Consider the following 112716-nt stretch of genomic DNA (forward strand, 5'->3'; position numbering starts at 1 on the left):
ACGGGGACGGCTCATGGATCCTCCTAGGTACCTTTAGTATAAGGCCTAGAGGTGTCTACGAAACCCGGGGCGATTCAATATGCGCAAAATATAGGTGTCAAGTTTATTGAAATCCACGCTCACAGTTACCTTAGAAGTTACTACGAAAGGTTTGGATTTGAGTTCATCAAAGAAGTAGAAGTTGTGGGCGAACATCAGTTAATTGAAATGCGGCACCAAATAGTGCGCCCGTAATGCGGCGTTATCAGTGTAATCGCCCCGAAAATCCGAAGCGGTTGTAAGTAGATAATTCCGCTAAATCGAACTCGGTAACTAATTACCGAATTTCGATCAGTAATTGTGCCTGCCTATGTAGTAATTTCTTCGTCGCCGAAGGTTACCAGTTAGCAATTGCGTCACGAGTGGTAGACCTGGCTGCGACCGCCATCGATCAGAATATCGGTGGCATTGATAAAACGCGCTTCATCGCTGGCTAGAAAAAGCGCCGTGTTGGCGACCTCATCGGCCTCACCGATGCGACGGCACGGCAGCAAGTCTATCTGGTGTTGGCGTTCGGCTTCGCTCAGGTCGGCCAGCCAAGCCTGAGCGGGCGGCGTGCGAATCAGGCCGGGTGAGATAGAGTTGACGCGGATACCATGCGCCGCATATTCGATTCCCAGTGAGCGGGTCAAACCGATCAGGCCGTGCTTGGCGACCGGGTACGGGAAGGCGCCGGGGATAATTTTGTGCCCGTGGACGGAGGCGATGTTGACGATATGGCCGTACTCGCGGGCCAACATGCCGGGTAGCGCAGCCTGTATGACCCGCCATGCGCCTTCCAGATTGATCGACAGGCAGCGCCGCCAAGTGGCTTCATCGGTTTCAAGCGGGTCTGAGAAAACGTTGACGCCAGCGGCATTGATCACAATATCGATTCGTCCCAAGGCATCGGTGACTGCCGCGACCGCGCGATTTATCGCTGTCGTGTCAGCTACATCGGCTTCCACGCCCACCACAGGGCGGCCAATTTCGCGCTCAAGCCGAGCACATTCCCTAGCCAGCGCATGGTTATCCCGGTCTAGTAGTGCCACGCTCGCGCCTTCGGAAAGAAAACGCTCAGCCGTTGCCAGACCGATGCCGCTGGCCCCGCCGGTAATGAGTGCCGTACGTTGCTTGAGTCTCATGCGTGGTAATCCCTCTATTTATAATTGGGATGATAAGTAGAGTACGTCAGGAAGCCATGGCTGCCTGTTCTTTAATAGTTATTCCGTCCAATGCCATGTTTGGCCGTTCATCACCCCAACACCTGCGGATTAAGCTGCCACACACTCCAGGTAAGCGCACAGGCTAGGCTGACCCAGGCGAGATAAGGCATTAGCAGCACACCTGCCAACGGCTTGAGCCGCCAAAACATCACCAGCGTAATTAAAATCAACACCCAGAGCGCGACCACGCCGATAAAGGCGATAGCGCCCAGCTGCCAGGCGAAGAAGAGCCAGGTCCAAAGGGCGTTAAGCGCCAACTGTATTATGAATACCACAAGCGCGGGCCGGGCGCCGGGTTCGCGCCAGGCAAGCCAGGCGGCAATGCCCATCAGGCCGTAAAGTGTTGTCCACATCGGCCCGAATAACCAAGCGGGCGGCGCCCAAGCGGGCTGTTGGAGTGATTCGTAGAAAGACGCGGCGTTGATGGAAGCCACGGCGCCTATGCCGGCGGCGATATAGGCCAATACCAGCCAGCCAATCAGGCCCAGAATCTGCTTCTTACGGGAAAGTGCACGCACGTGAGCCTCTGCTGTAAAGTATAAAAATCGTTTCAAGCTTAGTGTAAGGCAATGGGATCGGCCACGACGGCGGTTGTGAAAGCTTGCGGCTAAACACTTCGAGCGTTCCGGCTTAACTCAGGTTCACGGTGAGGCAGGCGCGGTACTTGGTGGCAATTTCCCATCAAGCATCAATCTTCTCTTTCTCGATTCTGAGCGTTCTGAATATCTAATTAGCTACAAGGAGCCGATAACATGAAAGATTTACCCGTAAATGTTTCTCCCTATAAAAGAACGCCAGAATTTACCGAAGAGAGCGTTCCCACGGGATTGTTGAAGGACCACACTACCAAAGACGGTGTATGGGGCAAGATTGTGGTGCTTGAAGGCTTGCTGGAGTACACGATTAAAGAGCCTGCACTGGATATCATCGAGCTAAGCCCAGAGCGGTATGGTGTTGTAGAGCCAACGATAAAACATCATATCAAGCCATTGGGTCCGGTAAGATTTTTTGTTGAATTTTATCGCTAATTTGCAAGCTGATGAGAACCGGCCGCTTGAATATCGTTCGCCATAAGCGTTACGGATTTTACAGGTTTAATCCTGAAGTCGGGATAGAAAAGCCAAATCGTCAAAAAAACTATGTCCCATAGACTGTACAGGTTGAGCATTCGAGCGCATACTTGTACCTTAAAATGTACATGTGGAGGTTCCATGCGAATCGTATCCTTTACAGAAGCCAGAAATGGTTTAAAAGCCGTGTTGGATAGTGTCGTTAACGATGCAGACACCACTGTTATTACCCGGCGTGATGCTGAGGATGCGGTGGTCATGTCATTGGATTACTACAACAGCCTGATGGAAACGGTGCACCTGTTACGTTCACCAGCCAACGCTGAGCATCTAAATCGTTCCATTGCGCAGTTCAAAGCAGGAAAAACAACCCAAAGAGAGTTGGTTGATGAGTAATCGCCTGCTGTCATGGACCGATGAGTCGTGGATCGACTATCTGTACTGGCAAACACAAGACAAAAAGACGCTAAAGCGAATTAATAAACTGATCAACGATATAAAACGTTCGCCCTTTGAGGGCATCGGTAAGCCAGAGCCATTAAAGGAAAACCTGGCTGGCTTCTGGTCCCGCCGTATTGATGATACCAACCGCTTGGTTTACGCCGTGGACGACCAAGCTATTACGATAATTTCGTGTCGCTATCACTACTAACACCATCATTACCGCTTTCAGCGCACAAGATACTTCAGCAGACGAAAAAGCTTAAAGGCGGCATGTCTGACAAATGCTGCCATACTCTTCCATGTCACTAAATCCATGGAAGAGAGGAGCGACACAATGGTACGTCCGGTTTTTGCACGTACGTTACTGGTGAACTGTATGGGCGCCGCACTCGCGGCTGGCTACATCGGCAGCGCCTCGGCTGAAGACGCACCTCAATACGACGGTGAACTGTCCGGTTTTGAATACGCCTACCCGGTCGAGCGGTTCGATTTCAGTTCTCAAGGCCAGGACATGCAGATGGCCTACCTGGATGTTCAGCCGGAAGAGGGCAGCGCCAACGGCCGCACGGTGGTGCTGATGCACGGCAAGAATTTCTGCGCGGGTACCTGGGAAGACACGATTGAAGCGCTGACTGATGCGGGCTACCGCGTCATCGCGCCGGATCAGGTGGGGTTCTGTAAATCGACCAAGCCTGAGCATTATCAGTTTAGCTTCCACCAACTAGCGGCCAATACCCAGGCACTGCTGGAGGATCTGGATGTAGATGACGTGACCGTGATGGGCCATTCCATGGGCGGTATGCTGGCCACACGTTTTGCACTGATGTACCCGGAGCAGACCGAGCAGCTGGTAATGGTTAACCCGATTGGGCTTGAGGACTGGAAAGCCCTTGGCGTGCCTTACCAGAGCATTGATGAAGGGTATCAATCCGAGCTTGAAAAAACCGCTGAGGGCATCCGCGCCTATCAGGAAAGTACCTACTACGTGGATACCTGGGAGCCTGAGTACGACCGTTGGGTAGAAATGCTGGCAGGTATGTACGCTGGCGAAGACGGAGAACTGGTCGCCTGGAATCAGGCGCTGACGTCAGACATGGTCTTTACTCAGCCGGTGGTTCATGAATTTGATCAATTGCAGATGCCTACGCTGTTACTGATTGGCGAGAAGGACAACACCGCCATCGGCAAGGCGCAAGCGCCGGAAGATGTTCAGGAAACCCTGGGCCGGTACGATGTGCTGGGTGAACAGGCCGCTAACGCCATTCCGCAGGCAACGCTGGTCGAATTTCCAGAGCTTGGCCATTCGCCGCAAATTCAGGAACCCGAGCGTTTCCACGAAGAGCTGCTTAAAGGTCTGGAAAGGCTTTAACGCTGAGATGCATGTTTGAAAACAGCGTCATCGTCTGAGTGTCCTGTAATGGGTAGGCGCGGGGAGCTTTAAGCGCCTTGCGCCTGTCAGCCTTAATCAAGCGCTCGCTGAGGCTGCCGCGATGCCTCTTAGCTGGCTAACGTCGGCACGTGGGGGGGCGCCAAACATGCGGCTATATTCGCGGCTAAAGTGGGAAGGGCTTTCATATCCCACCCGGTAACTGGCGGTGGCCGCTTCCAGCCCCTCGGCCAGCATGAGTCGCCGGGCTTCGTGCAGGCGAAGCTTTTTCTGATACTGCAGGGGTGACATTCGGGTGACTTGCCTAAAGCTGTGGTAAAGCGTCGACTCGCTCATATTGGCAGCCGCTGCCAGTTCGCTGATCTTCAGGGGCTGGGTAAAGTGCTCTTTAAGCGCATAGATGACCCGCGCAATCCGATTCGCCTGAGAATCCGAGGCGGTAAACCGGCGCATATGAGACCCCAGGTCGCCCATCAGGGCTCGATAGATTAACTCTCGACGAGCCAGGGGGGAGAGCACCTTTATATCTTCCGGTGTGTCGAGCAGACTTAATAATCGATAGAGCGCGCCCTGCATCCGGGCATCCATGGGAGCCGACGTTAAGCCGCAGTCCAATTTGGAGCAGATGACATCGCTCCCCGTGGGCAGTGCCTTGTCGCCCAGTTCGAGTATCAAACCGGCGACTTCCTGAGGATCCACCGAGACCTTAACCGCCAGATAGGGCTGCTCTGGCGTGGCATGGTCAATTCTACCTACCACAGGAAGATCAATGGCGCTCGCCATATAGCTTGGGCCGCTGTAGACGAACTCCTTGTCTCCCAATAGCACGGTCTTACTGCCCTGAACCACAAAGCATAGGCACGGTTCATAAACGGCACAGTGAAAACTGGTAGGGGCGTCAGCGCGTATCAGTTGGACCTCGGCAATTGCCGTATCCTGCAGTGCTTCCAGGGGGGACCAGCGCCGCACGACGTGGCTCAATTGCTGTGGCAGGCTGTCGCTGAAATGGGTGATTTGCTCAGGCACGATAACGGTCAATGGCTTTCCTCCTTAACAGATTGCAGTATATGCCTACGCTTCAGGAACCGAAGGCTTTTCGTTGGGTTTTGCAGAATTAGGCAATCACCGCGTTGAAATCGGCAACCCTTGCCGTGTGTCATTAAACAGACACAATGCATAGAGGCGAAAACACACTGCTTTCACGATCTTCCAACCTTGTTTAGCGACTCACGCCTCACGACAGAATCAGGCAATCATGCCGCAGGAACGCGCTACCTGACATTCGCTCGTCTCGCCTATCGTGAGTGACGTTTGATGGGCATGCCTGTCTGTTCAGCCTCTTCATGCCACCACCCTCGTCTGTCGCTCTTTCGCAGCTTAACCGACGCGTTAAAAGCCAGCGCGGTGCGAATCTGTTTACGGGCCTATTCAAGAACGTACACAAGCACGTAATTAAAAACGTAATGAACAATCTAGCTATCGGAAGCCGGTGGCCATTGGAGCAAGTAATCATGGGAAGCCTTTTACAAAGAACCCGTCTTGCAGGCGGCCGGGCGGTGATCCTGCCTCTGCTGCTAACGGCCTTGCTGTCAGGATGCGAGGCTAAGAGCGAAGAAGTGTCAGCGCCTGCACCACCGCCACCGGAAGTTGATGTGGCAGAAGTCGTGGCTCAACCAGTGGTGTTAAGTGAGTCGTTCACCGGGCGCGTAGAGGCCGCTGAAACGGTCGAGTTAAGGGCGCGGGTGAGCGGCTATATTCAGGAAGTTGCTTTTGAAGAGGGCGAGTTGGTAGCCCAAGGGGATCTGCTATTTCTGATTGATCAACGCCCTTATCTGGCGCGTGTTGGCGCCGCCCAGGCGGATCTTGCTCAGGCCAGGAGCCAACTGGCCCAGGCGGGAAGCGAGGCCGAACGGGCTCGGGTGTTAGTGGGGCGCCAAGCCATTTCTCAGGAGGTTCATGACCAGCGTCAGGCGGCCCTGAATAATAATCGGGCCATGGTGGATGCCGCGCAAGCGGCGTTAGATATCGCCGAGCTTGACCTTGAATACACTCGCATTACGGCACCGGTCAGTGGTCGCGCCGGTCGGGCAATGGTGACCCGCGGCAACCTGGCCAATGCCGATCAGAGCTTATTGACCACGCTGGTGAGCATTGATCCAGTCCACGTCTATTTTGAGGCTGACGAACAGGCCGCGTTTGCCAGCCAGGCACTGCTGGTCGGTGACGCGCCGAACAGCCTGAGCATTGAGCTGGGCGGCGACCCTCAGCGGCAGTACAAGGGAACCCTGGACTTTATCGATAACCACTTAAACCCCAATACGGGCACCCTGCAATTCCGGGCGGTGTTAGCCAACCCGGATGGCCGCATCCGCCCCGGGGAATTCGCACGGGTCGACATGCCGGTCGCACGTTTAGAGCAAGCGTTACTGGTGGACCGCAAGGCGGTATTGACCAATCAGGATCGCCGCTACGTCTATGTCCTCGATGAAAACAACCTGGCAGAGCGGCGCCAGGTAACCACTGGGCGCCAGGTGGGGCAACAAACGGTTATTACCGAAGGGCTTAACGCCGGTGACCGGGTGATCGTCAACGGTGTACAAAAAGTGTTCTTCCCCGGCATGGAAGTGAGCCCGCAAAGCGTAGCGACTGCGCCAGCGGTTGATGCCCAACCCTCCATTGCTGCCAGGGAAGAATAAACCGCCATGAACTTCTCACGTTTCTTCGTGGACCGACCGATTTTTGCGGCGGTGCTGTCGATCATTATTCTGGCGGTAGGGTTGATCTCCATTCCCAACCTGCCGATTAGCGAATACCCGGACGTGGTGCCGCCCTCCGTGGTGGTGCGCACGGTCTACCCAGGCGCTAACCCGAAGGAGATCGCCGAGACGGTCGCCACGCCTTTAGAAGAGGCCATCAACGGCGTCGAGGACATGATGTACCTCAAGTCCGTGGCGGGCTCCGATGGCGTGCTGCAGATGACCGTCACCTTCCGCCCAGGCACCGATGCCGAACAGGCCGCCGTTCGGGTGCAGAACCGCGTCAGCCAGGCGGAAGCCCGGCTGCCGGAAGCTGTGCGCCGCCAAGGCGTCACCACCCAAAAGCAGTCACCGACCTTTCTGATGGTCGTTCACCTGACGTCTCCCAGTGGCGAATACGACACCCTCTACTTACGTAACTATGTGCGGCTGAATGTGCGTGATCGCCTGGCACGGATCGAGGGGATCGGTGATGCGCAGATATTCGGCGGCGGGGATTACGCGATGCGGGCGTGGCTGGACCCCGACCGCATAGCCGCCCGCGGCCTGACCGCCAGCGATGTAGTGGGGGCCATGCGTGAACAGAACGTGCAGGTCTCCGCCGGGCAGCTAGGGGCCGAGCCCATTGAGGAGAGTGACTCCCTAACGTTGATCAACGCCCGTGGGCGGCTGGAAACGGTTGAGGAATTTGGTGACATCGTACTAACGCGTGGCGACAGCGGCGAAATCCTCAGGCTTTCTGATGTGGCGCGGCTGGAAATGGGCGCCGGGGACTATACGCTGCGCTCACAGCTGGATAGCAATAGCGCGGTGGGTGTGGGGATATTCCAGGCTCCGGGTGCCAATGCGCTGGAGATTCGCGAGCAGGTCATCGCCACCATGGACGAGCTTTCCGAGCAATTCCCGGAAGGCGTGGAATATGAAGCGGTCTACGACACCACCATCTTCGTCAATGACTCCATCAAGTCAGTGATCGCCACCCTGCTGGAAGCCGTGCTGCTGGTGGTGCTGGTTGTCACGCTGTTCCTGCAGACCTGGCGCGCCTCTATTATTCCATTACTGGCGGTACCGGTCTCGGTGATCGGCACCTTTGGGGCGCTCTACCTGCTGGGTTACTCGATCAACACGCTGACCCTGTTTGGTCTTGTGCTGGCCATCGGTATCGTGGTGGACGACGCCATTGTGGTGGTGGAAAACGTCGAGCGGAACATTGAGGAAGGCCTTAAGCCGCAGGCCGCCGCGCATCAGGCCATGCGCGAGGTCTCCGGCCCGATTATCGCCGTAGGCCTAGTGCTGTGTGCGGTGTTTATTCCCATGGCCTTCCTGTCGGGGGTGACTGGTCAATTCTATAGCCAGTTCGCGGTGACGATTGCTATCTCCACGGTGATCTCCACCATTAACTCGCTGACCCTGTCGCCCGCGCTGGCAGCCATGCTGCTCAAGCCCCATAACGCGCCCAAGGATCGTCTCACCCGCATCATCGATAAGCTGTTTGGCTGGATTTTCCGTCCCTTCAATCGCTTTTTTAACGCTAGTTCCAATAAGTATCAGGGCGGTGTGGCTCGCTCCCTGAAGCACCGTGGCGCGGTGTTTGTGGTTTACGCGCTGTTGCTGTTGGGCACCGGTGTGATGTTCAAGGCGGTGCCGCCCGGGTTTATTCCGGTGCAGGATAAACTCTACCTGATTGCAGGCGTCATTCTGCCGGAAGGCGCGTCTCTGGAGCGAACCGATCAAATGCTTCAGGACGTGGTGGATATCGCCATGGAGACTGAAGGCGTTGAGCACGCCATAGCCTTTCCTGGCTTGAATGCGCTGCAGTTCACCAATACCTCCAATACCGGGGTCGCTTTTCTTACTCTCAGCGCCTTTGGTGAGCGCACCCTTGGCGCCGCTGACATTAATGCTCGCATCAATCAGGGCATTGGCGGTTTGAAAGAGGGTTTTGCGTTCTCCTTCATGCCGCCGCCGATTCTGGGGTTGGGCAACGGTTCTGGTTTCCAGCTGTTTATCGAGGATCGCGGTAATCTTGGCTATGGAGCCTTGCAGGAGGCCGTTAATCAACTCCAGGGCGCGATTGCCCAAACGCCTGGGTTGGGGTTTCCTATCAGCAGCTATCAATCGAATGTGCCTCAACTGGATGCAGAGGTCGATCGGTTGAGAGCCAAAGCCCAGGGCGTGCCGTTGACTGAACTCTTCGACACCTTGCAGACCTACCTTGGCTCGACCTATGTGAATGACTTCAACCGCTTTGGTCGCACCTGGCAGGTCATCGCCCAGGCGGACGCCCCTTATCGGGCAAGCGTGGAAGATATCGCCAAACTGCGTACCCGCAATGACCAGGGTGAGATGGTGCCGATTGGTACGATGGTGAATATCAAACAAACCTTCGGTCCGGACCCAGTACTGCGTTACAACGGTTATCCCGCCGCGGATCTCGCCGGAGAGATCGACCCTCGGGTGCTCTCTTCTGCTCAGGCGATGGACGTTATCAACGCGTTGGCGGCAGAGGTGTTACCCCCGGGTATGGCATTGGAATGGACCGATCTGAGCTATCAGCAATCCACCCAGGGCAATGCGGCCATGGTGGTCTTCCCGCTATCGATCCTGCTGGTATTTTTGGTATTGGCGGCACTCTATGAAAGCTGGACGTTACCATTGACAGTGATTCTGATCGTGCCGATGTCGATGCTGGCGGCGCTGATAGGCGTTTGGTTTGGCGGGGGTGACAACAACATCTTCGTACAGGTAGGGCTAGTAGTATTGATTGGCCTGGCGTGTAAAAACGCCATCCTGATCGTGGAATTCGCCCGAGAGTTGGAGCTGCAGGGCAAGAGCGTGGTGGAGGCAGCCCTGGAAGCTTGCCGGTTGCGTCTGCGGCCTATCATCATGACGTCTATCGCCTTTACGGCGGCGGTGTTGCCTTCGGTGATCGCCACGGGTGCGGGTGCCGAGGTACGGGCGGCGCTGGGTACCGCGGTGTTTGCCGGCATGATTGGTGTCACGCTGTTTGGCTTGTTCCTGACCCCAGTGTTCTACGTGGTGCTGCGTAAGCTGTCCGGCCCTTTGGTCAGTCATCACAGCCCCACGCTAGATACCCCATCCTACCCAGCCAGCTATCCTTGAATGGCAGAAGAACAATGACCGGGTAGTACTTGGAGTGGGCTTGCATATAGAAAAGAGTTAGAGACCGGGCTAGGGAGAAAGAGAGATAGAAAAAGAGAAAGGCTCGCTCGGTAACTGAACAGACAAGCACAACGGGCTATTCCCGCTGTGCTTGTCTGTTTTCATCAAGTTGAATAGAAAGCTGCTGCTTAGCGTTTTCAAGCGTCGGCCGCAGGTTATAAAGGCAGCTGCCGCTTCGGTAAACATCGGCTGGCCCCGCAATACGTGCCAGATCATTCGTAGTCGGAATCGTTTGGCACGTCTGATCATCTTGCGCCTGAGTGGCGCCGAGTAGCATCAAATGGCCGAACAACAGCCAGTCGCCATTCCGTTCGCCATACGCATTGCCCACCGCGCTATAGGGTTCAAAAATCAACCACTGGAAGGGTGTGTCGCTGCTTACCTGCAGGGTCTGGCAGGGTTCCGTCTGGCTTAAACAGGTGGAGTTCTGTTCAACCAGCAGGTTCAGCAAGGGCTCGGGAAGTGAGGCGCCGTCAGGGCTTGCCTTGAACTGCTGGGCGACGTCATTCAGCTCTTGGGTATCCACCAGCGGTTCCTGGCTCCAGCGCTCGGTTTGCTTGAGCGAAAGCTCGATACGTCGGGCAAACTCAGGCTGCGACTGGGCAAGTTCGCTCTCTGCCAGGGTTTGCAAGGCCAGGGCGCCTGGCTGGCCGAGCTGAAAGCGCAAGTAGTTAACATCAAACGCCTCGGCCGTTGTACGGCCATCCAGCAGCCGCTTAACTTGATTCTCGGCAACCCACTGGCGCATATCCGCCAGCGGCGTGTTCACCACGATCAACGCAATGGACACCAGTAGGGCCAGGCCGACGTTGGCGCGCTGCAGAGCGGGAAGCGCTGCCCGGCGCCGCCAGAGCAGAAGCAGACTGTAGCTTAAAGTAAACGCCGCGGTTAGCACTTGTAGTAGGACAGCCCACAGCCTGTCCAAGCTGAGGCCATATTGATCAATACGCAGCCAGAGCGCCCAGGCGGCTAGCACGCTACCCACCGGCAGCAATACAACGGCCAGTAAGATGACGCGGCGTAGCCAAGTTGGATAGGGAGATGGGCCATATGTTTGATGAAAGACAACGTTGAAGAACAGCAGCAGGGTCAGCATCAGCGCCATTAATATGGAGGAAGCGCTGCCCGTATCCCACACGGGTTGCAGGCCGGTGAAGGGAAGTACGGCAAAGAACAGCAGAATGATAAGCGCCACCAACGGTAGCAATGCCTTGATAAGCGCCTCACCCATCTGCCGCACGCTTTGAATCAGGCGAAAGCGGTTACGAATCATCACCAGCGTTAAACCAATCACCAGCCAGGTGACGGGATAGATAAAAGCAGGCTCGCTGAAAAGCGTTTCAAAAATGTCTAGGCCAATCGCATCAAACAGCGCCGCCCCCAGCCACAACAGGCTCCAGAACACGCCAATAAACAGCGCCAATTGGGCAAGCGTCAGAGCAAACTCCCAGGAGTAGTTCAACAGCGGAGAGTAGGCGGGAGGCCAGACTCTGCTAGCGACGCTGCTACGAAAAAACACCGCCAGGATAAATAGCGCTACGCCAACCGCCACGCAAAAGGCAAAGGTGAACTGATGCCGCGCCCGCGGCTGCTCGGGCGTCTGTTCGACCCAGCCAAGGTGCCAACCCAGCCAAAATAGCAGCGGGGCCAGCAGCAGCGGCAGCCAGTTGAGCCGATCATGCAGCCGCTCCAGGCTGATCAGATAAAACGCGGGTAGCGCGAGCGTTACCATGTAAAGTGCCTTGAGCCAGCGTTGGTCAGCGGCTAACCAGTGCTCATGGTCAATTGCCAAGTGAAGCGCCAATAGTACTACGCCCTGCATAACGGCAAGCAGAATCAAGCCAGCACTCGTGGCCTTGTCCAGCGTATTCGCGCGATTGTCATCCATGGCAGCTCTTCATAGGTTGAGGCAGCGTAGGGCCATGTGGTCAGGCCGTGAGCCACCATCATAGTCTGCAAAGAAGGCATTGATAACATTCATTTTGAATAGAGCTGACAATGGTGAGTCTAGCAGCGACGTTGAAAATGAAATTCTTTTGGCCTTGCAACGAACAGCCCATCCTGCCCCATAAACAACCCCTTAGCTGTTTACTTAACATTCTTCGCCTTGACGACCTCTCTATTGAATCCTTCACTGTATCTTGATGGTTTCGAAGTTGAATCCTTCGTTAACGTGATGGCTTATGGAATCACTCAGGGCTTTCTATCGCAGGTCGGGCGGTGTGGTTAGCGCTTGGCGTGATCAGAAATATCACTTGAATGCTCAATAAGCCCAGCATTTAGTCGAGGAGAATAACGTGTCTGATCAAAAGCCTACACGCCGTGAATGGGGTGCGCGTACCACGCCGAGCCTGCAAGGCAATGAACACTGGTGGCCCGACCAGCTCAACCTCAATGTCCTGCATCAGAAACACCCGGATGCCAATCCTTTCAGCGAGAGCTTTCGCTACGGTAAGGCATTTGCACAGCTCAATGTCGACGAGCTGAGTGCCGATGTTGATGCGCTGATGACCGATTCTCAGGATTGGTGGCCTGCCGATTGGGGACATTACGGCCCGTTCTTTATTCGCATGTCATGGCACGCGGCAGGCACCTATCGTGCGCTTGATGGACGCGGTGGTGGCGGCACCGGTGCGCAGCGCTTTGCCCCGCTTAACAGCTGGCCCGATAACGGCAACCTGGACAAGGCACGCCGCCTGTTGTGGCCCATCAAAAAGAAATATGGCGAGAAGCTTTCCTGGGCTGATCTGCTGGTATTCGCAGGCAACCGTGCGCTTGAAACCATGGGCTTCAAGACCTTTGGCTTCGGTTTTGGCCGCGCCGACATCTGGGCGCCAGAGGACGATATCTATTGGGGCCCTGAAAATGAGTGGCTGGGTGACAAAGACGAGCGCTATACCGGCAGCTTCGAAGACGGTAGCCGGGTGCTTGATAACCCGCTTGCCGCGGTGCAGATGGGGCTGATCTACGTTAACCCCGAAGGCCCCAACGGCGTGCCTGATGCAGCAAAATCCGCGATGGACGTGCGCGAAACTTTCGCCCGTATGGGAATGAACGACCGCGAAACCGTGGCACTGACGGTGGGTGGCCACACCTTCGGCAAGATGCACGGCAATGGGCCCGCCGACGCCGTGGGTGGAGCGCCGGAAGAGGCCAAACTTCATGAGATGGGCGTTGGCTGGGCCAACAAACACGAGACAGGCCTGGGCGAGTACACCATTACCTCTGGGCTTGAAGGTGCCTGGACGCCCACACCGACCAAGTGGGACAACACGTATCTTGAGACGATTTTCTCCCACGAGTGGCAAGTCAAAAAGTCCCCGGCGGGCGCCAATCAGTGGGAGCCGGTGGAGGTTAAAGATGGGTTCTGGGTGCCCGACGCGCATGTTGAAGGCAGAAAAAATCCGCCGGTAATGAACGCGGCCGACATGGCCATGATTGTTGATCCGGATTATCTGAAGATATCCAAGGAGTACCGCGAGAATCCGGATGTGCTGGCCGACGAGTTTGCCCGCGCCTGGTACAAGCTGCTTCACCGCGATATGGGGCCAAGTGCTCGCTATCTTGGCCCGCAGGTGCCTGAGGAAGTTCTCGTCTGGCAAGACCCGGTGCCTAAGCATGAAGGGCCGTTGGTTTCTGACGAACAGATCGCCACGCTCAAGCAGGCAATTACCGATACTGGGCTGACTGCCAAACAGTTGATAGAAACCGCCTGGGCCTCGGCCTGTACTTACCGCCAGACGGACCATCGCGGTGGCGCCAACGGTGCCCGCATCCGCCTTGAACCGCAAACCGGTTGGGATATCAACGTGCGCGGCGGCGTGGCGGAGGTGATCGACCAGCTAGACAAGATCAAAGGCGCTTCCAATACCACTATTTCGCTAGCAGACATGATTGTTCTGGGAGGAAGTGTCGGAGTCGAAATGGCTGCAAAATCAGCTGGGCACGATATTACCGTGCCATTCACGCCGGGGCGTACCGATGCGACCCAGGAAATGACCGAAGTGGATGCCCATGCCTATCTCGAACCGAGGCATGATGCGTTTCGCAATTATATGCAGGAACAATCGACGCCTATTCCAGCCGAGCACTTGATGATCGACCGGGCATTTATGCTGAACCTTAGCGCGCCCCAAATGGCCGCACTCCTGGGCGGCATGCGGGCTATCGGTATCAATGCCGGTGATAACAACACCGATGGTATCTTCACTCAGCGCCCGGGCCAGCTGACCAATGACTTCTTCGTCAACCTCATCGATATGGGCACCGTCTGGGAGCCGGTTGATGAGGACGAAGGGCGCTTTATAGGCCGGGACCGCAAGAGCGGTGAAACCAAATGGACCGCCACACGGGTTGATCTGGTCTATGGCTCGAACTCGCAGCTGCGCGCCATTGCCGAGGAGTACGCCGCGGATGGCGGCGAGCGCCATATGCTTCACAAGTTTATCTCTGGCTGGGTCAAGGTGATGGAGAACGACCGGTTCGACCTGCACCGCTAAGGTTCAAGCCTTTGATGAGCGAAAAGATTTTCGCTCCCTAACCTAAATGAGCGCGGCGGAAGGCTACTTCCGCCGCGCTTTTCAATGTCCTCTGTTAATATTCGTGATTTATAGCCTGTCGCTCGTTGGATAGGGCTTTGAATATGCCATAGGGAATCACTCGATGAACCATCCACAGCCTAACAACCCGTTACATGGTTTAAGCCTTGAAAAAATCTTAACCCGCTTGGTCGAGCGTTATGGCTGGGATGGTTTGTACGCAGAAATTAACGTCAACTGCTTTCACAACGACCCTTCCATCAAATCCTCGTTGAAGTTCTTACGCAAAACGCAGTGGGCTCGCGATAAAGTGGAAGCGCTGTATATCAATACGTTTACCTAAAGGTTCGAAATTGGGCCCAATGAGTTATTGAGAAGCCGACATTTAGTCGCATCGGCTAGATGCTAGCCGTAAAGGCGGTGTCGCGGCGACCGCTCGTACTCAGTTACGTTTTACGCTGTTTCATGAGCTGTACCATCTGGCCAGAGGCTGGGTAATCTACCGCGATGAACCGCGCACGACCTTTATGGAGGGGGTTGTCAGCGAAGGGCTTGCGGTTGTATTCGAGCGCGACGTGGGCGGGCGCCCAACACCGTGGGGAGAGTATCCAGATAATGTCCGCGAGTGGGTCGATGAGCTGTTAGCGCTTCCCGTCACGGCGCCGTACTACTCGTGGATGATCCAGCATGCTGATGGGCGGCGTTGGATCGGCTACCGCGCTGGTACCTATAATTGCCGAGCAGGCAATTCGTGCATCGGGCATGTCGGCGGCTGCGCTGGTTCAGGTGCCGACCGATGAGATTTTGAAAATGGCCGGTATTCATTCGATCAAGTAGTCGTGCTAGGCCAAGCGCTACCTCGAGGTTGTTCTATCATCATCCATAAAGAGTCAGAAACCGTGCTGAATCCCGTCATACAGGAAGAAACCACCGGCTGCGGTATTGCCTCGGTCGCCAATATTCTGGGTCATACCTATCCTGAAATGAAAGCCACCGCCAATGCCATGGGCATTTATGCAGAAGATGAATCGCTTTGGTCCGATACTCAGTACGTAAGAAAAATGCTGGCACACAAGGACGTGGTAACGTCACCCGATGAGGCGCCCTTTACCTCATGGCAAGCACTGCCAGATCTGGCACTGCTGGCGATCAAGCCACATCAACGTGACGGCAAGCATTTTTGGCACTGGGTAGTGTTCAAGCGTGCAAATGGCGAGGCGATGGTACTGGATTCCGCAAGCTACCTGCCCGCCAATATCCGTACGGATTTCGCTGCAATGCAGCCAGCGTGGTTTATCGAGGTTAGCCAACCAGCGGCTGAATGAGCAATAAAGGATCGAGACAGTAATGCAAATAGAGCCAGCCACTAAAGCCGATTACCCCGTGTTAATCGAAGTATGGGAAGACTCCGTTCGTGCGACCCACGATTTTCTGTCAGAAGGTGATCTATTGGCACTAAAGCCGCTCATTCTTGAGCAGTACTTTGATGCGGTTAATTTGATGGTAGCCAGAAACGATACTGGTGATATCGTCGGCTTTTGCGGGGTTAACGACGACAATATCGAAATGCTGTTTATTGCCCCACAGACGCGCGGGCAAGGTGTGGGTGTGCAGCTGGTATCTCATGCTATCAATACCCAGGCGGCCACCAAGGTAGATGTTAATGAGCAGAACGAGCAGGCAGTAGGTTTCTATCAGCACATCGGTTTTTCGGTTATAGGACGCTCGCCGCTGGATGGGCAGGGCAACCCCTATCCGCTGCTGCATATGGCGCTCTCAAGTCGCTAGGAGCGGTAGTAAAACAGCTTATACGCGTGTCTAGCGTCTTCTCATAAGCTCTTCATCTAGGGGTGAGCACGGTTCCTATCCACGCCTGGTAAATAAATGCTGGTTGCTGGATGGCCGCATCGTAATAGATAACCTGATCGTAGTTATGCGAACTTTTTCATTAGACCAGACCATAAACGTTAGGGCGATCCCCATGATATGGATTGGGATTGGAAGCCTACGAATGCTGGCGTCAATATAAAGTAGAGCGCGCATGGTGAACTTTGCTGGTAGTTAGTAAGAGCCACTACGCTGAATTTTTGTCTACAGTAAGAGAGTAACTAGAAAATTGATTAAGACAGTACTTAAGACAGTACTTAAGACAGTACTTAAAAAAGTATAAGCGGGTGTTCGCGCATGGTATCCGCTGCAAAGGAGGTAACTATGCTGCTCAAAGGATCATGTCATTGCCAAGCCGTGACGTTCAGCGTGAGGTCACACCACCCCTATCCCTTTAATCTCTGTTACTGCTCTGTGTGTCGCAAGACAGCGGGTGGAGGCGGTTTCGCAATCAATCTCAGTGGAAAAAGCAAAACGCTTAATGTGGAGGGTGATGAGCACATTTCGATCTACCGAGCTGTTATCAATGGCGAGCAAAGCACTGGGGAGCGACATTTCTGCAAGCATTGTGCGACAGCGCTATGGGTTTACGATCCCGATTGGCCTGAGCTTGTGCATCCCTTTGCCTCGGCAATTGATACGGATTTGCCGATACCGCCTGAGCGGACGCATATCATGTTGGGAAGCCGGGCCGATTGGGTTGAGGTAAGCGCACAGCCGCAAGATAAATGTTTCGACGAGTACCCAGATGAAAGCCTTGCCGAGTGGCATCAACGGCTAGGGTTGGAGAGTTAGCGCTATTGCTGGCCTGGGGTAAGGCTTTACCTCGTTTTTATAATATCCCAGTGTGCTGAATAAGGACCATAACGCCAATGCCGATCAGCACAACACCGCCAATAAGCTCGGCCCAGTGGCCGACGAACTGGCCAAATTTGTGACCAAGCACGGTGCCAATGGAGGCCATTACGGTGGTTGTCAGGCCAATGGCTAAGCTGGTGACAATGATATCGACATCAATAAAGGCAAGGCTTGCGCCGACGGCCATGGCATCAATGCTGGTGGCAGTCGCGGTTAAAATGAGCAGCCACAAGGTTTGTTTGCGGTGCTCTATCTTGTCCTCATTTTTAAGCCCGGCGTAAATCATATGCAGGCCGATGGCAGAAAGCAGCGTAAACGCGACCCAGTGATCCCAGGCCTCAACATACTGTTGTGATGCCTTTCCGGCCACCCAGCCAAGTACGGGGGTAATCGCTTCGATAACGCCAAATACCAGGCCAATGCCGATCGCATGATGAAATTTTGGTTTGTTTAATTCAGCGCCTTTGCTGATAGAGGCGGCAAAGGCATCGGCCGACATGGAAATAGCCAGAAATATCAGCGTGACAGGTGCCATGATAACTAAATTCTCTCACTAAAAAACGTACCCACGATGGCGTTCTATTAGCATGTGTCAATGAACATGAAAAAAAGAAAAGCTGGGTATTTGATAGCGATGAATTCTAGCATAATTAATAGCGTTTAAAGGCTAAGTGTCTAAAATATAAAGTTTATTCCCGTCAACTAACATAGCCTTGGCTAACTATCTCAGTATTGGGCTATTTATAAAAGCAGCGCTTTTTAATCAACATAGAAAAACCGAAATGCTAACAACGCTAGTTGAAAAAAATCAGGCCGCTGCGTAGTTATTAAGAGTTAAAGCGCGTTAAACGAGACGCTGCGAATTAACGCGGTTACCTGCATGCCTTGTTTTAGGCCCATCTCATCCCAGGATTTGCGCGTCAGCCGTGCGCGTAAAGCAACTGTGCCGATACTTAAACGTAGCTCGACGGTATATGGCGCCTCGGGAAGTATGGTGAAATCGCTGATAGTAGCGTTGAGCTGGTTACGGTAGCTGGTGTTGGTGGGTGGGGTAAGCGCCAGGGCAATATCCCGGGCCAAAATACGCACACGTAAGCGGCGGCCTAACGGCGCCGATGTACCGGGCAGCACTAACTGGTGGTCGCAATCTAATGCTAAGTGGGTAAGACCGTACGCTTCTTCATGAGCAACCACTTCGCCCTCCAGTAACGAGGCAGCATCGAAGCCGCCTAGCTGGTGCGTCAAATCAAAGCGCTGAAGCAGCGTGCTCAGGCTGCCGCTAGCCTGCACCTGCCCTTTATTCATTAGTACCAGATGATCTGCGATGGCGGAGATTTCTTCCGGGTCGTGGCTGACATACACGACAGGAATATCCACCTGCTGAGTGAGTCGCGTGATATAGCGCAGTAACTCCTCTTTACGCGCACCGTCTAGCCCCGTTAAGGGTTCATCCATAAGCAGTAGCTGTGGGTCGCTGAGCAGTGCACGGCCAATCGCTACACGGCGGGCCTCGCCACCGGATAGCGTGCCTGGCATGCGCTCTAAAAGCGCTTCAATACCCAGTAGTCCAATGATTTCATCAAAACGACTTGTAGCGTGGCGCGGCATTCCATAGGTCAGGTTGCCGCGCACTTGATAATGGGGGAACAGGCGTGCTTCCTGAAAAACCACTCCAATACGTCTTCGGTGTGGAGGTATAAAGACGCCTCGTTGAGTATCGAGTAGCGCACGGTCGCCAATGTAAATATGGCCTTCAGCAGACTTATCCAGGCCGGCGATGAGTCTTAGCAAGCTGGTTTTTCCGCTGCCCGAGGCGCCGAATAGGCCCGTCACACCGCTACCGGGTAGATCCAGAGTAGCGGCCAGCTGGAACTGGCCTAATTGCTGTTTCACCGCCAGCGTTAGTGAGCCAGGCGTTGATTTGTTGGGGTCGCTGGGTCGATTAGCCATCGCGTTCCTGTAAGCGTTGTCGGGTGCGCCTTGCCAGCCATTCAGAGGCGATCAGCGAAAGCAGGGCGATCACAATGGCAATAATGCACAGGCGGGCTGCCGTCGCTTCTTGCCCTGGGGTTTGAATCAGCGTGTAAAGCGCCAGTGGCAGGGTGCGGGTTTCACCTGGGATATTAGAGGCAAACGTGATGGTCGCGCCAAACTCGGAAAGTGCCCGTGCAAAGGCGAGCACGGTGCCGGTGAGTAGGCCGGGCACGGCAAGCGGCAGAGTGATAGTGGTAAATATCCGCCATCGGCTGGCGCCCAGCGTGCTGGCGGCGGCTTCAAGTTTAGGGTCCACCGCTTCAAGGGAAAGTCTAAGGGCGCGTACCAGCAAGGGAAAGGCCATCACACCGCTGGCAACCGCAGCGCCTTGCCAGGTAAAGGGGAGCGATATGCCTAGCGCGTTATACAGCCATTGCCCAATGATGCCTTGCCTGCCCAGCGCCACCAGCAATAAATACCCTACCACCACGGGTGGCAATACCAAAGGCAGGTGGATGAGACCGTCTACCAGTGCCTTGCCACGAAATTCGTGTCGAGCCAGCCACCAGGCGACGGCAATACCTGGCGGTAGAATCCAGGCCACGGCGGCTAAGCCAATTAACAGACTTAGCCTTATGGCTTCCCATTCGGCCGGTGAAAGTGTCACGGTGCTGCGATATCCGTATCGAAACCGTACGCTGCAAAAATCCTCAGCGCCTCATCACTGGCTAGCCACTCACGTAGTGCTATAGCGGCTTCATTATCTTGTGCATCCACCAGCGCGATTGGGTAAGTAATAGGGTCGTGGCTATCGATTGGGAAGAGCCCCAGCGTTCTTACCCGCTCGCTGGCAAAAGCGTCAGTTTGATACACAACGCCAACGGGGGTTTCCTGTCGCTCAACCAGGGTGAGTGCCGCACGCACATCGTTACCACGCGCAAGTCTTGATTCCAGTGTTACCCATTCGCCCAGCGCTTCCAGTGCTTGACGTGTATAGATGCCTGCTGGCACATGATCTGGATCACCAACGGATAGACGCTCCTCGTCACTCAGAAGCGTGGCAATAGCGCTGTCTTCACCTGGCGTAAAGTGTTCTGGAAGGTCAGTGCTAGCCGTGATGAGCGCTAAGCGGTTTTGCAGAAGGTCGCTGCGATCATGAATATTGATCCCTTGCTCTTCCAACCAGTCCATCCACTGAACGTTAGCGGATAAAAATAGATCGGTTGGACTGCCGTTAGCGATTTGCCGGGCCAGGGTGGAGGACGAGGCATAAATGGGCGTTATCTCAACATCATGTTGAGACTCATATATAGCAATAGCTTCATTAAATGCATCGGTAAGTGAGGCGGCTGCCGCTACTTGAACGTTATCCGTTGCATAAGCAGATACGGGCATTGCCAACACTAACGAAACGGCTAAAAAGCGGCGATTAAATATGGCATTGTTCATTGAATGATTCCGTTATTTCCATGTGGATATAGCGGAGATTATACAGAATTGTCGAGTAGCTCAAGATATTAATAATTACGCTTAAGCTTCGTTTTCGGGGCGATTGATGGGCGAAAGCAGTGACAGCAAGGCCTGAGCATCATCAGACTGCTCGATAGTTAGTTGGCTTTCTAAGGCACGGTAATGAGTAAGTACCTGCTTGCCAAGCTCAGTGAGCTGGGCACCACCTCGCTGGTTGCCGCCTGAGTGAGTGGCAACCAGCGGAGACGGGAAGTAGCTGTTCATGGTTTCAATCAACTGCCAAGCTTTTTTATAGCTCATCTTAAGCGCCCGGCCGGCAGCTGAGATTGAGCCTGTCTGGTCGATCATCTCCAACAGGTCTGCTTTACCCGGCCCGATGACCACATCATTATGCAGCGCCAAGCGTAACTGAAACGTTGGTTTAAGATGATGGGTCCGTGTCATATCGCGTGTCCTGCACCAGGGTATTAGTCTTCTAGTTTAGCAGTGACTGATTATCCAGGGCGTATCAATCCCATAAGAGTATAGTAAGGGCGCTTATCTACAGGGCGTTTAGCCGTTTGCTACCCGTTCATCGGGCAGGAAGATACGGCTGTGGGTCGGCCTAATCCAGGCGTCGCTGCCTTGTTTGAGGCCTAGCGAATGAAAGTGGTGCTTGGAAAGCTCGGCATGTACCAGCGTTTCGGTGTTGTCGGTTCTTAACTCCAGGCGCACTGTCGGGCCGATAACCGAAACGAGCTCGATTTGACTGTGCAGGGCATCGTCATGCTGCCGTGTGGCCAGTACTTCGATTTCATGGGAGCGCACGTAAGCTTCACCGCGCTCGTTATGGTAGCCATGAAATTCTGGCGCAGGCAGCTGGATATCACCGATCCGCGCCACGCCATCATGAATCCGCGCGTGAAAAAGATTAACGTTGCCGAGAAAACGGTAAACAAAGGGATTGGCCGGCGTGTCGTAAACCTGCTCGGGCGAGCCATCCTGCTCTACGCGGCCCTTGTTCATAACTACCACTCGATCGGAAACCTCCAGCGCTTCTTCCTGATCATGGGTAACAAAGACGCTGGTGACATGAATGTCATCGTGAAGGCGTCGTAGCCAGCGGCGCAGTTCAGCACGAACCTTGGCATCCAGCGCACCAAAGGGTTCATCTAATAGCAGAACCTTGGGCTCGACCGCCAATGCGCGGGCCAGGGCAATGCGCTGGCGCTGGCCGCCGGAAAGCTGATGCGGGTAACGGTGTGCAGTCCAGTCCAGTTGAACCAGCTCGAGAAGGCGCATGACCTTGGCGTTGATATTAGCCTTGCTAGGGCGGCTCTGGCGGGGGCGCACCGTCAGGCCATAGGCCACGTTCTGAAAAACCGTCATATGCTTGAACAGGGCGTAGTGCTGAAATACAAAGCCGACACCACGTTGGCTGACATGCTTGTCCGTGGTGTCTTCGCCGTGAAAACGAATGCGTCCGGTATCCGGCTGCTCAAGGCCTGCAATAATGCGCAACAGCGTGGTCTTGCCCGACCCTGAAGGGCCAAGCAGCGCGGTTAGCTCACCTTCGTTGAATGTAAGGCTGACGTTATCGACGGCCACAAAATCGCGAAAGTGTTTGTTGACGTGATCGATCTCGATACTCATGAAAGCTCTCTTGTGTGCGTAAGGCTGGCGTTAGGTGGCGGCAATGCGTTGACGACGCTCTTCCTGCCACTCAACCATGCTTTTGATGATGATCGTGACCAGCGCAAGACCGGTCAGCAGCGATGACACAGCAAAGGCGGCGGTAAACATGTATTCGTTGTAGAGCACTTCGATATGCAGCGGCATGGTGTTGGTTTCTCCACGGATTCGACCCGAGACCACGGCAACTGCACCAAACTCGCCCATGGCTCTGGCATTACACAAAATCACGCCATAGATCAGGCCCCATTTGATATTGGGAAGTGTCACGTACCAGAAGGTTTTCCAGCCGTTGGCGCCCAGCGTTAATGAGGCTTCCTCCTCCTCTTTACCCTGCTGCTGCATGAGCGGGATCAGCTCGCGGGCAATAAACGGCAGTGTGCCGAACGCAATCACGATAACGATGCCGGGAACGGCGAAGATGATGCGTAGATCATGGGCGGCGAGCCAAGGCCCTAGCCAGCCCTGCGAGCCAAACAGAATGACAAAGATCAAACCCACCACCACGGGTGATATCGCGAAGGGCATGTCGATCAGTGAGATAAGTACGGGTTTGCCGCGAATTTCGAATTTGGCAATGGCCCAGGCCGCAGCGATACCAAACACGGTGTTGAGAGGGACGACGATAGCGACGATCAGCAGCGTTAAGCGAATGGCCGACAAGGCGTCGGGGTCTTGTACGGCCGCCCACCATACGCCAATCCCGCGCTCAAGCGCGCCATACAGCACCACGGTTAGCGGTAGCACCAGAAACAGCGTTACAAACGTCAAAGCGAGCGTGATGAGCGTTAGCCTTATCCACGCAGGCTCTTCGGTGGCGCGTCGCCAGCGTGTGGAGGAAATATCCTGCAGGGGAGTAGCGGTTAGGGAAGTACTCACAGTGAACTCCTTTTAGGCATACCGTCGACCGGCCCACCACTGCAGGCCATTGATGACCAGCAGCATGGAAAACGCCGCCAGCAGCATGACAGTGCCAATAGCGGCGGCGCCGTGATAGTCGTACTGCTCAGCCTTGGAGACGATGAGCAGTGGGGTGATTTCAGTACGAAACGGCAGATTTCCCGAGATGAAAACCACTGAGCCGTATTCTCCCAGCGCTCTGGCAAAGGCCAGGGCGTAGCCGGTCAACAGGGCCGGGAGCAGCGCTGGAAATATCACGCGCCGCAGGGTTGTCAGGCGGCCAGCGCCCAAACTTGCCGAGGCTTCTTCCCATTCGGCTTCCAGGTCTTCAAGAACGGGTTGCACCGTGCGAACCACAAAAGGCAGCCCGATATAGGTCAACGCCACAACGACGCCCAGCTGGGTATAGGCGACGCGAATGCCAAAGATCTCCAGGTACTGCCCCACCCAGCCGGTGCTTGCATAGAGTGTCACCAGCGCGATACCGGCCACGGCGGTGGGGAGCGCAAATGGCAGGTCAACCAGTGCATCGACCACGCGCCTGCCCGGAAAGCGGTAACGCACCAGCACCCAGGCTACCAGTGCGCCAAATACCAGATTGATCGTAGCCGCAATCAACGACCCGCCAAAAGAGAGCTTGTAGGACGCTACGACCTGACGCTGGGTAATCGCGCTCCAGAATATCTCCCAGCTCATGCTGGTGGTATAGAGCAAAAAAGCGCCCACCGGGATAAGAAACACAAGGCCCATATACAGCAGGGTGAAGCCCATGGTCAGACCAAAACCTGGTATGACCCGGCGTTTGGCAAGCGTTATCGACATACCGTTTTCCAGAGACAGGGCCGGGAAGCAAGTGCTCCCGGCGAGGTGGCGAAGTAGTATTATTGAGCGTTGATCGATTCGAGAATCTCGTCGAAAACGCCGCCGTCATTGAAAAAGCGCGCCTGGGCGCTTTGCCAGCCCCCAAACACATCATCAATGGTGAAAAGCTCAAGCGACGGAAACGCATCAATGTGCTCTGCCAGGACCTTTGCGTTGCTCGGGCGGTAGTAGTGTTTGGCAGCCAACTGCTGGGCTTCATCAGAGTAAAGGTATTCCAGATAGGCCTCGGCGACTTCACGGGTTCCCTTACGGTCGACGTTGGCATCCACGACCGCAACGGGCGGCTCGGCCAGAATGCTTTGCTCTGGCACCACAATTTCAAAATCGCCTTTACCCAGCTGTTCTACCGAAAGAATGGCTTCGTTTTCCCAGGCGAGCAGTACATCGCCCAGACGGCGCTGCACGAAGGTATTCGTCGCGCCACGGGCGCCGGAATCGAGTACCGGCACGTTCTCGAAAACCTGGCGCATGAAGTCGAATGTCTGCTCTTCATCGCCATCGAACTGTTCGAGCCCATAGCCCCACAGGGCCAGGAAGTTCCAACGTGCCCCGCCTGAGGTTTTAGGGTTCGGCGTAATGACTTCTACGTCATCACGAGTGAGATCCCCCCAACCCTGAATGTTTTTGGGATTGCCATCGCGAACCAGTAGCACGATGGTCGAGGTATAGGGCGAGCTGTTGCTCGGCAGGCGCGACTGCCAATCTTCGGGGATCAGGTTGGCGCGGTCGTGAAGTGCATCAATATCGTAAGCGAGAGCAAGCGTTGCCACATCGGCATCAATGCCATCGACAATTGAGCGGCCTTGCGAGCCCGAACCCCCATGAGATTGACGTACGGTAACGGTTTGGCCGTTCTGTTCGCGCCAGTATTCACCGAACAGTGCATTGTATTCCCGGTAGAACTCGCGTGTTGGGTCGTAAGAGACGTTAAGGAGTTCGACGCGCTCGCTTTCTGCGTGAGCGATAGCCGGTAGGCCAAGCGTGGTGGTGAATACGGCGCCTCCCAATAAGGCGGCTGCCACTAGCTTGGAAAGGGGCCATTGGATGGATGGGTGAAAGACGTTCATTGGCTGCTCCGATGCTTTTATGTAAGTAGGAAGACAGCCTAAGCAAGTTTATTGATTCTAATAACGAATATAAAATGGATTTATTATTACTTTTTAAGCTTAGCGAGTGGAGTGTGAGATTAAGGTTAATCCTGGCGGCCTGCCAGAACGCGCTGAACGGTGTCTTCATCCAGGTTATCGCGGCACAGCTTAAGAAATTGATAAACGTACCCGCGTAGAAAATGACCGCGCCGTAGCGCCAGATAGGTAGTGTTGCGTGGGAACAGCGCGCTGGCATCCAGTAGTTTAAGCCCTTGATCACGCGCTTCGTAATAGGCCATCGAGGCAATCAGCCCCACGCCCATGCCCAGCTCAACGTAGGTTTTGATAACGTCTGCATCCAGGGCAGTCAGCACGATATCGGGATACACGCCAACCGAGGTAAACGCCGTGTCAATGCGTGCTCGGCCCGTAAAGCCGTCATGGTAGGTAACAATAGGGTGCTCGGCGATTCGCTCAAGCGTTAACGGTAAGCCGTCGTTCAAAGGGTGCTGTTCGGGCACGATGACCCCGTGATACCAGTGATAAAAAGGAAAGCAGGCAAAAAGCTGGCTCTCTTCGTGCAGCGCTTCGGTGGCGATGCCTATATCTACCTTGCCCGCCTTGAGTAGTGAAACGATCTCCTCTGGCCCGCACTGGTGGAGCTCCAGATGTACTTTGGGAAAGGCCTTCTTGAACTGGGCAATAATCGGGGGAAGTGCATAGCGTGCCTGAGTATGCGTTGTCGCAATGGCAAGACTTCCCTGGTCTTCATGGGTTAGCTGGTGAGCCGAACGCTTGAGATTTTCGACATCCAGCAAGATGCGCTCAATGCAGTCGATCAACGTGCGGCCTGCAACGGTTAACCCAAGAATACGCTTGCCGCGGCGCTCGAATAACTCAACGCCCAGCTCGTCTTCCAAGTCGCGAATATGCTTACTGGCACCTGACTGAGAGGTATAAAGCGCGTTAGAGGCTTCAGTCAGATTGAAATGCTGACGTACAGTTTCCCGAACGATACGCAGTTGCTGAATATTCATGACAGATATCCAATGAAAGCAGATTTAATATTCTAAAAAAGAATATTAAATATTGTTCTTATACAATAAATTGTATTTTCTGCTATCTATATCGTTTTTTACACCTAAGGCAAAAATAAGTCAGAACCGTTATCCCATTTAGCTATCTAACGCCCGATAGCGTGGTAACACTACGTTAAGCAATAAGTCGTTCAAAAGGGATAAAATCAATGAAAAACCGTGTAGTTAACGTAGCTGTTGTAGCCTTGCTGACAGGGCTTGCACTGCCATCCATGGCAAGCGCTGCAGAAGCCCTGTGCGAAAGCAAGGCGACTGATATTCGCCAGCAATTGGAGCATGCCCAGTCACAAGGCAATCAGCAGCGGGTAGAGGGTTTGCAGCGTGCGCTGGACGCGATAGAAAGCAACTGCACCAATGAAAGCGTGTTAAACGAAGCGACCGACGAAGTGAAAGCAAGCCTTGCCGAAGTGCAGGAGCGCCAGGCGGATTTTGAAGAGGCGTTAAGCGATGGCGATGAAGACGATATTCAGAAAAGGCGCGTTAAGCTCGAAGAAGCGACCCAGGAATTAGAAATGCATACCCAAGAGCTGAATGCGCTACAAAGCCAGATTACTAACTAAGTAGGCGGGGCGCTATGTGCTCAGAGGCGCCCCAGATTTAGCCTGATCACATTCGGGTCTATTTATGTTGAGACTGTTTGTAGAGCCATCTAATATCCATCCCAAATGAATAGGCTAGCGAGACTAGTGCGCTAAACGCTAACAGGCTTGCCAAAAACGGGTGGGTAAGTGGCGTTAATGCCAGCAATAGCGCGGACACCTGCCAAACGCATACCAGTTTGCGCCGAAAGCTGGCAAATAAAGGCGCAGATAGCCAGGTGAAATGCCAGCTGGCGGCCACAAAAAAATAGCGCATTAAGCCAATCAGCAGCACCCATAGGCCCAGCGATTCCAGTTGGATCAGCCCGATACACAGCAGAAGAATCAGTAGGGCATCCAGCTCCATATCAAAACGTGCGCCAAACGCGCTATAGCTTTTGGTTCGCCTGGCAATCCAGCCATCCACACCGTCAAGCATAAGCGCCACGGTCGCGATAACTAACCATAGCCAAATGGCCTGGGTGAAGACGTTATTGGCAAGTGCCCCGGCTGCCAAGGCAACCAGTATTGCGCGTAGTAACGTAATGCGGTTCGCCCATCCCAATGCGCCACCAGACCAAAAAATCATTACCAGTAAGCTAATCAGGGCATATAACCCAAATGCCAGCCCCCAGTTCAAGGTAGTGGCCAGTAGCGTCGGTAACACACTCCCCATCCCCAGAAGTACTAAGCTGCCCACAGTCAGTTCGCCAGCGGTATATAGTCGACTAGATAAAAGCGGAGTAGAGGCGGAGGGAAAGAATCGAAGCATGGCATCTCGCAGAGCGAACCGTCTGTCCGCAGCTAATTAATTGATGCAAATATTTTTATATGTACCATTCTTGTACATAGGCGCAGTGTTGTCTATCTCATTCATCATAGCGTATTGATGTTCCTGAAAACGGCTTACCTGATTTTTAAACGTTATTAAACGAAATTGGCTTCCTGCATTCATCGACCAATGGCTTTTCTACGCTAAGCTTTAAGAAACGCCACAATACGTTCATGAATTGGTAACGTTGAGTTACCCATCGGGGCACCCGATTCATTGGATGAAAACGCTAATAATAGGGAAACGTCATGTCGGCGACAGAAACATCCACCGCCTTTTGGGTCACTCACCCAGGGACGGGCAAGCTTAAAAGCGAACCGCTAGCCCACGTTGGAAGTAGTGACGTTCTAGTGCGCGCCTTGTATAGCGGCGTTAGTCGGGGCACCGAGTCATTGGTGTTTAATGGCCGTGTTCCAGAAAGTGAAGTGGATCGCATGCAGGCGCCTTTCCAGGCGGGGCGTTTTCCGGGCCCCGTCAAGTATGGCTACTGCAACGTTGGCGTAGTCGAGCAGGGGCCAGAGCATCTGCTTAGTAAAACGGTATTTTGCCTCTACCCCCATCAAGATCGCTATGTTGTGCCCGCCACGGTGGTACTGCCGATTCCTGAAAACATACCGGCTGCGCGAGCCGTGCTCGCCGCCAATATGGAAACCGCCATCAATGGCGTGTGGGACGCTGAGCCTATGCTGGGCGAACAGATCAGCATTATTGGTGCTGGCGTTGTCGGCACACTGGTAGCTTACCTATGCGCGCAGATACCCGGCGTAACGGCGACGCTGATCGATATTAACCCTGAGCGCCAAGTGCTTGCCGAGCGCTTGGGCCTTACCTTCTGTACGCCTGAGCGGGCCCCCAGTGACCAGGATTGCGTTATTCACGCCAGCGGCCACCCTGAAGGCTTACGCCAAGCGCTCGCTCAGCTGGGCAATGAAGGCCGTATTATTGAAATGAGTTGGTTTGGCGAGGGCGATGTGAGCATTCCTCTGGGTGGGGCTTTTCATTCTCAGCGCCTTAGCCTGCGCGCCAGCCAAGTGGGCCAACTGCCTGCCAAGTTACGCCCGCGCTGGGATTACCAGCGCCGCTTGACCCTTGCCTTGAGCCTCTTGACCGATAACCGATTGGATGCCCTGATCAGCGGCGAGAGTGACTTTGAAACGCTGCCTCAGCTTGCCCCTAAGCTCTTTGCGACAGGCAGCGATGTGTTATGCCACCGCCTTCGTTATCCCACTTGAAATTAATCAAATCCAGGAGCGTTTATGTACCGTCTATGTGTTCGTGATCACTTTATGATTGCGCATAGTTTTAAAGGTGAAATTTTTGGCCCCGCTCAGCGTACCCATGGGGCTACCTATGTCGTTGATGTGATATTTCAACGCCCTGAATTGGATGAAGATGGTCTGGTGATTGATATCGGCCTGGCGAGCGAAACGGTTAAAGAAGTGTTATCGCACCTGAATTATCGCAACCTGGATGACGAAGAGGCGTTTGCGGGCAAAAACACTTCTACTGAATTTATGGCCAGCGTTATTTTTAGCCGCCTGGCCGATGCCATTGGCGAAGGCAAAATGGGTAAGACCGCGCAGGGTATCACCCGTATGGAAGTCAAACTGCACGAGTCCCATATTGCCTGGGCAAGCTATGAAGGGGATCTATGAGCCAATCACTAACCCTTATCGTCGCGGGTGATCTTAATCAGCGCACCGGTGGATATATTTACGACACTCGCATCGTCGAAGCGCTGCATGGCGCAGGGCATTCTGTTGATGTGGTTAGCCTGGCGGGGCGTTTTCCTGATGCTGACCAGCAGGCCAGTGACCAGCTATCGGCTGCGCTAGGTGACTTACCCGATGCAGCGACCGTCGTGATTGATGGCCTGGCCATGGGGGCGCTCCCTACAGTGATTGCCCAGCACGCCGAGCGCTTGGCGATAACGGCGCTGGTGCATCATCCGTTAGGCGATGAACAAGGGTTAAGCGATACACAGCAACAGCAGTTTCATCAGCGTGAGCTGCAGGCTTTGGCCGCCGTCTCGCAAATTATTGTGACTAGCCGGTTTACCCAGCGCCGTTTAAAGGCATTGGCGGACCACTATTCAATGCCGATTGCCGCCAAGATTAGCGTGGTAGAGCCCGGTGTAGATGCGGCTCTTATCAATAGTGAAATTCCGGCAAGTATAGGTTTAGAACCAGGTAAACCGCTGCGTCTTTTATGTGTAGCAACGCTGGTGCCACGTAAAGGGCAGGATCTGCTGGTTCGCGCCTTGGCAGGCGTGACGTCGACCAATTGGCAGTGCGACTGTTATGGCGCTGCACGTGACGCGGCGTTTGCCGAGCGCGTGCAGCAGCTTATTGAAGACAACGCGCTTAACGCGAATATTCAACTGCACGGTGAGTGCGATGAAGCCACGCTGATACAGGCCTATCAGGAGGCCGACGCGCTAGTGCTGCCTTCCTGGTATGAAGGCTATGGCATGGTGGTAACCGAAGCGCTGGCGCACGGCCTGCCAGTCATTACCACAACGGGCGGCGCCCTGGATGAAACCTTACCACAAGGCGCGGGGCTTAAAGTCGCACCGGGTGATGTCGAGGCCCTAAAGCATGCCCTAAGCCGTTTTTGTGATGACGCGGCGCTGCGTGATTCTTTGAAAGCCGGAGCATTAGCCGCGCGTGAGCAGCTCAATGATTGGCAGGCCGCGGGCGTAGCATTTGCAAAAGCGTTAAGCCATGCGCCCGCGTTGAGTGCGGGTAGCCAGTTTGCACCTGACTGGCTGACGCTGCGTGAAGAGGTAGATTTTACGTTTAGAAGCCAGCAGCTTCCGGGCAAAGTCGCCCAGTGGTTAAGCGCGCGTACCCAAGCGCCGCGTCTGGTCGATTTGGGGGCAGGTCGCGGCAGCAATATGCGTTTTCTTGCCCCTTTCATGCCCTTGCCGCAGCATTGGACGCTGATTGATCATGATGCGGCCTTACTTGAAGAGGCCAAGGCAAGTGCTAATACGCTTGCCGATCAAAGCGCGATAACGCTGGAAACCCTGTGCGTATCGCTCGATTCACTGGATCACCCGCCGTTGCAATCGGCCCATTTGGTAAGCGCATCAGCGTTGCTTGATCTCGTCTCGCAGACTTGGATTGAAACGCTCGTCACGCACTGTACCACGCACCAGCAGGCGCTTTTGATGGCGCTTAGCGTTACGGGCGAATGGGGCTTTACCGCCGCTGATGGCGAACCGCAAGCCGATGATGAAGATCATTGGCTGCAGGCGCTGTTTATCGCCCATCAGCAGCGTGATAAAGGCTTGGGTGAGGCGCTAGGGGGGCAGGCCCATGGCGCGCTGGTTAGCGCGCTTGAGCAGGCAAACTATCAGGTTGAACAGGTAGAAACGCCATGGCTATTGGGGGCAGGTAATCGTTCACATCAGCCTCTGATGACGGCCTTGATCAACGGCTGGACCGAAGCTGCGACAGAGCAGGCGCCCGAAGCCGCAACCCGAATTGCCGAGTGGCGTGAGCGGCGTACGCAGGCCGTTGCCAGTGGTGAGCTGGGCATTTGGGTTGGCCATTGTGATTTGCTCGCAACGCCTTTGAGGGCGGAGTAAGCCTATGGGCATAAAGCGCATCGTGCGTTCTCCCTGGGTTCAGCGTGGGGTCATTAGCGTAGGGCTTTTGGGCGCGGTGGCACTCTTTGTGAACCCGCGCGAGATCATGGCTCAGGTGGAGCGGTTATCGCCTGGCTGGGTGGCGTTAGCGCTATTTATCAGCGTGCTGCAAATCATGCTGAGTGCCTGGCGGTGGCAGTTTACCGCTGAGCGGGTAGGGGCGCCGCTGCGCTTTAGCTATGCCTGGCGTGAATACTATCTGGCGCTACTCATGAATCAGCTGTTACCCGGCGGAGTGCTGGGCGACGCCGGTCGTGCCCATCGGCATGCTAGCCAGTCGGTATCGCGCGGCAGCGCTTGGCGGGCGGTCATTATCGAGCGCACTTCGGGTCAGGTCGCCGTAGTGATTCTGACCCTGGCGGCGCTTCTGTTGTCGCCACTTTGGCATGCCGTGCTGGGGTGGCCGGTGAGCCTTATGATTGTCGGTGGACTTTGTGTGGTGTCGGTGGCGGTGTGGCAAGGGCTAATCCGTCTGTCTTCCTCAAGGCTGCCTGCGTGGTGGCACTCCATGCGATTGGATATCAAGCGTGGGCTGTTAAGTCGGGGGGTGTGGAATTTACAGTTAGCCTCTTCGCTGACCATCGTGATGAGCTATGGGCTCGTGATGGTGTGCGCCGCGCGTGCCATTGGTGTGGAGCTTGAAGCACTGCAGATTCTGGCGCTTGCCCCCGTGCTGCTTTTGGCCATGCTGGTGCCGCTTTCCGTTGCTGGCTGGGGAGTGCGCGAAGGTGCCGCGGTGGCAACTTGGGCGCTGGTCGGGTTGCCAACGGCTCAGGGCGTGGCGGTCTCCCTGGCGTATGGGGTACTGGTACTTCTTTCCAGCCTGCCGGGCATCTGGGTGGCGCTATCGCGTCATCACCGCGCTCAACCATCAGGTGAAGGTGGCGGCACGCAGCAGCACGTCAAACAGAGTGTCGTCACCACAACGGAACCGGCGCATCGTCGGGCGCAGCGCACTTTCAAGCGTTTCGATGGGCGTCATTTGCAGTCCGGGCCTGCCCGAGCCGATCAGCAGCGGGGCGACCAGAAGATGCAGGCGATCGATCACACCGGCCTCAATAAATTGGGAAACCGTAACGCCGCCGCCTTCCACCAGGATGCGCTTAAGCCCGCGCTGGTTGAGCAGGTTAATAACATCGCTGGGGGCGAACTGCCCCTGGGCATTGAGTGGCAACCTGCAGCGTTGAACGTTGGCACTCGGCGGCGCAAGCGCTGTATCCGGCCCCACCACGTGCAGCGTGGGCGCCGAATCGGTTTGGAACAGCTTGATATCGCGAGGCACGCGTCCACGTGGGTCGAGCACCACCCGCGTGGGGTGAGTGCCGGTGGCGTGACGTACCGTCAATTGGGGGTTGTCGGCGCTTGCCGTGCCCGCACCAATTACCACGGCATCCACCAGGGCACGCAGCCGGTGCAGGTGCACCAGGCTTTCTTGACCGTTGATGTAATGCGAGTGGCCACTTTGGGTCGCAATACGTCCATCCAGGCTCTGCCCCAGCTGGGCGATCACCCAGGAGGCGTGGCTCGCCAGCGGTGTCAGACAGTCCAGCAGCTCAGTGGCTGCTGGCGTAACAGCCGTATGGGTATGCCATTGCCCCTCGGGGCTGAGCTCAATTGGTGTGCTGGAGGGCTTACGATGGCGCATAGCCAAAAGCCAATCCCAGGCCGCCTCAATATCCAGCAATGTTTCGTGACGAGTGCAGCCATTTTGACGATCGGTGTCGGGCATAACGCCTCCGCGCTGAGAAAACCGTCTTATCTTGCGGGGCCACATGGCCCAGCGCAAGCGTACGCTATTCGCTGCAACAGGCAATTAGGAGGCCTATATGTATCACATTGAACGCGCTATCTTTGATATTCGCCGTGGGTTGCCGGTCGTTATCAACACGGGCGAAAAGCGTCTGCTGGTACAGGCATTGGAAGGCATTGAGTCGGTGGATATGCTGGCCAAGCTTGCAGGGACGCGTCCATCACTGGTGTTAACACGCCACCGCCTTGAGGCGATGGGAATGTCGCTTACCGCTGAGGCTGCGTGTTTGCCGCTGGTTGAAAATATCGGCGAGAATGACCTGAACGCGTTGGCCGTTACGCAAAGCGCGCATCGTCCTTCGCACTCGTTATTAAGTGGCTTGAAGCCGGCAGGGCCCGGCGAGCGCGGGGCGGTTGCCATCATGCGCCGTGCGTTACTTATCCCGGCAGCCCTATGTGCCGAGGTCAGTGAGCAGGCAGCAAGCGCCGTGGCCCAGGATATTGCCCAGGGTAAGCTGTTAGAGGTTGAGGCGAAGGATGCCGAAAAATGTCTGGCGGGGGCGCCGGGCATGCTCAAGCGGGTAAGCGAAGCCAGTATTCCGCTTGAAGACGCGCCTGAAAGCCGCTTTGTCCTCTTCCGCGAGCCGGATGGTCTGCGCGAGCATGTAGCAGTGGTCATTGGTCAGCCGGAAACGCTAGAAGGCGCTGTGCCGCTACGTATGCACTCTGCTTGCCTGACAGGAGATTTATTTGGCAGCCTGCGCTGCGACTGCGGTGAGCAGCTGCGCAACGCCGTCGCGGATATTCAAGCAATGGGCGGTGGTGTACTGCTGTATTTGGCTCAGGAGGGGCGCGGCATTGGACTTGCCAATAAGCTACGCGCTTATACTTTGCAGGATGGCGGGCTAGACACCGTGGACGCCGACCAGGTGCTGGGTTTTGGCGACGATGAGCGTCAGTACGCGGTCGCGGTGGATATGCTCAACGCCCTGGATATTTCCCAGGTTCAGCTACTGACCAACAATCCTTTAAAAATTGAAGCTCTACGTGAGGGAGGTATTGAAGTGGTATCGCGTCAGGCGCTTTATGGCAGCGTCACCGACCAAAACCACCGTTATTTGAGTGCTAAGGCCAACCGGGCAGGCCATCTTTTCGGCGATGTGCTAGGCAGCAATAGCCGCTAGCGGCCACGCTGCTCTAACACTAGGGTTTTTGAGATACTGCGGGTAGCCGGGCGGTTTCAGCCACCACGGTTGCCAGTTGGCTAGCGTAGTGTTGTACCAAGCGCTCACCCAATGCGGCGTTAGCCTGGCGGGCATCGCCTGCCACACCGTGTTGGCTGAGATCTTCGGCAAGCCAGGCAAACGCGGCCGCGCCTTCCGGCCCTAGCAGCTGATTATGCTGCAAGGTGCCAATTGGGGCAGTTTGATAGCCCTCAAGCTTTACAGAGGCTGGCGCGAGGTACTGCATCATGGCGGTTTCCAGCAGTCCGCCATGTAAGCCATAGCGCAGCTCGTCGGCATTGATAGCCCCTTCAAGTGGGGGCAGGCGGGTGTACGTTGCTTTAACGACGCGCATAGCAAAACGCTTACGCAAGGTGAGTGACGCCAAATCCATGATGGCTTTGTTACCGCCATGGCTATTGATTAATACCAAACGCTGGATGCCAGCCCGAGAAACGCTTTCGCCATATGCTTCAAGCGTCGCTATGGCGAGCGGTGCCGGAAGGCTTAACGTGCCTGAAAAGTTGGCGTGCTCGTCGCTTGCGCCCACCGCAATAGGTGGTAGGCAAACAACATCCAGGGCAGGGTCGAGAAGAGGTAGCATGGCGGCTTGCAGCCCTTCGCCGATGATAAGGTCTGTGCCTAGAGGCAGGTGAGAGCCGTGCTGCTCAATGGCTCCCAACACCAAAACGGCGATCGGGTCGCGCTTCGCTAGAGCGGCCAGTTCAGGGGTGGTCAGCGACTGCCAATGGTAAATCATAAATTTTAAATCCTGCGCCTTTAAGCTTGAATGTATTAGCACCAAAGCGGGTTGCCCCGCTTAGATGCTTACCAGCCCAGTCAGTGGCTAAGCATTAATTAGGCTCTTTTGCTTGAGGCTCGGGGGACGTCATTGTCTGCGCATTAAACTGATAGAGCGACTGACACGGCATATCGCCCGATAGCTCACAGGGCAGTGCGTTCAGGGTTAGCGTAGCGCCGTCTTCGGCTGGCGGTAGCGTTGAACTATCGCGCGACATCAGGGCATTAAACTCATTCAGCAGCGGTGGACTTAAACTAACGCTGGGCGTTTGTAAAAGTCGTAAGCGTTGGCTAAGGACTCCACCCCAGGTACTGCTACTTGAGTATTTTATAATCGGTACCGCTACAACCAAACCCAACCAGACAGGCGTTAGCCAACCAAAGGCGGAGGGCGAAAACAGTATGACGCCGCCTGACCAGGCAAGGCCGCACAGTGTCATCCATCCTGCGTGTTGCCATACCTCTCGCCAGCGTAGCGAACGCTCACCCCGCGGTTGTGTCTGCCACTCGATAGAGCCACCTATCAGGACGTTAATAACAAAAAGACTATGGAAGGCCATCATCAACGGGGCGGTTAGTGCGGCAAAAAGTATCTCCAGCACCGCGCTTGTAAGCAGCCGGAATCGGCCACCAAACGCGTGAGGGCACTGAATAAACGCCAGTAGCAGACCCAGCACTTTGGGGGCCAGCAACATACCCAAGGTAATCAACAGGAGCCCCACTGAAAGCGATTGGGGGAGCATCTGCTCGGATGTGTTATCGATGGCTTGATAGCCCACCAGTAGGCTTGTACAGGCCAGCAAGCCAAGCCAAACCAGCGACGATAGATAGGCAAATGCGCCGAACAAAAAGTGCAGACGACTAAGGGTGTGAAGCCCTGCACCTGTCAGTAGGCGTAAATGTTGCAGGTTGCCCTGTAGCCAACGACGGTCGCGCTTGGCAAAGTCGAGCATGTTGCTGGGCATTGCCTCAAAACTATTGTGGGAGGCGCTGGCGTAAGGGTTATGGCTTGAAACAGCGGTAGTCGCCGACGTATCCAGCAAAACCTGCCAGCCGCTTCTTTTGAGTAGCGCAGCTTCCACAAAGTCGTGGCTTAAGATTTCGCCTCCCAACGGCGGTTTGCCAGACAGCATGGGTAACCCTGCGCTTGCCATAAACGCCCGGGTGCGGACAATAGCATTATGTCCCCAGTAGTTAGCAGCGTCGCCCTGCCAAAAGCTTTGCCCTGCTGCCAGCATCGGGCTGTACAGTGCTGAGGCAAACTGGGTAAACAGGCCAAACAGCGTACGCTGGCCAACCGGGATCGGCACGGTTTGAATCAAGCCAACGCTTGGCTGGCGCTGCATGCGATGGACAAGCTTCAATAGCGTTGCACCGCTCATGAGACTATCGGCGTCGAGCACTACCATATAGTCATAGCGCCGCCCCCAGCGGCAGCAAAATTCGGCAATATTGCCCGCTTTACGGCCCAGGTTGTTCTCCCGGCGCCGGTAGTGAACCGATAGCTGGCCTGCCAGGCGTTGCTGTAATGCAACCACATGGGCGGCTTCCACTTTGGCCTTCTCGGCATCCTGGGTGTCGCTCAGAATAAACACTTCAAAGTGTTCGCTGAGCGGCGTTTCAATATGGTTATCCGGTGTTTTTGCCTGCTCGATCAACGAACGACAGGTAGCTTCAAGCCCCGCGATAGTAGGAATGGGGGGCTCTGCATAAATTGGCATCACCAGCGCTGTTCGGCTAACCAATAAACTGCCGTTAGGCGCAAGCGGTACTTGCCGCCGTAGGCTTAACGGATCGCGCCGCAGCAGGCATACCATAAAGCCAAAGACGGCTCCCCAGAAAGCTAGGGCGATCCAGGTGAAGGTGAGCGCAAATAGCACCAGCATGGTGACCTGCCAACCTATTTCCAGGTTGGAAATGACATGATACATGGCCACACAGCCAGCGATGCTGGAACTTATTACCAGCACGGCCAAAAGGATGCGGCGAAACCCGAGCCATGGAATCGAGGGTGCTAGTTCTGATGCAAGTTCTTGTGGCTGTTTTTGTGATCGTTCGTTTTTTTTATGCATCGGGATACCACACGTAGTTCCAGGTTTCGCTAATCGGCTGGCCGTTAAGCATTAAACGCAGGCGAATATCGCTAGGTTCATTATGAGACTCTATGCGAAAGCTGGCGCGCCAAGCATTGTCGGGTAGCGGCATCACATGCGCTGCGCTGGCTTCTCCTGTCTGCGTGCTAATTTCAAGCTCGACAGGTTGGTCGGCGGCAATATCGTTAAGCGGTCCGCCCTGAAAGTCGACAATAAATTGACGCTTTAGTGCATTATCTTCACCGGTTCCTGGAACGTTGGCAGTGCCATGGCGGGTGCGGATGACCTGGCCAAGCGTATGCTTTTCAGGAACATCATTGAGCGTGTAGGTATGGTAATGAAGCTTACGTGATTCTCCGGCCTTGAGCGGCTCGTCGGCAACCCAGTAAGCCACTATATTATCGAAGGTTTCATCTGGCGTAGGGATTTCCACCAGCTCAACATGCCCTGCACCCCATGGCTCGATCGGGGCTACCCATTGGCTGGGCCGGAGGTGGTACTGGGCCTCCATATCCAGGTAGCGGTCAAAGTTGCGCTGGCGTTGCATTAACCCAAAACCGTTGGGGGCGTCATCCAAAAAGCTTGAAATGTGTACATTTTTTGGGTTGCTCAGCGGGCGCCAAATCCACTCATCCGCGCCGGTATGGATCAACAGGCCGTCAGAGTCATGTACCTGAGGGCGAAAGTCATCAGGGCGCTCGTCACTGGCTTCCCCAAAAGCATACATGCTGGTCAGCGGAGCAATACCTAACTTGGCAACATCGCTACGCGCAAAGAGCCGAGCATCAATTTCTGCATCTGTTTGCTCACCCGGGTGTAACGTAATCCGGTAGGCGCCGCTTAAAGACGGGCTATCCAGCAGAGCGAGAAGGGTTATTTCATCGTCATTCGCACCGGGCTTATAAAGCCAGAATTCTCGAAATGCCGGAAACTCTTCCCCCTCGGGGGATGCCGTATCAATGGCGAGCCCACGCGTGGAGAGCCCGTAAGTTTGACCCTGACCCGTCAGGCGAAAATAGCTGGCACCTAAAAAGACCGCGAACTCATCGGCGTAGTCTTGGTTGTTAAGGGGGTAATGCAACCGAAATCCGGCATGGCCGCTACCGGTCAGATCCTGCTCCAGAAGAGCCTGGGCATCGTCATCGTATTGGAAATCATCGCTTGAAAAAGGCAGGGGGGTTACCGTGTCGTTCTCGATGATATTAAGGGTGATGGGCGTTTGAAATATGAAACCGCTATGAAATAGCTGTAGATTGAAGGGGCTTTCATCACGCCAATACGCCTTTTCAGGCGCAAAGCGTATTTGTCGGTAGGTGTCGTAATTAACGTCTTGTAATGCTGGGGGAAGCGACTCTTCTGGCGCTTGGTAAGTCTGTTCGGCAAGCTTTTGGGCTCGCTCAATGACTCGATTAAAGTGTTCATCTTGATTAGCGTTGACAGGCAGAGGCAGCGCTGTAAAGCAGCCGAGCAACAACATCCATTTTCCAGTATTTGTACTTTTCATGTTCGTACAGCGCATAAACGATTTCCTTTCGAATGCTGCCTTGAAGAAAGCTATATAGAGCTAACTAAAATGTTTTTTTAATACAAATATTATACGTTTAGTACTTTATGCACACAGTTTATTTAACGTAAGGTCATTTATTCGACGGTTTTTTTGATACAGCTAAGTAAGGTCCCCCGTCCTGTTGATTGCCCACCTCTTGAGAGGGTCTCGAACCTATTATGTTGCGATTATTGGTTGGTGCACTAGCACTCAATTTACTGCTTGTGGCTCCCTTATGGTGGCGCTTTGGCACCATTGGGCAGCCTCTTGTCGCCTGGGAAGCATGGGTCATCGTACCGCTTATGCTGATGCTCCCCGTCGGTTATGGGCGGCGCTTACTGGGGGTGGCTCTAATCAGCTGGGTTGCCTTGGTAACCGTTGCTAATCTAGGCAATGCAGCCACTTACGCGGCATTTGGGCGGCCCCTCAACCTGTATTTAGATCTCCCTCTGGTGCGCTCAATTTTTAACTTACTGGTAGGTAATGTAGGCCAAATATGGGCAGTTTGCGCAATGCTCGTCGGCGCCGTCTTGCTGATGGGAATATTGGGTGGGCTGCTTTACTTACTGCTTCCAGCACGTCCTTTGTGGGGGCATCGTATAAAAGGAGCGGTAGCCCTTTACATGTTAGTGGTTGCGCTTGGCCTGGGCATAGCCGATAGCACAGGGAAGCCGTTAGGGCACCATTCGTCGCTGCCCATGGCTGAGGCATCGCGCTTTCAGTGGCATCAGATAAGCGTGACTCATCAGGCACGGCTTGCGTTTTCCGAGCAACTTGACTCAGCACCTCTTGAAGCGCAGCCGCTCCAAGGGCTTGAAGGCCACAACGTGCTGCTTACATTCGTTGAATCTTATGGAGTATCGGCACTCAACGATACGCGCTATAGCGACTTGCTGCTTCCTACGCTTGCATCCATGGAGCAGAGGTTAGCCAAGCGCAGTCTGCATGTCGTCTCGGGATTGCTGCAAGCGCCTATTCAGGGCGGGCAGTCATGGCTTGCGCATGCCACGGTACTCAGCGGACGCTGGATCGATAATCAGCTGTGGTACCGACTAATGCTCAATAGTGAAACCTCAACCCTGATTGATGATTTTAAAGCAACCGGTCAGCGCACGCTGAGTATCATGCCCGCGATTACGCTTGCCTGGCCGGAGGGTAAAATGTATGGCTTTGACGATATTTTTGCAGCAAAAGATATCGACTATGCAGGCCCTGCCTTGAACTGGGTCACCATGCCGGATCAATTCACGCTCGACTATACGCAGCGGCAACTGCTGGGTGACACACCTGTGTTTGCCCAGATGGCGCTGATATCAAGCCATGCGCCCTGGACACCCATCTTGCCGGTTATTGAAGACTGGTCGACGATAGGTGATGGCGCTATTTTTGCGCCCTGGGAGCATGCAGGTGACCCGCCAGAGGTACTTTGGCAGGATGCTGAACGGGTTCGCGAGCACTATGGCCGCTCTGTCGACTACGCTGTAGATGTCACCGGGCGCTGGGCGGAAAGAGTAGTGGATGACAATACGCTGCTTATAGTACTTGGTGACCATCAGCCAGCGCCGCTCATCACCGGCGACAACGCCAGCAAGGCAGTGCCGGTACATATTATTAGCGGCGATGCCAGGCTGTTAGCGCCTTTTCGCGCGCATGGATTTATCGACGGTACCTTGCCGCCTTTGGACAACCCCCAAGGCGCCGCCAAAATGAGCCAGCTACGTCACTGGCTGCGTGAAGGGTTTGGTGAAGAGATTTCTCTGGAAACTGGCCAGTTGGCTCAGTAAAGCCGAAAATCATTGGCTTGCGGGTGCTGTTGCTGTTCTTCGACGACTTTCCGGTAGCGCTTGTATTCCCACTGGTACTGGGCTGGGTCAAGCGCGATCGATGCTTCGACACTCGCATTGACGCCAACGGCTGATTCCGCTTCTTCAGCGCTATACACACGCTCGTCGGCATCCAGAAAGTGGATCGCAAAGCCGCGGCCTGGAAGGCGCAGGGCAACGCCAGTGACCACACGCGCTTGGGTGCGGGCGACCAGCTTGGGTAAAAGCGTTGCGGTGTAAGCATTACGCCCATAAAAAGGCGCAAACACGCCGCTGCCCCAATCGGGCTCTTGGTCGGGCAGAATGCCGATGGCCTCGCTGCGCTTTAGCGCCTTGAGAAGCGCTGCCACACCGCGTGGGTTGGTGGGCACCAGTTGGGCACCCATGCGCTCGCGGCCGTGGCGAATTATCGGTTCAAGCTCAGCCATTTTGGGCGGCTCGTACATGGCGGTAAACGGGAAGTGGCTGGAAAGCCAGAAGTTGAGCACTTCCCAGTTACCAAAGTGCGGTGCCAGCACGATAACACCGCGGCCTTCAGCGCGGGCGCTATCCAGCTTCTCGCGGCCGTGCACTTCCAAAATTGATGCAGACACTTTCTCTGGCTTGGCCATCCAAGCATGGCCAAGCTCAAGCATTGTCGCCGTTGAATGCTTCAGACTCTGTTTGGCAAGCGCCTTGCGATGAGCGGCTGAGGTAGTCGGATAGACTACGTTAAGATTGAGCTCAGTGACTCGACGCTCGCGTTTACTGAACCGGTAAACTTGAGGGCCGAGCAATGAGGCCATACGCCAGAGGCGTGGCAAGGGCCATTTGGCGAGCGTTCTCCATAGCCATGAGATAGCGCTCGCCTGAGTGAATGGACGCCGCTTGGCGGAAGCCTTATGTTGCATCGCTTAAATCAGCCAGGTATCCACGTTGGCAGGGGCACGCTGTTCCTGCAACGCTTTAAAGCCGATAACGCAGCGAATGATGATCCATGCAGCGAGTGCAAAAAAGAGCAAGAAGCCGACTAGAGCCAGCGTAAGCACCAGCGCAATGCAACCATACACACAGCCGATCCAGAACGTGCGGATCTGGTAGCGGTAATGCTCATCTAGCCAAGCAGGCCCTTTACCACGATATACATAGGCAATAATAACGCCGACAAACATGCTGAAACCGACTAAAAAGCTTGCCAGATAAAGGCCATAATTGACCATGGCCATGGTGGTGTCGGGTTTTTTGACGGGAGAGTCTTGATGTGTCTCGTTGTGTATTACTTCGCCTTCCAGAGACGTATCATTATCGCGCATGATTACTCCTGTTGCATGCTTTGAAACTAAGCATCCTGTGGATACCGTTCGAGCGCGTTATAATAGCGCGCATAGCAATGCTTATCATCGAAGCAGAAAAGTTTTTTTCTATCGGGGCGCCGGACGACAAATTTCCAGCAAGTTGCCATCGGGGTCACGCAAGTAAACAGACTCAATGGCGCCATTGGCGCCCTGGCGGGCGACAGGGCCAAGCTCAACTTCGATATCCAACGCTTCCAAGTGCTGTTGAAATTCATCCAGTGGCAGCTGGCAACGCAGGCACAGATCTAAGCTGCCTGGAGTTGGGGTGGCAGAAATCGGCTCGATATCGGTATCGGTTTGATGAAGCCGTAAGGCCGTGTCGCCCAGCATTAAATCCACCCGTTGTGCATCGCGATAACGTACATCCAGCCCCAAAACGCGTGAATAGAAATCAACCGCGCGACCCATGTCAGTCACAGTCACTACAAGATGGTCCAGACCTGAGAGCATGCCACTTTCCTTAAATGCAAAACCGAAAACCAGAGGATACGACGATGCGATGCTGTCCGCTATGTGGCGAAACGAAAGTCAGCTTATATCACCAGGATCACCGTCGTGATTATTACCAGTGTGCCACGTGTTCGCTGGTGTTTGTGCCGTCAGATCAGCATTTAAGCGCAGCGGATGAAAAAGCGGAATACGATAAGCATCAAAATTCACCCGAGGATACGGGGTATCGAGCGTTTCTCGGCCGATTGTTTACCCCGCTCCGCGCCAAATTGCCTCAAGGGGCTAAGGGTTTGGATTTTGGTGCGGGGCCGGGGCCAACGCTTTCGGTAATGTTCGAGGAAGTTGGCCATCCAATGGCCATTTTCGATATTTTCTACGCGCCCGATACATCAGTGTTGCAGCATGTCTATGACTTTATTACCGCCACAGAAGTGTTGGAGCATCTGGCGCTGCCCGGCCAAGTATTGGCGCAATTGGTTGGCCAGCTTACCCCCGGCGGTTATTTGGGGCTGATGACCAAGCGCGTTACCACACAAGCAGCCTTTTCACGCTGGCACTATATTAATGATCCTACCCATGTGTGCTTTTTTAGTGAAGCGACCTTTGAATGGTGGGCTGCAAAGCATCAGTTTACAGTCGAATTTCCTGCAAAGGATACGGTTATTCTGAGAAAACACTGATTACGGCAGTTAAGGTGTGAAAAAGCGTTGACTTTGTGCTATCCAAAGCAATAATTGCGCGCCCGTTTCTTGCCTGTCGTGGTGTGGGAGGCGATAACGGTCCTCTAGCAGCGTCTTTAGCAACTTGTTTGGCAAGGTGAGGTTTTCATGTCGCGGCAACTACTGGCCATGGCGCTAGCGCCCCTGTTAGGCCTGTTTATTCTAGGTATCGGCAATGGTTTTTTAGCGACCTTAATCACCGTACGCTTGGATGCCGCCGGGGAGTCCGCAACGGTTATCGGGATTGTCTCTTCGGCCTATTTTATTGGTCTGGCGCTGGGTGCCATGGTTAATGACCGTTTGCTGCTGCGCATTGGCCATATCCGTGCTTACGGTAGTTTTGCATCGCTGGTCGCCGTCACGGTGCTTCTGCAAGGTTTGTTCTTCGATCCCTGGGCATGGTTTGCGCTACGGTTGGTGGGCGGCTGGGCCACGGTAGGTGTTTATCTGGTTATTGAGAGCTGGTTGCTGACAGCGGGGGACCAGAAAGTTCGCGGCCGTTTGCTGGCGCTGTATATGATTTCGCTGTATGCCGCCGGTGTGGTGGGCCAGCTATTGCTGGGCGTGACCAATGCGATGGGGGTGACCGCACCCTTTATGGTGATTGGCCTGCTGGCTTCGCTCTCTGTGTTACCCATGGCCATGATCCCCCGCGTATCACCGATTATGGAGCATGCGGAACCATTGCCTCCGCATCGCCTGATTACGCTCACACCTACAGGCGTGATGGGCAGCTTAGGCTCAGGCATGGTGGTTGCTGCCGCGTATACGCTGCTGCCGCTATACTTGCAGCGCATCGGTATGAGTGTAAGCCAGGTGGGGCAGATGATGGCCGTGGTAATCATGGGCGCGATGCTGCTTCAATACCCGATTGGCCGCTGGTCGGATCGGCATGACCGGCAGATGGTGCTGATTGGTATTAGCGGTTTCTGCGTGCTGATCTCGGCAGCGATGCTCTGGCTGCCGCTCTCTACGCTAGTGCTGGGGGCGCTTCTGTTCCTGCTCGGTGGCGGAGTATTTGCGCTGTATCCGGTTGCGGTGAGCCACGCCGCCGATCGTGCGCCGGCAGGCGCGTTGGTGCGGATGAGTCAGGGACTGCTGTTGATCAACTCGATTGGTGCCACCATCAGCCCGTTGTTGATCTCACCGGTGATGACCGCCATGGGTGATGCGGGTCTGTTCTGGGCTTTCGGCTCGCTAAGCCTGTTCCTGGTGGCGTTCTTCTCCTGGCGTCGGCATGTACGCCCAGCGCCGCTGCCTGTTGCGCCGTTTACACCTACTACTCCCATGACGGCTGCAGGGGCTGAGCTGGTGGTAACCGAAGAGTTGCTGCAAGGGGCGCTTGAGCACGAGTATCTGGAAGATTTATCCGATGCCGTCTGGGATGTGGATGCCGTCGAGCCGGTCGTGGGGCCACCTGCAGAAGATGAGAGCCATATCACCTTCTACGACGATGTTGAACAATCGGCAGTGCGTAAATAATCAGGCATAAGAACGGGATGGGAGGCGGCTGATACCTTGGGCTAATGGTATCTGGGCGAGTATTACTACTATCCTAGGCATACTTTCAAACAATTGTTTAAGAAAGCTCTGTTTAATTTTCAGCCCGAGGTTTGCCATGAATGTCTATGCCGCGCCGATACGCGATTTGCGCTTTGTGCTTGAAGAGCTCTTGGCGCACCGTTCACTTAGCTTACCGGGCTTTGAGGATGCCTCGCCTGACTTGGTCGAGGCGGTGCTTGAGGAAGCGGCAAAACTGGCGGGTGACGTTTGGGGGCCGCTTAATACCATTGGCGACCGCCAGGGCGCTAAACGCCAGAGCGATGGCAGCGTAACAACGCCAGAGGGCTTTGCAGCCGCCTACCAGGCCTATGTAGAAGGGGGCTGGAACGGCATCGGCGTATCCGAGGCGTTAGGTGGTCAAAATCTGCCTGAAGTGGTGGCCAGTGCCGTACAGGAAATGCTGCATGGCGCCAATATGGCGCTAGGCCTTTGTCCCATGTTGACCGCGGGGGCTATTGAAGCGCTGGCGCATCACGGCAGTGATGCATTAAAGGCGGCCTACCTCCCTAAACTTGTTGAAGGTACCTGGACCGGTACCATGAACTTGACCGAACCCCAAGCGGGGTCGGATCTTTCCAAAGTACGCACCAAAGCGGTTCCCGAAGGCGATCACTATCGGTTAAACGGCCAGAAGATCTACATCACCTGGGGTGAACACGACGCCGCTGAAAATATCATCCACTTTGTGCTGGCGCGCAAACCCGATGCCCCTGAAGGCAATAAAGGCATTTCGCTGTTTCTGGTGCCTAAATTCCTGGTCAATGATGACGGCACTCTGGGTGAGCGCAACGACGTGATCTGTACCGCTATTGAGCACAAGCTGGGTATCCACGGCTCGCCCACCTGCTCGCTAAGTTTTGGTGAACAGGGTGGCGCGATAGGGTACTTGGTGGGTAAAGAAGGGCGCGGCCTGAACCATATGTTCACGATGATGAATGAGGCGCGCCACAAAGTCGGCATTCAGGGGATTGGTGTGGCTGAGCGTGCCTGTCAGCACGCGTTTGCCTATGCCCGCGAGCGCCAGCAGGGGCGCCTGCCCGCCGCGCGTGGTGGCCAGGAATGTACCATCAGCGAGCATCTGGATGTACGGCGCATGCTGCTTGCCATGCGTGCCCGCACTGATGCTCTGCGTGCCTTGGCACTTTACTGCGCCGCTCAACTGGATATCGCCCGCCATGCGCACAATCCAGCAGAGCGTCAAACGGCCCAGGCGCGTGTCGACATACTCATCCCAGTAGTGAAAAGCTTTTCGACCGATCAGGCGGTAGAGATCGCCTCGTTAGGTGTGCAGGTGCATGGCGGAATGGGGTATATCGAAGAAACGGGCGCCGCGCAGCTGCTGCGTGATGTACGTATCGCACCGATTTATGAAGGCACCAATGGTATCCAGGCGCTGGATCTAGCCGGGCGCAAGTTACAGCGCGACAACGGCGAAGCGTTTGCCAGCCTGTTAAAAGATGCGGCTGAAACCGTTGAGAAGCTTAACGCTGAACCGGCGCTTGGCCACCTGGGGCAGGCGTTAGCCGCCGGGCTTGAAGATTTAAGCGCCGCCCAGCAACAGGTACTTGAACAGGGTAAAGATCCTGACCGTGGGCCAGATGCTGTGCAAGGCTATGCAACGCCGTTTTTAAACCTGGTAGGTCACGTGCTGTGCGCCTGGCAGATGGGACAGGCAGCACTTAGCGCGCAGGCTGCGCTTAACAACGGCAGCGATGACCCTTTCTATACCGCCAAAATGCGCAGCGCCGAGTTTGCGATTATGCAGTGGCTTCCGATTGGGCGCGCCCAGCGGGCCGTGATCGAAGCGGGCATCCAGTGCTTGAGCGATTTTGAAGTAGATTAATACGCAGCCGCAGCCGCCGCCCTTGGGCGGCGGCTGTGTTTCTGGCGATGAAAACAAGCTATAAACCGGTTTAATACAACAAACGCTATTCAGGCGAACACGCTAGCGCAACGGGCAGACTTCGCCAATCAAGGAGCGCTGTATGTCTTCTATTTTCGAGCAGGATCTTCCCCAAACCGTCGCCAATCATGTACCGCTCTCGCCGCTGACGTTTATAGAGCGTACGGCGTCCATTTACCCCGACTATCCCGCTATCGTACATGGCCAGATCCGTCGCAACTGGGCTGAAACCTGGGCACGCTGTCGTCAGCTTGCATCAGCGCTTGAGCAGCGTGGACTTCAGCCAGGTCAGACGGTGGCCGCCATGCTGCCCAATATTCCTGCGATGTTTGAAGCGCACTTTGGCGTGCCTCTGGCGGGCTGTGTGCTCAATACCCTAAACATTCGTCTCGACGCTGAGGCGATCAGCTATATGCTGGCCCACGGCGAGGCCAAAGCCATTCTTGTGGACCCTGAATTTTCCGAGGTGGTTCAGGCAGCGGTCGCCATGCTTGAGCAGAAACCATTGATCATTGATGTTGCTGATATGGAGTTTCTGGGCGATCCCCAAGGCATTGGCGCAGTTGAGTATGAAGCTCTGCTCGCCGAAGGCGACCCCGACTACGCCTATCGGCTGCCGGATAATGAGTGGCAGGCTATCTCGCTTAACTACACCTCAGGCACTACCGGTAAGCCTAAAGGCGTGGTTTATCACCACCGCGGCGCCTACCTGAACGCTGTCAGCAACGTGATGGAGTGGGCGATGCCGCATCATCCCATCTACCTGTGGACACTGCCGATGTTTCACTGCAACGGCTGGTGTTTTCCCTGGACGATTGCCGCCAATGCCGGGGTCAATGTTTGCCTGCGTAAAGTCGAGCCTAAAAAGGTGATGCAGCTGATTGCCGATGAGCGCGTCAGCCACTTTAGCGGCGCACCGATTATTCTTAACGGCTTGGTTAACCTGCCCGCTGAAGATAAGCGCGAATTCGACCACCCGGTAAAAGTGACGACTGCGGGAGCCGCACCGCCAGCCTCGGTGATTGCGGGTATCGAGACATTGGGAATCGAAGTAACCCACGTGTATGGGTTAACCGAAGTGTATGGGCCGGTAACGGTATGCGCCTGGCGCGAGGCCTGGAACGAGCTACCCCTGGCTGAGCGCGCCACGATCAAATCGCGGCAAGGCGTGCGCTACCATATGCTGGAAGCGCTGTGTGTTGCCGATCCTGTCAGTCTGGAGCCCGTGCCCAAAGATGGTGAAACCATCGGCGAAATCATGATGCGCGGCAACAACGTGATGAAAGGTTATCTAAAAAATCCAAAGGCCACGCAGCAGGCGTTAGAGGGCGGTTGGTACCACACAGGTGACCTGGCCGTCTGGCATGCAGACGGCTATATCGAGATTAAGGACCGTTCCAAGGACATTATTATTTCGGGCGGTGAAAACATCTCCACTATCGAGGTGGAAAACGCCATCTACGCCCACCCGGCGGTAGAGGAAGCCGCCGTTGTCGCCAAGCCGGATGAGAAGTGGGGAGAGACGCCCTGTGCTTTTGTAAAATTGAAAATTGGCTATGGCGAGGTTAGTGAAGCGGACATTATTGCGCATTGCCGCGAGCGGTTAGCCGGCTTCAAGGTGCCCAAAACGGTAGTGTTCAGCGAGTTGCCCAAAACCTCGACGGGCAAGATACAAAAGTTTGTTCTGCGCGAAGAGGCAAAACAGCATTAAAGAAACGACGATACAAGAAGTGATTGCCTCCCAACCAAGCGTTAGCTAGGGTTGGAAGGCAGGCCAGTTAGCGCCGCCATAACAATGAAGGAGCCAATATGAGTGAAGCAGTGATTGAGAAGGTCGACAACGACGGCGTGGTACGTCTCACCATTAACCGCCCGAAGGCACTGAACGCCCTGAATAGCGAAGTGCTTGCCGCGTTGGAGTCCCATCTGGTTGAGCTTGAAGCCCAGTCCGATCTGCGCGCGGTACTGATTACCGGCGCGGGCGAGAAGTCCTTTGTTGCTGGTGCGGATATCACCGAAATGCGCGATAAAACGCCCGAGGAGGCCCGCGCGTTTGCAAGCCAGGCGCTGCGTACCATCAAACGTTTGGAAACCTTGCCAGTGCCGGTGGTCGCGCTGGTGAACGGGTTTTGCCTTGGCGGCGGCTGCGAACTGGCATTGGCCTGCGACTGGGCGGTAGCGAGCGACAACGCCGTATTTGGTCAGCCGGAAGTATTGCTGGGCGTGATCCCCGGTTTTGGCGGCACACAGCGCTTGCCGCGCCGTGTTGGCCCGGCGATGGCCATTGATCTGGTCACCACCGGGCGCAAGATCGACGCGCAGGAAGCACTGCGTATCGGTCTGGTGAACCGCGTCATGCCCCAGGCTGAGCTGGAAAGCTATGTCGAAGAATTTACTAAGCAGCTTAAAGGCAATGGTCGGCTATCGGTACGCGGCGCCAAGCAGGCCGTACACGACGGCATGGATCAGGAACTCGACAGCGCTCTGGCGCTCGAAACCAGCCTGTTTGCGTTCTGCTTCGCCGGTGAAGAGCAGAAAGAGGGCATGGCGGCCTTCGTCGAGAAGCGCAAACCCAACTTTTAAGCGCAGGCGTTAATCAATAGAAGCGGGCTCTTGGCCCGCTTCTTCTATTTTGTGCCCAGAAACGTTTTTGTAACCAGAAACGTTACGGCCAGAGTTCAATCAGCACCTTGCCGGAGATTTCAGAATCCTTGGCGATGGCAAAGGCGTTCTGGGCATCAGCGGCGGGCAGCACATGGGTGATGACATCATCAAAGCGGGCGTCGGCGGCCAGCAGCGCAATCGCGTCATCGATTTCATCATGAAAGCGGAAGCAGCCGCGTAGCTGAACTTCCTTGGCAATCAGCGGTGCCAGAGCAAGCGGCTGCGGGGTAGCGGGCATCATGCCAATCTGGGCAATAACGCCTGCACGGCGAACCGCCAGGATCGCGTCGTTGATGGAGGCCGGTACGCCAGTACACTCCAGCACCACGTCGAATGCTTCTTGGGGAACCTCATCTTCGCCGATGCGGTAGGTGCGCTGCACGCCAAGCGCGCGCGCCCGAGAAAGCGGGCCTTCCAGCACATCGGTAATGCTCACCTCTAAAGCGCCCTTGGCTAGCGCCGCTGCGGCTGCCAGCAGCCCGATGGGGCCTGCGCCGCAAACCAGCACCCGCTGCTTCTCGACACCGCCAGCCACTTCAATGCCGTGCAGGCCAACCGCCAGCGGTTCGGCCAGGGCGGCGCGCTTGAGCGGAAGAGAGGAAGGCAGAACCCGTACCATACCGGGGTCCACATCCAGATACTCACTCATGCCGCCTTGGGTATGCGGCCAGGTAGAGGCAGAGCCTAGGTAGGCGCCTTCCGGCCACAAGTGCGGCTTGCCCTCAATGCCTGGCTGGCTTTTGCCAAAAGTGGCGGGGTGGAGGGTAACCGGCGTTCCTGGGGCCAGTTTGCCGCTCGGGTCTTCCTCGACTAAGCCTGCCATCTCGTGGCCGGGGATAAGCGGTTCGCGCACCACGAAGGCCCCGTTGGCGCCCTCATGGTAGTAGTGAAGGTCCGAGCCGCAAATCCCGCCAAAGGCCATACGCAGCCGAACTTTTCCCGCTGCCAGCTCGGGAAGGGAGAGACTCTCTTCGCGCAGATCCTGCTTACCGTGAATAACTAATGCTTGCATGGCGTTTCATCCCAAAGGGCGGTTCTCGGAGGTTAAACCACCGAGGTCATGCCGCCATCAACAAAAATATTTTGTCCGGACACGAAGCTCGAAGCGTCCGAACACAGATAGACCAGCGTGCCCACCAGCTCGTCGAAATGTCCCCAGCGTTGTGCAGGAGTGCGTTTTTCAACCCACTGATTGAAGCTTGGGTCTTGCCATAACGCGGTGTTCATTTCGGTTTTGAAGTAGCCGGGTGAAATGCAGTTGACCTGAATGTTGAAGCGCGCCAAATCGGCAGCCATACCCTGTGTGAGTAGCACAACGCCGCCTTTGGTTGCTGAATAAGGGGCAATGGTTTCGCGGGCAAGCTTGGACTGTACCGAGCCGATGTTGATGACTTTACCTGAGCCACGTTTGCTCATGGCGGGAGTCAAGGCTCGGGATACGTAAAACAGGCTCGACAGATTAGTGGCGATAAGTGCATCCCAATCTTGTGTCGCGTATTCGTTGAACGGCGCTCGGCGTTGAAGCCCGGCATTATTGACCAAGATATCCGGAACGCCGAATTGATCGATAAGGGCTTCCACGGCTTGCTGGGTCGCTTGGGCATCAGTGACATCGAAGCTGACGGCTTCAACGCTGGCGCCTGTCTCCTGAGCGATGTTGCAGGCTTCCTCCTTCACGCGGTCTAGATCCCGGCCGTGCAAAATGACGCGAGTGCCTTGTGAAGCAAGCCCCCTGGCAAGTGCATTGCCCAAGCCCCTTGAGGACCCGGTTATTAGTGCTAGACGGTTGCTAATATCGAAAAGTGCTTTGGTCATCGTGTTCACCTAAAACAGCATGAAAATAATAGTGGCGAATATAAAGCCGACAACGGATTCCAGCGCTTGCTGAACTGTCCAGGTCTTTAGCGTCGTCTTGACATCCATACCTAAAAGGCGGCCAACCAGCCAGAACCCAGAGTCGTTGACATGCCCCGCAAAGACAGAGCCCGCTGCCGTTGCCAGGGTAATCGCGACTACCTGCATGGAGGTAAAATCACCGCCAATCACGGCGGGCGCCATGAGTCCGGCAGCGGTTACCAACGCCACGGTAGCCGAACCCTGAGCCAGGCGCATAATCACGGCAATCACGTAAGCTGCCAGAATGATCGGAAGACCAATATCGCTGAGGGAGTTAGATAAGGCGTCGCCAATGCCTGACGCCCGAAGCACGCCACCGAACATGCCGCCGGCGCCGGTAATCAGTACTACCGAGCAAATCGGGCCTAAGGAAGAGTCCAGAACTTTTTCCAACGCGCTGCCCCCGATACCCTGGCGACGACCTAGTACTAGCATGGCCACTAGCGTTGAAATAAGCAGCGCCACCGGCGTGTTACCGACCGCTGAGAGCAGCTGAAACCATAGCGCGTCGCTATCGACAACACCCATTGAGCGTAGGAAGTCTAAGCCGGTATTCATGAAGATCAGCACAAGCGGCAGCAACAGCATGCTGATAACCACGCTGACCGAAGGCGGGTTGGTAACGCTGTCATCGCTGACTTCACCGAACAGCGAGCCAGCGAGAGGGAAGGGGTAGCGCTTAGCGACGATTTTCCCCCACATATAGCCTGATATCCACCAGAGTGGAAACGCAATCACCACACCGGCAAGCAGTAGCAAACCCAAGTTCGCATTATAAAGTTCTGATGCGGTAACGGGGCCTGGGTGAGGCGGTAGAAATACGTGCATAACCGAGAACGCTGCAGCGGCGGGCATGGCGTAAAGCAGGACAGGGCCACCCAGACGGCGTGACACGGCAAAGATGATGGGGAGCATAACGATCAAGCCCGCATCAAAAAAGATTGGAAAACCCATCAACAGCGAGGTAATACCCAAGGCAAAAGGCGCGCGTTTCTCCCCGAATAGGTCGATCATTTTATCGGCAAGGGCTTTGGCGCCCCCCGATTGCTCCACCAGCTTGCCCAGCATGGCGCCTAGCCCAACCAATAGAGCAACCGCGCCTAGCGTTCCTCCAAAACTATTCACCATGGTCGGAACAATGGCGTTGACCGGAATCTGAGTGGCTAGCGCCGTCAGTAAACTCACTAGCATTAGCGCCAGAAAAGCATGCATCTTAAATCTGATGATCAATACTAAAAGGGCCAACACCGCTACGGCTGCAATGCCTAGCAGCGGTCCTGCGGACATCGTTTGAGTCCAACCATCCATGCGAGTGCTCCAATAAGTGAAAGTTTGTTACCGGTAATGTTATCGGTAACATCGTATAGATTGGCAGCTCCTTGGATACACGACCTTGGTTTAAGATGGCTACAAAAAAATGCCAAAATCGTAAAAAGCGGTCTACAGAACTTTAACTGGAGAGGGATATACTGTTTATTTCTAATTTCATTGAGTATTTGTTTTTACCAGTGGCGCATTTCTCGCTTGGTCTCTTTAAAATGAGGTATTCATGTTTGATCTCTATATCGCCAATAAAAACTACTCCTCATGGTCGCTGCGCCCCTGGGTGCTGATGAAGGCGCTCAATATCCCCTTTAAAGAGTACGTTATGCCATTTGAAGGAGGGACCGGCGTAAGCTACGCCACGTTTAAGCGCTTTTCGCCCTCAGCGCTAGTGCCCTGCTTGGTCGATAAAGAGCTCGCCGTGTGGGATTCGCTTGCCATTATTGAGTATGTGGCCGAGCAACACTCTAAGGTGTGGCCACAGGATGTCGCAGCACGCGCCTGGGCGCGCTCGGCCAGCGCCGAAATGCATAGCGGCTTTGCGACCTTGCGAAATGAATGCCCCATGAACTGCGGGGCACGCGTTGCGCTTGATGATTTATCGAGTGCTCTCAAGGCCGATATGGCGCGGCTGGATGAACAGTGGCAGCAGGGGCTTTCACGCTTTGGCGGGCCTTTTCTAGCCGGTAAAGACTTTACCGCGGTGGATGCCTTCTATGCGCCAGTCGTATTTCGCGTGCAAACATTTGGTTTGCCGCTGAGCGAAGCATCCCAAGTATACGTAAAACACATGCTGGCACAGCCAGCCATGCAGGCGTGGTACCAGGACGCACTTGAAGAGCGCTGGCGCGAGCCCAGCCATGAAGCAGATACGCTAAAGCAGGGTACGCTAACCGCCGATTATCGTAAGGCCTGCCCATAACCGGCGATGCATCAGGTAAACTAGGCTTTGTACGAAAACTGCTTGCGCTCGACCATACGGCGTTAAAAACCAGATCAAAATACTCATTTACACAAGTAAACTCCGTTTTTTCACTGATTTTTTCCTTGTCTGGTCTTCGCTCAGCTACTTTTCGCGCAAACCCTAGCGAATATTTACCGATGGAAAACCCCATGGCCCTTAGCGCAACGCCTTATAAAGTCGATATCAACCTCACCGATTTGGATCGTGGGGTATATGAAACGTTACGGTTTACCGTGGCGCGTCACCCTTCTGAAACAGAAGAGCGGATGAGCGCACGGCTAATTGCCTATGTACTTTGGTACAGCGAAGCGATCGCATTTGGGCGCGGCCTTTCCGATGTGGATGAGCCCGCCCTTTGGGAAAAAAGCCTGGATGGCCGAGTGCTCCACTGGATCGAAGTAGGTTTGCCGGATGCCGAGCGCTTGACGTGGTGCTCGCGCCGTGCTGAGCGGGTGTCGCTGCTCGCCTACGGGCGTATTGATGTGTGGGAGAACAAGGTATTACCTAGTGTGAGCAACCTTAAAAATGTTCACGTGGCTGCCTTGCCTCAAGAAGCGCTAGCGACCATTGCTCAAAACCTGCCCCGGGCGATCAATTGGGCCATCATGATTAGTGAAGGATCGTTGTTTATCACTGATGAAATAGGCCAGCATGAAATTACTCCCCAATGGCTTTTAGGCGACCGTTAAGCTTCATTCTCGGGCAAGTTCTACTACGCTTTTTATTAGCCTAGCTACTTACCAGTTCTACTAGGCTGTTAAGTAGTGCTACTACGCTATAAAAGCCAGGATTAAGAATTTTTAAGAAAAACGCGTTAAATGACGTTTGTTGAAGATAATTAACCTTGTTTGCTTGCTATCTTTTTGCACATTTACATACAATCAGCAATGTTTGTTGGCGCATTACTCTGCGTTAACACGGTTTGCCCCTCACTCAAGGAACGAGCAATGCACAAATTCTGTCTGCCTACCTGGCGCCTGCTTCCTCTTGTAGCAGCGATGAGCCTCTTGCCTGCTTTCGCTCATGCAGATAACAACGTCATTACTGTCAAGCATGAAAACGATGGTCTGGCGAGTAGTGATGATGGCCATTTTACCAGCGGTTTCGAAGCTAACTGGGCATTTAAGCCCAGCCCTGAGAGCTGGACCCAGCGTTTAGCCACCTCGCTACCTAATAGCTTGATAGGGCAGGCAGACACCGTGGCTTTTCGGCTGGTGCATCAAATCTATACGCCAGATGATATTAGGCGTTCCGAGCTGATTGAAGATGATCGCCCATATGCTGGCTTGGTGTATGGCGGCCTATCGCTTTATGAAGATATACCCATGGGGAGCTGGCAGCAGGCGACGGATCTGCATGTAGATATCGGTTTGGTTGGTCCCTCATCGCTTGCCGATAGCGTGCAGCGTGAAGTGCATCGTATTACTAATAGCGATCGACCCAACGGTTGGGACAACCAGCTAGGCGATGAGCCGCTGCTTAACGTAACCATGCGCCGCCAGTGGTGGCACAACGTTCCGCTGGCGGGTAAACGCTTTGCTCATGGTCCTAGCCTTAGCGTGGCGCTGGGTAACCTTAATACCTACGCAAGCGCGGGCTACAGCGTACGTTGGGGCGACGATGCCAGCGGTATCCCGACGCTGACGCCCAACCCAGGTAATCGTGGTCGAATGACAAGCACCACCGGCTGGCAGTGGTACTTATTTGCTAATGTTGAAGGCTACTATGTGGCACATAATCTAACCTTGGACGGCAATGTGTTCTCCAGCAGCCACTCGGTTGACAGTAAAGAGTGGGTAGGTGAAGCCTCGGCAGGGCTGGCGCTTGCCTGGGATCAGTGGCAGGTTACCTATGCGGCAGTAGAGCGCACGCGTGAGTTTGATGGCCAGGAAAGGCATGATAAATACGGTGCCGTCACGCTATCACGCAGCTTCTAACTGGCGTAAAACACCTCCGCTGGCAAAAAACGCTAAGTAGCTGAACCCAAGTGCAATGGGGGCGGAGTAAAATGCTTCCATGCGACTTGCTGGTTAAGGGCATTTTTTATGGCAACGGACAATAAACCCCATGGGTAATTCTTACCCTCATACCCCGGACGGGCGCTATTTTGTCGCCAAGAACCGCCTGTGGCGCTGTACTAATCCGCATTTGGATGAGCCTGAAAGACAGGCTCACGTCAATGAGCTTATGAAGGCTCGCCGTGCGGTAAAAACCGCCAAGCAGCAAGAAGATGACAAAGCGTTACGCCAGGCGCGCAATAACGTACAAGCGGCCAAAGAAGCGTTAGGCGAACGTGGGCCTGTCTGGTGGGACGATAACGCGCCCGACGAAACCGGGGTTGCTCCGCATAACAGCTCATATGCCGATTGGTGGCAAAGCCAGTCCGACTGAGTTCTTTAGGTCTTAGGTTTTCAACCTGGCGGATGCCGCTAATTGACGCTAGCTTATTAGGGGCACAAGACACTCAATGTTCGGCACATTCTTGATGTGCCCGCTAACAAGGATGTTATTAAGCCTATGTTTTTTAATGGTTGGGAAAACCTCTTTCGTACCTTGATTGTCGGTTTACTGGCTTACGCCGTATTAGTGATCTTTCTACGCCTTTCAGGCAATCGCACGCTTTCGAAAATGAATGCGTTTGATCTGATCGTGACCGTTGCATTGGGTTCAACGCTTGCGACCATTCTGCTTTCCAAGCAGGTGGCGCTGGCAGAAGGAGCGTTAGCGCTGGGGCTACTGATTTTTCTACAGTATGCGATTACATGGCTCAGTGTGCGCAAGCGATGGGTCAAAAAGCTGGTGACCGGTGAGCCTTTAATGCTGCTTTATCGCGGTGAGTTTCTTACCCAGGCACTACATAAAGCGCGAGTTACCCAAGACGAGGTGCGAGCAGCCATTCGCAGCAATGGGCTAAGTAGCGTTGCAGATGCACACGCGGTTATATTGGAAACCGACGGCTCATTAAGTGTGGTAAAGGAAAGCGACGAACACGATCACTCGAGCCTTAAAGATGTGCGCCACTCCTCACCGTAATCCATAAATTCTTAAGCGTTTACTTATAAACATTCCCGAGGCCTGCCAGCGGTGGTAATCTGCGCCGCTTAACGATTCCTAAGAACATCCGCTAAGGGCCTAACGTGACTATTAAAGCAAACTTGTCGATTTTCGACATCATTGGGCATCTGCTGCTGTGGCTGGTGCTGAGTATTCTTACCCTTGGGATCGCGCTGTTTTTCTTTCCCTACTCGTTTGCCCGTTTTGTGATTAATCGCACATCCGTTATTGATCAAAGCACGGGTACCGAGCGAAAAATGGTGTGTGATATCAATATTTTCAGCAATATTGGCCACATCATCTTGTGGATACTGATTTCGCTGGTGACCTTTGGGATTGGCTATATTTTTTATGTTTACCGGGTATGGAACTACGCGTTAAATAATTCCCGGGTGCAGTAGTATCTCCCCAATAAAAAACGGCCTCCAGGGCCGTTTTTTTATTGCTGCGTGATCTGATTTAGTTTTGGGCTGTGAAGCGGTACCTTATCGCTTAGAGCTTATCTTGGGTTTTAAGCTCAAAGTCACTGGCATCGTGGCGTTCATGTAGCTGCTCGCTGGGCTCTCCAAACGTGCGGTTCACCATGCGGCCACGCTGAACGGCAGGGCGTGCATCAAGCTCATCCGCCCAGCGGATGACATTCTGGTAGGTATGGGCTTCAAGAAATTCAGCCGCTTCGTATACGCGGTTTTTTACCAAGGCGCCATACCAGGGGTGAATCGCCATATCAGCGATAGTGTAGTCATCTCCCGCCATATAACGGTTATCGGCTAAGTGGCGGTCCAGCACGTCTAGCTGGCGTTTTACTTCCATGGTGTAACGATCAATGGGGTACTGGTATTTTTCCGGGGCGTAAGCGTAAAAATGGCCGAATCCGCCGCCTAGGATGGGGGCGCTACCCATTTGCCAGAATAACCAGGAAAGGCACTCGGTACGTTTGGCCGGGTCGCTGGGCAAGAACGCTGAAAATTTCTCAGCCAGGTAAAGCAGAATGGCGCCTGACTCGAAAACACGCTGGGGCGGGTTGGTGCTATGGTCCATCAGCGCAGGAATTTTTGAGTTGGGATTCACCTCGACAAACCCACTACCGAACTGGTCGCCGTCACCGATCTTGATCAAGTGCGCATCATACTCGGCGGCTTCAATGCCTTTCTCTAAAAGCTCCTCAAGCATGACGGTCACTTTAACGCCATTAGGGGTGGCCAATGAGTAGAGCTGCAGCGGGTGTTTGCCTACGGGTAAGGGCTTGTCGTGAGTCGGACCTGCAATGGGGCGGTTAATGTTGGCAAACTTGCCGCCATTGCCGGGTTCCCATTTCCAAACGCGCGGTGGGGTGTAAGGAGTATCGCTCATCATAGCCTCGCTGTGTTGTTTCGTGGGCAGTGCCAACATGGCAAAAAACGGTTACTTAAGCTGCTTTAGGTTCTTTCGATATTCTAGATACTTTAAATGCTCTAAGTACTTTAGATACGGTAGGTACTTTAGATACGGTAGGTACTTTAGATACGGTAGGTACTTTATGAGGGTAGTAAAAAGCTGGTACAAGGGGGGAGGGTTATTAGCCAGTTAATAAAATAATTCATGGTGATTCAAAAAGGAGACGAAAATGCAGGTTATTGGTGTGCTGGGCGGCATGAGCTGGGAATCAACGCAAAGCTATTATCGCGCGCTGAATGAAGGTGTAAAGCACGCGCTAGGCGGCTTTCACTCCGCCAAAATTGTGCTGGTCAGCGTCGATTTTGCCGAAATCGAAACCCTGCAGCAGCAAGGCGATTGGGATAAAGCAGGCGAGCTCCTGGCGAGTGCTGCGCAAAACATCGAACGTGCTGGCGCAGATTTTCTACTCTTAGCAACCAATACCATGCACAAGGTGGCACCGGCTATTGAAAAGGCTATCGGTATTCCGCTGCTGCATATCGCTGATGCGACTGCTGAACAGTTAATGCAAGATGGTATTACCCGCGTGGGGCTGTTGGGTACGCGCTTTACCATGGAGCAGGATTTTTACAAGGCTCGCTTGCAGGACGCATTCGGTATCGAAGTGGTTGTGCCTGATGATACCGAGCGCGAAGCGGTGCATCGGATTATTTTCGATGAACTGTGCCAGGGGAAAATCAATAGTGACTCGCGCGAGCGCTATCTCGAAATTATCGATAGTCTGCATCAGCAGGGCGCTCAGGCCGTCATTCTGGGGTGTACTGAAATCGCGCTACTGGTAGAGCAGGCGCATACTCATGTGCCGCTTTACGATACCACTGCGCTGCATGCAAGCAGGGCAGTGGCTCGTGCGCTTAAAGGTTAGCCCTATCAGAAGCTAACGTTGGAAAACTTAGGCAAGCGTCAGGGTGACGTCGATGTTGCCACGCGTTGCGTTGGAGTAAGGGCAAACGACATGGGCTTTGTCGACCAAATCCTGGGCAACGCTCTTTTCAAGGCCGGGAAGGCTGATAGTAAGCTCGACTTCAATGCCAAAACCTGTGGGAATAGCGCCGATACCCACGCTGCCTTCAATGGCAGTGTCTTGCGGAAGCTTTACTTTTTCCTGGCTGGCGACATGCTTTAGTGCACCTAAAAAGCAGGCGGAGTAGCCCGCAGCAAACAGCTGTTCCGGGTTAGTGCCTTCACCGCCTGCGCCGCCTAGCTCTTTCGGCGTGCTGAGTTTGACATCCAATGCGCCATCAGACGACTTGGCTTGGCCTTCACGGCCACCTGTGGCTTTGGCATGGGCGCGGTAGGCGACGGTTTCGATAGACATAGCAAGCTTCCTTTAATGTTGTTGATCAGAGTAACTGGGTTTAATTTAGTGCAGCTTTATTTTGCGCGCAAGATAAATTTCCATAAACTTTCTTAAAGTGCGAGAAGGGCTAGTCGATTTTTTGTAGGTTATCGCGTAGCTGTACCAAGTCTTCTTTTAGCTGTGTCAGGGTTTCTATTGATTTTTCACTGGCATTAACTATGCAGCTAGGAATATGACGCGCCTGTTCACGCAATTCACGCCCTTTATCGGTTAGAAATAGCTCCACGATGCGCTCATCCTGACGATTGCGTTGACGAATCAACAGCTGATCGCCTTCAAGACGCTTAAGCAGCGGCGTTAGCGAGCCTGGGTCGGTCAGCAGGCGCTTGCTCAATGTACCTACCGTTATGCCGTCTTGCTGCCATAACACCAGCATTGCCAAATATTGCGGATAAGTAAGCCCTAACTCCTTTAGAAGCGGTTTATAAATTTTTGTCATCGTTAATGAGGTGGAGTACAGCGCAAAACATAGCTGATGGTCTAATTCCAACTCACTGCAAGTTTCTAATCGACAGGGTTCTAACGCGGGCATATCGGCTCCGAGACGGGATGCGTTGGATTAATGTAGCGCGACCAGCCTTCGCTGACCAGACCTAGACGTTGGTCTTGAGTTGGTGGTTTTGTTTTGACATGGATAATTTGGCTCGCTAACCTGCATTTACTATGTTACCGGTAACACTAAAATCATCTGCGTATTATCCAACTATTCACGCGGCTATCTATAGGGGAGCATATACCTATAGGACACCATATAGATTATGGTTTTGTATATTTGCTGCACAGCGTTTAAACCCGGAGAGATAAACCAATGGACGCCGTTTCTCATCGTATTTTAGTCATGGGGGTCTCTGGCTGCGGAAAGTCACATATTGGCCAGCAGTTGGCGGCGGCTCTGAACGCCAAGTTCATTGATGGTGATGACTACCATCCGCCAGCAAATGTCGCCAAAATGGCCAGTGGAACGCCACTTGACGATGACGACCGCCAAGGCTGGCTTGAGACGCTGGCTGAGCTTTTTGCCGATCATCGCCAGCAAAATGTTAGCGTGGTGATTGCCTGCTCTGGATTGAAGTATCGCTACCGTGATTGCTTGCGCCAAGGGGATTCAGCGCTGCGCATTCTGTACTTGGAAGGCGACCAGACCCTGTTGCGTGAACGCTTGGAAACACGTGAGGGGCACTTCTTTAAAGGTGAGAATATGCTGGCCAGTCAGCTCGCCGATCTGGAACCACCGGGAGAAAGTGAAGCCGTCACTGTATCCATTGCGCTTTCACCGCCCGAGATCGTGAGTCGCTTTACCAGCGCGCTTAGTGCGACACTTAATCATTCATCCCGCACACCGTCACTTTAGAGGCTGGCATCCGTTTGAAGAAAAAGCGTCCCACATTACAGGATATTGCTGACAAGGTAGGGGCAACGAAAATGACGGTTAGCCGTTGCCTGCGAGCCCCTGATACGGTTTCGGAAAGCTTGCGTGAGCGTATTTTTAAGGCCGCCGAACAGGTGGGATATATCCCCAACCGGGCGCCGGACCTACTTTCGCGCGCCACCAGCCATTCGATAGGGGTGCTGGTGCCTTCGCTGACCAATCAGGTATTTGCCGATGTCATTGTAGGGATCGAGGCATTCACCGAACCGGCGGGCTATTACCTAATGCTCTCACACTATGGGTATAGTCCTACCCTTGAAGAGCGCAGTCTTGCCTCGTTGCTTTCCTATAACGTGGATGGCGTAATTCTTTCCGATCATGACCACACGCCGCGTAGCCTGCGTATGCTCGAAACGGCAGGTATCCCGGTTGTCGAAATCATGGATACACATCGCCAGCCGTTACAGCAGTCGGTGGGCTACGACAACGTCAAAGCCGCTTTTGATATGGTAAGCGCAATGATACGCCGTGGGCGCCGCCAGGTGGTTTATCTGGCGGTACGGCTAGATGAGCGAACGCAGCAGCGCGAACAGGGCTATCGCCAGGCGATGGAAGCACACGGCCTGATACCCACTACGCTACATAGTACTCAGCGCTCTTCCTATAGCGTCGGGGCGGCGCTTTTAGAACAAGTGGTGATTAACCATCCTGATACGGATGGTATCTTCTGTACCAACGATGATGTGGCGGTGGGGGCGTACTTTGAATGTCAGCGCCGCGGCATCGATGTCCCGGGGCAAATGGCCATTGCCGGTTTTCATGGCCACGATATAGGGCAGGCAATGACCCCTCGCCTGGCCAGCGTTATCACCCCCCGCCAGGCAATTGGTGAAGCCGCCGCCAAGGCGCTGCTCGCCAGAATTCAGGGCGAGCCATCGGCTGCCGATATCATCGATATGGGGTACACCATTGAAACCGGCGGTACGCTGTAGGTTCCTAGCGCAAGGCTAGCGGTCTGCGGGCTAAATGGCTAAAGTACGACGTTTCGCTTGCATCGAGGCTATCGTGAAAGTTACCCAGCTCAATATCTATCCGGTCAAGTCCTTAAAAGGCATCAGCGTTAACCAGAGCGAGCTACTTTCGAGCGGGCTTGCCTGGGATCGTCGTTGGATGCTGGTCGACGCTCAGCAGCGTTTTGTGACTCAGCGCCAGCTGCCTCTTTTGGCCACGGTAGAAGTAGCATTAAACGCCGATGCTCTGGTGCTTTCACATCCCAATGTTGACCCGCTTTCAATTCCGCTTGAAGAGCCGAGCGGCAACCTGCGCATCGTCAAGGTGTGGGACGACCATTGTAAAGCCTGGCCAGAAAGTGAAGAGGCCTCCCGCTGGTTGGAAGTCGCTCTGGGTGAGTCCGGGAAAGGTCTGAGCTTGGTCCGATTTGCCACCCAGTTTAAGCGCCTGGTAGAAGCGGATTTTCTAGACGGTGGCGAAGCCGACACGCATTTTGCCGATGGCTACCCGTTCCTGATTACGTCAACGGGCTCTTTGAACGCGCTTAATAGTGCTCTGAACAAGAACGGCAGCCAGCCAGTACCCATGAATCGCTTTCGTCCCAATATCGTCGTGGAAACCGATGAGGCGTGGGCGGAAGACCGCTGGCAATCGCTACAGGAATCCACCGGTGCATTCGCGTTAACACTGCGTAAGCCGTGTAAGCGTTGCAAGATCACCACGGTGGATCAGCAAACCGCCCACATCCCTGATCCCGCCGAGCCCCTTAAAACATTAATTACGCTCAAGACCCAGCCAACATTAAAAGGCGGGTATTTTGGTCAAAACGCGACGTTAAGTGCTGGCGACGGACAGCTTATTCGTGTGGGGGATGAGGTGACGGCGACACACCGCGCGGTTTAAAGCGTAGCAGTTGGGTGGCGACCGCCGTGCCCAGCAGGGTAATGATCATGCCCGCCATAACCTGCAGGCTAAGCGTTTCATCAAGTAGCCAGTAGCCCCATAGCAGCGCACTGATCGGTACTAAAAACGTAACGGTTGACGTAGCCGTTGCACCTGCGCTGGCTAACAGGCCGAAGTAGAGCAGGAATGCCAGCGCTGTGCTGAGTACGGCAAGCGCCAGCGCATTGCTCCAGGCAAGCGTGCTGATCGGCTGGTCAGGCCAAAGCAGAATGCCGGGAATCAAAAGTACCAATGCCGACATGGCGCTGCTGCCCGCGGCCAGAACCCGGGGCGGCAAATGACTCAAGCGCGTTTTTGAGTAGTTGCCCGCAATGCCGTAGCAAAACGTTGCACCAATTACCGCCAGAATAAACCAGCCGTCACCGCCTATTCCGAAATCCAGACGGTTGGCGGAAAGAACGTAGACTCCAATCAACGCAAGCGCCAGCCCTAGATACTGTTGGCGTTGAACCGGCGTTGCAAAAAACAGCGCGCCTAGCAGGGCGGTAAAAATGGGTGTGGTGGCATTCAGTAATGAAGTGAAACCTGCTTCCAGGCGCATGGTCGCCAGGGCTAAAAGTGAAAAGGGTAGAACATGATTCACTATGCCCAGCAATAACAAAGGCCCTTTGTGCTGCCAGATTAACCGCAGGTAGTGCATGCTCAGCAGTAAAGGTATCAGCAATAGCGCGCCAACGCCCATGCGGACCAGTATCAAAGGAATAGCGCCAAACTCCGGCGATGCGACGCGCATGAAAATAAATGACAGCCCCCAAAGCGACGAGAGCACTGCCAGGCGTAGCGCATCAGCTGATGACATGGCGAATCCTTATAATGAGTAAAGGCTTGGCGTTCCCTTGCGGCCGCCATGAGTCGTTAACAAACCGTGCGGACTGTCCGGCCCTGAGGTTATGGCAACGTTAGCCTGACAGCTCAGCATAAGGGGGTTCACGCGGCGGGGGAAGTGGCTTAAGGTATTGGGTTCGGCAGTGCGCCAAAAATCAGCTACGCTAAACAGGGTTGCCAGTTCGCTTTAGGCGAATGGCGCTTTTACCCGGCTGGTCAGGTAGTGGTTAGCCGGGGCTATCGTTATTTATGCACAAGGAGTTTTTCATGGATCGTAAAGCTAGCGCACGTTGGGAAGGTGGACTGAAGGATGGCAAAGGCACCGTTTCAACCGAAAGTGGCGTTCTCAATGCTAACTACTCCTTCAAAAAGCGTTTTGAAGATGAAAAAGGCACCAATCCGGAAGAGCTGATTGGAGCCGCTCATGCCAGCTGTTTTTCAATGGCGCTTTCCATGATTCTTGGCGATCAGGGATATACAGCAAACGCTATTGAAACCAGCGCGAGCGTTACCCTAAAGCAAGATTCTGAGGGCTTTAGCATTTCTAAAATTCATTTGGATGTCGTTGCTGATATCGACGGCGCCGATGAGGCAAGCTTTAAAGAAGCGGCAGAGAAAGCGAAAGCAAACTGCCCCGTGTCAAAAGTATTAAATGCTGACATTAGCATGACGGCCAAATTAAAAGGCTAATGCTTTTATATCAAAACGCCCTTCTTTAAAGAGGGGCGTTTTTATGTGCGCTATTATTTTACATCTATCAATGGCTAGCTTTATTCATAGATGTAAAAAAGATATAAAGATTAGATGTAAAAAAACCAATAGACATAAAAAAGCCCCGGCATATGCCGGGGCTTTTATGAACTAACAATAACTAATTAGTTATTGTCGGCTTCGAGATTATCGCCTGCATCGCGATCAAACTCTTCAGCCTCTTCAAGAGCTTCTTGTGATGCATTTACGCGAATTTCATATTCGTCGTTATCAGCATTTTGTGTCAGTTCGAGTGAATCCCACTCAATGGCCACATCTTTTTCACCCATACCAAGGAAGCCGCCAACAGCTACAATTACAGCTTCAATCTGGCCATCTTCATTGATAATGAGATCGTTGATGGTGCCGATGTTTTCATCGTCTTCGACGCTACTTTGAACATCGTTACCCGTGAGAGAGTCTGAATAAAAAGTGCCTGCCGGCGCGGTGGTCATGTAAGTCGCTTCAGCAGTTGAAGTGGCAGTAGCGGTATTTTCTTCAGCGCTCGCGGTACCAGCTGCCAGCATGAAGGCCGGAACCATTAGGGTACCAATAAAAGCGGATTTGATCATTTTCATTACTCTTGCTCCTTGCACTTGTATGAAGGCGTAACGTTTCTACGTTGGTGCCTCAATCAATTAATAGCGGCTGATAGTTCATGAATGACACTGGCCTAAACCAATGTGATGCTTCTTTGCGACTGATCATTTTGTGATTAGTCATCACTCCCTGAAGCTTACATTCTTACGTAACATCCTTATTACGTTTTTAGCCAACTATTACTCCTAAAATAAAATTGCGAATCGCTACGGGGATAGTTATCGCTGCCAAGCGCCTCACTGCGCTAAGACACTTATTACTGTAGACGCTATGGCCAGCATTTCAATGATTTTGTTAAAAACTTTTGTTAAGGCTTCTATAAATATCAAACGGTAAACGCTTAAGGCGGATGATTAAACGGGGGGAGTAAAGCAGTAATCAATTCACGATTAGGTCAGTGCCTGGCGAAGGTTCACCGGACACTGTAACCGGTGATTAGCGGGCAGGATCCAGCACTCCTCCGAGCGAAGCATTGCGCCTGAACCAGCCGGCAATGCTCGACCTAGGGTGATGGGTCGGCAGCACTTCGTGAGGGATCGTCTCGGATAAGAAGCACGCGAAGGTTCCTGCTTCAGGAATCACGCGGGCCACTTCCTGGCTGGGATCGCCGGGATGGTAAATGACCATTTCACCACCGCCATTATTTGGCCAGTGAGGGTTTAGATAACCTACGGTTGAAATGACGCGATTAGCGCGGCCGCGAAAGCTATCCAGGTGACGCTGATAAAAAGCGCCCGGCGGGTAGTGAGCAAAATGGGCTTCATACTCAAATAGCCCCAGAAATAGCGCCTGATTGAGTAGCTGCTGAAGCTCACCCATGGCGTTCAGGTAGTGGCGTTGAGCCTCACTTTCACGATCAAGCCAGTGAATGGCATCGCCACGAATATCCTTGCGCAGGTGATGCTGTTGGCCACGCCCGACCCCTGCTTCCTCAAGCGCATCATGCTCCGCCATATGCGAAAGCTCACGGTGCAGAGCCTGGCAAAGCTCCAGATTGATAACGTCCTGGCCCACGTACCAGCCTTGTTCTACCAGGGCATCCACGATTGCCCCTTGGGCGGCGGGGGTAAACACCGGCGATGTGGTCGAGTTAAAAGACATCATTTGCGCATACTCTTGGGCGTATCTGAATGAAGGCCCGTTGATTGAGGAAGCCGGCTTTTACGTTCTGGGTAATGCCGCAGCGCCCCTGGGGGCTGCTGATATAAATCGATGGACATACCAAACCCTTCCGCCAGTAACTCCACCAGCATCATCGCGGAAAGCCCCCAGATGATATAGCCGTCGACATGGTAACAGGGCACATAATGCGGCACGCCATCGACGGGGATAACATCGGTATGGGTGCGCCGGTCTTCTAGAAAATGGCTAAGCGGCACCTCAAAAATAGCGTCTAGTTCGCCTGGGTCGGCTACCAGCGGTAAATCGGGAGGGATAATGCCCACCCAGGGGGTTACCCGCAGGCCGTGTAGTGAAATAACATCCGATAAGCGTCCTAGTGGCTCCACCACGGCAGGATCGAGTGCGATCTCTTCTTGCGCTTCGCGCAGCGCCGTGGCGTAAAGGTCTTTATCTTCCGGCTCACGCTTGCCGCCTGGAAATGCGACTTGGCCACTGTGAGTGGTTAAGTGGCTCGCCCGGCGGGTAAAGAGTAGCGTGGGTGATGGGCGATCAACCACGGGTAGCAATACCGCCGCTTCAGGCATCGTAAATTGATCCAGCCGTTGCGGGGTGAGCTGTTGCAGATTTTTGCGTAGATTCTCTAACATGAGGTATCCAATCACTTTGTCTCTTTTTACCCAGCAGTGGTCATACGCGTCAAGCACGCGGTAATCTTTGCTATTTAGCCGTAGGAACACACCATGAATTTTTGCAGCCAGTGCGGTGAGAAAGTACGTTTTGCCGTTCCCGAAGGCGATGACCGGTCACGCTATCTATGTGATGCCTGCGGTACTATCCATTATCAAAATCCGCGTATTGTGGCGGGTACACTGCCGGTTAGTGGCGCCAAGGTACTGCTCTGTAAGCGTGCTATTGCGCCGCGTAAAGGCTACTGGACACTGCCCGCTGGCTATATGGAAAATGCCGAAACCACCCAGCAGGCAGCTATTCGCGAAACCCATGAAGAAGCTAATGCTGAGGTGACGTTGGCAGACCTCTATACGCTAATTGATCTGCCGCACATTAATCAGGTGTACATGATTTTTCGCGCTGAACTGGTGGGTGGCTTTAGCGCAGGCGTTGAAAGCCTGGAAGTCGCCCTGTTTGATGAGCACGAAATTCCCTGGGAAGAACTTGCCTTCCCCACCATTGAACGTACGCTGCGCCACTTTTACCACGACCGGCCTTTAGGGCACTTTCCGCTTCACAGTAGCACTATCACCCCGGAAGACCGTGAACGCTACTTTGGCAGCGCCTGAGTGCTAACGACGAAGATTCGCTAAAGATCGTCGAGTTGCCAGACATCGTAAGCAACTTCTTCATATGGGTGGGCGAGCTTCAAAGCGGCAATGGCGGCGTGGATGCACGAATCTTTACACACCAGCTCCACTTTAAGCTCTTCAACGTACTCAAGCTTACCCACCTCACCAATATGCGGGTGGGCGCCTTCAATCGGACGAAATTGGCCGCGGCCCTGGGTTTGAAAGCAGCAGGCCTCATAATGACCTATTCGCCCGGCGCCGGTTTCAAAAACCGCTTCTTTAACGCTTTCGGCATCGTCGACAGGGACAAAAAACGCTAGCTTGTACATGCCGTCACTCCTGTTAACAATGGGCTAAATATAACCATGAACTAGATAGCATCATAGCGGATAGACGGCTTATGGTCGTGCCGGTGGCGTTGAGGGGGGCGCGCTGCTTGTTGTGTAGGGTTGGTCAATAGAGCAATCGGTAGGTTCGTCAATGGGGTCGTAAACACGAGCGGGAAACCAATCAATGGATAAATTTGAGGTAAAGCTGGATCAGGCGGCAAGAGCGGCCTGGATGTCATACGTTGGCGGTCTAACCCAGGACGAGATTGCAAGTCAGTTAGGCGTCTCACGGCCTGGCGTGCAGCGTCTTTTAGCGCTGGCGCGCCAGGAAGGCCTGGTCAAGGTACATATTGATCATCCCATTACGACGTGCATGGCGTTGGGCCGTACGCTGCGTGACCACTTTGGGCTGACGTTTTGTGATGTTGTGCCTGCCGAAAAAAACGCCCCAGATAGCGCCACGTATTACCTGGGCGTTGCCGGAGCCGAGCGTATCGGCAAGCTGGTTGAGCGCAGCCAACCGCTTACCCTTTCGCTCGGCAGCGGGCGCTCTGTGCGTGCGGCGGTCGAGGCGCTTGACCGTATGGAGCGGCCCCAGCACCGCTTTGTGTCGCTGGTGGGAAATGTAGCTCGGGACGGCTCGGCTAACCGTTACGACGCGGTGATGCTATTGGCGGATAAAACCGGCGGTGAGCGGTTTTTACTGCCGGCGCCGGTGGTGGCCGAATCGCTTGCGGAAAAAAATGCGATGCTGTCGCAGCGCCTGTTTCAAGCCATTGCCACGGTAACGAAAGAGGCCGAAGCGGCGTTTATTGGCGTCGGGCGGATCGATCGCCGGGCCACGCTTTTTCAGGACCACTTTATCAGTGAGCGCGAGCTTGATGAGCTACTGGGGCTGGAAGCAGTGGGGGAACTGCTCGGTTGGCCGTTAAATAGCCGGGGCGAGGTGATCGATTGCTCGATTACTCGGCGCGTTACCAGCCTGCCGCTAGCGCAATTCGGTAAGCAGATGATAGTGGCGATTGCGGGAGGATACGATAAGGCCCCCGGTATTCACGCAGCCCTCCAGGGCGGTTGGTTAAAAGGGCTGATTACGGACGAAATAGCTGCCCAAAACATTGTCGAGCGGCTCTAGCGCACTCCTGAAGCGGGCCACTTACAAGGCGAGTAAGCGTAAAGTCTAAGCCATTGAGCTTTGATTTTTTTTGGTTTAAGTACGATCATTTGTTCGAAACGTGATCAAAATGATCAGGCGATAATAATGCCAATACTTGCCGAAGGAGAGCTTTATGCGACTCGCGCGTCACTTGCCTGTGACCACCTTAGCGGCAGCCATTGCGATGGCTGGCCATGCTCAGGCCCAAACAGAAATCACCGTAGCCACCGTTAATAACAACGATATGGTGATCATGCAGAGCTTGACCGATGCGTTTGAAGAGGCGCATCCGGATATCACGCTGGACTGGGTAGTACTGGAAGAAAACGTCCTGCGTCAGCGCATGACCACCGATATTGCCACCGGGGGCGGCCAGTTTGATGTGATGACCATCGGCGCTTATGAAGCACCGATCTGGGCGGAGCGCGAGTGGCTCGAGCCCCTGGATGACCTGCCTGACGAGTACGCTGTCGACGACTTGTTGACGTCCGTACGCGATGGGTTAAGCCTTGATGGCACCCCGTATGCGCTGCCGTTTTATGCGGAAAGCTCGATGATGTACTACCGCAAAGACCTCTTCGAGGAAGCCGGTATTGAAATGCCTGAGCAGCCGAGCTGGAGCGAGGCGCGCGACTGGGCCGAGCAGCTCCACGGCGCGCAGGAAGGGGTGGCGGGTATCTGCCTGCGTGGCAAGCCCGGCTGGGGTGAAAACATGGCCTTCGTCACCACGCTGGTAAACACTTACGGTGGGCGTTGGTTTGATGAAGAGTGGAACCCTGAGCTCAATTCTGAACCCTGGAGAAATGCCATCGAGTTCTATGTGGACCTGCTGGGTAACTACGGCCCGCCCGGCGCCAGCTCCAACGGTTTTAATGAAAACCTGGCGCTATTCTCACGCGGAAACTGTGCGATGTGGGTAGACGCTACCTCCGCGGCGGGAACGCTTTATGATGGTGACGAGTCCAGCGTTGCCGACAACCTTGGTTTTGCCCCAGCGCCCGTGGCGGAGACACCCAAAGGCTCGCACTGGCTATGGACCTGGGCGCTGGCGATTCCTGCCTCCTCCGAGCATAAAGATGCCGCCAAGCAGTTCATCACCTGGGCGACATCGCAGGAATACATTGAGCTGGTCGGTGAAACCCATGGCTGGACCAATGTACCGCCGGGTACTCGCGAATCCACCTACGCCAATGAGCAGTACACGCAAGCCGCGCCTTTCGCTGATTTTGTGCTGAGCGCGATTCAAAATGCTGACCCAACCGATTCCACGCTAGAGCCGAACCCTTATACCGGCGTGCAAATTGTCAATATCCCCGAGTTCCAGGCGATTGGCACCCAGGTAGGGCAGAGCATTGCCGCTGCGTTAACCGGTGATACCACGGTAGAGCAAGCGCTAAACAGTGCCCAGCGCGCCACCGAGCGCACTATGCAGCGAGCGGGTTACAACGACTGATAGGTAAAAGCGCCTACCCGCTACGCGGGTAGGCGTGTTGTGACGGTTTCTCGTTGGTTTTTTCGCGCAGGTATTCCCATGACTAAAACACGTGCTTCTGGCCGCACGGTCGGCGGGCTTAGAACGTTATCGCTTCAAGCCCCCGCTGTAACGTTGCTGCTGCTATGGATGATCATACCGTTAGGGATGACGATATGGTTCTCTTTCCAGTACTACAACCTGCTGATGCCCGGCATGAGCGGCTTCGCAGGCGTTGAAAACTACGAGTATCTGCTAACCGACCCCGCACTTTGGAAGGCAATGGGCAATACCTTGCTGCTGGTAGGCTGGGTATTGGCGATTACCGTAGTGGGCGGCACGCTGTTGGCCGTCTTGTTCCAGCAGGACTTTGCCGGGCGCGGGATTGCCCGAGTGCTGGCAATTTCCCCCTTTTTTGTGATGCCCACCGTGAGCGCACTGGTGTGGAAAAACATGATGATGCACCCCTCTAACGGGGTGTTGGCATGGTTGGCAAACTCACTGGGTTTGCCTGCCGTTGATTGGTTTTCAGCGCTCCCGTTAACCTCCATCGCAATCATTGTGGCGTGGCAGTGGCTGCCCTTTGCGCTGTTGATTCTGCTCACCGCCATGCAGTCGCTGGATGAAGACCAGGTGGAAGCCGCACGAATGGACGGTGCCGGGCCTATCGCGATCTTCTTCTTTATTACGCTGCCCCATTTAAAGCGGGCAATCAGCGTGGTGATCATGATTGAAATGATCTTCCTGCTGACCATTTTTGCCGAAATTTTTGTGACCACTTCGGGCGGACCTGGACTTGCGACCACGAATTTGGCCTATCTAATCTACATGCGGGCACTGCTTGATTTTGATGTGGGTGTCGCCTCAGCCGGTGGGGTGATCGCGATTATCCTGGCCAACATTGTGGCGATTTTCCTGGTGCGAATGGTTGCCAAAAACCTGGAAGACTAGCGAGCGCCCTGGGCACTTGGAGAATACAAATGACACTACTACGTTCCAATACGCCAGCGCAGGCCATTTCCAGTACGAGTGCCAGCGCGGGCCGTGGGTCAGCCGGCATGAAAACGCTGTTGATCACCGTGCTGGGCTGGACGGTTGCTCTGGTGATTTTCTTTCCGATTCTATGGATGGTGCTGACCGGTTTTAAAACCGAAGCCGCCGCGATTGCCGACCCAAGCTTTATTTTTTCGCCCACGCTTGAAAGCTATGAAGCTGTTCAGGCGCGTTCAGGCTATGCGCGCTTTGCGCTCAACAGTGTCGCCGTCGCGTTTGGCTCGACTTTTCTGGCGCTATTGATTGCCATTCCTTCTGCCTACTCCATGGCGTTTTTACCCACCAGGCGCACCAAGGGCACGTTGCTATGGATGCTCTCCACCAAAATGCTGCCACCCGTGGGCGTGCTGGTGCCGATTTACCTGATTTTCCGTGATGTCGGATTACTCGATACGCGCACCGGGCTGATCATTATTTACACCTTAATGAACCTGCCTATCGTGGTGTGGATGCTCTACACCTTTTTCAAGGATATGCCCAAGGACATCCTGGAAGCCGGGCGTATGGACGGAGCGTCGACCCTGCAGGAAGTGTTCTTTTTGCTCTTGCCGCTCACTCTGCCCGGCATCGCATCTACCGGGCTGCTGTCAGTGATCTTGAGTTGGAACGAAGCGTTTTGGAGCCTCAATCTCACGTCGTCCAAGGCCGCGCCGTTAACTGCGTACATCGCCTCATTTTCAAGTCCTGAAGGGCTTTTCTGGGCCAAGCTCTCGGCGGCTTCCACCATGGCCATTGCCCCCATTCTTATTCTTGGCTGGATGACCCAAAAACAAATGGTACGTGGCCTGACCTTTGGCGCCGTCAAGTAAAGGAGTTCTGCATGGCAACCTTACAACTTAACAATATTACTAAGCGCTTTGGCGACACCTCGGTACTCAAGGGCATCGATCTTGACGTGAATGATCAGGAGTTTGTGGTCTTTGTCGGGCCTTCGGGGTGCGGTAAGTCGACGCTAATGCGTATTATCGCGGGGCTGGAAAGCGCCACCGACGGTGACATTGTGATCGATGGCCAGCGCATGAACGAGGTCGGCCCGGCCGACCGCGGCCTGGCCATGGTGTTTCAAAGCTACGCCCTGTATCCGCACATGACCGTGGAAGGCAACATGGGCTTTAGTATGCGCCTGGCCGGCGTGCCTAAAGAGGAGCGCCGCGCCAAGGTGCTGGAAGCGGCCAAAGTGCTCCAGCTTGAGCCGCTGCTGGATCGTAAGCCCAAAGCGCTTTCCGGTGGCCAGCGCCAGCGGGTTGCCATTGGCCGGGCGATAGTGCGCAATCCGAGTATTTTCCTGTTTGATGAGCCGCTCTCCAATCTGGATGCCGCGCTGCGCGTGCAGATGCGTATCGAGCTTGCCCGCCTGCACGACAAGCTCAATGCCACCATGATCTACGTCACCCACGACCAGATCGAAGCCATGACCATGGCCGACAAGATTGTCGTGCTGCATGATGGCGTGGTTGAGCAGGTGGGCTCACCCATGGCGCTCTATCATCACCCGGCTAACCGCTTTGTAGCGGGCTTTATCGGCTCGCCCAAGATGAATTTCTTTAATGTCGACTTGTTAAGCGTATCGCCTGAGGGTGTTCACGTTCGCTTGCCCGGTGGAGGAGAGTGCACGGTGCCCGCCGATGGTCAGACCCTTGAGCAGCACGCAACGCTAGAACTGGGTGTCCGGCCAGAACACCTGGTGCTGGATGAGGCGGGCGCGTTAAGCGGTCAAATTGAAGTGCTTGAGCGTCTGGGCGGGCAAACATCGCTGTATGTGCGTATGGGCGAACTGCTGGTAACCCTGATGGCCGATGGCGATGTGGGCTACCGGGCGCATGAAACCGTGCGCTTTAGCTTCGCCCCGGAGCGCGCGCATCTGTTTGATAGCGATGGCCGTGCGCTGACAAGCCTTACCCAGCATCCGTTGGCAGGGCTGACCCGTCAGGATAACCGTACCCCGGGTGCCGCCGAGGCCCCGGTATGAAGGTGGTTATTTTTGATTGCGATGGCGTACTGGTCGATAGCGAAGCGCTGGCGGAAGGTGTACTGGAAGAGTATCTCGGCCTGTGGCTGCCGGATGTAAACGTTGCCGAGCGGTTAAGCCAGGCGCTGGGGATGACCACGGGCGATATCCTTAAATATCTTGAGCAGCACAGCGCGTATACGTTACCAGATAACGCCACCGAGCTGATGGATACGGCTATCGAGGAGCGCTTGGCGTGCGAGCTTAATCCCATGGCGGGCGCCTATGACGCCGTGCTTGCGATTCCCTTGGCCAAGGCGGTGGTGTCCAACAGCCGTCGCAAGCGGGTAGTGGCGTCGCTTTCCAGCACCCAGCTGGCCGAGGCGTTTGGCAAGGGCACGTCCATTTTTACCGCCGACCAGGTCGCTAACCCAAAGCCTGATCCGGCGCTTTACCTGCTCGCCGCCGCTGAGCTGGGTTGCCTACCCAGTGATTGCCTGGTGATAGAAGACAGCGTGGCCGGTGTTACCGCTGCCCGCGCCGCCGGTATGTGCGTGATTGGCTTTGTCGGCGCAAGCCATGTGGATGCCGAACAGCCTGGGCGACTTCAACAAGCGGGCGCCTGGCGCATTTTGGAGCATATGCAGGGGCTTGGCGCGCTGGTGAATGAGTGGCAGGTACGTGCCGCCAGCTGATCCGTTGGCTATCAGCATTCGATAATAGCGGGGCGGCAATGAAGCTAACCCATAAAGTGGCGATGATTACCGGCGGCGGCGCCTTTGTAGCCAGTTCCTTACCAGGAGAGCGATGATGACCCAGCTTAATAATCACAATGTGGGCAAACTAGGCTCCCCCATTGGCACTCCCCTTTATGACCGGAGCACGGTAACGCCGGGCATCGTGCATATTGGCGTGGGCGGTTTCCACCGTGCTCATCAGGCGATGTATCTTGATGCGTTGATGAATCAGGGGCTGGCGCTTGACTGGGGAGTCGTCGGGGTTGGCGTCATGCCGGGCGATAAACGCATGCAGCAGGCGCTCGCCGCGCAGGATCATCTGTATACCCTGGTCGTTAAGCACCCTGACGGCGAGTACGCGCCGCGGGTCATCGGCAGTATGGTGGACTACCTGTTTGCCCCGGAAGACTCGGAGGCGGTGATTGAGCAGATGGCCGACCCGGCGATTCGGATCGTGTCGCTCACCGTGACCGAAGGGGGTTACAACTTTCACCCGGTGACCGGCGAGTTCAATCTTGAAAACCCCCAGGTGTGCGATGACCTTGCCCATCCTGAAAAGCCCTCGACCAGTTTTGGCTTAGTCGTTGAGGCGCTGGTACGCCGACGCGAGCGTGGCATCGCGCCGTTTACCGTGATGTCGTGTGACAACATTCAAGGCAATGGCGATGTGGCCAAGCGCATGTTCACAGCCTACGCCCGCGCCCGTGATAGCCAACTGGGCGAGTGGCTTGCTGCAGAAGTCGCGTTTCCCAACGCCATGGTGGACCGCATCACGCCCGTTACCGCACAGGCGGATATCGACGAGCTGGCGCATCGCTTTGGTATTGAGGATGCCTGGCCCGTGGTGTGTGAGCCGTTTACCCAATGGGTGCTGGAAGACCACTTCCCGCTGGGCCGCCCGCCGGTTGAGCAGGCAGGCGTGCAGGTGGTTGAGGATGTCGAGCCTTATGAATTGATGAAGCTGCGGCTTTTAAATGCCAGCCATCAGGCGCTCACCTATTTTGGTTATTTAGCGGGCTATCGCTATGCCCACGAGGTTTGCCAGGATCCGCTATTTGTGGACTTTTTGCTGGGCTATATGCGCGAAGAGGGTTCGCCCACGCTGGCCCCGGTACCGGGCGTGGATCTGGAGACTTACCGCTTAACCCTGATTGAGCGTTTCGCCAATCCGGAAATCAAGGACACGTTGGCGCGGCTGTGTGCGGAAAGCTCAGACCGTATTCCCAAGTGGCTGGTGCCGGTGATTCATCACCAGCTGGCCCACGGTGGTGAGGTCAAGCGCAGTGCTGCGGTAGTGGCCAGCTGGGCACGCTACGCTGAAGGTATCGACGAGCAGGGCGCACCTATCGAAATAGTGGACCGCTTAAAAGACACGCTCACCGCGATTGCCGCCGAAAACCGTACCCGGCCGAGTGCATTTATCGACAACCGTGAACTGTTTGGCGACTTAGCCGACCACCCGCGCTTTCATGAGGCCTATGTGCAAACGCTTAACTCGCTGCATAAGCTCGGCGCACGGGTTACGCTGCAAGCACTTGTGGCCTCCAAAGGAACGCTGTGATGTATATCGGAGTGGATTGCGGTACGCAAAGTACCAAGGTCGTGGTGGTTGATGTCGAACGGGGCGCAATTCTTGGCGAGGCAAGCCGGCCACACCGGCTGGATGAGGGCGAAAACGGGCGGCGCGAACAGGCGCCGTCTGAATGGCTTGCTGCTTTAAAAGGGGCTTTTTTTAGCGCCCTGGAGCGCGCAGGGATAAGCGCCGAGCAGGTGCGGGGGATCGGCATTTCAGGTCAGCAGCACGGCATGGTGGCACTCGATGCTGACGGCGCGCCGGTTTATCCCGCCAAGCTTTGGTGTGATACCGAAACCAGTGCGCAGAATAGCGACCTTGTCACCCGCTTAGGCGGCGAGGCTGGCTGCCTGGAAAAGCTCGGCCTTGTACTGCAAACCGGCTATACCGCCTCCAAAATTGCCTGGCTGCGAGAACATCAGCCGGATGCCTATCGGCGCATCGATAGTCTGTTGTTGCCCCACGATTACCTGAATTTTTGGCTAACCGGCGAGCGCGTGACCGAAGCGGGCGACGCGTCGGGCACCGGCTATTTTGATACCCGAACGCGGCGCTGGCAGTTAGATGTATTCGCAGAGATAGCCCCCGAACTTGATCCGCAGCGCGTACTGCCGCGGCTGTTGGAAGCCTATGAGCCTGCCGGGGTTGTGCGCTCGCTTGCCGCCCGCGAGCTAGGGCTTGGCGATGACGTGGTAGTGTCCTCAGGAGGTGGCGATAATATGCTGGGCGCCATAGGCACCGGCAATATCACCCCAGGGCTAATAACGCTAAGCCTGGGGACGTCCGGTACTGTATGCGCCTACTCGCCTGAGCCGGTTATCTGCGATAACGCCATGGTGGCGAATTTTTGCTCGAGCACCGGTGGCTGGCTGCCGCTTATTTGCACCATGAACGTTACCTCGGCGACTACCCGGATACGCGAACTGTTTGGTTTGGATCTGGCCGCGTTTAGCGAGCAGGTAGCCAACGCCCCGGTGGGCGCTGAAGGGGTTACCGTGCTGCCATTTTTCAACGGCGAACGCGTGCCAATGCTGCCGGAAGCCTCGGCGGATTTTCTGGGCTTGACCAGTTTAAATACCACCCAGGCAAACCTTTGCCGCGCGGTGGTGGAAGGGGCAACGTTTGGGCTGCGCTATGGGCTTGAACTGCTGGGTGATTTAACGGCGGGCGCGAGCCAGATTCGTCTGATCGGCGGTGGTGCCAATAGTCCAATATGGCGGCAAATGGTGGCCGATATTACTGGCACCGAAGTGATTTGCCCTGAGATTACCGACGCCGCTGCATTAGGCGCGGCGATTCAGGCCGCCTGGTGTGATCAGCGTTCTCAGGGCGTTACCCTGGAATCGTTGTGTCAGCGTATGGTTCACCTTGATGCCCAATCGCTTGCCGAGCCCAACCTGGCCCGCGTTGAAGCCTATCAGGATGTTTATACACGCTACACCCAGGCGCTGAAGCAGCGCCACCAGGGCGTATAGCTTTCATTCTTTAAGACGCTCAGTCTTTCAGGTACTCAGTCTTTCAGGCGCTCAGGCATTCAGAGCATCGACGCACGCAGGGAGTAACAGGCACACTGGGAAGCCCAGCTACCCAGCGGAGATGTTCATGAATGCCACCCTGCGTGAACTACTTGAAGCCCAGGCAATACGACCTACCGGCCAGCTAAGGCCTCTCAGCGGCGGGGATAGCGCTGCGGTGTATGCGCTTGAAACTTCCCAGGGTCAAGTGATTGTCAAGCATGACAAGGCCGAGCGGCTGCGCGGTGAGGCTGAAGGGTTACGCGCTCTTAAAGGGGCGTGTAAAACGCTTATCGTGCCCGAGGTGTTAGGGCTGTATGAAGAGTGGCTGCTACTTGAATCACTGCCTACTCAACCCAGTGAACCCGCCAGCGATAGCGTGTTGGGGGAAGGTCTGCGTGAGCTGCATAGCGCTATCGGTGAAGCCCATGGTTGGCATCAGGATAATGCTTGCGGGCGAACGCCACAGCCCAATGCGCCGCTTAAGGATGGGCGTGCTTTTCAACGAGAACGGCGTCTGTTACCGCTTAGTGATGCCTGCTTTCAGCAAGGTTTGATTGAGCAGGCACTACGCACACGTATCGAGCATATCGCCTTCCAGCTTGAAGATTGGCTGCCAGACACACCTGCAAGCCTTCTGCATGGAGACTTATGGTCTGGCAATGTGCTAGTCACAACACGTGGCCCCGCCGTGATCGACCCTGCTGTTTACCGCCATTATCCAGAGGTCGACTTAGCTATGCTGACGCTGTTTGGTTCACCGGGAAGGGCGTTTTTTGATGCCTATTGGGAAGGGGACGCCCCGGCTGATTGGCCAAGGCGAGAAGCGCTTTTTCAGCTGTATCCATTGATTAATCATTTACTACTCTTTGGTGCTAGCTACCGCAGCGGAGTAGAGCGCTGCGTGGCAGTACTGGAGTCTTATTCAAGGTAAGCCAGCGGCTTAGCACCAACGCGCAGAATGATTGCAGAAAATCTTAAGCCTCAATAGCGCTAAAAAAGTGCCTTCATACGATGCTTTGGTCTAGGGTAAAGGGGCACGCCTTGACAATGCTGTGTACATACAATTAGGCAGACTTCAAGTCTAGCATACATACATGAATGTAACTATAATGCCATTCTTTATAAATGGCTTACTTGCAGCACCACCCTTCGTTGACACCTAGAGGCACTTCCATGCGACTGGCACACTGGGCAGTCAATGCCCCTTTACGACCCTTATTATTGGCTGTTCTTACCGCGTCTGTTGTGCTGCCCGCACAGGCGGCTGACCTTGTCACCATTACCCGCGATGCATTGAGCAATAATGCTGCATTGAACTCGGCGCGCGCCCAGTATTCTGGTGTGGAAGCCGCGCGGGATGTCGCGCGTGGCGGGTTGCTGCCCCAGGTAAATGCATCAGGCAACGTGGTACATCACGAACAGTTTGAAAGCCAGTCGTCCGCCAGAGCTCCAGGAGCCGGAACCGACGCGGGAACCGGTGCAGGCGTGGGTGTCGGTGGTGGTGAAGACCGCTACAACAGCCTGTCGCTTACCTTGGAAGCCACCCAGATACTGTTTAACGAAGTCACGCGCCAGCAGGTAACCCAAGCCGAGCGCCAGATTGACCAGCAGGTGTATTTGCTGGCCGCGACTGAGCAGCAGTTACTGATTGATGTGGCGAGCGCTTATTTCGATATTCTGCGGGCCAACGAGGTGCTAGAAGCCAGGCAGGCTCAAGAGCGTGCTATCGGGCGCCAGTTAGAGCAGGCCAGCGAACAGTTTGAAGTGGGCTTGATTGCGATTACCGAAGTGGAAGAAGCGCGGGCAAGCTTTGACCAGTCGCGTGCCGATCGTATTGCGGCAGAAAGCAATCTTCAGGTGGCTTTTGAAGTACTTGAGCAGTTAACCGGCCAGCGTTATGCCGATATCGACTCGCTGGGCGATATGCCGGTTGGCGTACCCACCAACGACCGCGATTACTGGGTCGAGCAAGCCATCCAGCGTAACCCGCAAGTGCTTGCTCAGCAGGCGGGAATCGAAATTTCCCGTGTGGGTGTTGATATCGCTCGTGCTGGCCGTCTGCCGACCTTCCAGGCATTTGCTAACTACCAGCATGCCGACAGTGACCTTGATGCTGTCAGCGGCTATGACGCCTCAAGCCAGATTGGCGTATCTGCCAACCTGCCTATCTACACCGGCGGTAGTACCAGTGCGAGCATTCGCCAGGGGACTTACCAGCTAGAAAGCACGCAGTACGAGTTTGAGTCACAGCGCCGCACCACCATCCAGCAGGTACGTTCGCTCTATACCCAGGTAAGTAACAACGTCGAAACAGTTGAAGCGCGTCAACAGGCCATTGTATCTACACAAAGTGCACTGGAAGCCACGCGGGCAGGCTATGAAGTCGGTACGCGTAATATTGTTGACGTATTAAATGCCGAGCAGAACTACTACAACGCTATCGCCAACTATGCGGAAGCCCGTTACGACTATGTGGTGAATCTTCTTTCACTGCGCCAGCAGTCAGGCCTGCTTGACGTACCGGCAATCGAAGAAGTTAACGCCTGGCTAACCGGTGAACAGGTAAGCTTTACCCTGCCCGATGGCGGTGAAGACGATTATCAGCGTGCCATGGATATTGGGGCTCCGCCCACTCCCGGTATGTAACAAATAGTAATAGACATGGCTTCAGACTAGCGACCAAGCTTTATAAGTTTAGCGTCGCTTAAAAGCAGCGTGGCGCCGTTAGTCAACGTTTCGAAAGATCAAGGGATATCAAGTATGAGAAAGGTGATTCACTCAGGCCGAGCGAGTCTAGTAACGCTGATTGCTGCGCTAGCGCTGACGGCCTGTGGCCAAGAACAGCCTCCAGAGGAACAGGGCGCTCAGCAAGAAGCGCCGCCTCATAAGGTAGAAGTGGCCGAAATGGCGCGCCAGGATATTCCGCTTAACAAATCCTACCCATCGTTGTTACGCAGTGATAGCGAAGTGACCCTGGTGGCCCGGGTAAGTGGCTATCTGGAGGAGCGTCATTTTGAGCCGGGCCAGATGGTGGAAGAAGGTGATTCGCTTTATACCATCGAACCTGATCTTTATCAGGCAACGGTCAACCAGCGCGAAGCCGATCTGCAAAGTGCACGTGCCGAATATTCTCGTGCCCAGCGCGATGCCCAGCGTTTTGAGCAGCTGTTAGGCCAGAACTCGGTAAGCCGTCAGCAGTATGATCAGGCGCAGGCAGAGCAGCGCGTGGCGCAAGCTAATGTTGCCCAGGCAGAAGCTGCCTTAACCAGCGCCAATCTAGACCTTGGCTATGCCAACGTATCAGCGCCTGTCTCCGGCATGATCAGCTTGAGCCAGATCAACGTGGGCAACTTCGTTAACTCCGGAACAGAACTTGCCACCATCACGCCACTGGATCCGCTGGAAGTACGCTTCCAGATGCCCCAGCGCGATGCCTTTGAGCTGCGTCGTCAGTTAAACGAAGCCGGTGATGCTTCCAATATTACTGCGCGCCTGCGTGTGCCAGGCTTAAGCGGTTCAGACGACTCTGAACTGGAAGGGCGTTTAGAGTTTTTGGGCTCGCGGGTGGATGGTGGAACCAGTACGGTTCAGGCGTCTGCCACGTTTGATAACCCTGATGGCGCTATCCTGCCCGGTCAGTTCGTACGTGTGAGCCTTGACGGTTTAAGGCGCTTTAACGTGTTTGCCGTGCCGGAAATTGCGGTCACCCAAGGCTTGATGGGGCCGCGAGTATTTGTGCTGGATGAAGAGGATCTGGCACGCGAGCGCACCATACAGCTAGGCGAAGTGGCTGGCCCCTGGCAGCTGATTGCCGGTGGTCTGGAAGAGGGCGACCGTGTAGTAGTGGGTGACCCAGCGGGTCTAGAACCCGGCATGGCGATTGATCCGCAGCCCTTTAACGGCAATGCCGATGAGCTGGTGGAAAGCGTTGAAGAAGCCGAAGCGAAAGAACAGCAGCAACAGGCTGAAGCCGCGTCAGAAATGACCGACGGCGCTGGCGCAACGCCGCCAGGTGAAGGGGAAGAGGGTGCACAATAATGAATCTCTCTAACTTCTTTATCAGTCGTCCGATTTTCGCCACGGTACTGGCGATTATCCTGACACTGGTAGGCACTATGGCCATGCGGATACTGCCGATCGAGCAGTATCCCAGCGTGGTGCCGCCCACCGTATCGGTGCAGGCTCAGTTCCCCGGTGCGGATGCTGAAACCGTTGCGCAAACGGTGGCGGCGCCGCTCGCTGAGGCGATCAACGGTGTAGAGGACATGCTATACATGACCTCAAACAGCGCTGATAACGGCATCATGAGCCTGAGCGTGGCGTTCAATATCGGCACCGATGGTGATATCAATACCATCAACGTCAATAACCGTGTACAGGGAGCGCTTTCGCAGCTGCCTGAGCAGGTGCAGTCTCAGGGTGTAACCGTTGAACTGCGCTCTGACTCCATCTTGATGTTGATCGCCCTGACGTCACCCAGCGGCGACTACAACAACGTTTACATGCAGAACTACGCCACCCTTAACGTTCTTGATGAACTGCGCCAGGTGCCTGGCGTAGGTAACGCCGAGGTGTTGGGTGGCGGCGAGTTCGCCATGCGTATCTGGATGGATCCCGATAAGCTGGCCCAGTACGACTTGACCCCGAGTGAAGTCGCCAGCGCCATTCGCTCGCAAAACACTGAAATCCCGGCAGGTAACCTGGCGGCAACCCCGCAGGGTGAGCCGCGTGCCTATACCTACACGATCACCGCTGGCGGTCGTCTTTCCAATACGGATGACTTCCGCAATATCTATCTGCGCACTAATCCCGATGGCTCATCACTGCGTCTTCAGGACGTAGCGCGTATCGAATTGGGCGCCTCGTTTTATGGGATCGATGCACGGCTGAATGGCTCCACCATGACGCCTATCATCATTAACCAGCAGCCGGGCGCCAATGCTTTGGCAACCGCCGATGCGGTGCGGGCGACAATGAATGATCTGGCCGGGCGTTTCCCGCCTGGGCTTGAGTATGTAACGCCCTATGACACCACGCAGTTTATCGATGCATCGGTAGAAACGGTATTTCATACCTTTATCGAAGCCTTCCTGATCGTTATCGTTATTCTGTTTATCTTTCTGCAGAACTGGCGTTTCACCGTTATTGCCATGTCGGTGGTTCCTGTCTCGGTCATCGGTACCTTTGCAGGCTTTTACCTGTTCGACTTCTCGATCAACCTGCTCACGCTGTTTGCCCTGGTACTTTCGATAGGGATCGTGGTGGATGACGCGATACTCGTTGTGGAAAACGTCGAGCGTGTGCTGAGTGAAGAAGATGATATTTCTGTTCATGACGCCACGATTCGCGCCATGAAAGAAGTCGGTGGGCCGGTTATTGCTACCTCCCTGATTATGGCTGCGGTCTTCGTGCCGGTTGCCTTCCTGGGTGGTTTTACCGGGCAGATTTATCAACAGTTCGCGATTACCGTGGCGATTTCGGTGGCCCTGTCAGCCTTGATGGCGTTGACGTTTACGCCTGCGCTTTCGGCCATCTTTATCAAGCACAACCTGCACCATACGCGTCAATCGGCTTTCAAACGGGCAATTACGACGCCGCTGCGCCTGTTTGACCGCTTGTTTGCTGGCATCACCGCGGTTTACATGTGGTTTGTGGTAAAGCTGGTGCGCTTTTGGGTACTGGCGTTGGCGTTGACGATTGCGGTCGGAGCGGGTTCTTACTGGCTGTTCGTTAATACACCTTCAACGCTTGTGCCGGAAACCGATCAGGGGATTGTGCTGGTCAGCGTATCGCTACCCGATGCGGCTTCGCTTGATCGTACCCAAACGTATATGGCGAAGCTAAGCTCCGCTATTGAAGATATTCCTGGCGTGCAGTATTCCTCAGCGATAGCGGGCTATGACATTTTGGCAAGCGCGGTGAATACAGCGCGTGGGATTATCTTCGTTAACATGGTGCCCTGGGGCGATCGTGACCTGACGGCCGGCTCTTTGGTCGGGCAGATCATGCAGCTTGGGTCGAGTATTGACGGCGGTTCGGCTATGGCCTTTAACGTTCCGCCGATTATGGGGCTTTCAACGACGGGCGGTTTCACCGGCTACCTGCAATCGTTTGATGGTGCTTCACCTCGCGAGCTTTACGAAGCCTCGCTGCAGATCATGGGGGCGGCAAACCAGCATCCGGCGTTAAATCAGGTGTTCTCCACGTTTAACGTAAACGTGCCTTCGTACCGGGCTGAAATTGATCAGCAAAAAGCCTTGAGCTATGGCGTGGCGCTGGAAAATATCAACTCAGCGCTTGCCAACACCTTCGGTAATGGATTTGTTAACTTCTTCAGTTATCAAAACCGTAACTTTCAGGTGTACCTGCAAAACGAGGATACCTTCCGTAAAACGCCGGATGACGTGAGTAGCGTCTTTGTGCGTGGCGGCAATGGCGAACGTATTCCGCTGTCTGAGTTTGTCACGCTGGAGCGTCAGGTGGGTCCCTCGGTCGTTTCACGCTTTGGGGTATATACCGGTGCGCAGTTCCAGGGGGGAGCGGCTCCCGGTTATAGCTCGACTCAGGCGATTGAAGCCATGGATCAGGTGGTTATGGACACACTAGGCCCGAACTGGGGCATGGGGTGGACCGGTACGGCCTACCAGGAAGCCAACCTGGGTAATACGGCGATGCTCGCCATTGTGTTTGGTATCATGATGGTCTTCCTGATCCTGGCTGCTCAGTACGAAAGCTGGTCGCTGCCGCTGGCGGTACTGACCGCCACACCGTTTGCCTTCTTGGGCGGCATCGGGGGTATTGCGTTACGCGGACTTGATACCAGTGTGTATGTCCAGATCGGTATGCTGGTGGTCGTGGGGCTAGCAGCGAAGAACGCCATTTTGATTGTGGAGTTTGCCGAGCTGCAGCGTAAAGAGCAGGGCAAGTCGATTCGTGAGGCAGCGATTACCGCGGCGGAGCTACGCTTCCGGCCGATCGTTATGACATCGCTTGCGTTTATCTTCGGTACCTTACCGCTGGCATTGGCTACCGGCGCAAGTGACGTCAGCAGCCACCATATCGGCACCACGGTTGCTGTGGGCATGGCATCGGTTGCGATTCTGGGCAGTCTGTTTATCCCCAGTTTCTACGCCATGATTGCCACTGTATCTGATTGGCTGTATCGCAAACGCCACCCTAATCGTGATAATCAAAAGCCAGCGCTGGAGCACGACCAACAGTGATGCTTGATTAAAACGCTAAGTGGTTAATGAGCGGGTGTTGCCTTCGGGCAGCACCCGTTTTTTTAGGTTGGGGTGACCCGCGTCAAGACACTCAGCGGCAGAAAAGGATAGTTTAGACTACCCTAAAAGAGGTAAATCGTTTTCAGCTTGAACTAATAAAATCATCGCAAGCGAAAACAACACCGGGCGATATGCCTGGAGGAGGACACGCCATGCAACCGTTTGTTTCTGCTGCACTGCAGTTTCCCACTATAGTGTTTACTTTCCTGCTTGCTCTAGTCGGGCTTTATTGGTTATTAGTGCTGGTGCGAATCGCCCCGCTTGAGCTGTTTGAGCGTGACAGCCTGCGCGACGACCATATGGCCAGCACATTGGTATCGTTAGGGTTTGCGGGTGTGCCAGCCACGCTGGCCCTAACGTTTCTAATCGTCGTGGCGGGAGCGCTTTCATTAGTCATTGAGCTTTTAGCATTACGCTGGCTGTCGTTGGGTATGCTGCGAGTGCCGGTGGGTGTACTTGTCTTATGGATAGTGTTTGCGATTGCCTCACCCATCGCCGCCATGATGTGTCATATGCTGCAGCGTAATTTGCATCGCTATAAGCCGTTCACACGGCGCTGCCTGTTAGGTGCCACGGTGGTGGTATCTGAACGTGAAGGCAATGAATTTGCTACCGCGGTCATTGAAAATGAACCGAATAGCCGCGTAAGGCTACACTGTAAGCAGGGCGACTGCCCTCAAGAGGGCGAGCGCCGTGTACTGGTGAAATACCTGGCCGATGAAAGCGCTTATCGCAGTGTCACCGAGCAAACATATCTGGATACCCGGGTACGGTTGAATAAACTGCGCCTTAACCATAAAGGTCATGACGCAGGATATTCGACCTAACGCTACACATTACTTGAACCAGCGCCGCCACTGCCTTGTTAGCCATCGTCCTATGGGTAACGCGTCATTGGCGGTAGTGCTGGATGGTCGAGAAGATATTGAGTGGGCGGGTAGCGGCTGCTGAAGGAACTGACGAATGGGGGCCACTTGTTCTAAGCGGTCTAACATTGGCGCATGCCCGCAGCCGGGCGCGGTCAGCGTTACCAGCTCAGGCTGATCTTTTGACATGCGTGGCAAAGTGGCTGCATCCAGCAGTGTCGAGTGCTCGCCACGAATGACCATGACCGGGCAGCGAATAGCTGCCCAATCCTTCCACATATCCCGTGGAGTATCGTGAATAAACTGCTTGTTGATGCGCGGATCGAAATGGTGGGTCCAACTGCCATCAGGCAGGCGGCGAGCACTGCTTAGCAATAGCTCACGCCAGGTCGCTTCTTCCTGAATGCCAAAGCTTGCGTAATGCTCTCTTAGCTCAGCATACAATTCACTCAAGGTAGTGAAGCGATGATGAGTACTAAAGTAGCTTGCCAGCTCAATCAGCCCATTATTATTTAACTCAGGCCCAACATCGTTAAGTATGAGGCGCGAGATGCGCTTGCTGTGCTCAGCGTGGGCGGCCAACTGTATGCCTAGCAAGCCGCCCATGGAGGTGCCCAGCCAGTCGGTTTGCTCAAGCTTGAAGTGATCCAATACCGCAATGGCAACATTAACGTAGTGGCTATAAAGATAATCGTGGGAGGGAAAAAGTGACCAGCTGGAAAGCCCTCTGCCCGGCGTATCGGGAGCAATAACCCGCCATTCATCACCCAGTGCGCGGGCGAAGGCGTTAAAGTCGCCACCGTGGCGGGCTAAACCGTGCCAAGCTACCAGCGTGCGCGGTGCGTTAGGGTTCCAAATACGTATGGCAACTTCTAGTTCGCGTACGCGGATAAATTCCAGGGCGTCCATGGGATGCTCCAAAGCCTGCAGTCATCCCAGTATAGGTAGATTGCTGCATTGCAGCGAATGTCATGGGCTAGCGGTGCATGATACGTATCAAGGTGTCAATCAGTTCGCCGCCACGTTGGCGTATGGAAAACGCATGCGGAGTGCGCAGCCAGTCGTGGAAAAGGCCACCAAGTACCGACTGCATCATGCGGGTCGCGACTTCAGGGGTTAGATCTTCACGCAGCAGCTGCTGGTGTTCGGCTTCCTTGAATACGATCAGCATTTCGGAAAAACACTCTTCACCGATCTCATCCTGCATGGCGAGTGGATTGATATCGCTAAAAAATTCGCAGCGATGCAGTAAAATCGACAGGATACGCTGATGAGAAGGTTGCTCAAGACGTGCTAGGCCCGCATGGCAGGCAAGCCGAATGGCCTCCATCGGGGAAAGCTTTTCGTCGGCTTTACTGACGGCGTCCATCAACGACTGGAACGGCATGCGTACGCGTTCCACCAGTGCCATGAACAGGTCGCCCTTGTTTTTAAAATGCCAGTAGACCGCGCCACGGGTTAACCCTGCATGCCGAGCAATCTGCTCAAGAGACGTGCGTGCGACACCCTTTGCAAAAAATACCTCCTCGGCAGCATCCAGCAGCGCTTCACGAGTAGCAGCCGCTTCCGCTTTGGTCTTTCTTGCCATGGAAACGCAACCTCAGTAATGACACAAGATGATCTTATTTTATCTGATACGCCACGATTTTTACATTCAAAACTGTATGGATAGATGATTAAACGCATTACATGTGTTATCAACTTTGTATGCCTTCCATAACGCACAGGCGCTAACCCTGCGAATGGGCGTTTAGGCTTATAGCATCACTTGGTGAATGCCATCGTGCATGCGTGGGAATACCGCTGGTAATAGGAATTTCAAGATGGCGCGAGCAGCTTTTCAACTCGCTGGGCATACCGTAGAGCCCGGCCAACGTTCACAAATCGACGTGCCGGTTGCGCGTCTTTACACCCATACACCCCTGCATATTACGGTTGAAGTCGTACACGGGCGCAAAGAGGGGCCCGTTATGCTGGTGTGCGGCGGGATTCATGGTGATGAAATCAATGGCGTGGAAATCGTCCGTCGCCTGCTGCGCTCAAAAGCTATCAAAAGCCTGCGCGGCACGTTAATAGCCGTGCCCGTAGTCAACGTGTTTGGTTTTTTGCAGCAGACCCGCTATCTGCCAGACCGGCGTGACCTTAACCGCTGTTTTCCTGGGAGTGAGACAGGCTCCCTGGGGGGGCGAATTGCCGCGCTGTTTCGCGAGCAGATCGTGGATAAGGCCACGCATATTATCGACCTGCACACCGGCGCTATCCACCGGACCAACTTGCCGCAAATTCGCGCGCAGCTAAGCCCAGGTAGTGAAACCGAGCGCATGGCGGATGCCTTTGGCGCACCGGTGATACTCAATGCCGAGCTGCGTGAAGGGAGCCTGCGCCACTATGCGCAAGGACGCGGTATTCCTGTGCTTACCTATGAAGCGGGCGAAGCGCTACGGTTTGACGAGTGGGCCATCGCCCCGGGCGTGCGGGGCGTACTACGTGTGATGCGCCGCTTAGATATGCTAACCGGTGAACAGCGTCGGCGCTCGACGGCGCCAGCAGAGCTTGCCAATGGATCTAGCTGGGCGCGCGCGCCTATCGACGGCATTTTAAGGCCCCAGGTGCGTTTGGGCGCCCGGGTGGCTAAAGGCGAGGTGCTGGGAAAAGTCGCCGATCCGTTTGGCAATCAGGAAGATGAAGTTAAATCGATGGCTGATGGCATTGTGATCGGCATGAGTCGTTTGCCGCTTGCCAATGAAGGCGAAGCGCTTTATCACATTGCCCGGTTTGATGAGATTGAAGAGGCGGAAACCGCGATTGAAAGCTTTCACTCAAGTCTTACGCCTTTGCCCGACGCGCTGTATTAATCGCGTCATATAAAAAGCCTATCGGCTCAATAAATAAGCAATTCAGTCAGATAAATGGCGTAATCCTCCACGCTTGACTATACCTTTGGTGAGTCTTATTAGCTTAAATTAAAAATAACAACGACTGCTCAGTACATAAAATTTATTAAAAACATAGATTTTATAAAAAACGGCGCCCAGGCGCCGTGCCAGCCGTGACATGGAGGAAAGGTAATGACGAGCGGTAATCCTAAACATACGACGACAGGTGCCGGTATTCCGGTTTCAAGCGATGAGCATTCGCTTTCAGTAGGACCCGATGGACCCATCGTTCTACACGATCATTTTCTGATGGAGCAAATGGCGGCGTTCAACCGGGAGATGATTCCTGATCGTCAGCCTCACGCCAAGGGTAGCGGCGCCTTCGGCCATTTTGAAGTCACTCATGATGTCAGTAAGTACACCAAAGCCAAATTTCTGAAAAAAGGCACTAAAACCGATTTACTGATTCGCTTCTCAACCGTTGCCGGGGAAAGCGGTAGCCCGGATACCTGGCGCGATCCGCGCGGCTTTGCGATAAAGTTCTATACCGAAGAAGGCAACTTCGACCTGGTGGGTAACAACACCCCCGTGTTCTTTGTCCGTGACCCGATGAAGTTCCAGCACTTTATCCATTCGCAAAAGCGCCGGGCGGATAACGGCCTGCGTGATCACGATATGCAGTGGGATTTCTGGACGCTGGTGCCTGAGTCTGCCCACCAGGTGGCGTGGCTAATGGGCGATCGTGGCGTGCCCGCTACGTGGCGGCACATGAACGGTTACTCCAGCCATACCTATATGTGGGTGAATGATGAGGGTGAGCGGTTCTGGGTGAAGTACCACTTCAAAACCGACCAGGGCATCAAGTGCATGACCCAGGAACAGGCCGACCAGATGGCCGGTAACGATGCGGATTACCACCGTCGTGACCTGTTTGAAGCCATCAAGCGCGGCGAGTATCCCACCTGGACACTGCAGATGCAGATCATGCCCTTCGAGGATGCTAAAACGTATCGCTATAATCCCTTTGATCTTACCAAAGTGTGGCCCCACGATGACTATCCGCTGATGGAAGTGGGTAAGCTGACCCTTAATGAAAACCCTACCGACTTCCATAGCCAAATCAATCAGGCTGCCTTCGAGCCTAACAATATGGTGCCTGGCACCGGGCTTTCACCCGACAAGATGCTGCTAGCGCGTTCAATCTCCTATGCCGATGCCCACCGGGCTCGCCTGGGGGTGAACTACAAGCATATTCCGGTCAATACGCCCAAGTGTCCGGTCAATAGCTATACCCAGGGCGGGGCGATGCGAATGCATAACGCAACGGACCCTGTGTATGCGCCGAACAGCAAAGGTGGCCCCAAAGCCGATGGCGAGCGCTTCCCGGAAGATGCCGTATGGGCGACAAGCGGTGAGTTTGTGCGTACCGCCTATACCTTGCGTAAAGACGATGATGACTGGAGCCAGCCGCATACGTTGGTGCGTGAAGTAATGGACGACGCTGCGCGTGATCGCTTGGTATCCAACGTAGTTGGCCACCTTTCGGATGGCGTTACTGAGCCGGTTCTAGAGCGCGCTTTTGAATATTGGCGCAATATCGATCAGGAAGTCGGTGAGCGTATCGAGAAAGGCGTGCGCGGCAACTAACCAGCAAACGTAGATTAATTACCGCCCACCACAGCCCGCTACGTTAAGTCGTAGCGGGCTGTTCGCGTTCTTGTGCCTGCTCTTGAGACTGTTCTTGAGAAAGCTCGCTAACCAGCCCAACAGCATCATCAAACAAACGTAACCCGGCGCCTTCTTTATGCGCGTGTTCCGATAGCAGACGCCGAAAACGCCGGCCGCCGGGGCAGCCTTGAAAAAGCCCCAACAGATGACGGGTAATATGGTTAAGCTTTGCGCCTTCATCCAACCGCTGCTGAATATACGGGCGAAACGCCTGGGCCGCCTCAACACGGCTAGCGATAGGCCCCGGCTTACCGTAAAGCAGCGCATCGACCTCTGCGAGTAACCAGGGATTTTGGTAGGCTTCACGACCAATCATCACGCTATCTACGTGTTCAAGCTGCGCCTGACACTCTTCAAGCGTTTTAATCCCACCGTTGATGCCAATATGCAGCTCAGGGCGGTCCTGCTTTAAACGATGCACGCGCGGGTAGTTAAGCGGCGGCACATCGCGGTTTTCTTTAGGTGATAAACCTTTAAGCCACGCTTTGCGCGCATGCACGGTAAATGTCTCACAACCGGCGTCCGCGACTATATCGATAAAGCGCGCCAGGTCGGCATCTTCATCCTGGTCATCAATCCCGATACGACACTTCACCGTGACCGGAATTGACACCGCGGCCTGCATAGCGCGCACAGCATCGGCGACTTTTTCTGGATAGCCCATCAGGCAGGCGCCAATCATGTTGTTCTGTACCCGATCACTTGGGCAGCCCACGTTCAGATTGACCTCGTCATAGCCCCATGCCTCGGCAATCGCCGCGCACTCGGCAAGCTCCCCTGAATCACTACCACCCAGCTGCAGGGCGATCGGATGCTCCACGTCGCTGTAACCCAAAAAACGCTCACGCGGCGAGCCGTGCAGAACGGCCCCGGTAGTCACCATCTCGGTATACAGCAGCGCCCGCTTGGTTAACGTACGCGCAAACGCCCGGTAGTCCCGGGTGGTCCAGTCCATCATGGGGGCGACGGAGAAAGTTCTATCCAGCTCAGGGCGGGCGGTGCCAGACTTCATGCGGGTTTGCTGGGTTGTGTTATCATTCATGACTGTTCATATTTACAGTGGTTGTGCGACGTTTTACATGGTTCGTTGGTACATATTTGGTACTTGAGCCGCTTTTGATTTGGTACATCTGAGTGGCAAAAATGGCAACGATTCGGAAGCGCCGGAAAAAGGACGGCAGTTTCTCATATATGGTGCAGATCCGCATTGCCCGTAATGGTCAACCAGACTACTCAGAGTCAAAAACATTCCCTAAAAAAGCGATGGCCGTTGAGTGGGCGAAGCGTCGGGAACTGGAGTTGGCCGCGCCTGGTGGCGTACTGACTGCTAAATGGAAGGGAGTTACTTTACACGATGCCATTGAACGTTACCTACATGAATTTGCCGATGGAGCAGGGCGGAGCAAGCGCGCCACTATTGAGCAGGTGCAGCGTTTTCGGTGAGCAGACACAAAAGCCCGCCGAAGCGGGCTTGATTTGATCAGAGCAACGTAGGCCAGTTTGGCCACAACGTTAACGTCAGCTCTGTTAACTTCATTGTAAGGTCAAAGAAATACAACACGATTTCAATACTTTTCATCGTGTTAACCTCCCGATATACGGATTGTAGACCGGCTTAATCGTCAACCATTTATTCAACTTAATGTTGAAAATTACACGAGATGTGTTAATTTTCTCCATCAGATAATCTCCTTTACCAAATGTTGAAGGCGCGCTAACGCCTGATACTTACGAAAGGCCCTAGTCCCCACGACTGGGGCTTTTTTCGTTTGTCAGCCTAAACTTAATCAACTTAGCCTGACGCGACGCATACTATATATAGGCTATGGGAAAATCAATTCAAGCATATATGGTATTTTTTCATCCACAGGTTATTGACAGGCTAAGCCCAGCACCATGCCTATTAACAAAAAATCCGCTAGGATTGTATCTTTACTTTTTTAGCTGTTAGTGGGTTTTAAATATTTGTTATTTTTATGTTTTATTGAAAAAAGCCGTATGGTCTCCCTTCACCTTTCTAAACCACTACTTAAATTTGAAAATGGCTTTTATGCTGAGGTACCAAGTCACTGCCTCTACCTCTAGTCAGGGCGCTTGTTCTTGAATCCATAAGCAAAAGCCCGCCTGGTTGCGGGCTTTTGGCGTAACTATGAGTTAGCACAGGTCTGAATTTTGCCAACTTAAGGTAAAGCGTGCTTACTACTCCAATTGCCATTCAGCAAGCGGCACTTCGTTTTGGCAGCTGGTATCTACCTGCGCCAGTGGGTCATCCAGAAATTCTTTAATTACGGCGGAGCGACACTCATTGACCGGGCTATGCCCCAGCGCCTGCATCTCGATAGCCTTGAGATTGGGCATGGTGCCGGTAAGCTCATCGCTCCAGCGAGTACCGCAACAAGGGTCCATCTGGCCATGGATCGCCAGGGCTGGTGTCTCTGTCGTTACGATGTCGTTATGCTCGGGTGGCACGTCACCATCTCCGCCCCACCAAGCACAGAGCCAGATAGGTTCAAAACCAATAATGGCGGGTTCGCGCTGTACCGCAGCTAATGAGTCTTGTGGCGTGGGCCGATTGGTTCCCATGTCGTTACAGGCCTGAGCCAGGAACGCGCCCATGGCATAGTTAGGTGCTTCAGTCACTGGGGTGTAATCGTCAATCATGAAGAAGTCATGCAGCGACGAGTAATCACCCTCCGTTACCTGGGAAACAATGCGAGGCAGTTCAGCATAATATTGCGGTAGCATCAGGTAGAGCGTGTCGAGGAAGGCGGCACCATCAAAGTATAGTGTTTTCTGTTCGTCCTCTGATTCTACTTGGGCAATATAGGGCTTGTCGTCCAGCGCGCGGCGCGTTCTATCAATGGCTAAAAACCATGCAGGGACTTGTTCTCGGCAAGCTTCGCTGTCTTCAACGCACATGGCTAGAACGTCTGTAAATCGACGTTTTAAGGTGTAAAACTCATCCAAGGGCGCTCTATTGCGAAGGCTGGTGTACCAGGGCCAACCAAGAATGGCGGCTCTCACACTGTCGGGATAATAACGAACATAAGAAAGCGCAGTGCCACTCCCTGTAGAGGAGCCGAAAATATTCACGTTATCGTAATCAAGCAGGTTACGAATCTCATCAAGATCGCGTGAGGTTGAGCTTTCCGTATATTGGGCAATTTCAACGGCTTCATCTTCAAGCTTTTGATAGCAAGCAGCGACTTCGTCAGTGATGTGTTGCATCCGCTCCATAGGGTCGAGTGAAGCCGTTAAAGCGGGGGTGTGGATAATGTTGTGGTAGGGGGACACGCCCGCGTAGCCAGGACACTCCAATGATGGGGTGGCATGTTTAAAGCCTCGAGGATCAAACACCACTAGCGAGCGGTTGCCAATATCCTTACGCAGTTGCTCAATGTAATCAGCATTGCCGAGGATGGAGTATCCTGGGCCGCCTGGAAAAAAGACCACGGGGTCGCTTTCCGCATCGGCATCATTTTCAGTTTCCGGATCGATAACGCCTATAGGAAGCTCAATTGTTCTCCCGTTTGGATTGTTCCAGTTTTCCTGACCGTAGAAGGTGTAGCAACTGGCATTGAGGTCTTTTAGCGCTTGGGTTGCACAGGTTGTGCTTTCTAGCCGAGGGATGGTGTTTTCATCTTGGTCTTGTGCGTGAGCTATTCCAGCACCTAATGCAGCCATTAGGCATAGGCTAGCGACGGCCTGATGCTTAGTGGAGGGCATAACATCTCTCCATTGCTTTTGTGTGTTGGCGAGAAGGACGGCAAATACTGTGCCGTAGCCCCACTATAGTTGAGTAAACGCTAAGTAAGAGTATCAACACCATATTGCTGAATAACGAGCCCGGTGGCACCGAAGAGACTACTTGCTTTAGTGTTAACTGTGGTTTACATTTTGATTATGAAAATGATTACCGTCACCGAGACCTACTCGACTTGGTTCGTGAAGTTGCGAGATAGCAGAGCCAAGGCAAAGATTTTGGCCAGAGTGCGCCGCGTTGAGTTGGGGAACTTCGGGGATTGTGAACCTGTTGGTGAAGGGGTATCAGAACTCAGGATTCAATACGGGCCTGGCTACCGAGTGTATTTTGTCCAGCAGGGGTATGAGCTGGTGATCTTGCTGGCAGGTGGTGATAAATCCACTCAGGCAAAAGATATTGATATCGCGAAGCAATTAGCACGCGATTTGAAGGAGGCGCCATGAGCACACTGCGTAAATGGGATGTCGTTGACCATCTAAAAACTGAAGAGGATATGGCGCTATACTTGGAGGCTTGCTTTGAGGAAGACGATCCCGCGCTGGTAGCTGCCGCGCTTGGGGATATCGCGCGCGCCCGTGGTATGTCACAACTAGCACGTGATACTGGGTTGACCCGTGAGGGGTTGTACAAAGCGCTTTCCGCTGATGGGAACCCGAGCTTTGCAACGATCATGACGGTGACGAAAGCCCTTGGTATTTCGTTGCATGCTAAAGCGTCGTAAGGCAGGTAACCCGCATCATGATATGCCCGCTTTTTAATGAACTGCACCCTGATCGCTGGATGAGTATCTAACTTTTGGGTGCAGTGCAATTTACGGGGTTCCTTGCATAATGTTGGAGCCGTTAAGATTGCAGGCCTAAACTACTCGCTCCCTTTAGGGTCGGCTTCATCAGACTTCTGATCAATATTGTCTTTATGAGCGCGCTTTTCCTTGACTACTTGAGCGCCTGGAATGGGCGCTGCTTTGCCAGATGTATTGTGGCCAGGCTCTGAACGGGATTCTTCGTTTTTCTGGTTATCAACGTTGGCATCTGGTCGATAAGGGCGTGGCTCTTCATGCTGTGACGCTTTTTGCTGAGCATCGGCATCATGAGGCGTGTCTTTATCAATCGTCTGTTTAGCTTTTTGAGCTTCTTCGCCCTTGTTACGCTGTTCATCCGATCCATGGTTCATCGCTTTACTCCTATGCTTGCCTGATGTTTGCTTTGAACAAGCCAAATTGGCTCTTTCTATTTATAGACTAGAACAGCCCTTTGAAAACTGCAGGCACAAAAAAGCAGCATCAGATACTTCGAGCTATGTATCCAACCCACACCAATGTTTGTCTTACCGTCGCTTCAGTACCCTTACGCAGGATATGGGCACTATAAACACTCGGCACATCGGATGGCCGAGTGTGTGCAATAGGGATTATGCGCCCTTACGTGCTCTGGTCAGTTCCGCCATAGCGACGCGTGCGAGAAAGCCACTTCGCGTTTTATCCCCAGGGTGGCCGGCCACAAAGTCATCAATCTGCTTGAGCAGTAGGTCGGGAAGAGTGACGTTTATTTTGTGACTTTTACCGAGGTAAGGGGTTAGATCAATATCCACCACAGCCCAAATCCAGCCCTCAAAATCAGGGTTATCCATATGGTGTTCGATGGATGTGGCTTCGGGAATGGGGTCGCCGTATTCCACGGCCACTTCCAACCAGCCTTCGATAGCTTCCTTAGCGTTAATCATCGCCTCTTCAAAGCTGTCGCCTGCTGAGTGGCAGCCGGGCAAATCGGGTACTGTCACGCCATAGGCGTGATCATTGTCGCCACGTTCAATGGCAATGGGAAACAACATGCGTTGACCTCCGTTAGTAGGGGCAGCAGTGGCCAACCTTATTCAAGGCCAGCGCTTTTTCTGATTCCTTTAACCAGCCCGATTTTTAAATCCTTTTTGGGGTGTGGCACGGTCACTGTGCCGGGCTTGGTTGGGTGCCTGAAATGGTGATGGCTGCCTTTTACTCTGACAAGTTCCCAGCCACCCGTTTCCAGTTCTTTAATCAGCTCTCTGCTATTCACCTCCTGCCCCTTTATTTTAATCCTGGAGTTACTGTAACCCCAAAAAAAGGGTTGGTCAATTTTATAACTCTGATAACCCCTTTGGTCGTTGAGGCTATTCGGGCCTGCGTTCGTATTAACAGCCTACGACCTGTAATTCTTGCCATTAGTGGTGGCTCTAGCTGCCTATTTACTCGCCCCATGGTCAGAAAAAGTAAGTATAACGATCATGCTACGTGCTTACTAAAGGCACCCAAACATGCTCATAGCCAATAGACAAAGCAACGCCCACCAGCAGCAACGCCATCAACTGATTAAAGCGCCTGAAAAAGGCAGGGTTTTTTATCCGGCCACCCACTAAGCTGCCAACCCATATGTAGCTTCCGGGGGCTCCTGCGGCAAGTAATGCTAATCCCAGCGACCAAGCCACTAAACTGATCCCTTGAATACCGGCAGCCGGAAACTGCAGGGTGGCGATGGGTAAAGTTGCCACAATGCCTTTAGGGTTTAGCAGCTGTAGCACCAGTCCATCGCGATAGCGTAACGTCAGCGGTGGCTGGGTGATTGAATCGAGATCCACGCGCGCTTTAGCGATGTGTATCGCCAAGTAAATAATATAGGCACAGCCGATAACGCTCACCGCTATCAGTAGCTGGCCGTTGATCCAGGCGGCACCGGCCCAGCCAAAGAGTAAAAACAGTAGCAGCATCGCCGTGCCTACGCCCATACAGTAGCCTAGCGAGGTTTTTGTCTGCCCGTTCATACCGGCATTCAGCCCTAGAAAATTCACCGGCCCAGGCGAATACATTACGCCTAAGGCGTAAGCAATAATGGCTAACATAAAGATCTCTCTATTCAGCAGATAAGATGGCGCTGATATTGGTAGGGCGTTACGCCGTATATGCGCTTAAAGCGTCGGTTGAAATGGCTAAGGTCGGTAAAGCCGTAGCGAAACGTTACCTCGCTAAGCGAAGCGCCTTGCTCAAGTGCACTACACGCCGCATTAACCCGGCAGTTGATTACGTACTGGTAGGGCGTGATGCCTAACTGCTGACGGAAAAGCCGCAGGAAATGAAACTTGGAAAGATGCGCGGCCTGGCTAATCGCTTCAAGCGATAGGTCGGTATCCAAGTGCGCGTGAATATACTCCTTGGCCAAGCCGAGTAGCGCATCAGGCCGGGTAGAGGTATGCCCTGGCTGGTAGGCGCCGCCTAGCTGGGTGATCCGCTCAACGACTTGGTAGAGGGAATTTTCCTGATCAATCTGACTGCCGGTTGTCGTGGTAATAAGCTGAGCCGCGCTTGTTATCCGCTCGCGTAGCGTGGTGTCCTGCACTAATGTGCTGTCGAATCGAAAGTGAAACGCCGTTTCCTGACCCAAGGCGCCTTCAAATAGGGCTTTCACCTGGTCGGGGTGAACATACAGCATGACGTAATCAAGCGTACGGTCACCGCCTGGTTGGCCGTCATGAACGTCGTCCGGGTTAAAGATGATCACGTTGCCTGGCGGGCTGCGGTGATATTGCCCACCGCTGAAAAAGTCCTGACGCCCAGAAAGCGTCACCCCAAAGGCGTACTCTTCATGCGCGTGAGGGTCATAGCGAAAATCGAACATCGCTGCCTGTAGCACTTTCAGTGTGGGTATGTGCTGACTTTTAGTGAACTGAAAGCGGCTTGACGATTGCCCCATTGCTAAGCCCCCTTATCAAAATGATATGGCGCTAGTTTAACGCTTGCGACTTGCCTCAGCTTGTACAAAATTGCGCTTTATGGGCGTTGACTGCCCATTTTGAACGGTCGGTAATCTTCTTAATGAATCATAAAGTCAGGCGAGCTTTGATTTAGTTCTGGGTACTGGCTGCTACGCTAGATCGGTAAACGTTGAATCCCAGTACGGCTAATGACAAGGAGGTTATGGTGAAACCGATCAACTCGTTCGATCCTTCACGCCGCCAGGTAGTGGGTGGTTTAGCGACCGGTATGGCCGCCGCTATTGCCGCACCCGCTTTCGCTCAATCATCCACTTCACAGCCCACTGCCAGCACTGGTGCGGCTGGCGCAAGCTCTACAGGAGGCTCTATGCCACAAAAGCAGGACCCGACCAGTCAATATCCCGCACCGCCGTTTTCTGAACAGCCGCAGGAGTGGCCGGGGCTTGCCAGTGAAATGGACCCACGGCCTGACCACGGTGAGGAGAGCTACCGTGGCAGCGGGCGTCTGGAAGGCCGCAAGGCCCTAATCACGGGTGGGGATTCCGGTATCGGCCGGGCAGCCGCCATTGCTTATGCACGCGAGGGTGCTGATGTAGCAATCAACTACCTGCCTGAAGAGGAATCTGATGCCCGGGAAGTGATTGAGTTAATTGAGGCCGAAGGGCGCACTGCGGTTGCCATCCCCGGTGATATCCGTGATGAAGCATTTTGTAGTGAGCTGGTCGAGACGGCAGTACAGCAACTGGGTGGATTAGATATCCTGGTTAATAACGCCGCCCGTCAGCAGTGGAAGCCCTCGATCACAGAGCTTAGCCATGATGACTTCGATGCCACAATGAAAACCAATCTTTACGCCATGTACTGGATAACCCAGGCGGCGATGCCTCATCTGGAAGCAGGTGCTGCGATTATCAACACCACCTCGGTGGTGGCCTACGATCCGCCTAAAATCCTGCTGGATTACTCAATGACCAAAGCGGCGATCATTGCGTTTACCAAGGCGCTGGCCAAGCAGCTTGCCGAGCAGGGCATTCGCGTTAATGGCGTGGCCCCCGGCCCGTTCTGGACCCCGCTTCAGCCCAGCGGTGGCCAGCCGCAAGAAGCCGTACAAAGCTTCGGTGAAGACGGTCCTCTGGGGCGCCCAGGCCAGCCGGCAGAGCTCGCCGGTGCCTACGTGCTCTTGGCCTCGCAAGAGTCCAGCTTTACCACGGGTAATATTTATGGCGCTGGCGGTGGCAATGGTCATCCATAAGCTTGATTAAGTGCTATCGGTCCAATCCAGTTGGCAGGCTTGGGCCGAATGCCGTTCACTATGGGTTTCTATCATGCCAATAAACTTGGTAAGCAAGGGCGATGCGTTGTCATGGTGCCAGTTCATATATAAGCCAAGCACCGCGTTTGAATCATCGCCAATCGGGCGCAGCGGACAAAAAGCGACTTTATGATTTAATACGGCATTTGCCATGCACTCCGGTAATAGCGCAATGCCGAATCCGCTAGCTACAAGGCCGACCAGGGTATGCAACTGAGCGGCCTCCTGCTTGATCCTCGGGTAAAAGCCTGCCGTTTCGCATAGCGCCATAAGCTGATGATAATACCCGGGCCCCAGTGCCTGGGGTGTAAAGACGAAATCCTCCTGAGCAAAATCGCTTAAATCCAACGACCTCTTGTTAACGCTTGGGTGATCAATGGGGAGTGCCAACAAGATACTCTCTTCAAGCACCTTTCTTGAGCGAATGGAGTTTGGAATGGGCATGTGGCGCATAAACGCTACGTCCGAATTGCCAGTCATCAGCGCTTTAACCTGGTGCGAAGAAGGCATCTCCTGGATCACTAGCTCAACGTTCGGCAAACTTTTTCGGAACTGGCGCAGCGCATCCAATACCGGTTCGTAATACGCCAAAGATACGGTAGTCACCGTCAGTCGCCCTGCAACGCCACCAGCCACATCACGTGCCCGCTGAATACCTGTTTCCAAATGGTTAAGCGTGGTGTAGGCCGTTTCTAAAAAAGCGCTACCGGCGAGAGTTAATGCTACTTCGCGCTTGCTACGGATAAAGAGTTGAAAGCCGAGGCGGTCTTCAAGCCGGGCGATGGCTTGGCTTAAGGGCGGCTGAGCCATGTTGAGCCGAGCAGCGGCGCGGTGAAAGTGCAGCTCTTCCGCTACGGCAATGAACTGCTTGAGCAAGCGGGTTTCGACCATAGGTGGCCTCGGTGGATGAATCGATAGGGCGCTTTAAATACTTTAAACCATTAAAAATTATTTCAGTAATACGCTGTGCATATCAAACTTGTCGCTCATTAATATTAGATAAAAAGAATTAAATGCGTACCTTGAATAACACTTGTTTATCCAGACAGAAAGGAAACAGCGAATGTTATTCAAGAATCGAACAGCCCTAATTACTGGCGGCGCCAGAGGGCTTGGCTGGACCTACGCCGTTGCGCTTGCCGAAGCAGGCGCGAATATCGTGATCAGCGACAGCGGTGCCGACCGGGATGGGGTCGGCATGGATAGCAGCATTAGCGATAAAGCGGCGGCAGCGCTGAGAGAGCGGGGACATCGGGCTATCGCGCACAGCGGAGATCTGGAAGATGAGTCCGAGTGCCACGCGCTGATCGTACGCGCCATCTCTGAGTTTCAAGGGCTGGATATCATCATCCATAACGCGGGCTGGGTCGGCTACCAGGCCATCGATGATGCCCAGGCGGATTTCCTTGAGCGCTCATTGGCAGTGAACGTCTGGGCGCCGATGTGGCTTGCCAAGTATGCCTGGCCGCACCTTAAGTCCTCGACAGCACCGCGCATCGTGTTGACTACCTCTGACCGTGCCATGTATGCCTGCTACGGTCAGAAGGGGCTTGCGGCTTATGCGGCCGGCAAGATGGCTCAGATTGGCCTTATGAATGCCTTGGCGCTGGAAGGGTATGAACACGGCATTCGGGTAAACGCGGTATCGCCTGTGGCCAGAACGCGCATGTGGGGCGAAACCGGCACGCCCTCGGATCTCAAACCGGAGTGGGTGACGCCGGGGACGATGTACTTGGCAAGCTACTTATGCAATGAGAGCGGCTATATCTTGCGTGCCAGCAACGGCCAGTTTAGCGCCACTCGTTTCGAGGAGAATCCTGGCATCGACTACCCGCGCGATTTAAATCGTATTTATGCGGCAAGCGTTGACGAGATGGCCGCTCAGTGGGAAGTCATCAAGGAACACGGCCATGTGCGCTAATGCGATAGCCAAGTGGGCAAGCGTCAAGACCGAGCTTGGTGAAAGCCCCGTTTGGGATGAGCGCACCGGCACGCTCTACTTTGTCGATATCACCGATGGCAAGATACACGCACTCCAGGGTAACGCAGTGCCTTATACGCTGTATGAATCGCACCACACCATCGGCGCGCTGGCGCTCACCCAGGCGGGCAATTTAATATTCGCCGAAGGTGCGCGGGTAACGGTGTTTGATCTGAAAACGCGGCAGATCGTACAAATGTCTGCTGCGATCAGCGCAGAGCCGCATTACCGCTTCAACGACGGCGCCTGCGACCCCAGAGGTCGTTTCGTTACGGGTTTGATGGATGAAAGCCATCGCCCTGAGAGTGGGCAACTTTTCAGCTTTGACACCCAGCTAGCACCTACGCTGTTATATGGCCGCATGGGATTACCTAACGGCTTGGTGTGGAATCATGAGGGTAATTGCCTCTACTTTGTAGACTCGGTAGCACGACAGATCTTACAAGCGGACTATTCGCTGGCCGCCGGTACCCTAAGCAATATAACTATGTTCACAGAGACCCCTGCCCACTTGGGAAGGCCTGATGGGCTAGCCATGGATGTGGAAGGCGGTATCTGGGTGTGCCAATTCAATGGCGCTTGCTTGCTGCGCTATAACGCTTATGGTGAACTAACCGAGCAGCTCTCGGTTCCCGTGCCTAGGCCCACCAGCTGCTGCTTTGGTGGTGTCGATATGAAGACGCTTTTCATTACCTCTGCGCGATTTGGCATGCGCGCGGATGAGCTTGAGCGCTACCCTGACGCTGGCGGCCTATTTGCGGTACGCCTGTCGGTGGCGGGAAGCCCGCGCCATCGTTTCAAACCAGGGTAGCGGAGCCTGCCTACCCGGCCCCCTCTTTTAATAAAAAGGATAGCTATCCATGTTTACCGGCCTAAGCGCATTTCCATTAACGCCCATGAACGAGCAGGGGATTCGTGAGGGCGAGTTTTCCAATTTAGTGGAACGCTTGGCCAAGGCGCAGGTGGACTCTATCGGCGTGTTGGGCTCAACCGGTAGCTATGCTTATCTCTCCCGAGAGGAGCGGACTCGCGTTACTCAGTTGGCGGTAAACAGCGCAGGTAACGTGCCGGTAATTATTGGCATTGGCGCATTGCGCACGCGAGACGTACTGGCGCTGGCCGAAGACGCTCAGAAAGCGGGTGCTAGCGGCATATTGCTGGCGCCGGTTTCTTATCAAAAGCTGACCGATGACGAAGTGTTTAGCCACTATGAAACGGTTTGCCGTTCATTAAGCGTACCGCTGTGTGTTTACGATAATCCGGGCACGACCCACTTTACGTTCAGCGACGAGCTACATGGCCGTATTGCCCATTTGCCTCAAGTACGCTCAATCAAGATCCCCCCGGTCAGTACGGATATCAATGCTGCCCGCGAGCGGATTGCACGTTTGCGTGCCTTGATTCCAGAGGATGTTACCTTGGGAATAAGCGGTGACGCCGTCGCATCCACCGGCCTAATCGCTGGGTGTGACAGCTGGTATTCCGTATTGGGCGGGTTATTTCCTGAAACGGCGCTGGCGATAACGCGTGCCGCCCAAGCGGGCGACGCTCAAATGGTTCAGCGTCTATCTGATCAGCTTGAACCCTTCTGGGCTTTATACCGTGAATACGGGGGAAGCTTGCGGGTTATCGCCACCGTAGCGGAAATACTGGGCAAGGTCAGCACACCCTGTTTGCCGCTGCCGCTCAACACTTTGCAGGACAACCAGCGAAGCAGGGTAGAGCAGGTCGTTGAGCAGCTTGATCTACGGTAGGCGGAAGTGAGCGTGAAGTGGCGTTATTCGGTTAGCTTGATTAGCCGATCCGGATAGTCGGTAAACAAACCGCTCACGCCCCAATCCAATAAATGCTGCATCTCATCGGTTTCGTTAATAGTGTAGATATGTACCGGCAGGCCGTTCGCCTGAGCCTTTAGAATAAACGCAGCATCGATGACTTCTTCACCTCTATAGGTAAAGTTGGTGCCCATGCCTACCGCATATTCAGCGACTGCCTGAAAATCCTCATCGGTGATTTCCTGCGGCCCCGGTATCACGCCTGTCCACTCAACCAGGCGTTCGTCGTCTTCTTCGCTTGGGTAATACCACACCAGTTGAATCAGCGGAATCTTGTCGTTAAGCTCATGAATTGTCAGCAGGCTCTCCTGCGCAAACGACTGAATCAGCACGCGCCCAGTGTCGATCATATCAAACGCTTCCAAGCGCTTAACAAGCGCCGCTTCAACGCCCGGGTTCAACTGGGGTGACTTGGTTTCCAGGTAGTAGCGGGCATCCTGACCAAAGCGGTTAAAGATCTCTTCAAGCGTTAATATCTCGGCGCCGACGAAAGCGTCATCCACCTGATCAGGATAGGCGTCGTTAAACCATGACCCCGTATCCAGGTCTTTAAGTTCGGCAAGCGTATAGTCGTTGATATGGCCTTCGCCATTGCTGGTGCGCTCAAGAGTGTCGTCATGAAAGGCGACCAACTCACCGTCAGAGGTCATCTGGATATCCAGTTCCAGATAGTTTGCTCCCCATTCATGGGCCAGCTCGAGTGCGGCCATGCTGCTTTCGGGAGCGTGGCCGCTGGCGCCGCGATGGGCAATCACCTGAAACGAATCTAGATCCTTTAGCTGTTGCTCCAGCGGAGACGTTTCTGCTAATGCAGCAGAGGCGGTAACACCAGCGAAAAGACCTAATGACACGGCAGTAAATAACGAAGAATGGCTCATAAACGTTCCTTTTAGTGAATGCTCAGCCAATTACCCTACTTCGTTTATTACCTCATTCCAAATGACGCTGTGTGTAAACTTGTGCTCTGCACCAAGCTTCATGTACTGGGTGTGTTAACGCCAGTGCGGCTTTGTGCCAAGTGCTTAACAAGCGCATCGGCCTCGCGAGGGTGAGTAAGGCGCACGATACGAATATGGCGATAACGGGTGTCAATCAAATCGGCAAGATAGCGCCGCTGGTTGGAGCGCCAACTGGTCAGCATCCACCAGAGAATCGAGTCTCGGCTCATAAAGGTCTTGCGAAACGATTCGCGATTGCCCGTACCGGGCCAAAGTTCTTTGCGGCTAATGATGCGCACAATTGCGCGGCAGAGAGATTGGCGGAAAACGCGCCAGAACCCGTAATCCAGCCAGATGATCATATCGACCTCGCGCCACTTGATATCGCGGGTACGGTTAAAGTTGCCGTCCAGCACCCAGCCGCCCGGGGCTGCGCTTAAAGCGGCTTCCAGCGCGACGAAAAATTCATCGTCCGGTGTGCCTTGCCAGTTAGCACGCCAGAAAAGCTGGTCAAGCTGAATATAGGGAACGCCCAGGGCGTGGGATAATTGCTTAGAGAGCGTGCTTTTACCGCTGCCGCTGCTGCCGACAACATTGATTTTCATGATGTAGCCCTGTTCAAGCGGCGCGCTAGTTTACGTAGGTGACAACCTTTGGGCAAATAGACACGACGCCTAAGGCATAAAAACGTAAAGTAGTTGCTGATTGCTATTTTTACTTAAAAGGAGCTCAGTGTGGATACGTTGACTTGGCTGACCTACGTGGGCGTCATCTTTGCCTTAATCATTTTTCCAGGGCCGGTGGCGCTACTTTGCACAAGCCACGGGCTAAAGTTTGGCCGAAAGCACACGACCGCCACCGTGCTGGGCGGCGCCTTGTCTTCGCTGGTGTTAATGGTAGTTTCCTCGCTGGGACTGGGCGCTATCCTGGCCGCTTCGGAAAGTGCCTTTTATATTCTGAAACTGGTTGGCGGTGCCTACCTGATTTACTTGGGCATCGCGGCCTGGCGGGATTCTTCCAGCATTGATATTCACAGCCCTTCAGCCGCCAGCCATCAGCGTGTACCGATGAAAACGCTCTTCCGGCGTGGTTTTATGGTGGGCATCAGCAATCCCAAAGACCTGCTCTTCTTCGCCGCGCTGTTTCCCAACTTTATCGATGTGAGCCAGCCTCAACTGATTCAGTTCGTGATTCTGGCAGTGACGTGGCTGGTGATCGATTTCACCCTGATGTCGACCTACGCAAGGCTTGGCTCCAGCATAAGCCGCTGGTTTCAAAGCCCGCGCCGCTATAAGCGCTTCAATCGCACTACCGGCGGCCTGTTTATCGCCGCAGGCGGCACGTTAATGGCGTCCAATCATTAGAGAGAACCATTGTTTTCAACGCCCAGCGTCAAGGAGAGACTCAGTGGCGAATATCATAGTATGTGCCGATGGCACCTGGAACCAACCCGAAGAAGACCTGGAAGAAGATTACCCCACCAACGTATTGAAGCTGGCGCGAGCCATTTCTCCCTTTGCGGGTGAGATGCGCCAACACGTCTCTTATGGGTGGGGAGTCGGTTCGTACCGTAATCAAATCATTGGTGCATTAACCGGCGCCGGGATCGAAAAGAACATCATCGATGGCTACCGCTATATCGTTCACAATTACACCCCAGACGACGACATCTATCTGTTCGGTTTTAGCCGTGGTGCTTACACCGTGCGCGCCTTGAGCGGACTCATCAATAACTGCGGCATTCTCAAGCGCTCGGAGGCCGGCCGGATCACCCAGGCCTGGGATATGTATCGAGATCACGCGGACGAAAACTGGCCGGGCGGTCAAACGGCCAGGGCATTTCGGAAGGCCTATTGCCACCCTTCGCAGCGCATTCACTTCATCGGTGTGTGGGATACCGTAGGTGCGCTGGGTATACCGCTAAGCCTGTTGGGCGGGCTGTTCAATAATGAGAACGAGTTTTACGACACCAAGATGGGCAGCAATATTGCCACCGCGCGCCATGCGCTCGCCATCGATGAGAAACGCGAAGACTTCGAGCCTACCTTGTGGGAGGCCCGTGAAGGCGTTGATTTGAAGCAGGTATGGTTTGCCGGCGTACACAGCGATGTTGGCGGTGGCAAAGCGCCGGATGAGAACGGTATTCAAGCTTCCGATACACCCCTTGAGTGGATGCTAAAAGAGGCCGGTGCCGCGGGTCTGGCCATCGCACCCCATCTTTACGGTAACCTGACCAACGGTGCGCGGGGCGAGCTACATCATTCCCGGCGACATGTGTACCGGTTAAGAGGCAAGCTCGACCGTCCACTGGTCAACGAAGGCAAGCCGACGTTGATTCATCAAAGCGTCAAAGAGCGCTACCAGCGTGATGAAAGCTACCGGCCGCCCAATCTGAAGGCGCTGGTAGAGGAGCGCGGCTGGGTAGGTATCGAGCTGGACCGCTGATCGTATCCACCGCTGCCTGAGGCCAACCGTGTTCGGCTGATTCAAGCGGCGGTTCAGGCGTGGGCTGCAGCGTTATTTAAAGCGTGAGCGTTTGCCCGACTCGTAGCAGAGCTGATCCCTTGGAAAGTCACCGGGGAGTTCGCTCAATGCCTTGCTGGCTGCGCGCGCGCCCATCCCTGGGGCGACACGAAGCCCGTGGCCTTCATCGGCCTTGAGCGCGTTGATACTATTGGTATTCAAGACCATAGGCCAAATGATGCCGTAATATTTATGAACCCTGACGTTATAATCACGCGAAAAAACCAGCGTCGGCTCATCGGCTTTAGTTTGATCCGATGGTTGAGTATCAACGACTTCAACGAGACTATTCTCGAATGATAACCAGTAGAGTGGTATCAGACCGAGTGTCCAACCGGCAATGAATTGAGCCGGATCCAAATAGCTACCGTCTTCGACAACGCTACTCTTCACGGTCAACTGATAGCGATAGTCACCCGATGAGCATTGCGTCATGCCAGGCAAATAAACGCCTCTTGTATTCTTCAGATCGCCACCGATAAATCCCGCGCAGCCAGATAGTGTCAGGGCGAATACGCTGGCGGTACATAACTTGGTTACGCTTTTTACCTTCATTTAGCGTCCTTGTTAATTAGCATTGGCTTCAGCCCTTTATAACCAAGTATTTGAATCCTCAATGCGACTGACCTCGAAGAGTTTCCTTGGGAACAGATATACATTGTTAAGTTTACCGAATGGCAGGCCAGCACGATAGCTAGGCCCTCAATGCGAGAAATCGTCAGGCAAAGCCAGCGGGAGTGGTGCCATAGCATTCGATTATTTTAAATAAGAATAAGAGATCTTGTTTTTATTCCTTTTTGACGGGTTTTGTTTGCACTAATATAGTGCGCCCAACGAGTTGAATTACAGGGCATCAAGAGCCTCAAGAAAAACCTAGGACGTACTATGAGCGAGCAACAGGGCGCGCACTTCAAGCGCAGCATGCAGACGCGCCACTTAGTGATGCTCTCGTTAGGGGGCGTGATTGGGACCGGGCTGTTTTTAAGTTCCGGCTATACCGTGCAGCAGGCCGGGCCAACGGGTGCCGTATTGGCCTATCTGGTCGGCGGCATCGTTGCCTGGCTGGTGATGATGTGCCTGGGGGAACTGGCGGTACATATGCCGGATTCAGGCGCGTTCAGCGCCCATGCCAGCCGCTATATCGGCCCCGGCACTGGCTATATGGTGGCCTGGATGTATTGGCTTACCTGGACGGTGGCGCTGGGCTCGGAATTTACCGCCGCGGCGGTGTTTATGGGGCGCTGGTTTCCCGATATCCCCGGCTGGTACTGGAGCGGGCTGTTCGCGGCCATCGTGTTCGGCGTAAACGCCTTTACCTCACGCTTCTTTGCCGAGTCCGAGTTCTGGCTGTCGCTGATCAAGGTGATCGCGGTGGTAGTGTTCGTGATCGTCGGCGCGGGCGCGATCATCGGCTGGGTGCCGCTGCAGGATTCAAGCGGCGCCGCGTTGGCATCGCCCGGGCTTTCCGCCTTTTGGGGCGAGGGCGCCATGTCGCCTAGCCTCCTGGCCATCGGTACTACCTTGCTGGCGGTGATGTTTGCGTTTTCCGGCACGGAGCTTATTGGCATTGCCGCCGGGGAAACCGTGGACCCGGCGCGCAATGTGCCCAAGGCGATCCGCGCCACGCTGTGGCGGCTGATTCTATTTTTTGTGGGTACCATCATTGTAATTGCGGCATTGTTGCCCCAAAGCCAGGCCGGGCTTAGCCAAAGCCCGTTCGTCGCGGTATTCCAGCGCCTGGGCGTACCGGGCGCGGCGGATATCATGAACTTCGTGATCATCACCGCGCTGCTTTCGGCGGCCAATTCCGGGCTTTATGCCTCATCGCGCATGCTCTGGACGCTTTCAGATCAAGGCACTTTGCCCAAGTCGCTTGGTCGGCTCAACAAGCGCGGCATTCCCATGAACGCGCTGCTGCTCAGCATGATCGGCGGCTTCGGCGCGCTGTTTTCAAGCGTGTATGCGCCAGAAACCGTCTACCTAGTGCTGGTCTCGATCTCCGGTTTGGCCGTGGTGGTGGTGTGGATGGCGATTACGCTCAGCCAACTCAACTTCCGACGCCAGTACCTGCGTGAAGGCGGGCGGCTGAAAGATCTGGTATATCGCACCCCGTGCTACCCGTGGGTGCCTCTGATCGCGTTTGCGGCCTGTCTGGCTGCATGCATTGGCATCGCTTTTGACCCGCAGCAGCGAGTAGCGCTCTATTTCGGGGTGCCGTTCATGGCGCTCTGTTACCTGGTGCATTTTGTGCGCCATCGCGCGGTCACTCAACGTTCCGACCACCCAAACATTGCCGCTGAGGAGAAGACCGTATGAGTGCGTTGAACCCGATCAAGGCCCTGCTGGCGGAAGCGCCTTTTATGGTCATCGACGGAGCGTTGGCCACCGAGCTTGAAACGCTCGGCTGTGATCTCAACGATGCCCTGTGGTCGGCGCGTCTGCTGGCTCAGGCGCCGGAGAAGATTCGCCAGGTGCATCAGGCGTATTTTGAAGCCGGTGCCGACTGCGCGATTACCGCAAGCTATCAGGCCACGGTGCACGGTTTTATGCAGGCGGGAATGACGGCCCAGCAGGCCCGTGAGCTGATTCAGCTATCGGTCACGTTGGCGCAGCAGGCTCGCGATGCGGTGTGGCAGCCGGGGCAAACCGACCGCCCCAAGCCGCTGGTTGCCGCATCGGTTGGCCCGTATGGCGCTTATCTAGCGGATGGCAGCGAGTACCGCGGCGGCTATGATCTGGATCGCGCCGGGCTGGTTGAGTTTCATCGCGAGCGGTTTGAGCTTCTGCTGGCTGCGGGCGCTGATCTGCTGGCGGTAGAAACCCTGCCCTCACTTGAAGAGGCGCTGGCGATCACCGACCTTCTGGCTGAACATCCGGGCGCTCAGGCCTGGATTACATTCTCGGCCAAGGATGGCGAGCACATCAGCGATGGAACGCCGATTGAAGAGTGTGCCGCAGCGCTGGCCAACTGCCCTGGCGTGGCGGCGATTGGCGTAAACTGCACCGCACTTGCGCATATCGAATCATTGATTGCGGCGATCAAACGCCGGTGCGGCCTACCCGTATTGGTGTATCCCAACTCGGGGGAGCTATATGACCCGGTGACCAAAACCTGGCATCCGGCCCCGTGTGATCACACCGTCACTGGCCCTTCAGGCTTGGTTCAAGGGGTTGAGCATTGGTTGGCGGCAGGGGCGTCGGGTATCGGTGGCTGCTGCCGAACAACGCCTGCGGATATTCAGGCACTGGCCCAGTGGCGGCAGTCGCGCTAGCTCGCCTGGGCGCTTTTATTCTTTTCTCGCTTATTGAACTGAAGCGCCCAACTCCCGCTTAAGCCACTTGGCCAACTGCTCACTGCGCTGGCTGTTGTGGTGGCGGGGTAGCCATAGGCAAAGCTTGGCGGGGGTTTCGATAAACCCCCAGGGCGCGGTGAGTCGTCCGCTTTTCAGGTCATCGTCCACCAGCAGTTTTGGCGCAATCGCCACGCCCAGGACCGCCACGGCGGCTTCGATTAAATAGTAGAGATGATCAAACCCCTGGCCTTGGCGTAAGGCCTCTTCAAGGTGCGCAAGCTCAAGCCCTTGCGCGGTGGCCCACTGTGGCCAGGCCTGGGGGCGCGAGGCGGTGTGTAAAAGCTTGCCGGAAAAAAGTGTATCCGGCTGCGCTGGATCGAGCTTTGCTTCCAAACGAGGGCTGACCACCGCGCAAATTTGCTCGGCCATTAGCTCGACAACGTCTACCTCGGCGGGCCAGGGCGGCTCGGAAAAGGCCAGGGTAGCGCTGATATTTTCCTGCTTGGCGGGCAGTTCACTTTCGCTCACTACGACCTGCAGTTTGAGCTGGGGCAGGTCGCGTTGCAGACGGTCCAGCCTGGGAATCAACCAGCGCGCCAGCAGGCTGCCGGGGCAGGCCAGGGTGAAGGGCGCCTCTTCCACATCACGCTTGAGATCCGCGCAACTATCACGCAGGCGGGTAAACGCTTCGCCAATGCCGTGATAAAGCCTTTCGCCGTGGTGAGTCAGTTCAATGCCACGGCCCGCTTTGGCAAACAGCGCCACGCCAAAATGTTCATCCAGGCTGCGCAGCTGGCGGCTAACCGCGCCGTGGGTCACGCTAAGCTCATCGGCCGCGGCGGTAACACTGCCTAGCCGGGCGGTGGCTTCAAAGGCGCGCAGGGCGCTTAAGGGTGGCATGCTCTGTTGCATCGACTGTTGACTCCAGCTCACATATTGATGACATCTTATCGATTTTTATCTCCGTCTGCTTGCGCTACTTTCAATGCAACTGTTTACCCCGCTTTGAGAGGCCATCATGAACCAACCTGCGATCCAGCCTGATATCAACGGCCTGTTTGGCCAATTCGGCGGCCGTTTTGTGGCCGAAACGCTGATGCCGCTGATTCTTGAGCTGCAAGCCGAATACGACACCGCCAAGGATGACCCCGAATTCCAGCGCCAGCTCGCCTATTTCCAGAGCGACTACGTAGGGCGCCCGAATCCGCTCTATTTTGCCGAGCGCCTGACCGAGCACTTTGGCGGCGCGAAGATTTTTCTCAAGCGTGAAGAGCTTAATCATACCGGCGCGCACAAGATTAATAACTGTATCGGCCAGGTACTGCTGGCCAAGCGCATGGGCAAAAAGCGCATCATCGCTGAAACCGGCGCCGGTATGCACGGCGTGGCTACGGCCACCGTGGCAGCGCGGTTTGGTTTGCCCTGCGTGATTTACATGGGCTCAACGGATATCGAGCGCCAGCAGCCCAACGTGTTTCGCATGAAACTGCTGGGCGCTGAAGTGATCCCGGTCACTTCCGGCACCGGTACGCTGAAAGACGCCATGAACGAAGCGCTGCGCGACTGGGTCACCAACGTGGATGACACTTTCTACATCATCGGCACCGTGGCTGGGCCGCACCCGTATCCCGCCATGGTGCGCGACTTCCAAGCGGTGATTGGCCATGAAACCCGCGCGCAAATGCAGGAAAAAGAGGGCCGTCTGCCGGATTCGTTGGTGGCCTGTATTGGCGGCGGCTCCAACGCCATGGGGCTGTTCCACCCATTCCTGAACGATGCCTCGGTCGAGATGATTGGCGTTGAAGCGGGCGGCAAGGGCGTTGAGAGCGGCCAGCACGCGGCAAGCCTGAACGGCGGTGCGCCGGGCGTGCTTCACGGCAACCGCACCTACCTGCTGCAGGATGAGGACGGCCAGATTATCGACGCCCACTCGATTTCTGCAGGCCTTGATTACCCCGGCATCGGCCCAGAGCACGCCTGGTTGCATGAGCAGGGGCGCGTTGAGTATGTGTCGGCCACCGACGATGAAGCGCTTGAAGCCTTCCAGACGTGCTGTCGCCTGGAAGGGATTATCCCCGCCCTTGAAACCGCTCACGCGCTGGCCGAAGTCGCCAAGCGGGCGCCGAAACTCCTCAGCGACCACTTGATGGTGGTTAACCTGAGCGGTCGCGGCGACAAAGACATGATGAGCGTGGCCCACTACCTGGGAGACAAGTTCAAATGAGCGCACTGAAGGATACTGTTATGAACGACGCCATGAATCCCAACGCGCGCCTTGCAGCACGCTTTGCCGCGCTCAAAACCGAAAACCGCCCGGCGCTGGTGAGCTACGTAACGGCAGGCGACCCGGATATGGCGACATCGCAACGCATTCTGGACGGCCTACCCGCCGCCGGTGTGGATGTGATCGAGCTGGGCATGCCGTTCAGCGACCCCATGGCCGATGGCCCCGCGATTCAAAAAGCCGCCCTACGTGCCCTCAAAGAAGGCCAGACCCAGGCCAAGACTCTGGAAATGGTGCGCGCCTTTCGTGAGAAAGACGCCACCACGCCCATTGTGCTAATGGGCTACTACAACCCCATTTACCGCTATGGTGTCGAGCGCTTTTTGACCGACGCTGCCAGCGCCGGCGTAGATGGCCTGATCGTGGTCGATATACCGCCTGAGCATGACGACGAGCTTTGTCAGCCCGCCGCCCAGCACGGTATCGATTTTATCCGCCTGGCCACGCCCACCACGGACACCAAGCGCCTGCCCAAGGTGCTGGGTAACGCCTCCGGGTTTGTCTACTATGTTTCGGTGGCAGGCGTTACCGGCGGCAGCGCTCCCACGCCCGAAAAACTCGAGCGCTCCGTCAGCCAGCTACGCGAACATACCCAGCTTCCCATCGCTGTTGGCTTTGGTATTCGCACGCCCGAACAGGCCGCCATCATTGGCCGATTCAGCGATGCGGTAGTCGTTGGCTCCGCGCTGGTGGATTGCATCGAGAACGCCGTAACGCCTGATGAAGCCGTCAACGGCGTGCATAACCTTGCACGTGCACTGGCTGAAAGCGTTAAAGAGTGCCGAGAGGTGCACGAGCCGCAAGTCAGTTAAATGACGTAACACAGCAAACGCATACCAGGAGCAGGCCATTAAGCCTGCTCTTTTTTTGCCTGTATTTGAGTAAAGACTCGCAGGGAGTGAGTTATCATCCATAATTGAATGTAAGAGAACAGGTTTAATTTAATATAATTCAATTGCTTAGAGGGTTTTTGTAACGAACAACAATGCCTTTTTTAATTTAAATTAAAAAAATACCCTCTCTCATCGTTAGCGGTTATATTGCACCGCGAGAGAGCTACTGGTCGCGATATACCCAAGGTGACAAGCGCTACTCTTCACCTCTTTTCCCATACTAAAAACGAAAGGAAATGCCTAAATGCGTATTAAAATGCTT

110 protein-coding genes and 2 pseudogenes (1 of these 112 only partly in view) are annotated in these 112716 nt (G+C 54.6%); 65 read left to right on the forward strand and 47 right to left on the reverse strand.

The features are described 5' to 3' along the window. Positions 1–395: 395 nt before the first annotated feature. Together INT33_RS05280 and INT33_RS05285 are read right to left on the reverse strand one after the other, a co-directional pair. Positions 396–1163, reverse strand: coding sequence for an SDR family oxidoreductase (locus INT33_RS05280; protein WP_192538371.1), 768 nt, complete (start codon positions 1161–1163; stop codon positions 396–398). A 110-nt stretch (positions 1164–1273) separates the two neighbouring features. Beyond that, positions 1274–1762, reverse strand: a complete 489-nt coding sequence (locus INT33_RS05285; RefSeq protein ID WP_192538369.1) for a TspO/MBR family protein — start codon at positions 1760–1762, stop codon at positions 1274–1276. A gap of 234 nt (positions 1763–1996) precedes the next feature. On the opposite strand from INT33_RS05285, the gene INT33_RS05290 reads away from it, so the two are divergent. From INT33_RS05290 to INT33_RS05305, 4 genes are all read left to right on the forward strand, one after another. Then, entirely contained in the window at positions 1997–2272 is a 276-nt protein-coding gene (locus INT33_RS05290; protein ID WP_018918780.1) for a DUF1971 domain-containing protein, read from the forward strand. Between the two features lie 183 nt (positions 2273–2455). Further along, entirely contained in the window at positions 2456–2710 is a 255-nt protein-coding gene (locus tag INT33_RS05295) for a type II toxin-antitoxin system Phd/YefM family antitoxin (protein WP_192538367.1), read from the forward strand. Beyond that, positions 2703–2966 carry a Txe/YoeB family addiction module toxin gene (locus INT33_RS05300; protein WP_192538365.1) on the forward strand — a complete coding sequence of 88 codons (264 nt, stop codon included), beginning with the start codon at positions 2703–2705 and terminating at the stop codon, positions 2964–2966. The genes INT33_RS05295 and INT33_RS05300 overlap by 8 nt, the downstream gene beginning before the upstream one ends. A gap of 126 nt (positions 2967–3092) precedes the next feature. Further along, the gene (locus INT33_RS05305) at positions 3093–4127 is read left to right on the forward strand and encodes an alpha/beta fold hydrolase (RefSeq protein WP_193091318.1); all 1035 of its coding nucleotides are present in this window, start codon (positions 3093–3095) and stop codon (positions 4125–4127) included. Positions 4128–4223: 96 nt separating this feature from the next. On the opposite strand, the gene INT33_RS05310 is transcribed toward INT33_RS05305, so the two are convergent. Then, positions 4224–5183 (reverse strand): AraC family transcriptional regulator, encoded by a 960-nt coding sequence (locus tag INT33_RS05310; RefSeq protein ID WP_193091319.1) that lies wholly within the window; start codon positions 5181–5183, stop codon positions 4224–4226. Between the two features lie 473 nt (positions 5184–5656). On the opposite strand from INT33_RS05310, the gene INT33_RS05315 reads away from it, so the two are divergent. Both INT33_RS05315 and INT33_RS05320 read left to right on the forward strand, forming a co-directional pair. Next, positions 5657–6841 (forward strand): efflux RND transporter periplasmic adaptor subunit, encoded by a 1185-nt coding sequence (locus tag INT33_RS05315; protein ID WP_193091320.1) that lies wholly within the window; start codon positions 5657–5659, stop codon positions 6839–6841. Between the two features lie 6 nt (positions 6842–6847). Further along, on the forward strand, positions 6848–10024 hold the full coding sequence (locus INT33_RS05320) for an efflux RND transporter permease subunit (protein ID WP_193091321.1): 3177 nt from the start codon (positions 6848–6850) through the stop codon (positions 10022–10024). A 136-nt stretch (positions 10025–10160) separates the two neighbouring features. On the opposite strand, the gene INT33_RS05325 is transcribed toward INT33_RS05320, so the two are convergent. After that, positions 10161–11972 (reverse strand): DUF4153 domain-containing protein, encoded by a 1812-nt coding sequence (locus tag INT33_RS05325; protein ID WP_193091322.1) that lies wholly within the window; start codon positions 11970–11972, stop codon positions 10161–10163. A 409-nt stretch (positions 11973–12381) separates the two neighbouring features. Between INT33_RS05325 and katG the strand changes: the two genes are divergently transcribed. The 6 genes and pseudogenes from katG (at position 12382) to INT33_RS05355 (ending at position 17304) form a co-directional block, all read left to right on the forward strand. Then, positions 12382–14583, forward strand: coding sequence for a catalase/peroxidase HPI (gene katG / locus INT33_RS05330; protein WP_193091323.1), 2202 nt, complete (start codon positions 12382–12384; stop codon positions 14581–14583). 163 nt (positions 14584–14746) lie between these two features. Then, positions 14747–14965 (forward strand): VF530 family protein, encoded by a 219-nt coding sequence (locus INT33_RS05335; RefSeq protein ID WP_018918769.1) that lies wholly within the window; start codon positions 14747–14749, stop codon positions 14963–14965. Positions 14966–15068: 103 nt separating this feature from the next. Continuing rightward, positions 15069–15422, forward strand: a pseudogene (locus tag INT33_RS05340) (DUF2268 domain-containing putative Zn-dependent protease); the annotation flags it as partial. A gap of 99 nt (positions 15423–15521) precedes the next feature. After that, positions 15522–15947 (forward strand): hypothetical protein, encoded by a 426-nt coding sequence (locus tag INT33_RS05345; protein WP_192538354.1) that lies wholly within the window; start codon positions 15522–15524, stop codon positions 15945–15947. A gap of 22 nt (positions 15948–15969) precedes the next feature. Then, the gene (locus INT33_RS05350; protein WP_193091324.1) at positions 15970–16410 is read left to right on the forward strand and encodes an acetyltransferase; all 441 of its coding nucleotides are present in this window, start codon (positions 15970–15972) and stop codon (positions 16408–16410) included. Between the two features lie 423 nt (positions 16411–16833). Further along, positions 16834–17304, forward strand: a complete 471-nt coding sequence (locus INT33_RS05355; RefSeq protein WP_193091325.1) for a GFA family protein — start codon at positions 16834–16836, stop codon at positions 17302–17304. Positions 17305–17341: 37 nt separating this feature from the next. Here the strand turns inward: INT33_RS05355 and INT33_RS05360 are convergent, their stop codons facing one another. The 10 genes from INT33_RS05360 to INT33_RS05405 all read right to left on the reverse strand — a co-directional run bounded on the left by INT33_RS05360 (position 17342) and on the right by INT33_RS05405 (position 26389). Continuing rightward, the gene (locus INT33_RS05360) at positions 17342–17902 is read right to left on the reverse strand and encodes a manganese efflux pump MntP (RefSeq protein WP_193091326.1); all 561 of its coding nucleotides are present in this window, start codon (positions 17900–17902) and stop codon (positions 17342–17344) included. 299 nt (positions 17903–18201) lie between these two features. Then, a complete protein-coding gene (gene modC, locus INT33_RS05365; protein WP_192538346.1) occupies positions 18202–19317 on the reverse strand; it encodes a molybdenum ABC transporter ATP-binding protein in 1116 nt (371 codons plus the stop codon). Next, positions 19310–20008 carry a molybdate ABC transporter permease subunit gene (gene modB, locus INT33_RS05370; protein ID WP_192538344.1) on the reverse strand — a complete coding sequence of 233 codons (699 nt, stop codon included), beginning with the start codon at positions 20006–20008 and terminating at the stop codon, positions 19310–19312. Before modB ends, modC begins: the two co-directional genes overlap by 8 nt. Then, a complete protein-coding gene (gene modA / locus INT33_RS05375; protein ID WP_192538343.1) occupies positions 20005–20790 on the reverse strand; it encodes a molybdate ABC transporter substrate-binding protein in 786 nt (261 codons plus the stop codon). Before modA ends, modB begins: the two co-directional genes overlap by 4 nt. A gap of 81 nt (positions 20791–20871) precedes the next feature. Continuing rightward, complete coding sequence (locus INT33_RS05380) at positions 20872–21255, reverse strand: winged helix-turn-helix domain-containing protein (RefSeq protein ID WP_192538341.1); 384 nt, start codon at positions 21253–21255, stop codon at positions 20872–20874. A gap of 108 nt (positions 21256–21363) precedes the next feature. Beyond that, on the reverse strand, positions 21364–22443 hold the full coding sequence (locus INT33_RS05385) for a sulfate/molybdate ABC transporter ATP-binding protein (RefSeq protein WP_192538340.1): 1080 nt from the start codon (positions 22441–22443) through the stop codon (positions 21364–21366). 30 nt (positions 22444–22473) lie between these two features. Then, the gene (gene cysW, locus INT33_RS05390) at positions 22474–23361 is read right to left on the reverse strand and encodes a sulfate ABC transporter permease subunit CysW (protein WP_193091327.1); all 888 of its coding nucleotides are present in this window, start codon (positions 23359–23361) and stop codon (positions 22474–22476) included. 12 nt (positions 23362–23373) lie between these two features. Beyond that, positions 23374–24204 carry a sulfate ABC transporter permease subunit CysT gene (gene cysT, locus INT33_RS05395; RefSeq protein ID WP_192538338.1) on the reverse strand — a complete coding sequence of 277 codons (831 nt, stop codon included), beginning with the start codon at positions 24202–24204 and terminating at the stop codon, positions 23374–23376. A 59-nt stretch (positions 24205–24263) separates the two neighbouring features. Next, a complete protein-coding gene (locus INT33_RS05400; protein ID WP_225736175.1) occupies positions 24264–25331 on the reverse strand; it encodes a sulfate ABC transporter substrate-binding protein in 1068 nt (355 codons plus the stop codon). Positions 25332–25456: 125 nt separating this feature from the next. Further along, complete coding sequence (locus INT33_RS05405; protein ID WP_193091328.1) at positions 25457–26389, reverse strand: CysB family HTH-type transcriptional regulator; 933 nt, start codon at positions 26387–26389, stop codon at positions 25457–25459. 209 nt (positions 26390–26598) lie between these two features. Between INT33_RS05405 and INT33_RS05410 the strand changes: the two genes are divergently transcribed. Further along, positions 26599–27009 (forward strand): DUF1090 domain-containing protein, encoded by a 411-nt coding sequence (locus INT33_RS05410; RefSeq protein ID WP_192538336.1) that lies wholly within the window; start codon positions 26599–26601, stop codon positions 27007–27009. Positions 27010–27067: 58 nt separating this feature from the next. Here the strand turns inward: INT33_RS05410 and INT33_RS05415 are convergent, their stop codons facing one another. Beyond that, complete coding sequence (locus INT33_RS05415) at positions 27068–27799, reverse strand: CDP-alcohol phosphatidyltransferase family protein (protein ID WP_192538335.1); 732 nt, start codon at positions 27797–27799, stop codon at positions 27068–27070. A gap of 308 nt (positions 27800–28107) precedes the next feature. Here INT33_RS05415 and INT33_RS05420 point away from each other — a divergent pair, with 308 nt between their 5' ends. The 4 genes and pseudogenes from INT33_RS05420 to INT33_RS21125 all read left to right on the forward strand — a co-directional run. Further along, positions 28108–29091 (forward strand): zinc-dependent alcohol dehydrogenase, encoded by a 984-nt coding sequence (locus INT33_RS05420; protein WP_192538333.1) that lies wholly within the window; start codon positions 28108–28110, stop codon positions 29089–29091. Positions 29092–29115: 24 nt separating this feature from the next. Continuing rightward, complete coding sequence (locus tag INT33_RS05425; RefSeq protein ID WP_018918747.1) at positions 29116–29514, forward strand: 6-pyruvoyl trahydropterin synthase family protein; 399 nt, start codon at positions 29116–29118, stop codon at positions 29512–29514. After that, on the forward strand, positions 29511–31451 hold the full coding sequence (locus INT33_RS05430) for a glycosyltransferase family 4 protein (RefSeq protein WP_193091329.1): 1941 nt from the start codon (positions 29511–29513) through the stop codon (positions 31449–31451). Before INT33_RS05425 ends, INT33_RS05430 begins: the two co-directional genes overlap by 4 nt. A gap of 4 nt (positions 31452–31455) precedes the next feature. Beyond that, positions 31456–32319, forward strand: a pseudogene (locus tag INT33_RS21125) (lysylphosphatidylglycerol synthase transmembrane domain-containing protein); the annotation flags it as partial. Positions 32320–32382: 63 nt separating this feature from the next. Here the strand turns inward: INT33_RS21125 and INT33_RS21130 are convergent. After that, the gene (locus INT33_RS21130; RefSeq protein WP_319643919.1) at positions 32383–33285 is read right to left on the reverse strand and encodes a RibD family protein; all 903 of its coding nucleotides are present in this window, start codon (positions 33283–33285) and stop codon (positions 32383–32385) included. 52 nt (positions 33286–33337) lie between these two features. On the opposite strand from INT33_RS21130, the gene ribA reads away from it, so the two are divergent. Then, complete coding sequence (gene ribA / locus INT33_RS05440; RefSeq protein WP_192538329.1) at positions 33338–34444, forward strand: GTP cyclohydrolase II RibA; 1107 nt, start codon at positions 33338–33340, stop codon at positions 34442–34444. Positions 34445–34463: 19 nt separating this feature from the next. Here the strand turns inward: ribA and INT33_RS05445 are convergent, their stop codons facing one another. From INT33_RS05445 to INT33_RS05455, 3 genes are all read right to left on the reverse strand, one after another. Then, positions 34464–35243 carry a creatininase family protein gene (locus INT33_RS05445; protein WP_192538327.1) on the reverse strand — a complete coding sequence of 260 codons (780 nt, stop codon included), beginning with the start codon at positions 35241–35243 and terminating at the stop codon, positions 34464–34466. A gap of 94 nt (positions 35244–35337) precedes the next feature. Beyond that, positions 35338–37356: a glucans biosynthesis glucosyltransferase MdoH gene (gene mdoH / locus INT33_RS05450; protein ID WP_192538326.1), complete on the reverse strand. Its 2019-nt coding sequence runs from the start codon at positions 37354–37356 to the stop codon at positions 35338–35340. Beyond that, positions 37349–38896, reverse strand: a complete 1548-nt coding sequence (locus INT33_RS05455; RefSeq protein ID WP_407648041.1) for a glucan biosynthesis protein — start codon at positions 38894–38896, stop codon at positions 37349–37351. The genes mdoH and INT33_RS05455 overlap by 8 nt, the downstream gene beginning before the upstream one ends. A gap of 206 nt (positions 38897–39102) precedes the next feature. Between INT33_RS05455 and INT33_RS05460 the strand changes: the two genes are divergently transcribed. Beyond that, the gene (locus tag INT33_RS05460; protein WP_192538324.1) at positions 39103–40707 is read left to right on the forward strand and encodes a sulfatase-like hydrolase/transferase; all 1605 of its coding nucleotides are present in this window, start codon (positions 39103–39105) and stop codon (positions 40705–40707) included. Here INT33_RS05460 and INT33_RS05465 read toward each other — a convergent pair. The 3 genes from INT33_RS05465 to INT33_RS05475 form a co-directional block, all read right to left on the reverse strand. Then, positions 40701–41636 carry a lysophospholipid acyltransferase family protein gene (locus INT33_RS05465; RefSeq protein WP_192538323.1) on the reverse strand — a complete coding sequence of 312 codons (936 nt, stop codon included), beginning with the start codon at positions 41634–41636 and terminating at the stop codon, positions 40701–40703. The genes INT33_RS05460 and INT33_RS05465 overlap by 7 nt on opposite strands. A 3-nt stretch (positions 41637–41639) precedes the next feature. Then, positions 41640–42038, reverse strand: coding sequence for a DUF4870 family protein (locus INT33_RS05470; RefSeq protein WP_192538322.1), 399 nt, complete (start codon positions 42036–42038; stop codon positions 41640–41642). 108 nt (positions 42039–42146) lie between these two features. Next, positions 42147–42530, reverse strand: coding sequence for a VOC family protein (locus tag INT33_RS05475; RefSeq protein WP_192538321.1), 384 nt, complete (start codon positions 42528–42530; stop codon positions 42147–42149). Positions 42531–42574: 44 nt separating this feature from the next. Between INT33_RS05475 and INT33_RS05480 the strand changes: the two genes are divergently transcribed. From INT33_RS05480 to INT33_RS05500, 5 genes are all read left to right on the forward strand, one after another. Beyond that, positions 42575–43210 carry a class I SAM-dependent methyltransferase gene (locus tag INT33_RS05480; RefSeq protein WP_192538320.1) on the forward strand — a complete coding sequence of 212 codons (636 nt, stop codon included), beginning with the start codon at positions 42575–42577 and terminating at the stop codon, positions 43208–43210. 147 nt (positions 43211–43357) lie between these two features. Next, entirely contained in the window at positions 43358–44731 is a 1374-nt protein-coding gene (locus INT33_RS05485; protein ID WP_192538319.1) for an MFS transporter, read from the forward strand. A 136-nt stretch (positions 44732–44867) separates the two neighbouring features. Next, entirely contained in the window at positions 44868–46655 is a 1788-nt protein-coding gene (locus tag INT33_RS05490) for an acyl-CoA dehydrogenase (RefSeq protein ID WP_192538318.1), read from the forward strand. Positions 46656–46797: 142 nt separating this feature from the next. Then, the gene (locus INT33_RS05495; protein ID WP_192538317.1) at positions 46798–48426 is read left to right on the forward strand and encodes an acyl-CoA synthetase; all 1629 of its coding nucleotides are present in this window, start codon (positions 46798–46800) and stop codon (positions 48424–48426) included. 98 nt (positions 48427–48524) lie between these two features. Then, the gene (locus INT33_RS05500) at positions 48525–49298 is read left to right on the forward strand and encodes an enoyl-CoA hydratase-related protein (protein ID WP_192538315.1); all 774 of its coding nucleotides are present in this window, start codon (positions 48525–48527) and stop codon (positions 49296–49298) included. Between the two features lie 82 nt (positions 49299–49380). Here INT33_RS05500 and INT33_RS05505 read toward each other — a convergent pair whose 3' ends face one another. From INT33_RS05505 to INT33_RS05515, 3 genes are read right to left on the reverse strand one after another with little or no spacing between them, the layout of a single operon-like run. After that, positions 49381–50391, reverse strand: a complete 1011-nt coding sequence (locus INT33_RS05505) for a zinc-binding dehydrogenase (protein ID WP_192538314.1) — start codon at positions 50389–50391, stop codon at positions 49381–49383. 32 nt (positions 50392–50423) lie between these two features. Then, positions 50424–51194 carry an SDR family oxidoreductase gene (locus INT33_RS05510; protein ID WP_192538313.1) on the reverse strand — a complete coding sequence of 257 codons (771 nt, stop codon included), beginning with the start codon at positions 51192–51194 and terminating at the stop codon, positions 50424–50426. Between the two features lie 9 nt (positions 51195–51203). Continuing rightward, a complete protein-coding gene (locus INT33_RS05515; protein WP_192538312.1) occupies positions 51204–52583 on the reverse strand; it encodes a GntP family permease in 1380 nt (459 codons plus the stop codon). 241 nt (positions 52584–52824) lie between these two features. Between INT33_RS05515 and INT33_RS05520 the strand changes: the two genes are divergently transcribed. From INT33_RS05520 to INT33_RS05545, 6 genes are all read left to right on the forward strand, one after another. Then, complete coding sequence (locus tag INT33_RS05520) at positions 52825–53520, forward strand: glutathione S-transferase family protein (protein WP_192538311.1); 696 nt, start codon at positions 52825–52827, stop codon at positions 53518–53520. A gap of 191 nt (positions 53521–53711) precedes the next feature. Continuing rightward, positions 53712–54251 carry a YaeQ family protein gene (locus tag INT33_RS05525; protein ID WP_192538309.1) on the forward strand — a complete coding sequence of 180 codons (540 nt, stop codon included), beginning with the start codon at positions 53712–53714 and terminating at the stop codon, positions 54249–54251. Between the two features lie 258 nt (positions 54252–54509). Then, on the forward strand, positions 54510–55499 hold the full coding sequence (locus INT33_RS05530; RefSeq protein ID WP_192538308.1) for a lipid A deacylase LpxR family protein: 990 nt from the start codon (positions 54510–54512) through the stop codon (positions 55497–55499). 130 nt (positions 55500–55629) lie between these two features. After that, positions 55630–55953, forward strand: a complete 324-nt coding sequence (locus INT33_RS05535; protein ID WP_192538307.1) for a hypothetical protein — start codon at positions 55630–55632, stop codon at positions 55951–55953. Positions 55954–56079: 126 nt separating this feature from the next. Then, positions 56080–56595: a DUF421 domain-containing protein gene (locus INT33_RS05540; RefSeq protein WP_192538306.1), complete on the forward strand. Its 516-nt coding sequence runs from the start codon at positions 56080–56082 to the stop codon at positions 56593–56595. Between the two features lie 104 nt (positions 56596–56699). Next, complete coding sequence (locus INT33_RS05545; protein ID WP_192538305.1) at positions 56700–57017, forward strand: DUF6693 family protein; 318 nt, start codon at positions 56700–56702, stop codon at positions 57015–57017. A gap of 91 nt (positions 57018–57108) precedes the next feature. Here INT33_RS05545 and yghU read toward each other — a convergent pair whose 3' ends face one another. Then, on the reverse strand, positions 57109–57969 hold the full coding sequence (yghU, locus tag INT33_RS05550) for a glutathione-dependent disulfide-bond oxidoreductase (RefSeq protein WP_193091330.1): 861 nt from the start codon (positions 57967–57969) through the stop codon (positions 57109–57111). Positions 57970–58222: 253 nt separating this feature from the next. Here yghU and INT33_RS05555 point away from each other — a divergent pair, with 253 nt between their 5' ends. After that, complete coding sequence (locus tag INT33_RS05555) at positions 58223–58918, forward strand: aspartate/glutamate racemase family protein (protein WP_193091331.1); 696 nt, start codon at positions 58223–58225, stop codon at positions 58916–58918. A 27-nt stretch (positions 58919–58945) separates the two neighbouring features. Here INT33_RS05555 and INT33_RS05560 read toward each other — a convergent pair whose 3' ends face one another. Further along, complete coding sequence (locus tag INT33_RS05560) at positions 58946–59371, reverse strand: organic hydroperoxide resistance protein (RefSeq protein WP_018918720.1); 426 nt, start codon at positions 59369–59371, stop codon at positions 58946–58948. Between the two features lie 109 nt (positions 59372–59480). Beyond that, on the reverse strand, positions 59481–59945 hold the full coding sequence (locus INT33_RS05565) for a MarR family winged helix-turn-helix transcriptional regulator (RefSeq protein WP_192538302.1): 465 nt from the start codon (positions 59943–59945) through the stop codon (positions 59481–59483). Between the two features lie 276 nt (positions 59946–60221). On the opposite strand from INT33_RS05565, the gene INT33_RS05570 reads away from it, so the two are divergent. The 3 genes from INT33_RS05570 to INT33_RS05580 all read left to right on the forward strand — a co-directional run bounded on the left by INT33_RS05570 (position 60222) and on the right by INT33_RS05580 (position 62696). Further along, positions 60222–60764, forward strand: a complete 543-nt coding sequence (locus tag INT33_RS05570; protein ID WP_192538301.1) for a gluconokinase — start codon at positions 60222–60224, stop codon at positions 60762–60764. Positions 60765–60778: 14 nt separating this feature from the next. Continuing rightward, positions 60779–61774, forward strand: a complete 996-nt coding sequence (gntR, locus tag INT33_RS05575) for a gluconate operon transcriptional repressor GntR (protein ID WP_193091332.1) — start codon at positions 60779–60781, stop codon at positions 61772–61774. Positions 61775–61847: 73 nt separating this feature from the next. Beyond that, positions 61848–62696, forward strand: a complete 849-nt coding sequence (locus INT33_RS05580) for an MOSC domain-containing protein (RefSeq protein WP_193091333.1) — start codon at positions 61848–61850, stop codon at positions 62694–62696. Here the strand turns inward: INT33_RS05580 and INT33_RS05585 are convergent. Beyond that, on the reverse strand, positions 62650–63555 hold the full coding sequence (locus tag INT33_RS05585; RefSeq protein WP_193091334.1) for a DMT family transporter: 906 nt from the start codon (positions 63553–63555) through the stop codon (positions 62650–62652). The two genes, INT33_RS05580 and INT33_RS05585, sit on opposite strands and share 47 nt — an antisense overlap. A gap of 293 nt (positions 63556–63848) precedes the next feature. Here INT33_RS05585 and INT33_RS05590 point away from each other — a divergent pair, with 293 nt between their 5' ends. Then, a complete protein-coding gene (locus INT33_RS05590) occupies positions 63849–64271 on the forward strand; it encodes an OsmC family protein (protein ID WP_018918714.1) in 423 nt (140 codons plus the stop codon). 185 nt (positions 64272–64456) lie between these two features. On the opposite strand, the gene INT33_RS05595 is transcribed toward INT33_RS05590, so the two are convergent. The 3 genes from INT33_RS05595 to INT33_RS05605 all read right to left on the reverse strand — a co-directional run bounded on the left by INT33_RS05595 (position 64457) and on the right by INT33_RS05605 (position 66700). Continuing rightward, on the reverse strand, positions 64457–64909 hold the full coding sequence (locus INT33_RS05595) for a PRC-barrel domain-containing protein (protein WP_193091335.1): 453 nt from the start codon (positions 64907–64909) through the stop codon (positions 64457–64459). 457 nt (positions 64910–65366) lie between these two features. Next, entirely contained in the window at positions 65367–66035 is a 669-nt protein-coding gene (locus INT33_RS05600; protein ID WP_193091336.1) for a 2OG-Fe(II) oxygenase, read from the reverse strand. Beyond that, positions 66032–66700 carry a CoA pyrophosphatase gene (locus tag INT33_RS05605; RefSeq protein ID WP_193091337.1) on the reverse strand — a complete coding sequence of 223 codons (669 nt, stop codon included), beginning with the start codon at positions 66698–66700 and terminating at the stop codon, positions 66032–66034. Before INT33_RS05605 ends, INT33_RS05600 begins: the two co-directional genes overlap by 4 nt. Positions 66701–66793: 93 nt before the next feature. Between INT33_RS05605 and INT33_RS05610 the strand changes: the two genes are divergently transcribed. After that, positions 66794–67351, forward strand: coding sequence for an NUDIX hydrolase (locus INT33_RS05610; protein ID WP_193091338.1), 558 nt, complete (start codon positions 66794–66796; stop codon positions 67349–67351). 20 nt (positions 67352–67371) lie between these two features. On the opposite strand, the gene INT33_RS05615 is transcribed toward INT33_RS05610, so the two are convergent. Further along, positions 67372–67683 carry an NIF3 1 gene (locus INT33_RS05615; protein ID WP_018918709.1) on the reverse strand — a complete coding sequence of 104 codons (312 nt, stop codon included), beginning with the start codon at positions 67681–67683 and terminating at the stop codon, positions 67372–67374. Positions 67684–67867: 184 nt separating this feature from the next. Here INT33_RS05615 and INT33_RS05620 point away from each other — a divergent pair, with 184 nt between their 5' ends. The 13 genes from INT33_RS05620 (at position 67868) to INT33_RS05680 (ending at position 85248) form a co-directional block, all read left to right on the forward strand. After that, on the forward strand, positions 67868–68818 hold the full coding sequence (locus tag INT33_RS05620) for a sugar-binding transcriptional regulator (protein ID WP_193091339.1): 951 nt from the start codon (positions 67868–67870) through the stop codon (positions 68816–68818). Between the two features lie 154 nt (positions 68819–68972). Further along, positions 68973–70292, forward strand: coding sequence for an ABC transporter substrate-binding protein (locus tag INT33_RS05625; protein WP_193091340.1), 1320 nt, complete (start codon positions 68973–68975; stop codon positions 70290–70292). A 78-nt stretch (positions 70293–70370) separates the two neighbouring features. After that, positions 70371–71261: a carbohydrate ABC transporter permease gene (locus tag INT33_RS05630; RefSeq protein ID WP_193091341.1), complete on the forward strand. Its 891-nt coding sequence runs from the start codon at positions 70371–70373 to the stop codon at positions 71259–71261. Positions 71262–71290: 29 nt separating this feature from the next. Continuing rightward, a complete protein-coding gene (locus INT33_RS05635; protein WP_192538469.1) occupies positions 71291–72172 on the forward strand; it encodes a carbohydrate ABC transporter permease in 882 nt (293 codons plus the stop codon). An 11-nt stretch (positions 72173–72183) separates the two neighbouring features. Next, entirely contained in the window at positions 72184–73332 is a 1149-nt protein-coding gene (locus INT33_RS05640; RefSeq protein WP_193091342.1) for an ABC transporter ATP-binding protein, read from the forward strand. Further along, on the forward strand, positions 73329–74006 hold the full coding sequence (locus INT33_RS05645) for an HAD family hydrolase (RefSeq protein WP_193091343.1): 678 nt from the start codon (positions 73329–73331) through the stop codon (positions 74004–74006). Before INT33_RS05640 ends, INT33_RS05645 begins: the two co-directional genes overlap by 4 nt. Positions 74007–74121: 115 nt before the next feature. After that, positions 74122–75609 (forward strand): mannitol dehydrogenase family protein, encoded by a 1488-nt coding sequence (locus INT33_RS05650; RefSeq protein ID WP_193091344.1) that lies wholly within the window; start codon positions 74122–74124, stop codon positions 75607–75609. Further along, positions 75609–77096: a xylulokinase gene (gene xylB, locus INT33_RS05655; RefSeq protein WP_193091345.1), complete on the forward strand. Its 1488-nt coding sequence runs from the start codon at positions 75609–75611 to the stop codon at positions 77094–77096. The genes INT33_RS05650 and xylB overlap by 1 nt, the downstream gene beginning before the upstream one ends. A 127-nt stretch (positions 77097–77223) precedes the next feature. Next, a complete protein-coding gene (locus tag INT33_RS05660; RefSeq protein ID WP_193091346.1) occupies positions 77224–78069 on the forward strand; it encodes a fructosamine kinase family protein in 846 nt (281 codons plus the stop codon). Positions 78070–78311: 242 nt separating this feature from the next. Further along, on the forward strand, positions 78312–79784 hold the full coding sequence (locus INT33_RS05665; RefSeq protein WP_193091347.1) for a TolC family outer membrane protein: 1473 nt from the start codon (positions 78312–78314) through the stop codon (positions 79782–79784). Positions 79785–79898: 114 nt separating this feature from the next. Next, on the forward strand, positions 79899–81176 hold the full coding sequence (locus INT33_RS05670; protein ID WP_193091348.1) for an efflux RND transporter periplasmic adaptor subunit: 1278 nt from the start codon (positions 79899–79901) through the stop codon (positions 81174–81176). Beyond that, complete coding sequence (locus INT33_RS05675) at positions 81176–84361, forward strand: efflux RND transporter permease subunit (RefSeq protein ID WP_193091349.1); 3186 nt, start codon at positions 81176–81178, stop codon at positions 84359–84361. The genes INT33_RS05670 and INT33_RS05675 overlap by 1 nt, the downstream gene beginning before the upstream one ends. Before the next feature lie 212 nt (positions 84362–84573). Further along, complete coding sequence (locus tag INT33_RS05680; protein WP_192538451.1) at positions 84574–85248, forward strand: hypothetical protein; 675 nt, start codon at positions 84574–84576, stop codon at positions 85246–85248. 9 nt (positions 85249–85257) lie between these two features. Here the strand turns inward: INT33_RS05680 and INT33_RS05685 are convergent, their stop codons facing one another. Continuing rightward, on the reverse strand, positions 85258–86196 hold the full coding sequence (locus tag INT33_RS05685; protein WP_192538449.1) for an alpha/beta fold hydrolase: 939 nt from the start codon (positions 86194–86196) through the stop codon (positions 85258–85260). A gap of 67 nt (positions 86197–86263) precedes the next feature. Then, the gene (locus INT33_RS05690) at positions 86264–86875 is read right to left on the reverse strand and encodes a TetR family transcriptional regulator (RefSeq protein ID WP_018918695.1); all 612 of its coding nucleotides are present in this window, start codon (positions 86873–86875) and stop codon (positions 86264–86266) included. A gap of 235 nt (positions 86876–87110) precedes the next feature. Here INT33_RS05690 and INT33_RS05695 point away from each other — a divergent pair, with 235 nt between their 5' ends. Further along, on the forward strand, positions 87111–88142 hold the full coding sequence (locus tag INT33_RS05695; protein WP_192538445.1) for a succinylglutamate desuccinylase/aspartoacylase family protein: 1032 nt from the start codon (positions 87111–87113) through the stop codon (positions 88140–88142). 213 nt (positions 88143–88355) lie between these two features. Then, entirely contained in the window at positions 88356–89810 is a 1455-nt protein-coding gene (locus INT33_RS05700; protein WP_192538443.1) for a catalase, read from the forward strand. A 43-nt stretch (positions 89811–89853) separates the two neighbouring features. On the opposite strand, the gene dusA is transcribed toward INT33_RS05700, so the two are convergent. Further along, the gene (gene dusA / locus INT33_RS05705; protein ID WP_193091350.1) at positions 89854–90933 is read right to left on the reverse strand and encodes a tRNA dihydrouridine(20/20a) synthase DusA; all 1080 of its coding nucleotides are present in this window, start codon (positions 90931–90933) and stop codon (positions 89854–89856) included. A 101-nt stretch (positions 90934–91034) separates the two neighbouring features. Between dusA and INT33_RS05710 the strand changes: the two genes are divergently transcribed. Next, positions 91035–91334: a hypothetical protein gene (locus INT33_RS05710; protein WP_193091351.1), complete on the forward strand. Its 300-nt coding sequence runs from the start codon at positions 91035–91037 to the stop codon at positions 91332–91334. A 756-nt stretch (positions 91335–92090) separates the two neighbouring features. Here INT33_RS05710 and INT33_RS05715 read toward each other — a convergent pair. Beyond that, entirely contained in the window at positions 92091–93617 is a 1527-nt protein-coding gene (locus tag INT33_RS05715) for an alpha/beta fold hydrolase (protein ID WP_193091352.1), read from the reverse strand. 177 nt (positions 93618–93794) lie between these two features. Here INT33_RS05715 and INT33_RS05720 point away from each other — a divergent pair, with 177 nt between their 5' ends. Continuing rightward, entirely contained in the window at positions 93795–94097 is a 303-nt protein-coding gene (locus INT33_RS05720; protein ID WP_193091353.1) for a type II toxin-antitoxin system RelE/ParE family toxin, read from the forward strand. After that, complete coding sequence (locus tag INT33_RS05725; protein WP_192538437.1) at positions 94094–94375, forward strand: addiction module antidote protein; 282 nt, start codon at positions 94094–94096, stop codon at positions 94373–94375. Before INT33_RS05720 ends, INT33_RS05725 begins: the two co-directional genes overlap by 4 nt. A gap of 140 nt (positions 94376–94515) precedes the next feature. Here the strand turns inward: INT33_RS05725 and INT33_RS05730 are convergent, their stop codons facing one another. The 5 genes from INT33_RS05730 to INT33_RS05750 all read right to left on the reverse strand — a co-directional run bounded on the left by INT33_RS05730 (position 94516) and on the right by INT33_RS05750 (position 97373). Continuing rightward, positions 94516–94827 (reverse strand): hypothetical protein, encoded by a 312-nt coding sequence (locus INT33_RS05730; protein WP_018918691.1) that lies wholly within the window; start codon positions 94825–94827, stop codon positions 94516–94518. Positions 94828–95064: 237 nt separating this feature from the next. Next, on the reverse strand, positions 95065–95484 hold the full coding sequence (locus tag INT33_RS05735) for a type II toxin-antitoxin system HicB family antitoxin (protein ID WP_193091354.1): 420 nt from the start codon (positions 95482–95484) through the stop codon (positions 95065–95067). A gap of 38 nt (positions 95485–95522) precedes the next feature. Continuing rightward, positions 95523–95705, reverse strand: coding sequence for a type II toxin-antitoxin system HicA family toxin (locus INT33_RS05740; RefSeq protein ID WP_192538432.1), 183 nt, complete (start codon positions 95703–95705; stop codon positions 95523–95525). Between the two features lie 211 nt (positions 95706–95916). Then, positions 95917–96525: a LysE family translocator gene (locus tag INT33_RS05745; RefSeq protein ID WP_193091355.1), complete on the reverse strand. Its 609-nt coding sequence runs from the start codon at positions 96523–96525 to the stop codon at positions 95917–95919. 14 nt (positions 96526–96539) lie between these two features. After that, on the reverse strand, positions 96540–97373 hold the full coding sequence (locus INT33_RS05750) for an AraC family transcriptional regulator (protein ID WP_193091356.1): 834 nt from the start codon (positions 97371–97373) through the stop codon (positions 96540–96542). Positions 97374–97597: 224 nt separating this feature from the next. Between INT33_RS05750 and INT33_RS05755 the strand changes: the two genes are divergently transcribed. Beyond that, entirely contained in the window at positions 97598–98647 is a 1050-nt protein-coding gene (locus INT33_RS05755) for an SDR family oxidoreductase (protein ID WP_441676292.1), read from the forward strand. Positions 98648–98653: 6 nt separating this feature from the next. Here the strand turns inward: INT33_RS05755 and INT33_RS05760 are convergent, their stop codons facing one another. Further along, on the reverse strand, positions 98654–99598 hold the full coding sequence (locus INT33_RS05760) for a LysR substrate-binding domain-containing protein (protein WP_193091357.1): 945 nt from the start codon (positions 99596–99598) through the stop codon (positions 98654–98656). A gap of 172 nt (positions 99599–99770) precedes the next feature. Here INT33_RS05760 and INT33_RS05765 point away from each other — a divergent pair, with 172 nt between their 5' ends. Genes INT33_RS05765 through INT33_RS05775 form a run of 3 tightly spaced genes read left to right on the forward strand, consistent with a single transcriptional unit; the run spans position 99771 to position 102442 of the window. Next, the gene (locus INT33_RS05765) at positions 99771–100628 is read left to right on the forward strand and encodes an SDR family NAD(P)-dependent oxidoreductase (RefSeq protein WP_193091358.1); all 858 of its coding nucleotides are present in this window, start codon (positions 99771–99773) and stop codon (positions 100626–100628) included. Then, positions 100618–101499 (forward strand): SMP-30/gluconolactonase/LRE family protein, encoded by an 882-nt coding sequence (locus INT33_RS05770; protein WP_193091359.1) that lies wholly within the window; start codon positions 100618–100620, stop codon positions 101497–101499. The genes INT33_RS05765 and INT33_RS05770 overlap by 11 nt, the downstream gene beginning before the upstream one ends. 49 nt (positions 101500–101548) lie before the next feature. Next, entirely contained in the window at positions 101549–102442 is an 894-nt protein-coding gene (locus tag INT33_RS05775; RefSeq protein WP_193091360.1) for a dihydrodipicolinate synthase family protein, read from the forward strand. Between the two features lie 23 nt (positions 102443–102465). Here INT33_RS05775 and INT33_RS05780 read toward each other — a convergent pair whose 3' ends face one another. Then, positions 102466–103401, reverse strand: coding sequence for a glycerophosphodiester phosphodiesterase (locus INT33_RS05780; protein WP_193091361.1), 936 nt, complete (start codon positions 103399–103401; stop codon positions 102466–102468). A 98-nt stretch (positions 103402–103499) separates the two neighbouring features. After that, complete coding sequence (locus INT33_RS05785) at positions 103500–104066, reverse strand: P-loop NTPase family protein (RefSeq protein WP_193091362.1); 567 nt, start codon at positions 104064–104066, stop codon at positions 103500–103502. Between the two features lie 129 nt (positions 104067–104195). On the opposite strand from INT33_RS05785, the gene INT33_RS05790 reads away from it, so the two are divergent. Both INT33_RS05790 and INT33_RS05795 read left to right on the forward strand, forming a co-directional pair. Next, positions 104196–104825 (forward strand): LysE family translocator, encoded by a 630-nt coding sequence (locus tag INT33_RS05790; RefSeq protein ID WP_193091363.1) that lies wholly within the window; start codon positions 104196–104198, stop codon positions 104823–104825. Between the two features lie 43 nt (positions 104826–104868). Next, positions 104869–105906 (forward strand): DUF2235 domain-containing protein, encoded by a 1038-nt coding sequence (locus tag INT33_RS05795; protein WP_319643917.1) that lies wholly within the window; start codon positions 104869–104871, stop codon positions 105904–105906. A 72-nt stretch (positions 105907–105978) separates the two neighbouring features. Here INT33_RS05795 and INT33_RS05800 read toward each other — a convergent pair whose 3' ends face one another. Next, positions 105979–106539, reverse strand: a complete 561-nt coding sequence (locus INT33_RS05800) for a hypothetical protein (RefSeq protein WP_193091364.1) — start codon at positions 106537–106539, stop codon at positions 105979–105981. Positions 106540–106869: 330 nt separating this feature from the next. Between INT33_RS05800 and INT33_RS05805 the strand changes: the two genes are divergently transcribed. Further along, positions 106870–108300, forward strand: a complete 1431-nt coding sequence (locus tag INT33_RS05805; RefSeq protein ID WP_193091365.1) for an amino acid permease — start codon at positions 106870–106872, stop codon at positions 108298–108300. Then, entirely contained in the window at positions 108297–109256 is a 960-nt protein-coding gene (mmuM, locus tag INT33_RS05810; RefSeq protein WP_193091366.1) for a homocysteine S-methyltransferase, read from the forward strand. Before INT33_RS05805 ends, mmuM begins: the two co-directional genes overlap by 4 nt. Positions 109257–109286: 30 nt before the next feature. Here mmuM and INT33_RS05815 read toward each other — a convergent pair whose 3' ends face one another. Continuing rightward, positions 109287–110189: a LysR family transcriptional regulator gene (locus tag INT33_RS05815; RefSeq protein ID WP_193091367.1), complete on the reverse strand. Its 903-nt coding sequence runs from the start codon at positions 110187–110189 to the stop codon at positions 109287–109289. Positions 110190–110295: 106 nt separating this feature from the next. On the opposite strand from INT33_RS05815, the gene trpB reads away from it, so the two are divergent. From trpB to INT33_RS05830, 3 genes are all read left to right on the forward strand, one after another. Further along, on the forward strand, positions 110296–111501 hold the full coding sequence (trpB, locus tag INT33_RS05820; RefSeq protein WP_193091368.1) for a tryptophan synthase subunit beta: 1206 nt from the start codon (positions 110296–110298) through the stop codon (positions 111499–111501). A 32-nt stretch (positions 111502–111533) separates the two neighbouring features. Then, positions 111534–112373 carry a tryptophan synthase subunit alpha gene (gene trpA / locus INT33_RS05825; RefSeq protein ID WP_193091385.1) on the forward strand — a complete coding sequence of 280 codons (840 nt, stop codon included), beginning with the start codon at positions 111534–111536 and terminating at the stop codon, positions 112371–112373. Positions 112374–112698: 325 nt separating this feature from the next. Continuing rightward, on the forward strand, positions 112699–112716 hold the 5' portion of the coding sequence (locus INT33_RS05830; protein ID WP_193091369.1) for a hypothetical protein. Its footprint extends 312 nt past the window's final position; the window shows 18 of its 330 coding nt (coding positions 1–18); the start codon lies at positions 112699–112701; its stop codon lies off the right edge, out of view.

The sequence above is a fragment of the Halomonas colorata genome (assembly GCF_014897985.1).
Taxonomy (GTDB): Bacteria; Pseudomonadota; Gammaproteobacteria; order Pseudomonadales; family Halomonadaceae; genus Vreelandella; species Vreelandella colorata.

Excerpts from the sequence above, each read along its gene's own strand:
- modC (WP_192538346.1), bottom strand. The coding sequence starts at position 19,317 with ATGGCTAATCGACCCAGCGACCCCAACAAATCAACGCCTGGCTCACTA.
- INT33_RS05495 (WP_192538317.1), top strand. The coding sequence starts at position 46,798 with ATGTCTTCTATTTTCGAGCAGGATCTTCCCCAAACCGTCGCCAATCAT.
- INT33_RS05280 (WP_192538371.1), bottom strand. The coding sequence starts at position 1,163 with ATGAGACTCAAGCAACGTACGGCACTCATTACCGGCGGGGCCAGCGGC.
- INT33_RS05315 (WP_193091320.1), top strand. The coding sequence starts at position 5,657 with ATGGGAAGCCTTTTACAAAGAACCCGTCTTGCAGGCGGCCGGGCGGTG.
- INT33_RS05615 (WP_018918709.1), bottom strand. The coding sequence starts at position 67,683 with ATGTACAAGCTAGCGTTTTTTGTCCCTGTCGACGATGCCGAAAGCGTT.
- INT33_RS05525 (WP_192538309.1), top strand. The coding sequence starts at position 53,712 with ATGGCCCTTAGCGCAACGCCTTATAAAGTCGATATCAACCTCACCGAT.
- INT33_RS05470 (WP_192538322.1), bottom strand. The coding sequence starts at position 42,038 with ATGCGCGATAATGATACGTCTCTGGAAGGCGAAGTAATACACAACGAG.
- INT33_RS05505 (WP_192538314.1), bottom strand. The coding sequence starts at position 50,391 with ATGCAAGCATTAGTTATTCACGGTAAGCAGGATCTGCGCGAAGAGAGT.
- INT33_RS05670 (WP_193091348.1), top strand. The coding sequence starts at position 79,899 with ATGAGAAAGGTGATTCACTCAGGCCGAGCGAGTCTAGTAACGCTGATT.
- INT33_RS05540 (WP_192538306.1), top strand. The coding sequence starts at position 56,080 with ATGTTTTTTAATGGTTGGGAAAACCTCTTTCGTACCTTGATTGTCGGT.
- INT33_RS05665 (WP_193091347.1), top strand. The coding sequence starts at position 78,312 with ATGCGACTGGCACACTGGGCAGTCAATGCCCCTTTACGACCCTTATTA.
- INT33_RS05760 (WP_193091357.1), bottom strand. The coding sequence starts at position 99,598 with ATGGTCGAAACCCGCTTGCTCAAGCAGTTCATTGCCGTAGCGGAAGAG.
- INT33_RS05785 (WP_193091362.1), bottom strand. The coding sequence starts at position 104,066 with ATGAAAATCAATGTTGTCGGCAGCAGCGGCAGCGGTAAAAGCACGCTC.
- INT33_RS05630 (WP_193091341.1), top strand. The coding sequence starts at position 70,371 with ATGACTAAAACACGTGCTTCTGGCCGCACGGTCGGCGGGCTTAGAACG.
- INT33_RS21130 (WP_319643919.1), bottom strand. The coding sequence starts at position 33,285 with ATGTGGCCCCGCAAGATAAGACGGTTTTCTCAGCGCGGAGGCGTTATG.
- INT33_RS05425 (WP_018918747.1), top strand. The coding sequence starts at position 29,116 with ATGTACCGTCTATGTGTTCGTGATCACTTTATGATTGCGCATAGTTTT.
- INT33_RS05660 (WP_193091346.1), top strand. The coding sequence starts at position 77,224 with ATGAATGCCACCCTGCGTGAACTACTTGAAGCCCAGGCAATACGACCT.
- INT33_RS05405 (WP_193091328.1), bottom strand. The coding sequence starts at position 26,389 with ATGAATATTCAGCAACTGCGTATCGTTCGGGAAACTGTACGTCAGCAT.
- INT33_RS05360 (WP_193091326.1), bottom strand. The coding sequence starts at position 17,902 with ATGGCACCTGTCACGCTGATATTTCTGGCTATTTCCATGTCGGCCGAT.
- INT33_RS05465 (WP_192538323.1), bottom strand. The coding sequence starts at position 41,636 with ATGCAACATAAGGCTTCCGCCAAGCGGCGTCCATTCACTCAGGCGAGC.
- INT33_RS05695 (WP_192538445.1), top strand. The coding sequence starts at position 87,111 with ATGGCGCGAGCAGCTTTTCAACTCGCTGGGCATACCGTAGAGCCCGGC.
- INT33_RS05805 (WP_193091365.1), top strand. The coding sequence starts at position 106,870 with ATGAGCGAGCAACAGGGCGCGCACTTCAAGCGCAGCATGCAGACGCGC.
- INT33_RS05755 (WP_441676292.1), top strand. The coding sequence starts at position 97,598 with ATGGTGAAACCGATCAACTCGTTCGATCCTTCACGCCGCCAGGTAGTG.
- modA (WP_192538343.1), bottom strand. The coding sequence starts at position 20,790 with ATGAACAATGCCATATTTAATCGCCGCTTTTTAGCCGTTTCGTTAGTG.
- INT33_RS05680 (WP_192538451.1), top strand. The coding sequence starts at position 84,574 with ATGCAACCGTTTGTTTCTGCTGCACTGCAGTTTCCCACTATAGTGTTT.
- INT33_RS05595 (WP_193091335.1), bottom strand. The coding sequence starts at position 64,909 with ATGAAAATGATCAAATCCGCTTTTATTGGTACCCTAATGGTTCCGGCC.
- INT33_RS05420 (WP_192538333.1), top strand. The coding sequence starts at position 28,108 with ATGTCGGCGACAGAAACATCCACCGCCTTTTGGGTCACTCACCCAGGG.
- yghU (WP_193091330.1), bottom strand. The coding sequence starts at position 57,969 with ATGAGCGATACTCCTTACACCCCACCGCGCGTTTGGAAATGGGAACCC.
- INT33_RS05775 (WP_193091360.1), top strand. The coding sequence starts at position 101,549 with ATGTTTACCGGCCTAAGCGCATTTCCATTAACGCCCATGAACGAGCAG.
- INT33_RS05520 (WP_192538311.1), top strand. The coding sequence starts at position 52,825 with ATGTTTGATCTCTATATCGCCAATAAAAACTACTCCTCATGGTCGCTG.
- xylB (WP_193091345.1), top strand. The coding sequence starts at position 75,609 with ATGTATATCGGAGTGGATTGCGGTACGCAAAGTACCAAGGTCGTGGTG.
- INT33_RS05350 (WP_193091324.1), top strand. The coding sequence starts at position 15,970 with ATGCAAATAGAGCCAGCCACTAAAGCCGATTACCCCGTGTTAATCGAA.
- INT33_RS05410 (WP_192538336.1), top strand. The coding sequence starts at position 26,599 with ATGAAAAACCGTGTAGTTAACGTAGCTGTTGTAGCCTTGCTGACAGGG.
- INT33_RS05300 (WP_192538365.1), top strand. The coding sequence starts at position 2,703 with ATGAGTAATCGCCTGCTGTCATGGACCGATGAGTCGTGGATCGACTAT.
- INT33_RS05735 (WP_193091354.1), bottom strand. The coding sequence starts at position 95,484 with ATGTTGTTTCCCATTGCCATTGAACGTGGCGACAATGATCACGCCTAT.
- trpA (WP_193091385.1), top strand. The coding sequence starts at position 111,534 with ATGAATCCCAACGCGCGCCTTGCAGCACGCTTTGCCGCGCTCAAAACC.
- INT33_RS05445 (WP_192538327.1), bottom strand. The coding sequence starts at position 35,243 with ATGATTTACCATTGGCAGTCGCTGACCACCCCTGAACTGGCCGCTCTA.
- INT33_RS05530 (WP_192538308.1), top strand. The coding sequence starts at position 54,510 with ATGCACAAATTCTGTCTGCCTACCTGGCGCCTGCTTCCTCTTGTAGCA.
- INT33_RS05290 (WP_018918780.1), top strand. The coding sequence starts at position 1,997 with ATGAAAGATTTACCCGTAAATGTTTCTCCCTATAAAAGAACGCCAGAA.
- INT33_RS05715 (WP_193091352.1), bottom strand. The coding sequence starts at position 93,617 with ATGCCCTCCACTAAGCATCAGGCCGTCGCTAGCCTATGCCTAATGGCT.
- INT33_RS05730 (WP_018918691.1), bottom strand. The coding sequence starts at position 94,827 with ATGAACCATGGATCGGATGAACAGCGTAACAAGGGCGAAGAAGCTCAA.
- INT33_RS05305 (WP_193091318.1), top strand. The coding sequence starts at position 3,093 with ATGGTACGTCCGGTTTTTGCACGTACGTTACTGGTGAACTGTATGGGC.
- INT33_RS05610 (WP_193091338.1), top strand. The coding sequence starts at position 66,794 with ATGAATTTTTGCAGCCAGTGCGGTGAGAAAGTACGTTTTGCCGTTCCC.
- INT33_RS05640 (WP_193091342.1), top strand. The coding sequence starts at position 72,184 with ATGGCAACCTTACAACTTAACAATATTACTAAGCGCTTTGGCGACACC.
- INT33_RS05325 (WP_193091322.1), bottom strand. The coding sequence starts at position 11,972 with ATGGATGACAATCGCGCGAATACGCTGGACAAGGCCACGAGTGCTGGC.
- INT33_RS05475 (WP_192538321.1), bottom strand. The coding sequence starts at position 42,530 with ATGCTCTCAGGTCTGGACCATCTTGTAGTGACTGTGACTGACATGGGT.
- INT33_RS05605 (WP_193091337.1), bottom strand. The coding sequence starts at position 66,700 with ATGTTAGAGAATCTACGCAAAAATCTGCAACAGCTCACCCCGCAACGG.
- INT33_RS05700 (WP_192538443.1), top strand. The coding sequence starts at position 88,356 with ATGACGAGCGGTAATCCTAAACATACGACGACAGGTGCCGGTATTCCG.
- INT33_RS05455 (WP_407648041.1), bottom strand. The coding sequence starts at position 38,896 with ATGCGCTGTACGAACATGAAAAGTACAAATACTGGAAAATGGATGTTG.
- INT33_RS05710 (WP_193091351.1), top strand. The coding sequence starts at position 91,035 with ATGGCAACGATTCGGAAGCGCCGGAAAAAGGACGGCAGTTTCTCATAT.
- INT33_RS05415 (WP_192538335.1), bottom strand. The coding sequence starts at position 27,799 with ATGCTTCGATTCTTTCCCTCCGCCTCTACTCCGCTTTTATCTAGTCGA.
- INT33_RS05815 (WP_193091367.1), bottom strand. The coding sequence starts at position 110,189 with ATGCAACAGAGCATGCCACCCTTAAGCGCCCTGCGCGCCTTTGAAGCC.
- INT33_RS05335 (WP_018918769.1), top strand. The coding sequence starts at position 14,747 with ATGAACCATCCACAGCCTAACAACCCGTTACATGGTTTAAGCCTTGAA.
- INT33_RS05685 (WP_192538449.1), bottom strand. The coding sequence starts at position 86,196 with ATGGACGCCCTGGAATTTATCCGCGTACGCGAACTAGAAGTTGCCATA.
- INT33_RS05385 (WP_192538340.1), bottom strand. The coding sequence starts at position 22,443 with ATGAGTATCGAGATCGATCACGTCAACAAACACTTTCGCGATTTTGTG.
- dusA (WP_193091350.1), bottom strand. The coding sequence starts at position 90,933 with ATGAATGATAACACAACCCAGCAAACCCGCATGAAGTCTGGCACCGCC.
- INT33_RS05380 (WP_192538341.1), bottom strand. The coding sequence starts at position 21,255 with ATGACACGGACCCATCATCTTAAACCAACGTTTCAGTTACGCTTGGCG.
- INT33_RS05500 (WP_192538315.1), top strand. The coding sequence starts at position 48,525 with ATGAGTGAAGCAGTGATTGAGAAGGTCGACAACGACGGCGTGGTACGT.
- cysT (WP_192538338.1), bottom strand. The coding sequence starts at position 24,204 with ATGTCGATAACGCTTGCCAAACGCCGGGTCATACCAGGTTTTGGTCTG.
- INT33_RS05590 (WP_018918714.1), top strand. The coding sequence starts at position 63,849 with ATGGATCGTAAAGCTAGCGCACGTTGGGAAGGTGGACTGAAGGATGGC.
- INT33_RS05690 (WP_018918695.1), bottom strand. The coding sequence starts at position 86,875 with ATGGCAAGAAAGACCAAAGCGGAAGCGGCTGCTACTCGTGAAGCGCTG.
- INT33_RS05750 (WP_193091356.1), bottom strand. The coding sequence starts at position 97,373 with ATGGGGCAATCGTCAAGCCGCTTTCAGTTCACTAAAAGTCAGCACATA.
- INT33_RS05555 (WP_193091331.1), top strand. The coding sequence starts at position 58,223 with ATGCAGGTTATTGGTGTGCTGGGCGGCATGAGCTGGGAATCAACGCAA.
- INT33_RS05625 (WP_193091340.1), top strand. The coding sequence starts at position 68,973 with ATGCGACTCGCGCGTCACTTGCCTGTGACCACCTTAGCGGCAGCCATT.
- INT33_RS05480 (WP_192538320.1), top strand. The coding sequence starts at position 42,575 with ATGCGATGCTGTCCGCTATGTGGCGAAACGAAAGTCAGCTTATATCAC.
- INT33_RS05320 (WP_193091321.1), top strand. The coding sequence starts at position 6,848 with ATGAACTTCTCACGTTTCTTCGTGGACCGACCGATTTTTGCGGCGGTG.
- mdoH (WP_192538326.1), bottom strand. The coding sequence starts at position 37,356 with ATGCATAAAAAAAACGAACGATCACAAAAACAGCCACAAGAACTTGCA.
- INT33_RS05570 (WP_192538301.1), top strand. The coding sequence starts at position 60,222 with ATGGACGCCGTTTCTCATCGTATTTTAGTCATGGGGGTCTCTGGCTGC.
- INT33_RS05675 (WP_193091349.1), top strand. The coding sequence starts at position 81,176 with ATGAATCTCTCTAACTTCTTTATCAGTCGTCCGATTTTCGCCACGGTA.
- INT33_RS05510 (WP_192538313.1), bottom strand. The coding sequence starts at position 51,194 with ATGACCAAAGCACTTTTCGATATTAGCAACCGTCTAGCACTAATAACC.
- INT33_RS05725 (WP_192538437.1), top strand. The coding sequence starts at position 94,094 with ATGAGCACACTGCGTAAATGGGATGTCGTTGACCATCTAAAAACTGAA.
- INT33_RS05780 (WP_193091361.1), bottom strand. The coding sequence starts at position 103,401 with ATGAGCCATTCTTCGTTATTTACTGCCGTGTCATTAGGTCTTTTCGCT.
- trpB (WP_193091368.1), top strand. The coding sequence starts at position 110,296 with ATGAACCAACCTGCGATCCAGCCTGATATCAACGGCCTGTTTGGCCAA.
- INT33_RS05635 (WP_192538469.1), top strand. The coding sequence starts at position 71,291 with ATGACACTACTACGTTCCAATACGCCAGCGCAGGCCATTTCCAGTACG.
- INT33_RS05515 (WP_192538312.1), bottom strand. The coding sequence starts at position 52,583 with ATGGATGGTTGGACTCAAACGATGTCCGCAGGACCGCTGCTAGGCATT.
- INT33_RS05535 (WP_192538307.1), top strand. The coding sequence starts at position 55,630 with ATGGGTAATTCTTACCCTCATACCCCGGACGGGCGCTATTTTGTCGCC.
- INT33_RS05490 (WP_192538318.1), top strand. The coding sequence starts at position 44,868 with ATGAATGTCTATGCCGCGCCGATACGCGATTTGCGCTTTGTGCTTGAA.
- INT33_RS05720 (WP_193091353.1), top strand. The coding sequence starts at position 93,795 with ATGAAAATGATTACCGTCACCGAGACCTACTCGACTTGGTTCGTGAAG.
- ribA (WP_192538329.1), top strand. The coding sequence starts at position 33,338 with ATGTATCACATTGAACGCGCTATCTTTGATATTCGCCGTGGGTTGCCG.
- INT33_RS05430 (WP_193091329.1), top strand. The coding sequence starts at position 29,511 with ATGAGCCAATCACTAACCCTTATCGTCGCGGGTGATCTTAATCAGCGC.
- INT33_RS05770 (WP_193091359.1), top strand. The coding sequence starts at position 100,618 with ATGTGCGCTAATGCGATAGCCAAGTGGGCAAGCGTCAAGACCGAGCTT.
- INT33_RS05355 (WP_193091325.1), top strand. The coding sequence starts at position 16,834 with ATGCTGCTCAAAGGATCATGTCATTGCCAAGCCGTGACGTTCAGCGTG.
- INT33_RS05460 (WP_192538324.1), top strand. The coding sequence starts at position 39,103 with ATGTTGCGATTATTGGTTGGTGCACTAGCACTCAATTTACTGCTTGTG.
- mmuM (WP_193091366.1), top strand. The coding sequence starts at position 108,297 with ATGAGTGCGTTGAACCCGATCAAGGCCCTGCTGGCGGAAGCGCCTTTT.
- INT33_RS05745 (WP_193091355.1), bottom strand. The coding sequence starts at position 96,525 with ATGTTAGCCATTATTGCTTACGCCTTAGGCGTAATGTATTCGCCTGGG.
- INT33_RS05560 (WP_018918720.1), bottom strand. The coding sequence starts at position 59,371 with ATGTCTATCGAAACCGTCGCCTACCGCGCCCATGCCAAAGCCACAGGT.
- INT33_RS05565 (WP_192538302.1), bottom strand. The coding sequence starts at position 59,945 with ATGCCCGCGTTAGAACCCTGTCGATTAGAAACTTGCAGTGAGTTGGAA.
- INT33_RS05620 (WP_193091339.1), top strand. The coding sequence starts at position 67,868 with ATGGATAAATTTGAGGTAAAGCTGGATCAGGCGGCAAGAGCGGCCTGG.
- INT33_RS05485 (WP_192538319.1), top strand. The coding sequence starts at position 43,358 with ATGTCGCGGCAACTACTGGCCATGGCGCTAGCGCCCCTGTTAGGCCTG.
- INT33_RS05800 (WP_193091364.1), bottom strand. The coding sequence starts at position 106,539 with ATGAAGGTAAAAAGCGTAACCAAGTTATGTACCGCCAGCGTATTCGCC.
- INT33_RS05295 (WP_192538367.1), top strand. The coding sequence starts at position 2,456 with ATGCGAATCGTATCCTTTACAGAAGCCAGAAATGGTTTAAAAGCCGTG.
- INT33_RS05645 (WP_193091343.1), top strand. The coding sequence starts at position 73,329 with ATGAAGGTGGTTATTTTTGATTGCGATGGCGTACTGGTCGATAGCGAA.
- INT33_RS05585 (WP_193091334.1), bottom strand. The coding sequence starts at position 63,555 with ATGTCATCAGCTGATGCGCTACGCCTGGCAGTGCTCTCGTCGCTTTGG.
- INT33_RS05765 (WP_193091358.1), top strand. The coding sequence starts at position 99,771 with ATGTTATTCAAGAATCGAACAGCCCTAATTACTGGCGGCGCCAGAGGG.
- INT33_RS05650 (WP_193091344.1), top strand. The coding sequence starts at position 74,122 with ATGACCCAGCTTAATAATCACAATGTGGGCAAACTAGGCTCCCCCATT.
- INT33_RS05600 (WP_193091336.1), bottom strand. The coding sequence starts at position 66,035 with ATGATGTCTTTTAACTCGACCACATCGCCGGTGTTTACCCCCGCCGCC.
- INT33_RS05400 (WP_225736175.1), bottom strand. The coding sequence starts at position 25,331 with ATGAACGTCTTTCACCCATCCATCCAATGGCCCCTTTCCAAGCTAGTG.